Raw genomic sequence first — 112815 nt, forward strand, 5'->3', positions numbered from 1 at the left:
GGCTCGGGGTGAGATTATTGCTCCGAAGCACGCGGGCCCTCACGCTGACGGCAGAGGGCACCGCCTATCTCAGCGCAGCGCGGCGCATTCTGGCCGACCTGGACGATGCCGAGCAGGCGATTGCGGATCGCGGGGCGCCGCGCGGACGGTTGCGGGTCAGTGCGTCACAGGCCCATGGCCGGCTCTGCATCGTCCCCCTGCTCAAGCCCTTCATGGCGCTTCACCCGCATATCCTGGTCGACATCAGCCTCAGCGACCGGCTCGTCGACATCGCTGGCGGCGAAGCCGATGTGGCGATCCGCTTCGGCCCGCTGGCCGACAGCGCACTGACGGCCCGCAAGCTCGGCGAGAATGGCCGGATCATTGTCGCGTCCCCGGCCTATCTGGCCGAGCACGGCACGCCGCTCGTCCCGGAGGATCTCCATCGGCATAACTGCCTCAACTTCAATTTCAGGCGGGCCGAACCGGTCTGGCCGTTTCGCAGGGACGGGCAGGACTATGCGCTGAGCGTCACGGGCAGCGTCGAGGCGAACAACGGAGAAACGCTCGGCCAGCTTGCCGCCGACGGGGTGGGCATCACGCGCGTGGGACGGTTCAGCGTCGCGCCGGAGATCGCATCGGGCCGGCTCATTCCCCTTCTCGAAGACTTCAACCCCGGCGACGTCGAATCCATTCACGCCGTCTTTGTCGGCGGCGCCAACATGCCGGCACGAGTCCGCGTATTCGTGGACTTCCTCGTGGAGCGCCTGGGCCCCGCTCACCCCCAGGGCTGATCGACATTCAGCGCAGATGGATGGCAAGCGGAGGTCAATAATCTGCGAGCCGGCTGCCCTTCCCCAACCGGCCCGACCTCAGTGCTTGATCGTGCACAGGGCCCCGCCGTCCACCGGCCAGGCGGCGCCGGTGACGAAGCTCGCTTCATCCGAGAGCAGGAAGGAGACGACATGGCCGACTTCGGCCGGCTTGCCGCAGCGGTTCATGACGGACACCCAGCCGAGCGTATCGAGCCCCTTCTGCAGGTCGCCATCGAACATCTGCACCAGAACCTCGTTCAGCAGCGGCGTCTCGATCACGCCCGGCTCCACGCAATTCACCCGGATGCCTTTCGGGCCAAGATCCGCCGCTGCCGTCCGGGTGAGGCCGACCACGCCATGCTTCGCCGCATTATAGGCCGCGCCACCTGCGAGACCCCGTTCCGAACCGATGGACGCCGTGTTAACGACGGCGCCGCTGCCCTGCGCCACCATCTGCACGAGAACGAAGCGCAGGCCGAGGAACACGCCGCGGAGATTGACCGCCAGGATGCGGTCATATTCATCGATCGGATATTCGTGGATGGGCGTGATGACCCCTTCCACCCCGGCATTGTTGAAGAAGCCATCGATACGGCCATGTTTCGCGACGGTCTGGTCGACATAGGCGCGCACGTCGGTTTCGCTGGCGCAATCGGCGCGGATGAAATCCACTTCGCCGATCTTCGCGAGCTCGGCGGCCCGCTCCTCCAGCGAAGCGGCGATGTCGACCATCACCACCCGCGCGCCCTGCGCAGCGAGAATGCCCGCGGTGGCATAGCCGATCGCGCCGGCGGCACCGGTGACGATGATGACGCGATCCTTGTGGCTGGGCATGGCCGGTTATCCTTTGCGAAAGGGAAGCGTGAGGAGAAAGAGGATGAGGCGCGGTGACAGCAGCTTCAGGGCAGCGCGCGCTTCCTGCGGCTTGAGCCGGGCGCTCATCGGCATGGTGCCGAACACCTTGCCCTTGATGACGAGATCATTGCCGTCCCGCTCGATCGCCGAAACCTGCATGAGCTCGGACTTGTCGGACGAATAGATCTTCATGCCACCCGTACCTTGTCGAAATCGACTCCAAGGTCGTCGAACATGACCTGCGCGGTGGCCCTGCCCGCGCCGAACACGCCGCCGCCGGGATGCTGGAACGGCCCCACGAGATAGAGCCGGTCCACGCCCGGCACGCGATATTGCCCCAGTTCCGGCGTCGGTCGGTGCGCGCCGGACTGATAGGTCGTCGTCGCGATGCCGTGGAGATCGCTGCGCATGAAGCTGGGCGATGTCCGCTCCATGTCCACCGGGGAATCCACATGCGCGTCCAGCAGGACCTCGCGGATGTTGGGAATGAACCGGGCCATGCGGTCGATCATCACCTCGGCATAAGCGCACTTGCTGTCGTCCCAGCCCTGCCCGTCCGGCCGATGATAAGGCACATAGTCCCAGGCATGGAGCACGGCCTTGCCTTCAGGCGCGCGACTGGCATCGAACTGCGAGAGCGAGCCGAGGCCAATGAGCGGCGTGCGGACGAAGCCGCCATAGCGCAGGTCATCGAAGGCGCGGCGCAGCGTCTCGTAACTGTCCGGCATCAGCTCGACCATCACGGCATCGACATCGGGCGCCGAGAAGCGCAGCGGCGCGTCGAGCGCGGCATGGATGGTGATGCAGGCCGCATCGGTGATCTGGGTGCGCAGCGCGCCGCTCGCGGCCTGTGCGTCCATGCCCGGCACCATGTCGGGCAGCAGATGCGGATGGATGGCGCCGATCACCGCCTCCCGCGCCGCGTGGCGCGTTCCGTCATCCAGCACGACGCCGCTCGCCCGGCCTCCCGCGCTCGTCACTTCCCGCACCGATGCACTGGCGACCACCGCGCCGCCATGATCCTCGATGCAGCGGATCAGCGAAGCGGTCAGGCTCCCGGAGCCGCCCCGCGCCACGCCGAAGCCGAAGCGCTCGAGAAAGCCGAGGAACACATACATGCCGATGCCGGTCGCCTTCTCGTCGGGCGAGACGAGGTTCTCACCGGCCACCCGCGCGAAATGCATGCGCACCTCGTCGCTCTCGAACAGCTCGCACAGATGATCGTGGCTCGACATCTGCATGACGCGCCAGAGCTCACGCCCTTCATGGCTGCTGTCGAGCATCGCATTGCCGGCCCCAACGGGCATGGGCGGCGTGTAAAGCGATGCCTGGATCATCGGCAGCCATTGGGCCGCCTGCGCGGATATCCGCCGGAAGGCCTCCGCATCCTTCTGCGAGAAGCGCGCGATCGACGCGGCCGACCGCTCCGTATCGCGATACAGCTTGAGCGTCCGCCCATCCTCGAAGACGGACATCATGGGCACGTCCGGGAACAGATAAGTGAGGCCATAGCGGGACTTGAGGCCCAGCTCGTCATTCACGAGCATCGGATTGCCCTGAATGAAGATGTGGCTCATCGAGTGCTGGTCGTGCCGGAATCCCGGAAGCGTCAGCTCGCGCGTGACGACGCCGCCGCCGAACCAGGCATTGCGCTCCAGCACCAGCACCTTGCGGCCGGCCACGGCGGCATAAGCGGCCGCGACGAGGCCATTGTGGCCGGAGCCGATCGCGATGACGTCGTAATCAGCCATGGTCCCGCTTCATCCTCTTCGAGCCGCGACAGCGCGGCATGTCAAAGTCCGCCCGGATGCTCACACACATGCCGAGACCACCAGGTCGGACAGTTTCTGGAAACGCGCGATATTCGCCGCCTGCGTCATCACGCCGGCCGTCAGGCACGCGAAGCTCACATCCAGTGCCGGATCCACCCAGAAGAGCGCGCTCCCCGCGCCATAATTGCCGAACGTCTCCGGGCTGGTGAGCGTGCCGAGCTGGTGATGCCCGATGCGCGTCCCACGGACGTTGAAGCCCAACCCCATATAAGCCGGCATTTCCTCCCACCCCATGCGCAGGTGGACGGCGCGATACAGTTCGTTGGGGAAATCGCCCGTGTGCACCTGCCGCGCGAGCCGCACCATCTGCGGGGAGAGAATGCGCACGCCATCCAGCTCGCCGCCGCGCCGGAGCATCTCCGCGAAGCGGGAGAGGTCCGGCACGCTCGACGCGCAGCCGACATGAGGCGCTTCCACGTCCGGGTCCTCGAACAGCGCATGATCGCCGGGAATGGTCCGCGAGAGATGGCGGATGGGGACCGTGCCGCGCATGTCGGGCCGGACATGGCGCGCATTCAGGTCCGCGCGCAGGCCCATGGAACTGTCGGTCATGCCGAGCGGCTCGAACAACTCCTCGCGCAGGATATCCCGGAAGCGCCGCCCCTTCGGATCGGTGCGCCGCAGCGCTTCCCCCATCAGCACATGGTTCGCGAGAGGCGAATAATCGCAGCGCGTGCCCGGCTCCACCGTGCCATGGACATGCGCGATCACGGCTTCGAACAGCTCGTCCAGCCGGTCGAGATACATGTCCGGCCGGGGCATCCAGACCCCCGGCATCCCGGCGGTATGGGTCAGGAGATGGAAGAAGGTCGCGCGGTTGCGCGGCTCGCCGGTGAATTCGGGGAGGATGTCGCTCACCCGCGTCGTGAGAGCGAAGCGGCCTTCCTCGATGGCGCGCAGGATCAGGATGTTGGTGAAGGCCTTGCTGGTCGAGAAGATGGAGAAGACGCTGTCCTTCGACAGTCTTTTCTCCCCCGCGCCGTCGGCAAAGCCGATCGCCTCGTCGAACCCGATCACGCCGCCCCGCATCACGCGAAGCACCGCGCCATAATAGGCGCCGGCAGCCACGTCGGCCTCTATCACTGCCTTGAGGTGGTCCAGCCGCTCCCGCCAGAAACCGCTCATGCTTCCCTCCCCGGCCTAGCCCGCCGCGATGATGCCGCCGTCGATGGCCAGCATCGCGCCGTTGATGAAGTCCGCATCCTCCCCGATCAGGAAAGCGACAGCCCGGGCGACATCCTCCGGACGCCCGTTGCGGCGCAGCGGTATGCCGGCGGCGCGGCGCTCATAATCTTCCGCCGAAACGAAACCCGCCGTCGCGGGCGTCGGCACGGAGCCCGGCGCGATGGCATTCACCCGGATGCCCCGCGGCCCGAGCTCACCTGCCAGAACGTTGGTGAGCGCGGCCACCGCACCCTTGATCGCCGTATAGGCGCCCGTGTTCGGACGTCCCCGATAGGCGACGGGCGAACTGTAGTTGATGATCCAGCCCTTGCCCGCTTCGGGATCGCGATGCGCCAGGAACGCCTGCACGCCCCAGAAAACCGACTTGAGGCCGCTCGATATCATGCGGTCCAGCGTCTCCTCGGTCACGCGCTCGATCGGCTCATAGACCAGATAGGAAGCATTGTTGATGAGCGTATCGACCGGCCCATAAGCCCGCGCGAATGCCGCCATGGTCTCATGAAAGGTCTCGCGCGCGCCAAGGTCGCCACCATAAGCGACAGCTTCGCCACCGGCGGAGATGATGCGCGCGGCGACTTCCGCCGCGGCGTCCTCATTGATGTCACAGACCGCCACCACGGCGCCAAGGCTCGCGAGATGAGCGGCGATCGCCTCGCCCAGTCCCCTGCCGGCGCCCGAGATCAGGACGTTCCGGCCCGCAAGGCTCCCCGCGCTCACAGGCCGAACAACCGCGCCACATAATGGCTGTCCATATATTCATGGAGATAGCCGATCTTGCCGTTGTTCATGCGGAAGACCCAGGAATAGCGGTTGTGATAGGTCCGCCCGTCCTGCAGCTTCCCGTCCGAATAGCTCTCGACCGCGACGAAATCCCCGTCCGAGAAGATGGTCTGGACATGGACCTTGGGGTCGCCCTGCGCAAACATGCCGCGCACCGGCGCCAGAAAATCATCGATGATCTGGTTGCCCCGGTAGGAGCCGGCGCCGGGAATATCCTTCACCATCGGTTCCCACACGCTGTCCTCGTCGAGAAAGGGACGCAGCCGGTCGAGATTCCCGCTCGACAGCGCCTCGAAGAAATCGAGCGCCAGTTGCTCGTTCGCGTTTTTCGCAGTCACGCTCATTGCGGCGGCACTCCCGTCTCTTCGATGCTCGGCACGGGAATCGCGGGCACATGGCCGCCCTGGTAAAGCGCGACATTGCCGATGCGGGATTTGAACTTCCAGCCGTTCCCGGTCTTCACGAACAGATCGTCGAACGAGCCGATGAACACCCCCTCGCCCTCACGCGGCCATGGCGCGTCCGGATCGGCGGCGGACATCATGGTGACATAGCTGTTGCCCTTCGCTTCCGTCGGCGAGAGCACGGTGATGAGGATGTTCGTCATCACATGGCGCGTGAGGCGCGCCTTGCGGTCCCGGAAGATGGCGTGGACCTTATCCTTCCCATAATAAGGATGGGCCGGATCGAGCGGCCGGGCGAAGACGCAATCCTCCACGAACAGGTCGGCCAGCGCCTCATGATCCAGGTCATCATTGAACTTCGCGAATTCGAGGACGAGCCGGGCGCAGGCCCGCTCGATCTCCGCGACCTCGGCAGCGTTCATCCCTTGCCTCCCTTTGCCTTGGGCTTCGCGGGCTTGCTCCCCTTGCTTTTGGTGGCGGACTTGCCCGGTTTCTCCGCATCGATCTCGGCAAAGGCCTCGCCGGCGATGCGGAAGCTGTCGACTGCTGCGGGCACGCCACCATAGATCGCGACCTGAAGCAGCACTTCGCGGATCTCTTCCCGGCTGAGGCCATTGTTGAGCGCGCCGCGCACATGCGCCTTGAGCTCGTGCGACCGGTTGAGGATCGCGATCATGCCTAGGTTCAGGAGGCTGCGGTCCCGTCGGGAGAGCCCCTCACGCCCCCAGACTTCGCCCCAGCAATATTGCGTGACCAGTTCCTGCAATGGCTTGTTGAACGCGTTCATATTGGCCAGCGCGCGGTCGACATAAGCGTCTCCCAGCACCGACCGGCGAATATCGAGCCCCTTGTCGAACATGTCCTTGTTCATCAGTCGGTCCCTTCAAAGCGCGGAATAGAGAGCATCGATCAGGCGCCGGGCGCGCGGCCCATTGTCGCCCACCGAGTGAAGCTTGTTGCAGCAATAGGAGAAGCCGATCCGCGCATCGGGATCGCCAAAGCCGATCGAGCCGCCGATTCCATGATGGCCAAAGCTGCGCGGGTTCGGCCCCATGTAGACGGCTTCGGGCGTGTTCAGCAGCACCCCGAGCGCCTGATGATAAGGCCGCTCCTGCAAAAGCTCGGTCTGGTTGTGCTGTTCCTCGATCATCCGCGCCAGGCCATCCCGGCTCAGGAGCGTGACTCCATCGACCTCTCCCGGGTCCACCACCGCGCCATAGATGCGCGCAACGCCGCGCGCATTGCCGTGGCCGTTGCCGCTGGCGATCTCCACTGCGCGCCAGAGCGGCTTGTTGAGCGTGACACGCCAGGGCTCATCCGGGTTCTGGCGGAACGCGAGGGGACGCAGCACCTCCCCGGTCCATTCGGGATCGGCCGGCAGTTCGACATCCTTGGCGGCGAACAGGCGCGCATTCATGTTGGGCATGATCTCGGCCACGGTCGCCTGCTCGGCCGCGCTCATCCCGCCGATCCAGTATTCCGCGTCCAGCGGATCCGCGATTTCCCGGCGCAGGAAGGGCCCAACCGTAAGCCCGCTCACGCGCCGCATCACCTCGCCCAGCAGATAGCCCTGATTGTGGACATGATAGGCCGCGCGCGTACCCGGCTCCCAGAGCGGCGTCTGCGCTTCCAGCGCCTTCACATAGGCTTCCCGGTCGAACATGCCGCCGGGATACATGGGGTCGTCCGTGAGCACGGGGATCGCCGCGCGATGATCGAGCAGCCAGCGGACGAGGATCTTCTCCTTGCCCTTCTGCCCGAACTCCGGCCAGTAGTCGGCCACCGGACGGTCGATGTCGATGAGGCCGCGATCCACGAGCATGTTGAACGCGATGCCGGTGATGCCCTTGGCGACGCTCATCATGCAGACCGTGCTGTGCGCGTCCCATTGCGTGGTCATCGCGCCATCGCGCCAGCCGCCCCAGAGGTCGACGACGGTCTTGCCGTCGATCACGACGGAACAGCCAGCGCCGATCTCCTCCTCCTGCCGGAAATTGTCGCTAAACGCCCGCAGCACCGGCTCGAAGCCATCCGCGACGAAACCCTCGATCGCGAACTGCGCGCCCCGCGCGTCAATGTTCTCGTTGACCTGCACGCTCTCTCCTTCCGACGCCCCGCATCGTTGCTTCTAGGCCCGTCCACCCCGTCCCGGCTTGGGCCCGAGCGAATGGCGCTTGTCGGTCCGCGAACGGCTCATGCCGGCCGCTCGAGATCGAGCCCGGCATCCGCCTCGACCACCTTGGCCATGGCTGTGAAGTCCGCGTCCGGCCCCACCTCCTCGAGCACCCGGCCCAGCAGGTCCCGCACCTGTGCACCCAGCGCCAGATGAACGCCCAGCGCTTCCGCTTCCTCGACGCACAGGCGCATGTCCTTGTGGCTCAACGCGGCAGCGAACCCGAAATCGAAGGTGCGGGGCAGGACGGCGCGCGGCCATTTGTCCCGCGTGGCACTGTTGACGCCGGTCGACTGGTTCAGCACCTCGATCATCCGGGCGGGGTCCAGCCCGGCCTTGATGCCCATCGTCATGCCTTCCGCGGTCACCGCAATGGCAACGGCGCCCAGCAGATTGTTGATGAGCTTCATCGTCTGCCCCGAACCGGGGGTCTCGCCCATGTAGAATACTTTACCGAAATGACTGAGCACGGGTTCGACCCGGGGCCATGACGCTTCCGGGCCGCTTGCCATGAGCGAAAGCCGGCCATCGCGCGCGCCCGCCACGCCGCCCGAGACCGGCGCGTCGAAGCTCGCGATGCCGTTCGCGGCAAGCCCCGCGTCGAGGCGCTTGGCCATGGCGGGGCCGGATGTCGAGAGATCGACGACGATCTCCACGGCCCGTCCGTCCGCCACGCCATTGGGGCCAAGCAGGACTTCATGCACAATATCGGGCGTCGGCAGGCTGACCAGCACGACCTCCGCGGCATGGGCAACCTCGAGCGCGCTGCCGGCGGCCTCCGCCCCCTGCGCGACCATGGCGCGGACGGCATCTGTCGAGACGTCATGGACGATGACAGGCACGCCCGCCGCGCAGAGCCGCGCGCACATGCCCGCGCCCATGCGCCCGAGGCCGATGAAACCGATGCTGCTCAATCGAAGTCTCCAATGGGTTTGCGCGGCGGCAGGTCCACGCGCGCGACATCCGGCGCGTCCCCGGCCGGAAACGCGGCCAGAACGAGCGGATCATGGCCGGGAATGATATGGTCGAGCCCCGGCACGAGCGCCCGCAGGCGCGCATGCGCGGCCAGATAGGCCGGCACGTCCACGACGATCGGAAAAGGCGTCTCGCGCAGCAGGTTGGCATAGAGATGCGCCACGTCCGAGGCGAGGATCACAGGGCCGCGCGCCGTGCTCACTTCCACCGCCTGAAGCCCCGCCGTGTGCCCCGGCAGCAGCCGCAGCGTGACGCCGGGTGCCAGCGCCGCATCGCCATCGTGAAAGACCAGCCTGTCGCCGAACAGCAGGTGCACCATCTCCGCCACCGGCTCGGCATCGAACGGCGCGCGCACATGGCCATGGGTCATGGCCCGTCCAGTCGCGAACGCCATTTCCCTGTCCTGGACATGGAAACGCGCGTTCGGGAAAAGCCCGAGCGACCCCGCATGGTCATAGTGGAGATGCGTGAGGATCACGTCCTCGACATCGGCCGGATCGATCCCGATGGCGCGCAGCCCGTCCTCCACCGGCCGGATCATCGTCCGTCCACGCCGTGCGGCCGCCTCCGCGCCGAATCCGGTATCGACCAGAAGCGGCGCCATGTCGTCATGCTCGATGACCCACACGAAATAATCGAGCGGCATCATGGCGGCATGATCGTCTGCCCCGCCGCCCAGGAAATTCTCCCGCGCCGGCCGGTCGTGCCGGGCGTAGCGGATCGCGTGAATGCGGTGATGGGGCGCGTGCGTCATCGGAAATGCAGGCGCACCGGCACGCGGGCGGGCCCATGGCCCACCGTGGTCATCCAGGGCTCGACCGGGCCGGTCAGCTCGATGCTGTCCAGTTCCTGCGCCAGCGCGCCGAGCAGGGCATCGGCCTCCATATAAGCAAGGGTGCGACCGACGCAGGCGTGGATGCCGTAGCCGAAGCCGAGACTGTGCCGCAGGTCGCGTCCGATGCGGTAATCCAGCGGATCGTCCCAGAAGCGCGGATCGCGATTGGCGGCCGCGAACATCAGCCCCACCCGCGTCCCCGCCGGCACCACCATGTCGTCCACCGGCACATCCACCGTCGTGATCCGCCCGGCCATGCGCGAGGGGCTGTCCCAGCGCAGGCTCTCGTCGAAGGCGTTGCGCACCAGCTTCGGGTCCGCCTGCACCTTGGCGAATTCCTGAGGAAACTCGGCCCAGGCGCGCAGCGCGTTGGCCATGGTGATGTAGGTGGTATCCGCACCGGCCGAGAGGATCGTCTGCAAAAGCAGCTTGGCTTCGTCCAGCGTGATCTTCTCTTCGTCCGCCGCCCTGAAGAGCAGCATGCCGAACCCGTCGGGGTTCAGCACCTCACGATCGCAGACCTCGTTCAGCCATGTGATGACCGGCCCGAAATCCTCCACCATCGCTTCGCGGAACAGCGCGTTCTCCGGCCCCATGGTCGCCCAGACCATGTTGGAAAAGCCATGCATGTGCGTGCGGTCCCCGGGCGGCAGGCCAAGCGCATCGGGGAAGACGGTGTAGACGAAACGGCGCGTAACATCTTCCACTGCGTCGATTTCCTTCCCGTCGCGCGCCTTCAGCTCCGCGACCAGCGCTTGCGCACCAGCCGTGAAAACCGTCTTCATCGCGTCGAGCGTCCGCGGCGAGAGCGCATCGCCGATCACCCGGCGCACCCGCGTATGCCGGGGCGGATCGTCCGTGAGCAGAATCTCGGGCCGGAGCGACGCCGGATCATGCCATGGCCGCGACGTTGACGAGAAGCTCTTCCAGTCCATGAGACCGGGCGCCACATGCGCGTGCCGGCCAATCATGACCGTGCCGTCCGCAAGGCGCACGGCGGGGGCGAATTCGCGCAGGGCATCGTCCACGTCCCGCGCATTGCGGACCGCGTCGTGCGTGAAGATGTCCAGCGGATAATCGGGAATGTCGCGTGCCATCAGCTTCCCTCCAGCCCGATGCCGAAGAAGCGGGTCCCGTCTCCTTCGGAGCGGATCCAGCCGGCGGTGGGATCCGCGAAATGCGCCCCGATCACGAGGACGCCGCTGTCCCTATATTTTTCGACGAACCCGGTGCGCGTGGCGATGCCCTGCGCGGTATCCATGTCGAAGCGGGCCGGGCGGGACGGCAGTGCCGTCTGAATGGGATGATGCATGAGGTCGCCGGTGATGACGCCGCGCTCGCCGCGCGATTCGATGCACAGATGAATGTGGCCGGGGGAATGACCATGGCTCGGCTCGGTCCACAATTCATCGCTGATGCGGTGGTTCGCGTCGATGAAGTGCGCGAGGCCGCGCCGGACGATGGGATCGACGGAATCGGCAAGGTGCCGCACGTCATGCAGCCCATGGTCTTCATGGCGCCGCATCTCTTCCCACGCGTCATATTCGGTCTGGCCGAACAGATAGCGGGCATTGGGGAAAGTCGGCGCCCACTCTTTCCCGTCCCAGTAGGTGTTCCAGCCGACATGGTCGAAATGGAGATGCGTGCAGAGCACCACGTCGATATCGCCCGGCTTCAGGCCGAGCGAGCCGATATCCTCGATGAAGCTGGTATCGAGGTTCCGGAAGACATCATAGGCGCGGTCGCGGCCATTGCCGATGCAGGTGTCCAGCATGACGTTCATCGTCGGCGTCTGCACGACGAAGCCCTGGAAATTCATGATCTGCTGCCCGTCCGGCGTCGCATAATGGGGGTGCAGCCACTCCATGGCGATCACTTCCTCCGGCTCGGCGTCCGCGATCGTCATGTTGATATGATCGGTGAACTTCCACAGCTCGACGAGGCGGGTCACGGTGACGTCACCGATCTGCCAGTTCCTCATATGCTCGACGGCCATCTCACTCTCCTGCGCTCTTCTTTGCTCTCGTGCGGCGCCCGGCCGGCAAGGCTGGTGGCGACCTCATGCCTTGCGTCCCACGGATTCAGGCGGCAGGTCGGCGGGCGGCAGGTCCGGCTTGCCGAGGATCTTGTCGGCGCCGCGCTCACCCACCATGACGGCCGGGGCATTGGTGTTGCCGCCGATCAGCAGCGGAAAGACCGAGGCGTCGGCGACGCGCAGCCCCTCGATGCCATGCACCCGCAGATCGGGATCGACGACGGCCTCGGCGTCGACGCCCATCCGGCAGGTGCCGCAGGGGTGATGCACGGTATAGCCCGCCGCCCGGATGAAGGCCTTGATGTCCTCGTCGCTCTGCACATCCGGCCCGGGCGCGACTTCCACGCCCCGATATTTCGCGAAAGCCGGCGCGGCAAAGGCCTGGCGCGCGATCTTCACGGCGCGCAGCAGCGGCAGGATGTCATCCTCCTCCGCGAGCAGGCGCGGATCGATGAGCGGCGCATCGCGCACGTCCGGCGTCGCGAGGCGCAACGTGCCGCGGCTCTTGGGATACAGCGCGACGGGGCTGATCGCATATCCATGGCCCATCGGCAGCGGCAGCTTGGTCGTCAGGCGCTTTGCCGGCTGGAAGACGAACTGCACGTCCGGCTTGGCAAGGGAGGGATCGGTGCGCAGGAACGCCACCGACTCAAAGACATTGCCGGCGAGCGGCCCCGTCCGTCCGAAAAGATACTGGAGGACGTTCCAGGCGCCACGCGGCAGCGCCTTCCAGCTTATGCCGTAGGAGGTCGGGTCCTGGGTCTCCATGTGGACCGGGCAAGCGACATGATCGTGATAATTGCCGCCCACGCCGGGGAGATCGTGAACGATGTCGATGCCCAGTTCGTTGAGATGGGCAGCCGGGCCGACACCCGAGGCGAGAAGGATCTGCGGCGACTGGACCGCGCCGGCGCACAGCGCGACCTCGGCCCGCGCCTTCACTGCGCGGCCATCCGTCAGGACGACGCCGCTTGCCCGTCGTCCCTCGAATATGATCCGCGCCACCTGCGCCTGGGTGAGCACGGTCAGGTTGCGGCGGCTTCGACTGGCCGGAAGAAGCATGGAGCGCGCCGTGGATTCGCGCCTTCCGTCGCGGAGCAGCCCCTGCCGGAAGCCATAACCTTCCGGATCGGGCCCGTTGAAATCCGCGCAGGCCGGGAACTGGAGCGTGGCCAGAGCCGCCATATAGTCATGGTTCATCCGGTTGGGATTGCGGACATATTTGACGTTGATCGGCCCGCCTTTCCCGTGGAACACGGACTGAGGAAAATCCTCGTTATTCTCCGTCCGCGTGAAATAGGGCAGGACTTCGCGATAGCTCCAGCCCTTCGCTCCCATGTCCGCCCAGTTGTCGAAGTCGGTGGGATGGCCGCGGAAATAGACCATGCCGTTGATCTGGCCCGATCCGCCCACCACCTTGCCGCGCGGCACGGGGATGCGCCGGCCCGCCATGCCCGACTGGGGCACCGTCTCGAAACGCCAGTTGAGCGAAGGGGTGCCGATGGCGGCGGCGACGGCGGCAGGCACATGGATGAACGGATGGGTCGCGTCTCCCCCCGCCTCCAGCAAGGCGACGGTGCGGTCCTCCCGCTCGGACAGGCGGGCTGCGAGCGCGGCGCCGGCCGATCCGCCACCGATCACCACATAATCGAATTCGAGATCGGACATCGCCTCTCCTTCCGCCCTGGAGCAGGACGTTAGGCGAGCGAGGCGATGCTGGCTTGGCCGAGAGCGAAGGCGAATTGCACCCGCGCGAACGCGCCGGCGCACGCGGCTCAGCTTATGCCGGTCAGCAGTCTTACGAGCAGGAAGGCAATGGCGAAAATCGTGATCCAGAGCAGGATCAGCCGCATCAGATGCCCGCGCGGCAAGCGGCGCAGGGCAAGGTTGCTGCCGACGAGCACCAGCACCAGGATGAGCCAGATCATGCTTGCGGCGATATCAGCCAGCGGCCCGTCCTTTCATTTCCTCGTCAGACATCAGCGACAAGGCCATCATAGCCCGGCTCGACCCCCTCGGGAAGCTCGGCGGCAAGCAAGGCATAATCGAGGCTCTGGTCCATATGCGTGAGGATCGCGCGTTTCGCCCGCACGCGCGCGATAATCTCCAGCGCCAGGTCGAGATGCGCATGCGAGGGATGCGGCTTGCGGCGCAGCGTGTCGATGACCAGGCAATCGACATCGGCATATAGCGCGAGCATCGCGTCGGTCGCTTCATGGAAATCCGTGGCATAGACAATCGACCGGCCACCGGCATCGAAGCGGAACCCGCTGGACCAGATCGCGCCATGGGGCTGGGCGACATGACTGACGAGAATGTCGCCGATGCGCGTCGCGCCCTCGCCCAGTTCATGCGCTGCCACGGTCGGGCGATAGCCATTGGCACCCTGAAACACATAATCGAACCGATCGCGCAGCCGGGCCAGCGTGGCGGGATGGGCATAGCCGGGCACCGGGCTTCCGCGCTGGTGCATCACCTGGCGCAGATCGTCGATGCCATGGACATGATCGGCATGATCGTGAGTCCAGAGCACGGCATCGAGATGAGCGACCTGCGCCGCCAGCAGCTGCGCGCGCATGTCCGGCGAGGTATCGACGAGAATGCGCGTGGTGGCGCTTTCCACGATGATCGATACGCGGCTGCGTCGGTTGCGGGGATTGGACGGGTCGCAGGCCCCCCAGTCCCCGCCGATGCGCGGGACGCCGGAGGACGTGCCGCTGCCGAGCATGAGCAGGCGCAGCGTCATTCCGATCAGGCCACCGGCGCGGCTTTGGAGAACAGGGTGAAGAAATTGCGGGTCGTGGCCGCCGCGAGATCCTCGAGCCTGTCCCCGCGCAGATCGGCCAGGAAGCGGGCCGTGTCCGCGACATAGGCAGGCTCGCACGGCTTGCCCCGGTGAGGCACCGGGGCCAGAAACGGCGAATCCGTTTCCACCAGCAGCCGGTCCGCCGGAATGCGGCGCGCGCTCTCCTGCAGGGCCGTGGCTTTCTTGAAGGTCACGATACCTGAAATGCTGATGTAGAAGCCGAGTTCCAGGGCGATGTCCGCGAACGCATCGCTCGCGGTGAAGCAATGGATCACGCCGGGAAACGGGCCCGCCGCCATTTCCTCGCGCAGGATCGCGGCGGTGTCGTCTTCCGCATCGCGCGTGTGGACGATCAGCGGGAGACCCGTTTGCCGGGCGGCCGCGATATGGGCGCGGAAACTCGCCTGCTGGCGCGCCCGATCGCTATGGTCGTAATAATAATCGAGGCCTGTCTCGCCGATGCCGATGACGCGCGGATGCGCGGCCGCCGCTACGAGGCGGGCTGTGTCCACATGAGGATGCTCGTCCGCCTCATGCGGATGAATGCCGACCGTGGCCCAGATGTCCGGCGCGTTCTCCGCCACGGCGATGACGTCATGCCATTCCCGCTCGCGCGTGGAGATGTTGAGCATCCCCCCGATTCCGGCAGCGCGCGCCCGGGCGATCACCGCGTCCTGATCCTCGACCAGCCCCTTGTAGTTGAGGTGGCAATGGCTATCGACCAGCATCATTCGGCCTCGGCAGGCATTTCGAGCCGGGGAAACAGAGGCTGGGGCGGAGCGACGACGTAATCGCTTTCCCGCAAAGCTGCGTACCAGTCTGAAGACAGAGCCGCATAGCTTCTGTTTTCACGCGATATTCCCATATGGTCGAGCAACTTCCCGGCGCTCGACGGGATCACCGGCGCAATCGCGACCGCGAGCTTGCCGATGGCGACATAAAGCGTCGCCAGCACCGCTTCCATGCGCGCGGGATCGGTCTTGCGCAGGGCCCAGGGCGCCTGTGCATCGATATAGGCATTGCAGGCATAGGCCGCGCGCAGCCAGGCCTGAATGGCCTCATGCGGTGCGAGGGCGCTGAAGCCGTGCGGCATGGCCTCCTGCGTGGCCTCGCTCACGCTGGCCAACAGCGCCTCGTCCTCATCGCTCGGCGCGGGCGTAGGCAAGCGCCCGTCGAGATTCTTCGCGATGAAGCTCAGTGTGCGCTGCGCGAGATTGCCAAACGCATTGCCCAGTTCCGTATTTGCCCTGTGAACAATAGCTTCCGCGCTATAGCTTCCATCATTGCCGAAGCTGACCTCGGCAAGCAGGAAATAGCGCAGCGCATCCACCCCGAAGCGCCGGGCAAGTTCCAGCGGGTCCGCCACATTGCCCAGCGACTTGGACATCTTCTCGCCCCGGTTGAGCACGAAGCCATGGCCGAAGACCGTGCGCGGCAAGGGCAGATTGGCGCTCATCAGGAAGGCCGGCCAGTAGACGGTATGGAACCGCACGATATCCTTGCCGATGATGTGGACGATATCGCCGCCCTCGGCCCAGTAATGCGCCATCCGCGCCGGATCGTCGGGATAGCCGCAGCCTGTGATATAGTTGGTGAGCGCGTCCACCCACACATACATCACATGGTCGGGCGAACCCGGCACAGTGACGCCCCAGTCGAAACTGGTGCGGGAGACCGAGAGGTCGCGAAGCCCGCCTTCGACGAAGCGAAGGATCTCGTTGCGGCGGCTTTCCGGCTGGATGAAGTCCGGCCGGTCCCTGTAAAGCGCGAGCAACCGATCCTGATAGGCCGACAGGCGAAAGAACCAGCTTTCCTCGACGGTCCACTCGACGGGTGTGCCCTGCGGCGACAGTTTTTCGCCGCTTTCGGAAACGCTTAGCTCGCTTTCATCATAATAGGCCTCATCTCGGACTGAATACCAGCCTTCGTAGCGATCGAGATAAAGGTCGCCATTGGCGGCCATGGCCTGCCAGATCGCCTGGCTCGCGACATGATGCGCCGGTTCGCTGGTCCGGATGAAGCGATCATAGCTGATATCAAGAGTGTCATCCATTTCCTTGAAATAGGAAGACATCTCATCAGCAAGCGCGATCGGCTCCATGGCGCGTCCGCGCGCCGTCTGCGCCATTTTCAGCCCATGCTCATCCGTCCCGGTCTGGAAGAACACGTCCCGCCCCATCATCCGCGCCGCCCGCGCAAACACGTCCGTGGCGATCGCTTCATAAGCGTGGCCGATATGCGGGCGTCCGTTGGGATAGCTGATGGCGGTCGTGATGGTGAACGGAGTGGGCATGATATCCTGCTGGGTCTGGCGGCCGCCGCGTGCGCGGCCTTGTGACATGCTCTCTAGCGGGGCACCGCCGCCATGCCTAGCCCGTCGCATAGCTGGTGCCGGGCAGAGCAGCGGCCCGCCTCGCCCGGGAGCATCAGAACGGCAGAGGGGCGAGATCCGGCTCGACCCACGTCCGCCGGGCCGCCACGCTGAACAATGTCTCCTCCCGCCAGAATTCCGCAAGCCAGCCCGGATGCCCCTGTGGAGACGCCATGAGCAGGCGCAGCACATGATGAAGCGGCGCGTCCGGGCCATGACTGGCCAGATGATGGCGCGCCGCCCGCATGGAAGCCAGGGTGATGCTATGATGATAGCCACCCTCATCCGTGTTGGCCGTTCCGGTCGCCTCATTATAGCCGGAGATCAGCCGGCGGATTTCATCGGCCCGTGTAAGATCGGGCCTGTACCTGAGCAGCCAGAGCGCCGCGGCAAAATGCGCCTCGTGCGTCCATTCCGCTTTCGGCAGCGTCCTCGCCAACAGGCCGGTCGCCAGTCGCTCGATATGGAGATCGTCAGACAACGCCATGATGTTCGGTCCTTTCATGAAAGGCCCGACCGGCATGAAAAACCCCGCCGATCGGGCGGGGTGAATGCATCAACGGTCTGGAAAAGCGGACTTCAGCAGCTTCGCCAACCGAACATGCGCACGAACGCCGCCGGGAAGCAGTGCCCTTGTTGGCTGCGCGGATGGAGGCCGTGGTCCATGATGCGGGTCATAGCCCTTACGGGGATTGCCGACAAGCCGGGCTGCTGTGGCGCCCGGATGCTCATCCTCACCGGGCGGCCCCCGCCTCGCCCAGCCCGGCAACGGTATCGCACAAGGTGAAAACGAGCGCGCCGGGCTCGAGCTGGAGCGGCGTCACGGCGCCGGCCCCCAGCCGCTGCGCTTCCTCGAATGCGTCGAGCCCCCGGCCGAGCGCAGGGCCCTGCGCAGCGCGAATCCGGCGCGCGATGAAGCGCGGCACAAGCTCCACGAACGCCTCCAGCCGCGGCCGGGCCGCGACGCCGGACAAGGCGGACATCAGCTTCGCGCGCTCCGCGTCCGCCGCGCGTCCGCCCCCGGCGATCACGCCCAGCGATTCCTCCAGCGCCGGCAGGTCCAGCGCCCGCATCGCGAGGGCCTGCCCCGGCGAGCCTTCCCCGCTCGCGACGAGCCGGGCGCGCTCGGCAGCCGGCAGGTCCGGCATGGCCTGCGCCAGCGCAGCCTGCATGACGTCATCGTCCAGCGCATGAAAGCGCAGCATGCGGCAGCGCGAGCGGATGGTCGGCAGCAGCCGGCCGGGCCGATGCGCCACGAGCAGGAACATGGCGCCGGCCGGCGGTTCCTCGAGATTCTTGAGAAGCGCGTTGGCCGCACCGGCTTCCAGATCATCCGCGCTGTCGATGAGGACGACCCGGCGCGATCCCATGGAGGGCGCGCTGTGCAGCAGTCGCGCAAGGCCGCGCACCTGGTCGACGGTGATGTTGCGCGCGAGCGTGCTCCCGTCCCCCTTGCGATCATCGCGTTCGAGCCGTTCCAGCCGGACGAAATCCGGGTGCGCGCCGCCGTTCAGCAGGCGCACCTGCGTGTCCTCGTCGCCCGGCGCCAGCGTTGCGGCCGGGACGGGCCCACCTGCACCGGCAACCAGCAGTCGTTTCGCGAAATCAAAGGCAATGCCTGCCTTGCCGACGCCTTTCGGCCCGGCCAAGATCCAGCCATGATGCATGCGCACGGCAGCGCTCGCCGCGATGAGCTGCGCGATCTGCGCATCATGGCCGAACCAGCGCGTCACACCAGCCAGTCCGCCAATGCCGCGCACAGCCGCGCCTCGACTGCCTCGGGCGTTCCATCGGCATCGATGCGGCGAAAGCGCGCCGGCTCGGCATCGGCGAAGCGCTCGAAAGCTTCGGCCACCGCCCGGTGGAACATGGTTTCGCGCCCGCCGATCCTGTCCGCCTCGCCCTCGTCCCGCAGGCTGGCGCGCGCGCTGCTCTCGCCCAGCGGCAGGCGCAGCAACAGCGTGCGGTCCGGCAGCAGGCCTTCCGAGCCGACGTCATGCAGTGCCAGTATCTCGGCATCGGCAAGGACGCCGCCCACCCCCTGATAGGCCCGACTGCTGTCCAGGAAACGGTCGCAGATCACCCATTGGCCCGCCTCCAGCGCCGGGCGGATGGTGCGCGCCACATGGTCGGCGCGCGCCGCCGCGAACAGCAGGGCTTCGGAGCGGATCGTCCAGCGGTCCGCCGCGCCGGAAAGCAGCAGGCCGCGAATGGCTTCGGCGCCTTCGCTCCCGCCCGGCTCGCGCGTCAGCACCACGTCCAGCCCGCGCCGCTGCAGGGCTGTCGCGAGGCGCCGCGCCTGAGTCGACTTGCCGACGCCCTCGCCGCCCTCCAGCGAAATGAAGCGGCCGCGCGGCATCCCGCCCGTCAGCCGAACAGCGAGAGGAAGCCGATCCAGAGCCGACCGAAGAAGCCCGCTTCCGAGACCTCCTCCTTGGCGACGAGCGGCAGCGACTGGGTTTCTCCGTCACCGGCGTCCACGAGCAGTGTCGCGATGGCCTGACCCTGCGCGATCGGCGCCTTCACCGGGCCGTTATAGACAATGCGTCCCTTGACCGGGCCGTTGGCCGAGGCGGGAATGGTCGCCACCAGATCGCGTGGCGCGACGAGATCGACCTGGCGTGCCCAGCCGCCCTGCACCTGTGCCTGGCCCAGCACGGCGCCCTTGCGCGCGAGGGGCCGCGAGCGCCAGGACTTGAAGCCCCAGTCCATGAACCGCACGGATTCCTCGATCCGCCCGTTGAAGCTGGTGAGCCCGGCCACGACCATCACGATGCGCCGTCCGTTCTGGATCGCCGATCCGGTGAAGCCATAGCCCGCTTCCTCGGTATGGCCGGTCTTGAGCCCGTCCGCGCCGTCGATCCGCCCGAGAATGGGGTTGCGATTGGCCTGGCTGATGTCCGATCCGCCCATGGTCTTGCCCCAGGTGAACGAGCGGGTCGTGTAGAACTGCCGGTAGAGGTCCGGCGTCTCCTCGACCGAGGCGCGCGCCAGCACGCCCAGATCGCGGGCGGTCACATAGGTCCGCCCTTCGTCGGGCCAGCCATTGCTGTTGCCGAAATGGCTGTTGGTCATGCCAAGACGCTTCGCCTCGGCATTCATGAGATCGGTGAAAGCTTCCTCCGAGCCGGAAATGCCCTCGGCCAGCACCACGCAGGCGTCATTGCCCGAGAGCGTGACGATGCCGTGCAGCAGATTTTCGACAGACACCTGCTCGTTCGCCGAGAGGAACATCGTCGAGCCCTGGCTATGCCATTTGCGCCAGGTTTCCGGTCGCACGGTGAAGCTCTGGTCGAGCTTCAGCTTCCCTTCCCGGATGAGCTTGAAGGCCACATGAGCGGTCATCATCTTCGCCATCGAGGCGGGCGGCATCCGCTTGTTGCTGTCGCGCTCGAACAGCACCCGCCCGGAAGACAGGTCGATCATGTAAGCGACGGGCGCGGTGGAACTATAGCTGGGTGTGGCAGCTTGGGCGGCCGAGAGAAGAAACGGCAGCGCCAGGGCAATCGGCAATGTGAATCGCATCAGGAAGTCCGGTCATGACGGTCATTCGGTCAGCGGCGGCGCCGCTGCTCATCGAGCGTCATTAGCCATCACGCGCGCCTCTGCATAGCCCTTGGCATGGATGCCGCGAAGCGCGGCGCGGGCCGCCGCCTGCGTCTGGAAAGGCCCCGTCCGCACGCGGAACAGGGCGCCGACAGGCATGACATAGCCGTCCACGGCCCTGGCGAGCGCGTCGGCTTTTGCGCGCGATGAGAGGGCCGCGAGCTGAACGACATAGCCGCCCCGGCGCGACATGGCGTCCGGCGCAGAGGCAGGCGGCGAAGCGGCGGACGTGGGCGCTGGCCGGTGCACTGGCTGCGACGAAACGGGCGCCGGCCCGGACGGCCCCTCGGGAAGAGGCGTTCCTGGCGATGCGGGCGGGATGATGGCTTGCGGTGCCGCAGGAGTCGTCTGGGGCGCAGCCTCGGCGTGCGCCGCCGGGGCCGGCAGGTCCACGGCGGCCATCGCCGGCACAGGCGCGGAAGGCTCGGCAGAATTCCCCATGCTGAGCGTGCGCACCGGCACATCCAGCGGCAGCGGCGCAGGCGGCAAGCGCTTCATCAGAGCGGCGCGCAGTCCCGGCGGCGCTTCCATTCGCTCTCCGACCGGCTGGCCCGTCCGCAGCGCCGCCCGCTCCTGCTCGGTGGGGTTCACCTTGCGCACCCGGACCGGGGCAGTACCGTCGATCGCTCTCAGCCCGAGTTGACGAGCCGCCCCCGGCGAGAGGGCAATGATGCGATCGTTGAGCAGGGGCCCCCGGTCATTGACGCGCACGAGGATCGTGCGGCCGCTCTCCAGCGCCGTCACTTCCACATAGGAGGGCAAGGGCAAGGTGCGGTGGGCAGCGGTGACCGCGTCCGGCGCATAAGCTTCGCCTGAGGCCGTCCGGCGCCCGTCCGCCGTTTCCCAGAGCAGCGCGGCATAGCCGGTCTCGTCCAGGGCGAGGACGGCCGCGGGCGTGTGGAGCGTCCCGTCGATCATATAGGGCTCGCCGATCACCGGCTGCCCGTCGGGCGGTGCCCCCGTGGCCGTCGCGGGCCGGGCAGACGCGCCGGCAGCGGCGCATCCCAGCATGATGATCGCGATGACCGACCTAGTGCCTGACCTCATCTGCAAGGAGCCCCACTGACAACGCATAGAAATTGGAACAGTTGTAGTCCAATATCGCGCGATAGTTACCAGTGAGTAAGTATGCGGTGCGGCCGGGCCCGTCGGGCTCCAGCAGCGTCGCCATGATGTTGCCGTCCGGCCAGCTGCCAGAGACCGGCGCGATGCCGAGCGCTTGCCATTCGCGCATGGTCAGCCAGCGGCTGTGCCGCTCGAACACCCGCTTGCAGCGCGGCGGAACGGTGCGCCCGGCCAACGCGGCCCGATCCAAATTGGCCGGGACGCGCACGGCGACACCCCAGGGCTCGCCCTTGCGCCAGCCGGCGCGCACGAAATAATTGGCGATGGAGGCAAGCGCATCGGGCTGGCTGGACCAGATCGCGGCAAGGCCGTCCCCATCCGCATCGCGCGCGTCGCGCAGATAGACGGACGGGAGAAACTGCGGATAACCGAAGGCGCCGGCATAGCTGCCGACCAGCCGCTCGCGCGGGATGCCCCGCTCCATCATGACCATCACGGCGATCAGCTCCGGCTCGAACAGGGCGCGCCTGCGCCCCTCATAAGCCAGCGTGGCCAGCGAGCGGAGCAGATCGAAGTCACCGGTGATCGTGCCGTAATTCGTCTCATGGCCGAAAATCGCGACCATGATTTCCTCGGGGACCCCGGTATCCCGCTCGATGCCGGTCAGGAGCGCGCGATTCGCCTGATAGACCGCTCGCCCCCGGGCAATCTTGCGCCCGTCGATATGGCGCTGCCGATAAGGCTCGAAATCCGGGATGGGCGCATCGGCGGCGGTGGGCATGTTGCCCCGGTCCAGCGCGGCCACGCGCGGATTGAAGGTCAGCCCCGCGATCGCCCGATCGAACGTCGCGTCGCTCACGCCCTGGGCACGCGCCTTGGGTCGCAGGCTCTGGAGATAAGTGGCAAAGCCGCGTTCGGTCTCCACGCCGACCGTGGACCCCGACTGCTGGCCGTGCGCCGCCGGCCCCGCGATGAGGGCGCCAAGCATGCAGAAGGCGAGAAGGCGAAGCGGGCGAAAGGGACGAAGCTGATGAAAGGACATGCCTATATAGTGCCAGACTTTGAGGCCGAGGCAAGGCAGCGACCGAGGATCGGAAAGAGAAGTCTCGCACATTCCGAGTCGCGTCCGCCCCACCGAGACGCGCGATGCCCCTTGCCGGGCGCAAAAACCATGGCCTGGAAGGCATTCACAGCTCAGACCGTCTTTCGCCCCGCGTCTGCATCGCCCGGGCTTTCCTTGGCGCCGATATTCCATTAGGCCGCCGCGCGAGGACAGGTGGCCGAGTGGTTTAAGGCAGCGGTCTTGAAAACCGCCGTGGGTTCACGCTCACCGTGGGTTCGAATCCCACCCTGTCCGCCATGCGCCGCCATTTTGCCGACGCTTTCGTCGTTCAGGCCCGGCCGTTCACCCGGCAGGCGCCTTGCATCCCCGCAGAGACGAGAGGCTCGCACCGCCACTGCGCCGGCACCAACTCAACCGGCCAGCCAGTCGGCAAGCTTGTCTAGCGTCTGCTGACCATATTCGACCGCGCCGAAGTCGATGACGGCCCTGCGCCGTTCGGAGCTGGGGTGAAGCTGGCGCATGGTCAGGACCGTCTTGCCGTCGGCCTGTTCGTCGAAAGTTATCGTCATTCGGAAGCGGTCAGGATCGTCGGGATCGAAAGTGCCATAATCGACGACGATCCTTTCGCCAGGCACGATTTCCAGGAAGCGCATCAGGTTCGGAAAACGCTGCTCCCTGCCATCGAAGAAGCCCACCATGTCGAACCGCCACACCCCGCCTTCGCGGATATCGGCCTCGTGAGTCTCGATCTTCAGACCAGCCGGCCCGTACCAATGGGCAAGCGCATCCGGGTCCATCCAGGCAGCGAACACCTTGTCGCGCGGGTGCCTGAAGACCCTCGTCAGCACGATCTCCCGATCAAGCGCCCAGTGTTCCAGCGGGTTTGCCATGTTCATCGTCATCCTTATGGGTATCGTCCAAATAGGCTTCCAGTCGATCGAAACGATCGGCCCAGCGCTGTCGCTCCGCAGCCATCCACTCCGCCGCCTCGTCGAAACGCGCGCGCTCCAGTCGGCACCACCGGCTTCGACCGCGCTTCTCGCTCGCGATCAGGCCGGAGGCTTCCAGCACTTTGAGATGCTGCGTGAAGGACGGCAGCGCCATTTCGAATGGCTCCGCCAGAACGGTGACAGGGAGTTCGCCGTCAGCGAGCCGGGAAATCACGGCGCGCCGCGTGGGATCGCTCAGGGCATGGAACGCTGCGTCGAGAGGCGTTGAAAGGTAAGGCATACACCTTACTAACAAGCCCGCTGCAATCGGTCAAGATACAACGTCGATTGCCTAAGTATTGTGGAAATCGGCACGAGCGACGACTTCGCCGTGGCCCCCACCCCCGCACCGCCTATGCGAGGACGTCCTCGACCGGTCGTCGAGGCGAATATGGCAGCGTCGGCCCGTAGCCGAAACGCATCACGATATCGGGGCGCAGTCCGGCTTCGCCCACCAGGGACGCGAGCGCCGGTCTCAGCCGCGCCACTTCCACCGGCTGGTTGACGAAGGCCTGCTTGAGGCCGAGCGCCGTCGCGGCCAGGGCGAAGCGCTGGCAGGCGCGTCCCACCGCGACCCAGTGCGCTTTGTCCTCATGCTCGGCGAGGAAAATGGCGATCCCGGCGGAGCTGTCGATCTGCCGGGCATATCGCTCATTCTCGCCTTCCGCCGTGACGAACATGTCGAATGCCACATGTCCTAAAATGTCCGGCAACACCGGATTGCCGCTGGCCGCCGTGAACAGGCCATCGCCGTTTTTCGCGGCGCTGCGGGGGTTAAAGCGAAGCCAGTCCTTCAATTCGGCCCGGAAAGCCGCATCCCGCATCTGTCCATCATTGCCGGCCACGATGAGGTCCCGCACCGGATCGATCCGCCGCCGTTCGGTGAGCAGCACGAGGCGCACACCCGGCACGGCCGCCGCTTTCCTCAGTGCCTCGAGGGCATGGGCCGGAACAGGTCTGCCATCATAGTCGGCACGCGCCGATTGCCGCCTGGGAATGGCGGCGAAGAGCGGATCGGATCGTGCGGCCCCGCGCGAATGAAGGAAGCGGACCCTGCCCTCGGCATCCGCCTGCGCCTCACCCGGACGCCCCGTCGCTGCCGCTGCGATCGCGAGGTTTTCCGCCGCGCAGCCCAGGCTCACGAAGAGATGATGGTCGTCAGGATCGACGACGCGCGTGGTGCGGGCAAAATCCGGCAGGATATCGATCGCGCCGGGCCGAATGACGAATTTCCATGGCTGCGTATTATGGCCGCTGGCCGCAAGCGTCGCGAACCGGATCAACTCCCTGTCATGCCGATGCACATCGAGCGGCGCGCGCAGATGGCGAACATGCTCGGCATAGTCAGCCATCGAGCCAGTGGACGAGCGCCATCCATAAACGCCGATACCACCCAGCAGCACTGTCCCGCCCGCTCCAAAAAGGACGTCGCGTCTCAGCATCACCTTTCCCCTTCACCGCCCATGCTATCGGAAAGGGGAGGACCAGAACTTGATCTCGATTAAGGGGATAAGCGCCCGGACTGGGTCTCCTGTCACCGCTCAGGCACCTGCAGGCCGGAAGCGGACCGATCCGCATCCGGCCCCGGGATCAGGTTCAGCGCTTGCCTTCCTTCTCGGCCGCCTGCTGAACCGCGGCATTGCTCGACGTCTGGGTGGTCGTTCCCGGCGTCGGCTGGCTGGGGGACGGGTTCTTGCCCGGCTGCTGCTTGTTCGGGTCGAAGGCGGGTGGCTGGTCTGGCATCATGCTCTCCTCTGGTTGCCGCCGCTCGGCGGTGGTCGCTGGGAAAACGGCCGAGATCCGCGATCCGTTCCTCAAAATCCGGGCTCATGCGACGGATCGCCCGCTCCTTTCCGCCCGCCTGCCGACAATCTATCCCACGCACGTCCTGCGCCTCGTCGCCATGCATCTCGACGGATCGACCGGTTGCCGTTATCGACCTGAAAATGAGATGCGCGACAGAAGCATCCTCTTCCCCTGAGAGATTCGACAAAACACGAAAGGTTTCCCCGTGACCTCGATTGCCCTCAAGGCCGAACCAAAGACCGGCGCAAAGATCATCGATGGCCGCGCGGTGGCGCGCGAGATGCGCGCCGAGCAGAAGCTGCGCGTCGAGGCGCTCAAGAAAAAGACCGGCGTCACGCCCGGCCTTGCGGTGGTGCTGGTCGGCGAGGATCCCGCTTCGGCGCTTTATGTGGCCAACAAGGTCAAGGCCTGCGATGCCGTCGGCATCACGTCCTTCAGCCATCGCTTCCCCGCGACGATCACCAATGAGGAGCTGCTGGGCCTCATCGAGACGCTGAACGCGGACCCTGCCGTCCACGGCATTCTGGTGCAGCTCCCCCTGCCCCGCCACATCGACATGGCTAAGGTGCTCGAGACGATCACCCCCGAGAAGGACGTCGACGGCTTCCACCTGTACAATGTCGGTGCGCTGGTCGTCGGACGCCAGATTTTCCCGCCCTGCACGCCCTATGGCGTCATGAACCTGCTCAAGCATGAGAACATTCCCATCGAGGGGCGCAATGTCGTCGTAGTCGGCGCCTCCAACATCGTGGGCAAGCCGATGGCGCTCATGCTGATGGCGCAGGACGCGACCGTGGCGATCTGCCATGCCAAGACGCGCGACCTCGCCCAGTTCACCATCCTGGCGGATATTCTGGTGGTGGCGGCCGGCGTGCCGAACCTCATCCTGCCGCAGATGGTGAAGACGGGCGTCGTCGTCATCGACGTGGGCATCAATCGCCTGCCGGACGGCCGCGTCGTCGGCGATGTCGATTTCGAGGGCGTCAGCAAGAAGGCGAGCTACATCACGCCCGTTCCCGGCGGCGTCGGGCCGATGACCATCACCATGCTCATCGACAACACCATCCTGTCCGCCGAGCGCAGCACCGGCCTACGCACGGACGATCCGCGCGAAGAAGCGGTAGCCTGAGTTGATCCGGGACGGCGGCCATCGGCGACAGCCGCCCCGGAGAAAGCGCTTTCCGGATTGAAGACGTTCCTGCTCTTCGCGGCGACCGCGCTCGCGGAAATCATCGGCTGCTATCTGCCATGGCTGTGGCTGAGAGGCGGCAAATCGGCCTGGCTGCTGTTGCCCGCCGCGATCAGCCTCGCTCTGTTCGCGTGGTTGCTCACGCTGCATGGCACGGCGGCCGGCCGGGTCTATGCGGCTTATGGCGGCGTCTACATCGGCATGGCGATCCTCTGGCTGTGGGCGGTCGATGGCGTCCGCCCGACCGGCTGGGACATGGCCGGCGCGCTGGTCGCGCTCACCGGCATGGCCATCATCATGTTCCAGCCGCGCTGATTGGCCGCCCGCCCGAGCAACTGCTTTCCGCCCCGTGGGATGCAGGCCTCGCGGCGGCTGTCCCGATGACCGGGATCAAAGCGCGCGGATTGACTTGCGGGCGCATCCGGCCGCAAGGAAGCGCATGCCCGACCCGACATGCGCACCGGACTCTCCCGTTCTTTTCTTCGATTCGGGCGTTGGCGGCCTGTCGATTCTCGCGCCCGCGCGGCGCCTGCTGCCGCACATGCCCGTGGTCTATGCAGCCGACAGCGCCGGCTTCCCTTACGGCACCAAATCGGAAGGGGAGATCGCGGCGCGCGTCCCCGCTCTGCTGGGCCGGCTGGTAGAGCGCTATCATCCGCGAATGGCCGTGATCGCCTGCAATACGGCGTCCACCATCGCGCTCTCGGCCGTCCGGGCAGCGCTCGATATTCCGGTGGTGGGGACGGTGCCGGCGATCAAGCCCGCCGCGCTGGCGTCGCGTACACGGGTCATCGGCGTGCTCGGCACGAACGCGACGGTCCGCCAACCTTATGTGGATCGACTCGCCGCCGAGCATGGCGCGGATTGCGTGATCCTGCGCCACGGCAGCGCCGAACTGGTCACTTATGCCGAGGCGCGCCTGCGGGGCGAGCCGGCCGATCCTGCCGTGCCACGCCGCGCGCTGGCGGGCCTTCTCGATCAGCCCGGCGGCGAGCGGATGGACATGGTGGTCCTCGCCTGCACGCATTTCCCGCTCGTGGAGGATGAGCTCGCCGCAGCCGCGCCGCGTCCCCTCACATTCCTGGATGGCGGCGCTGGAATCGCCCGCCGCATCGCTTATCTCAATGGGGATGCCCCCTGGCCGACGGGCACGCCCGAGGGCGCTGCGGTATTCACGCGCGTCGATGCCTCGATCGAGGCACTGGCGCCCGCTTTGGCCCGCTACGGTTTGTCATCGATCAAGGCGCTGTAGTCGCCGAGCGATCATTATGATGGAAATTCTGCGAACTGTTATCAGTGGCTTTTCCGGCATTTGCTGGTAGAGGCGCGAAATATCGAAGTCGGGGTGCTGCCAAAGATGAATTATCAGCATGTCTTCAATCAGGCCATCGAGCGCCTGCATGCGGAAGGGCGCTATCGCGTCTTCATCGATATCCTGCGCAACAAGGGCATGTATCCCAATGCGCGTTGCTTCGCGGGCCATAACGGCCCCAAGCCGATCACGGTGTGGTGCTCCAACGACTATCTGGCGATGGGCCAGCACCCCAAGGTGATCGCGGCGATGGAAGAAGCGCTGCATGATGTCGGCGCCGGCTCTGGCGGCACGCGCAACATCGGCGGCAACACGCATTACCATATCGATCTCGAATGGGAGCTGGCGGACCTGCACGGCAAGGAAGGCGCGCTGCTCTTCACGTCCGGCTATGTCTCGAATGAAGCCACGCTGGCGACGCTGGGCAAGGTTCTACCGGGCTGCATCATCTTCTCCGACCAGCTCAATCATGCCTCCATGATCGCCGGCATCCGCAATTCGGGCTGCGAGAAGCGGGTCTTCCGCCACAATGATCTCGATCATCTGCGCGAGCTGCTGGCCGAGGCCGATCCGGAAGCGCCCAAGCTCATCGCATTCGAAAGCGTCTATTCGATGGACGGCGACATCGCGCCTATCCATGAAATCTGTGATCTGGCCGACGAGTTCAACGCGCTGACCTATTGCGACGAGGTCCATGCGGTCGGCATGTATGGCGCGCGTGGCGGCGGCATTACCGAGCGTGACGAAGCCGCAGACCGCGTGACGATCATCGAAGGCACGCTGGGCAAGGCTTTCGGCGTGATGGGCGGCTATATCGCGGCGGACAAGGTGATCGTCGACGTGATCCGCAGCTATGCGCCCGGCTTCATCTTCACGACCTCGCTTTCGCCCGTACTGGTCGCCGGCGTGCTGGCGGCTGTCCGCCATCTCAAGGCGAGCCAGGCCGAGCGCGATGCGCAGCAGGCTGCTGCGGCCTTCCTCAAGGCGGAAATGGCGTCGAACGGCCTGCCGGTCATGAATTCCGTGACGCACATCGTGCCGCTGATGGTCGGCGATCCGGTCAAGGCCAAGCGGATCAGCGACATCCTGCTCGCCGAATATGGCGTCTATGTGCAGCCCATCAACTATCCCACCGTCCCCCGCGGAACCGAGCGGCTGCGCTTCACGCCCGGCCCCCAGCATTCCGAAGAGATGATGCGGGACCTGGTGAGCGCGCTCTGCGAGATCTGGGATCGGCTCGAGCTGGAATTCCGTCAGGCCGCCTGAGCCTCTTCCCGTTTTTGCTTCGGCCCTGCCCGGCCGGCCATGAAAAGGCCGGACAGGCGGGCCGTCAGCGTCCCTTTACGAGATCGGCCAGTGCCGCGCTCGTGATTGGCGGCGAGCGCAGGAAGCCCTGATAGCTGGTGCAGCCGGCCCGGGCCAGAAGCGCGAGCTGCTGCTCCGTCTCCACCCCTTCGGCGATGACGCCGAGGTCCAGCGAGCGGGCCATGTCGATGATGGCACGCACGATGATGCGGTCACGCCCCGTTCCGGTGATGTCTCGCGCGATGCTGCTGTCGATCTTGAGATAGTCGAGCGGCAGGGACTTGAGATAGGCGAGGCTCGAATAGCCGGTGCCGAAGTCATCCACCGCGACCGCCAGCCCCGCTTCGCGAAGCTGCGTCAGCAGCAGGGACGCCGTGCCCAGGTCCTCCACCAGCCCGCTTTCCGTCAGCTCCACCGTGAGTCGGTCTCGCGAGAAGCCGGACTCGTCGACAAGCTGCAGGAAGCTGGTGAGAAAGTCCGGCTCGGATATGTCGGCGGCCGTCACATTGATCGAGAGGCGCAAGGACCGCAGCTGCACCGGCCAGGCGGCCGCTTCATGGAGCGCGCGGGCATGGATATGGTCTGACAGCGGCAATATGAAATCGGACCGCTCGGCAATGGCGAACAAGGCGCCGGCACCGATCTCGCCATAATGGGGATGCTGCCAGCGCGCGAGCGCCTCGGCTCCGATGATGCCGTCCGTGGCCATGTCATATTGGGGCTGGAAGAGGATCTGTATCTGGCCGCTGTCGAGCGCGTGGCGCAAGTCGCTGTGCAGCCGGTCGTCGTCCACGATCCGGCTGCTGTCATCCGCCACCCGGACGCGAATCCCCCCTTGCGGCCCGCCCCGCCGCGCATCCGCCAGCGCATTGCTGGCGCGGCGCAGGATCGTCTCCGCGCTGTCCCCGTCCTGCCCCGGTGCGATGCCGCAGCGGCTGGAGAGGCGGATGAGGAAATCGCCCGCATTGAACGGCCGGCTGATCTCGACGACGATCTGACGCGCAAGCAGGGCTGCGCGGTCGAGCAGGGCATCGGAGGCATTGCGCTCGCCGACGAGACCGACGAGAAATTCGGTGCCGGTGAGCCGTGCCACCAGCGCGCCCCGTCCGCCCATCGCGTCCACGAGGCGGGTGAGGCGCATCGCGACGCGCGCCAGCATGGCATCGCCGACCAGCCGGCCATAGGCACTGTTCACCCGGTCGAACTCGCCCAGCCCCACGAGGATTGCCAAAGGCTGCCGTCCCGCCGCCTGAACCTGATCGAACCATCGCATCGCGCCCTGCCGGCTGGCGAGGCCCGTCATGGGATCGCGATCGCGGGAATTGGAGCGGGGCTGCGCGTCCAGCTCCTCGACCTCGCCGCTGAACCCTCTCGAATCGGGATAGAGATGCTGCACGAGGCGGCGTGCCTTCTGCCCCGGCAGGCTGTGCGCGAACGCCGAGGGCATGAGATCATCCACCGCCTGGCGGATCGCGGCGATGGCACCCGCACGATCCGGCCGATCCAGCGCGCGCACGAGATCGCTGATCGTCCAGCGACTGTAGTCCACGCCCGGCGCCATCAGCTGGAGAAGCTCGGCGAGCGCGGGGCTGATCGAAAGTGTCCGCTCCGCTCCGTTCCACCGCCAGAACAGCGCATCGCTCCGTTGCACGGCATGGCGGTTGCGCGCAGCGGCGAGACTGCCGATCAGCCGCTCGGCCAGCTTGTCGGCCGCCTGCAGGGCCCTGCCGAGGCGCTGTTCCGTGATCTCGCCGTCCAGAAGATGAGTCACGCCCGACGCGATCAGGTCAGGCACATGAGGCGCCGCCATGTCGTCGAGCAGGACGAGCATCGCCCCACCGGATGCTTCCACCGCATCGGCCAGCGCAGTGACCGCAGCCTGCGACTGGGCGGCATCCAGCGACCGCAAATCGAGCAGCGCCGTCCTGGCGAGGCTGCCGAGATAGCGGCTCTCGGCCCGCTCGCGACTGCGCGCCGCGACCGGCTTCCAGCCGAGCCGGTTGGCCATGAGCGACAGCGGATCGCGATGCCTGGGCGAAAGAATGAACAAGGGCAGCCGGTCCGGATCGTCTGGCAATCCGCCCCCGGGAGCTTGTTCTCCCTGCGTCTGCTTGACTTCGGCGTCTGTCAAAGCGCGGTGCGACCTGTTCGAGTTCTTGCGGGATGGTTGCGCCAGCCCTGTGCATCGCCTAGCTAATGCTCATGGCGAACGCAATCGAGACACAGGCGAAAGCGGCTGCGGGCATGCGCGATTCTCATGGTCGGCAGATCGACTATCTGCGCATTTCCGTGACGGACCGGTGCGATCTGCGCTGTCGCTACTGCATGAGCGAGACGATGCAGTTCCTGCCGCGCCGGGAAATCCTCACGCTGGAGGAAATTGCCATCATCGCCGAGCGCTTCATCGCGCGCGGCGTGCGCCGCATCCGCCTGTCAGGTGGCGAGCCGCTCGTGCGCCGGGATTTCGCGGATCTTGCCCGCGCGCTCGGCCGTCATGTGAAGTCCGGGCGGCTGGACGAGCTCACGCTCACGACCAACGGCACGCAGCTCGCAAAGCATGCGGACATGCTGTTCGATGCCGGCATTCGTCGCATCAATGTGAGCCTCGACGCGCTTGATCCCGCGATTTTCGCAGACATCACGCGCGGCGGCGACCTGCCGGCTGTCCTGGCTGGTTTGGAAGCGGCGCGCGCGGCCGGGCTGAAGCTCAAGATCAACATGGTGGCGCTGCGCGGCGTCAACGAGGATCAGGTCCTCCCGCTGCTCGATTTCTGCGAGACGCATGGCCATGACCTGACGCTTATCGAGACCATGCCGCTTGGCGACGTGGCCGATGACCGCGCCGACCATTTTCTGCCGCTGGTCGAAGCGATCGCCCCTATTCGCGCGCGGCATGACCTCGTGCCGCTGTCCGATCGGACCGGCGGACCGGCACGCTATTTCGCCCTGTCCGGCCTCAGGACGCGGCTCGGGCTAATCACGCCGCTCTCGGAGAATTTCTGCGCGGGCTGCAACCGCATGCGGCTGACCTGTCAGGGCCGCATCTACATGTGCCTCGGCCATGAGGACCATGTGGACCTCAAGGCCGCTTTTCGCGCGGACGGCGTCGCCGGCATCGATGCATTGCTCGATCAGGCGCTCGCGGCCAAGCCTGCGGCTCATGATTTCAGCGTCTCCAGAGGCGCATCGCCGTCCACGCGGCGCCACATGAGCGTTACCGGCGGCTAGGCCGGCACGCGCCATGGATCGCAAACTCGCTCTGCTCGCATCGCCGACGGACGCGGCGCAGGAAGCGGCGCGGCGCCTGAGCACGATTTCCCATTTCGTCGAGATCGGACAGGCCGATGCCATCATCGCGCTGGGCGGCGATGGCTTCATGCTCCAGACCTTGCACGGGATGCTGGAAAACCACCGCACGGTGCCGGTCTTCGGCATGAATCTCGGCACCGTCGGCTTCCTGATGAACGAGTGGCGGCTGGCAGGGCTCGACCAGCGGCTTGACCGGGCCAAGGCCTTCAAGGTCAATCCGTTGCGGATGCACGCCACCACGGTGAGTGGTGAGCAGATCACCCTGCCCGCCATCAACGAGGTCTCCCTGCTCCGCGAAACGCGCCAGACCGCCTGGATCGAAGTCTCCGTGAACGGCCGCGTCGTGATCCCCGAGCTGGTCTGCGATGGCGCGCTGGTGGCGACGCCCGCCGGCTCCACTGCCTATAATCTCTCGGCCCAGGGCCCCATCCTGCCGCTGGGCTGCGGATTGGTGGCGCTGACGCCGATCAGCCCCTTCCGTCCGCGCCGCTGGCGTGGCGCGATCCTGCCGGAGCGCACGCGCATCACCTTGCGGGTCGTGGATCCCGTCAAACGGCCCGTTTCCGCCGTGGCCGACCAGCGCGAGGTGCGCGATGTGGCGCAGGTTCAGATCGCGGTGGACTTCGCCATGCCACTGACGCTGCTGTTCGATCCGGAGCACACGCTGGACGATCGCATCGCCGCTGAACAATTTATCTCCTGAGAGCTCTTGCCATCCTTTGAAACCCGCTGCTATAGGCGCGGCCTCGCCGGGCAGATGCCCGGTTGCTCCCCGATAGCTCAGCGGTAGAGCTCTCGACTGTTAATCGAGCGGCCGTTGGTTCGAATCCAACTCGGGGAGCCACTTCTTCTCTCGCAGGCGTCGGCCAGCGACTTTCCAGACCGTAGAGAAATTCTCTCGCAGAACGGGTTATCCCGCTGCGCCTTGAGCACAGCGCTAGAGACACGCCCCTTCCCGACACCGCGTCTTCAGTTCTGGTCCGCCGCGTCCAGAATCAGGCGCGCAATGGCGTCGGGCTGTGAAATGAGCGAGACATGGCTCGCCTTGAGCTCGATCGTCGTCGCGCCCATCCGCTTGGCCATGAAGCGCTGGAGATCGGGATCAATGGTGCGATCGTCCGCCGAGACAGCATAGTAGCTGGGCTTGCTCCGCCAGGCCGCGCTGGCGACCCGTCCGGTGAGGAGTTCCCGTCGGAAGGGCTGCTGGACGGCATGAAGCGCTTTCGCTTTCGCTGGCGGCAGATCCCCGGCGAAATCCCGCACGAAGGCCTCCTCGCTCAGCCGCCCTTCATCGCCATCATAAATGATGCCCGCGCTCGCAGGCGGCGTCGGGAACCTGGCCGCCAGGGCGCCATAATCCTCGCCCGCATCAGGCGCGCGGGCCGCGACATAGACCAGCGCCGAGACGCTCGGGTGCATGCCGGCTTCGGTGACAATCATCCCGGAGAAGCTGTGGCCGGCCAGCACCGTGGGACCATCCTGCCTGTCCAGAATCCGTCGCGCCGATGCAATGGCCTCAGGCAGCGTCGTCAGCGGATTCTGGACCGATGTGACGTTGAGCCCCTTCGCCTGCAGGATGGGAATCACCTCGGACCAGGACGAACCGTCGGCGAACAGGCCATGCACGAGCACGACGTTGCGCGCCCTGCCCCCGGTCGCTGCCCTGACGGTCGCCGCCGGTCCGGCCAATGCCACTGTCGCGCCCAGGGCAAGGGCGGCGTTCGTGAAGCCGCGTCGATCAATACGCATGAGTGCCATTCCCTCCCGGGCAGCGCGACAGCGTCGCGGCCCCAGGGCTGATCGACATTCAGATGATGGCGTGACGAAAATGTTGGTTTTCCGGGACCCGGCGCGCAGCGTACTCAAGGTACGTGAGCACCGGAAGCCCGGGAAAGCGCCATTTGCAGGCCGCCAGCGCTGGAGCCGAAGGCGTCCGTAGGACAATGTCGATCAGCCCTAAGGCCCCCTCTTGTACCGAAGAGAGCCCAGAGGGGCCAGAGGGGCCTGGCTCGCCTTGGGCGTCGCGCGCCCCTTCGTCCCCCATCCGCCGCGTTTTTCCCTGTCCTACAGCCCCTCCGCCATGGCAGCCCGGCCGGACACTTCTTCCGATCGAAGGAGACAGCGCAATGCGCGCCTCTTTTTCATTTCATGACTTTCCTCGCCCGTTCAGGCCGCACGGGCTCGCCGGGACAGGCTCCAGCGTCCGGCTCATCCGACCTGCCGCACAGGCCATGGAAGCGGAAGATGACACCGACGTGTCGTCATCTTTGTAAACTTCCAGACCGCAGCGCCCTGTTGGACGGGCATGGTCAGGCCGTCGTCGCGCCCTCGCGCGGAACCCGCACTCTTCTTCCGGTGTCGACCAGCGCGCCGCCATCTCCGTGTCTCCGGCGCCCCTTGAACTTCCGCCGCATAACGACCTACAAGTCCGCACATTCCAGCCCGTTCACAAATGGTAGGCCCATGACCAGCTCCACGCAGAACACCACGGACATCACCCAGGAGATCGCGCGCGTTTTCGCCCTGCAACAGGCCCATCAATGGGATGTGAAGGCCTCGAGCGCGGAGCAGCGCAAAGCGAAGCTCGCGAAACTGAAAGCCGCCGTGGAAGCGCATGCGGACGCGATCATCGCGGCCGTGCGGGAAGACACGCGCAAGCCCGAGGGCGAGATTCGCGTGACGGAAGTGCTGAACATCGTGAGCAACATCCAGCGGAACATCGACAATCTCGATGCGTGGATGGCGCCGACCGACGTCACTCCCTCGCTCAATCCCAATGACAGGGCGCAGATCATCCATGAAGCGCGGGGCGTATGCCTCATCCTGGGGCCCTGGAACTTCCCGCTCGGCCTGACCTTTGGTCCGCTGGCCGCAGCCGTTGCCGCCGGCAATTGCTGCATGGTCAAGCTGACGGATCTGTGCCCGGCCACGGCCCGCGTGGCAGGCAAGATCGTCGGCGAAGTCTTCGACGAGAACGAGGTCGCGCTGTTCGAAGGCGATGTCGGCGTGGCGACCGCGCTGCTCGATCTTCCTTTCAACCACATCTTCTTCACGGGCAGCACGCGGGTCGGCAAGATCGTGATGGCCGCGGCGGCCAGGCACCTCGCCTCCGTGACCTTGGAACTGGGCGGCAAGTCCCCCGTCATCATCGATGAAGGCGCGGACATCGACAAGATCGCCGCCGATCTCGCCGGCGCCAAGCAGTTCAATGGCGGTCAGGCCTGCATCTGCCCGGACTATGTGTTCGTCAGGGAGGATCAGCAGGCGCAGCTCGTCGAGGGCTTCAAGGCCAATGTCGCGAAGAATCTCTATGCGGAGGACGGCACGATCCGGAAGGAGAGCATCGCGCAGATCGTGAACGAGAGCAATTTTTCACGCGTGAAGGCTCTCTTCGACGATGCCGTCGCTCAGGGTGCGACCGTTGCCGTCGGCGGCGTGCTGGAAGAGGCGGACCGGACAGTCCATCCCACCATGCTCACCAACGTGACGCCGCAGATGAAGATCCTGCAGGAGGAGATCTTCGCGCCGCTCCTCCCCGTGATGACCTATGACAGTCTCGATCAGGCCATCGACTACATCGAAGCGCGGGACAAGCCGCTGGCGCTTTATGTCTACAGCGACAATGAAGCCAATGTGCAGAAGGTCCTCAACCGCACCTCATCGGGCGGCGTTACCGTCAATGGCGTGTTCTCGCATTATCTCGAGAATCAGCTTCCCTTCGGCGGTGTCAATCAGAGCGGCATGGGCAGCTATCACGGCTATTTCGGCTTCAAGGCCTTCTCGCATGAGCGGGCGGTCTACCTGCATCAGCACGCTGCCGCCTGATTCGTTAGACCGGGGACGGCGCATCACGCCGCCCCGGTGTCACGGCCGGTCTCACCCGATGACGCGCGCCGCGCTCAACGGCGCAACTTCCCGATACAGGCGCTCCACGTCTTCCCTGCGACACAGGTCCGTGCCCGGGGTCAACACAGCAGCCGCGCCGGCAGCGATGCCATAGCGGAACGCCTCGGTCACATCCCGGCCGTTGGCCAGGGCGAAGACCATGGCGGCGAGAAAACTGTCCCCCGCCCCGACCGCGCTCATCGCCTGCACGGCAATGGTCGGAAGGCAGACGACCTCATCTCCATGGGCAAGCAAGGCGCCTTCATGGCCCATGGTGACGGCCATGTAGTGCGTCTGGCCGCTCTGCACGAAAGCCCGCGCCGCGTCGGCGATCTCCCGCAGACCCTCCAGCGGCTTGCCGACCAGCGCCTGCAACTCACCGAGGCTGGGCTTCACGAGAAAGACGCCGCCCGCGTCCAGCGTCGCCTTCAATGCGGCGCCCGAGGTATCCAGCACGAACCGGATGCCGCGCTGCCGGCACGCGGCAAGCGCCCGCGCATAGAAATCCTCGGGCACCCCGGGGGCAAGCGAGCCGCTCGCAACGAAATAGTCGCACCCGGCCTGCGCGATCTCGGCCAGGCAGCGCTCGCACTCCTCTTCCGTGAACGACGGCCCCGCCGGCACGACCCGATATTCCTTGCCGCTCTCCCGATCATAGAGAGAGGCGCTGATCCGGGTGCTGCCTGCGATCGGGATCCGGTGGCGAACCATCTGGTGGAGATCGAGCAGGCCGTCGAGCGCCACGCCCGTCGCCCCGCCCGAGGCATAATAAGCCCGCGCCGTTCCGCCGAGGCGAGCGATCACGCGCGATATGTTGATGCCGCCACCGCCGGGATCATAATGCTCGCCCTGCGTGCGCATCTTGTGCGTGTGAAAGACGCGGTCCGTCTCATAGGCCGCGTCGATGGTCGGGTTCATCGTGAAGGTGGCTATCCTGTCCATGGGACGAGCCTAAAGCATTTTGAGGCACGGAGGAAACAGCCCCCGGGTCGGAAAAATACCTAAGTCCGAACGTCCTGCTCGGCACGTGGCGACGAGCCCCTCTCATCAGGGCTGGACCCGGCGCTCGCCATGGGCGACAGGGCCGGCATGATCGTCCGACACGATATCGCCCGATGCACCAAACGCCATCCCCCGGCTCGGGATCTGGCCACCAACGGGACCGACTGATGGATCGCAGCGGCAACGGGCAGGCAACGGCGACCTCCTCGACACCTGCTCACACGCCTTCCTTTTCCGACGGACTGCCGACACCCCGGCGCTACTGGGCACTGGTCGGCCTCTGGGCAGGGATGGCGATCTCGGTCATCGACGGGTCGTTCGTCAACATCGCACTGCCCTCGATTGCGCGCGATCTTTCCATCAGCCCCGCCTCGGCCACCTGGGTCATCACGACTTTCCAGATCGCGATGGTGATGGGCATCCTGCCCTTCTCGGCGCTTGGGGAGCGACTGGGCTATGGGCGCGTCTATCTCGTCGGCATGTCGCTTTTCGTGCTGATGTCGCTGGTCTGCTCGCTCGCGCCGGACCTGGAAACGCTGGCGATATGCCGCTTCCTGCAAGGGATCGGCGCTGCGGCGATGATGGCGATCAACGGCGCGCAGATACGGCATACCTGGCCGCGATCCCTGCTCGGCCGGGGGATCGGCTATAATGCCGTCGTCGTTTCCAGTGTCGCGGCGAGCGGTCCGGCGGTCGCGGGGTTCATCCTGTCCTTCGCGAGCTGGCACTGGCTCTTCCTCGTCAACGTGCCCATCGGCCTTGCCGCGCTCGCACTAGTCATGCGCTTCGGGCCGCGCACGCCGCCCACGGCGACCACGTTCGACTGGCAAGGCGCTCTGCTCAGCGCGCTCATGTTTGCCGCTTTCTTCCTCGCCGCCTCGGATGCGGCGCATGGCCACTGGTCGGTTGGGATGAGCCTCGCCGTCGCTTTCGGCTTCGTCATGGGCTTCTGGCTGTTCCGGCGCGCCCAGTCCGGATCGCGTCCCATCCTCCCTCTCGATCTCCTGCGAATCGGCCGCATGCGCCTGGCTTATGGGGCGTCCATCTGTGCGTTCGGTTCGTTGATGGTCATGATGGTCGTGCTGCCCTTCTTTCTGGAAGGCACGCGCCGGATCGAGCCCGCCATGGTCGGGCTGGTGCTACTCCCGCTGCCGATCGCCCTTGCCGTCTCCGCGCCGCTCGCGGGGCGCTTTGCGGACAGGAGCTGGGCCGGCCTGATGAGCGCAGCGGGCCTCACGCTGCTCGCGCTGGCGCTGGCCCTGATGGCATGGATGCTCCCGCATCACCCCCCGCTGAAACTCCTTGCCCTGCTCACCGGGCTTTGCGGCATCGGCTTCGGCCTGTTCCAGTCGCCCAACAACAATGTCATGCTGCGTACCGCGCCGATCGAGCGGGCGGGCGCCGCTGCCGGCATGCAGGCCATCTGCCGTCTGCTTGGCCAGACCATGGGCGCGCTGGTCGCCGCGCTCTGCCTGGGATCGACCGAGCAGGGCCCACTGCTGGCATTGGGCGTCGCCGCAGTCCTCGCCCTCCTGGCCGCAGCGAGCGCGAGCCGCCGTTGAATCTGCTGGCGTCGCGGATTCGGGATTCGGCTGCCGACACCCCAAATCCAGCGGCTCAACCCGGCTGGCGCGTAATCCCCTTCTGAAGGATCGAGGCCGCGGCCTCGGTGATCTCCTCGATGGAGGCGTCTTCGGACCAGATGCAATAGCGCAGGCCCAGGAACACATTCATGCCCATGATCGCCCAGGCATGAGCTTCTCCCAGCCCCTCGCGGAACTCCCCCGACTCGCCGCCCTTGCGCAGGCGCTCGCCAATGCGCTGCGCGGTCGTCTCGTAATGCCGGCGATAGCTGGCGGGATCGACGAACTCCGCTTCATCGACGATCCGGTAGATTTCCTTGTGGTCCCGGGCAAAGCCCAGAAACGCGGCCAGCGCAGCCCGCTCCGTGGTCAGGGCCGTCATTTCTCCTGCCAACGCCTCGCGCGCCACCATCCGCACCCTGTCGCTCATGTCATTCACGAGCGCGCGGAACACTTCGTCCTTCGAATCGAAGTAGGTGTAGAAGGTCCCCAGCGCGGTGCCCGCCCGGCTGGTAATCCCGGTGATGGACGCGTCATGGAACCCCTTCTCGCCGAACTCCGCAGCGGCGGAATCGAGCAGCTTGCGCAAGGTCCGGCGTCCGCGCTCGGTGCGCGGCTCCTTGCCGGAAGAGGGGGGAACGGGGGTCGGCACTGTTGTCATGAAAGCACAGCTAGAGGGTTCGATAGCCCAAGGCAAACAGGAGAAGTTGAAACTTGGTTCAACTATCAATATGAGTCGGGCCAACAACAATGGTCCATGGGAGAGAGATGCAGTGAGCAAGGCTCATTTTCTCAAGAATTGCGCGAATCCGTTTGCTCTGGCAGCGATGGCCTGTTCCGGTCTTGCCTTTGGCATGCCCCTTCACGCCCAGACCGCGGGCGACAGCGCCTCGGACGATGATGCTGCTGCAATCGTCGTGACGGCCCGCCGCCGCGAAGAACGTCTCGTCGATGTTCCCATCGCCGTCACCACCTTCAGCGGTGCGGATCTCGAGAAGCGCGGCGCGCTCGACATCACGGATCTCGGCAGCACGACGCCCAACATCACCATGGAAGTGTCGCGCGGCACCAATTCCACCCTCTCCGCCTTCATTCGCGGCGTCGGCCAGCAGGACCCGGTGTCCGGCTTCGAACAGGGCGTCGGCATCTATCTCGATGATGTCTATCTCAATCGCCCGCAGGCGGCCGTGCTGGACATCTATGACGTCGAGCGCATCGAGGTGCTGCGCGGGCCGCAGGGCACGCTCTACGGGCGCAACACCATCGGCGGTGCCGTCAAATATGTGACCAAGCTCCTGCCGCAGGATTTCTCTCTGCGCGTGAAGGGCACTTATGGCAGCTACGATCAGGCTGACGGCATCGTTACGGTGTCCGGTCCGCTCGGCGACATCGTGCGCGTCGGCGCTTCGGTTGCGCGCTTGTCGCGCGGCGGCTTCGGCACGAACCTCACCAACGGCCTCGAGAACTACAACAAGGATATCTGGGCGGGACGCGGGACGCTGGAAATCGGCGGCTATGGCGAGCCCGTGCTGATCCGCATCTCCGGCGACTATACCAAGGACGACAGCAATCCGCGCGGCGGTCATCGCCTGATCCCGAGCCGCGTATCCGGCGCGCCGGTTCTCGATGATGTGTTCGACACGCGCGGCGCGCTCAATGATCCCAAGCAGTTTGTCGAGGCTTACGGCCTTGCCGCGAATGTCTCGGCGGATCTTGGTTCGGGCTTCACCTTCCGCTCGATCACCGGCTGGCGCAAGGATGACAGCGCCTCGCCCATCGATTTCGATGCGCTCGCGGCGATCGATGTGGACGTGCCGGCATTCTACCGCAACGAGCAGTTCAGCCAGGAACTGCAGATCCTGTATGATAATGACGGCCCGCTAACCGGCCTCATTGGCGGCTATTATCTGAGCGCGAAGGCGGACACGCAGTTCGACGTGCGCCTGTTCACGACGCTGGCCGGCCTGACCGCTTTCACCGAAGCCAATGTCGACACCGAGACCTTCGCCGTCTTCGCCGACTTCAGCTACGACATCACGGATCAGCTCAGCCTCTCGCTGGGCGGCCGCTATACCTGGGATACGCGCAGGGCAGGCATCCTGCGCCAGAATTATCTCGGCGGCGGCTCGCCGGTCTTCGGCGGCGCGGGCGTGCCGCTCGGTGCTCCCAGCACCAATTTCAACGGCGAGCGGGATTTCAACAAGTTCACCCCGCGCGTCTCGCTCAGCTTCCAGCCCGACCGGGATCACAATATCTACGCAAGCTTCTCGCAGGGCTTCAAGGGCGGCGGGTTCGATCCGCGTGGTGTCGGTGTGAACGCACCGACGACCAACCCCAGCGGCGTGCCGAGCGAAGCCGAAGTCGCCGCCTATCTGAGCTTCCGTCCGGAGACGGTGGACAGCTACGAGATCGGCTACAAGGGCAATCTGCTCGATGGCGCGGTCTATCTCGCGCTCGCCGCCTTCCGCATGGACTACAAGGACGTGCAGATCCCCGGTTCGGCGGGTTGCACCGTTGGCGGCATCCCCACCTTCTGCGGGATCATCACCAATGCCGGCAAGGCGCGCTTCCAGGGCATCGAGGCGGAAACCAATGTCCGCCTTGCCCGCAGCTTCATGACCGCTGGCGACCGGCTGACCTTCGCCGGGTCGCTTGGTTATATCGATGCCAAGTACAAGGAGTATATCACGCAGATCGCAGGCGTCGGCCCCGTCGACGTCGCGGATTTCCGCAAGGTGCAGAACACGCCCCGGTGGACCGCCAGCGGCACGCTCGCTTACGTGACGCCGATCGGCGATGGCGATCTGAACCTCAGCTCCACCGTTTCATGGCGCGGCCGGACCTACCAGTTCGAGATCCCCAACCCCTATATCGACCAGTCGAACTATGCGCTGTGGGATGCGAGCCTTGTCTATACCGCGCCGGACGATCGCTGGAGCATCGGCGTCCATGGCAAGAACCTGACGGACAAGCGCTACAAGACGTCCGGCTACACCTTCGTGGCGGCCGATCCCCGCACCGGTGCGCTGATCAGGAATGCCAACGGAAATCTGACGCCGACGCTTGGCACGGAAGGCACCTTGACCGCTTTCTACGGCAACCCGCGCCAGGTCTTCGTGACAGCGACGCTGGGCTTCTGAGCGACGATGCCCGAGCACCACGCGCGATGAACGACGTCACCGCCTACGAGTCGCACCGTTTTGTCAGCGCAGACGGTCGGCTCGGCCTCTTCGCCCGGATTTATCCGGGTGAAGAGGCACCGCTCCTGCTGTTGCACGGGCTCACCCGCAACAGCGCCGACTTCGAGCCTCTCGCCCGTCATCTGGCCGGACACTACCGGCTGATCGTGCCCGATCAGCGCGGGCGGGGCCTGTCGGCGCGGGACAGCGAACCGGAAAATTATCGACCGGACATCTATGTGGCCGACATGTTTGCCCTGCTGGATGAGCTGGGTATCGAGCGCGTCGGTTTGATCGGCACGTCGATGGGTGGGCTCATGGCCATGATGATGGCGGCGATGCAGCCGCAACGCATCAGCGCCATCGTCCTCAACGATATCGGGCCCAAGCTCGATCCCGAGGGGCTTGCCCGCATCCAGGGCTATGTCGGCGGCGGCGCGGCCTTCCCTGGCTGGAAGGACGCGGCGGATCGTTGCGCGGCGATAAACGCCGGGGCCTTTGTCGACTTCGATGATGCGGACTGGATGGCCTTCGCACGCCGGACCTGCCACGAAATGCCCGACGGAACCGTGCGCTTCGCTTATGATCCCGCCATCGCCGTCAGCATCAGCGGCGATGAACCGGCCACTGTTCCGCCCGATCTCTGGCCCTTGTGGGACGTGCTCGATGCCGTGCCCGCCCTCGTCCTTCGTGGCGCCCTGTCGGACCTGCTTGCACCGGAAACGGTCGCGCAGATGGGCGAGCGCCATGGCGGCCCCTTCACGGGAGTCGAAGTGCCTCTGCGCGGCCATGCGCCCTTGCTCGACGAGCCGGCGGCGCTTAGCGCCATCCTGCCATTCCTGCGAGAGCATGTCGGATAGATGAGCAAAGCGGTCTCAACCCACGCCCGATCGGCGCGACCCGGCGTGGTGCTGGCGATGCTGCTGCTCGTCTACATCTTCAATTTCGTCGACCGGCAGATCCTGGCGATCCTGGCGGCGCCCATCCAGCGGGACCTCGGCCTTAGTGACGGGCAGATGGGCCTGCTGGGCGGACTTGCCTTCGCTCTCCTCTATTCCACGCTTGGCGTGCCGCTCGCATGGCTGGCCGATCGCACGAGCCGGAGCTGGGTCATTGCTGGCTCGCTGGTGTTGTGGAGCGGCTTCACGGCGCTATGCGGCCTCGCGCATGGCTTCTGGCATATCTTCCTTGCCCGGCTGGGCGTCGGCATCGGCGAAGCGGGCGGCGTAGCGCCCTCTTATGCACTGATCGCCGATTATTTCCCCAGTCACAGGCGCGCTTTCGCCCTCTCGATCTATTCGCTCGGCATCCCGCTGGGCTCGGCGGCCGGCGTGCTGGCGGGCGGTTATATCGCCGCCACTGTCGACTGGCGCGCCGCTTTCATCGCGGTCGGCTGCGCGGGCATAATCATCGCGCCCTTGTTCAAGCTGCTGGTTCATGATCGGCGGATGCCCGCGCCTGCCGGTAGCGCGACGCCCGCTGTGCCCCGCTTCGGAGAGGTTGCGGCCATCCTTGCGCGCAAACCGAGCTTCTGGCTCCTGTCCTTCGGCGCGGCGTCGAGCTCGATGGTGGGTTATGGGCTGGCCTTCTGGCTGCCGAGCCTGCTTCAGCGCAGCTTCGGCCTCGACCTCGTTCACACGAGCTGGTTCATCGGCGCTGTGATGCTGCTTGGCGGCGTCGTCGGCATGCTGATGGGTGGCTGGGTCGCGGACAGGCTCGGTCGGCGTGATCGGGCATGGATGTCCTGGGTGCCGGCCATTTCCTTTCTTGTCGGCGTCCCCCTGTTCGCTGCGGGCATCTACAGCAGCGATGTCATCGTGGCCTTCGTGCTGTTCCTGCTCCCGCAAGCGCTGGTCTATGTCTGGCTGGGCCCCGTATTGTCAGCCGTGCAGCATCTCGTCGCCCCGCCCGCCCGCGCGACTGCCTCCGCGAGCTTCCTCCTCATCAACAATCTCATTGGCCTTGGTGGTGGCATCTATGCGCTCGGCGCGCTCTCCGACGCGCTCCGGCCCGTCTATGGCAATGAGGCGCTGCGCTACTCTATGCTGTTCGGCCTGTCCCTCTATCTTCTGGCGGCGCTGCTCATGGCGCTGGCAGGACCGCGCCTGCGCCGGGACTGGGTGACGGACAGCGCGGACTGATCCCGGGGGGGGGCGTCGCATCGCGCGGCATCCCGGGAAAAGAGCGTTAGCCGCGTTGACAGGCCCGCCCCCGCCGCCCCATGACCGGGCCTGTCCATGAAGCTTGCATATCTCCTCAACACCTATCCGCTCATCAGCACGACGTTCATCCGGCGTGAAATTGCGGCCATCGAGGCGCTCGGCCAGCCCGTCGAGCGCTTCGCGATGCGGCATTGGGATGGCGAACTGGTCGATCCGCAGGACATCGCGGAGCGCGAGCGGACCCATTATATCCTGACCGGAAGCAAGGCCGCCCTCGCACGGGACGTGGCGCTCACCTTGCTCGCCCACCCCTTGCGCACCTTCAGGGCCTTGCCGCTCTGGTGGCGGATATGGCGCAATGCCGGGCGCGAGTTCGTGGCGCATTGCGCTTATCTGGTCGAGGCCATGGCCTTCGCCCGCCGTGCCCGCGCGCTCGGCATCGACCATGTGCATGCCCATTTCTCGACCAATGCAGCGACGGTGGCGCTCCTCGCGCACCGCCTGGGCGGGCCGGGCTACAGCTTCACGGTTCACGGACCGGATGAGCTCGTGCCCGGCGAGCCGGCGCGCCTCTCCATCCGCGAGAAAGCGCGCGAAGCAGCCTTCATCGTGGCGATCACTCGCTATTGCCGGGACCGGATCGCGCAGGAAGCGCCGGATGCCGTCGAGAATATCCGCATCGTCCATTGCGGCATCGATCTGGGGGACTTCCCTTATGATCCCGCGCCGCCAGCAAGCAGCCGCGTGATCTGCATCGGTCGGCTTTGCGCCAACAAGGGGCAGGTCCACATCCCGCCCGCCGTCGCACAGGTGATCGGAGAGTTCCCCGATCTCGTCGTGGAATTGATCGGCGGCGGGAGCGATGAAGAAGAGGCGGCAGTACGCACCGCGATCGCCGAACATGGCGTGCAGGATCATGTCATTCTCCATGGCTGGGGCACGGGGGCCTATGTCCGCGAACAGCTTCTCGCCGGGAGGGCGATGCTGCTGCCGAGCTATGCGGAGGGTTTGCCGATCGGCATCATGGAAGCGCTCGCCATCGGGCGCCCGGTACTGACGACCACCATCGCGGGGATTCCCGAGCTGGTGGACAGTGGCTGCGGCTGGATCTTCGCGCCCGGGGACGAAGATGCCATCGCACAGGCCCTGCGCGGTGTCATGCGTGCAACGTCCCAGGAGCGTGCTGCGCTCGGCGCCGAGGGGCGCCGCCGCGTGGAGGATCGTCACGACCTGCACAAGCAGGCCCGGACGTTGCTGGACATGTTCCGTGCCGCCGTGGGCGGCGTAAGGTCAGAGCCCGAAACCCCGACCGAAAAAGGCTGAAATGTCGAACCAGATCGATCGCGTCTCACCGGTCGCCGGATCGACAGCCTCGATCACGTCATAGGCCTTGCCGCGCTTTGGCGTCATCAAGGACTGACTTCGCGCCTCGAGGTGAAGCGCTTTCAGAACCGCATATTCCCCGCTCACGGAGCGGACCTTGTAAGCGGTCTCCTGGGAGGCACCGTCGGTCGAGGCGATCAGCTTCGCAATGCGCTCCTCGCTCCGCGCGCCTGCGTTGGTCGCAGGCAGCGCGATGAGCGAGAAGACGAGCGCGGCTGACACCAGCCCCGCCGATGGTCGGCGCATCAGGCCGCGTCGCCGGCCTTGCGCTTGGCCTCGGCGAACACACGCACGGGGTCCTTGCGGCCCTCCACCACGTCCTTGTCCACCACCACTTCCGTCACGCCTTCCATGGTCGGCAAGTCGAACATCGTGTCGAGCAGAATAGCCTCGATGATCGACCGCAGGCCACGCGCACCGGTCTTGCGCTCGATGGCGCGCTGGGCAATCGCGGTCAGCGCGTCATCGGTGAAGGTGAGGTCCACATCCTCCAGTTCGAAGAGCTTGCCATACTGCTTCACCAGCGCATTCTTCGGCTCGGTCAGGATCTGCACGAGCGCGGCAATATCCAGATCCTCCAGCGTCGCAATGACCGGCAGACGGCCAACGAACTCGGGGATCAAGCCGAACTTGAGCAGATCTTCCGGTTCGCTCTGCTTGAGCAACTCGCCCGTGCGGCGCTCCTCGGGTGCAGCGACATGGGCGCCGAAACCGATGGACTTGCCTTCCAGACGATCGCCGATGATCTTCTCCAGCCCCGCAAAGGCGCCGCCGCAGATGAACAGGATGTTCGTCGTGTCCACCTGCAGGAATTCCTGCTGCGGATGCTTGCGTCCGCCCTGCGGCGGCACGGAAGCGGTCGTGCCTTCCATCAGCTTGAGCAGTGCCTGCTGCACGCCTTCGCCCGACACGTCGCGCGTGATCGAGGGATTCTCGGCCTTGCGGCTGATCTTGTCGATCTCGTCGATATAGACGATGCCGCGCTGGGCCTTCTCGACATTATAGTCGCTGGCCTGCAGCAGCTTGAGGATGATGTTCTCGACATCCTCGCCGACATAGCCCGCCTCGGTCAGCGTGGTCGCGTCGGCCATGGTGAACGGGACATCGAATGTCTTGGCGAGCGTCTGTGCCAGCAGCGTCTTGCCGCAGCCGGTGGGGCCGATCAGCAGGATGTTGGACTTGGCCAACTCGACGTCGCCCGCCTTGCCGCCATGCTCAAGCCGCTTGTAGTGATTGTGGACCGCGACGGAGAGCACGCGCTTGGCGCGCTTCTGCCCGATCACATAATCATTGAGCACGTCGCAGATCGCCTGCGGCGTGGGCACGCCACCTTCCTTCCGGCCGACGAGACCGCCCTTGGTCTCCTCGCGGATGATGTCGTTGCACAGCTCGACGCATTCGTCACAGATGAAAACGGTCGGTCCCGCGATCAGCTTGCGCACCTCGTGCTGCGATTTGCCGCAGAAGGAGCAGTACAGCGTGCTCTTCGAATCCGATCCTGTCAGCTTGGTCATTCAATGCCTTCCTTGGCCCGGCGGGCAAGCCCACATTGCCCGGGCCGGACTATCTGGCCCCAGGGCCATCCTAAACCGGGATCCTGCCACATCACAAGTGTCGATAATATCGCCGATTAGCGTAAATTTGCCGTTGCTCGCCGCGAACTGTGGCTTGCCATGCCAGATGGGCGCGACTCAGTCATATTACAATATAATGATGCAACCCGGCAGCGCTGATCCCTTCCATTCGCCGCAATCCATGTCCGCAGCTTGCCCGGATGAAGCGCGCCGATACGGCAGCGCGGCGCGTGAGCGCGCACCCTGCATGATGCGCGCCCACGCCAGCCACTTGCTCAGGTCGCGGGTTCGTCAGAACCGACAGGCCGCTTGTCGTAGACCTGGTCCACCAGCCCGAACGCCTTGGCTTCGTCCGCTTCGAGGAAGGTATCGCGATCCATCGCGGCTTCGATCTTGTCCAGCGGTTGCCCGGTATATTTTACGTAGAGATCATTCAGGCGACGACGAATGCGCAGGATTTCCTTGGCCTGGATCTCGATGTCGGATGCCATGCCCTGCGCGCCGCCCGAAGGCTGGTGAATCATGATTCGCGCGTTGGAAAGGGCAAAACGCATGCCCGGCTCGCCGGCCGCAAGCAGGAAGCTGCCCATCGATGCGGCCTGCCCGATGCACACCGTACCGACCTTGGGACGGATATACTGCATGGTATCGTGGATCGCCATGCCGCTGGTCACCACGCCGCCCGGCGAGTTGATGTACATCCAGATGTCCTTCTTCGGATTCTCCGACTCGAGGAACAGGAGCTGGGCGACGATGAGCGACGCCATATGGTCTTCCACCTGGCCGGTCACGAAGATGATCCGCTCCCGCAGCAAGCGCGAATAGATGTCAAAGCTGCGCTCGCCGCGATTCGATTGTTCGATGACGATTGGCACCAGCGCGCCGAGCGGATCAAAGGGAGTGTCGGTCATGATGTTCTTTCTTGATTGGCCGTTGCGGTGCCTACATCGGACGTCTTACCGAAGCCTTCAAGGGGTTTAACCGATCGGCGCAGAGCGAGCGGTTGCTACCGGTCCTCAGAGGCGCGGCGCGGGGTGAGCGAGATAGGCGAGCCGCTTCATTTCCTGCCGGCCGCGCGTCACCGTGTCCAGAATGAGGCCGGTCATCAGATTGAGGCCCGCCACGATGCCAAGGCCGACGATGGCGATCACGGTCGGAAAACGCGGCACAAGGCCGGTCTCGATATAGGTCAGCACCACCGGAATGCCGAGCACGACTCCCAGCACGGCGAAGATCAGCCCTATCAGTCCGAAGAACCACAGCGGCCGCTCGACGCGGTAAAGCTGGATCATCGTGCGCAGGATCCGCCAGCCATCGCGGAAGGTGCTGAGCTTGGATTGCGAACCTTCCGGCCTGGCCGCATAAGCCGTCACCACCTCGCCCACCGGCATGCGCAACTCAAGCGCGTGGACGGACATTTCCGTCTCGATCTCGAACCCTGCCGAGAGCACCGGGAAGCTCTTCACAAAGCGCCGTGAAAACACCCGATAGCCTGAAAGAATATCCGTGAAGCTCCGGCCGAAGAGCTGGCGCAGCAGGCCGGTCAGCAGCCGGTTGCCGAGCCGATGGCCGAGCCGATAGGCCTCCTCCACTTCGGAGCGGCGAGCACCCACCATCATGTCGAGATTGTCCTCGATCATCGCCGCGATCAGCACGGGCGCGGCAGCGGCTTCATATGTGGCGTCGCCGTCGGCCATGACATAGATGTCGGCATCGACGTCCGCGAACATGCGGCGCACCACATGGCCCTTGCCCTGCTGGCGCACGCGCCGGACGATCGCCCCCGCCGTCTGCGCGACGGCGATGCTCTCGTCCGAGCTGTTGTTGTCGAAAACGTAGATCGCCGCTCCCGGGAGCGCCCGGGCGAACTGCTCCACGGTGTGGCCAATCGCCGTGGCCTCATTGTAGCAGGGCAGCAGCACGGCGACGCGCAACGTTTCCGGCAAGGCAGGCTCTCCGGAAAGATGCGCGTCGACCATGAGTGTATGCGTCAGCCTTCGGCCTTGGCGGCCTTCTTCTTCGGCGCGGCCTTCTTGGGTGCGGGCTTTTCATCCGCATCTGCGGCCTTCTCCGCTGCAGCAGCCTTCTTGGGCGCGGCCTTCTTTGCCGGAGCCTTGGTTGCTTCAGTCGGCGCCTCGGCAGCGGCGTCCTCAGCTTCGGCCTTCTTGGCGGCCGGCTTCTTCGCCGCAGCCTTCTTGGCGGGCTTGTGGTCATGATCGTGATCATGTCCGCAATCGGGGCCATGGACGTGGAAATCCGTGTCCTCGCTCTCGATCGCTGCTTCCAGATCCTCACGGGCGACGGCGCGCTCGGTGATCTCCGCCTTGCTGAACAGGAAATCCACGACCTTGTCCTCATAGAGCGGCGCGCGAAGCTGCGCGGCGGCCATGGGCTCGTTCTGGATATACTGCACGAACCGCTCGCGGTCCTGCGGCGAATATTGCTGCGCAGCCTGCCCGATGAGACGGTTCATTTCGGCCTGAGTGATCTCGACACCATTCGCCTGGCCGATTTCGGACAGCAACAGGCCAAGGCGCACGCGCCGCTCGGCGATCGCGCGATAGTCGTCCTTGTCCTTCTCCATTTCGGCGAGCGCGGCAGCCGGGTCTTCCTCATGGCTCGCTTCATGCTCGAGCTGAGCCCAGATCTGATTGAACTCGGCCTCGACCATGCCCGGAGGCACTTCGAAATCATGGCCCGCAGCCAGCTGATCCAGCAGGCGGCGCTTCATATAGGTGCGCGTGAGGCCGTTATGCTCCTGCTCGATCTGCCCCTTGAGCAGTTCCTTGAGTTTCTCGATGCTGTCGAGACCAAGCTGCTTGGCGAACTCGTCGTCCGGTGCTTTCTCGCTCGGCAGCTTCACGGCCGTGATGACCAGATCGAACGTCGCGGCCTTGTCGGCGAGATTCTTGGCCTGATAGTCCGCCGGGAAAGTGACCTCGATCGACTTTTCCTCGCCGGTCTTCACGCCGACCAGCTGATCTTCGAAGCCCGGGATCAGATTGCCCGAACCGATGACGACCGACATGCCGGAGCCCGTCCCACCTTCGAACGCAACACCGTCGACCTTGCCCACGAAATCCATGACGACCTGATCGCCATCCTTCGCTTCATGGCCCTCCGGCGCATCTTCGAAGCGCTGGCTCTGCGAGGCGAAGCGGTTCAGCGCCTCGTCCACCTGCTCGTCGCTCACCTCGACAATAAGGCGTTCGAGCTTCAGCCCTTCGATCTGCGGCGTGGGCACGGCCGGCAGCACTTCCAGCGCGACCTTGATCTCGGCATCCTTGCCGACCTCATAATCGTCGCTCAGCTCGACCGAAGGCTGCATCGCGGGACGCAGCTTGTTGTCGGCAATCACCTTGTCGACACCGTCGCGGATCGACTTTTCCAGCGCTTCGCGAGCAAGCGCGGCCCCATGCATCTTGCGGACCAGGTTCGCCGGAACCTTACCGGGGCGGAAGCCGGGCATGCGCACCTGCGGCGCAATCGACTTCACCTCTTCCTCGACGCGGGCATCGATATCCCCCGCCGTCACGGTCAGCGTGTAGGCGCGCTTGAGGCCCTCATTCAATGTCTCGACAATCTGCATATCTCTACTCAACGCTTTCCAAGCTCAGCTAAGAATCTCGTGGGACCAGAACGGGGCGAGAGGCCACACAACTGGTGCGGGCGAAGGGACTCGAACCCCCACATCTTGCGATACCAGAACCTAAATCTGGCGCGTCTACCAGTTTCGCCACGCCCGCATTGGTCGCCGGTCGGCGGGCCATAGTCCAAAGCCTCGAAAAGGGCAATCCCGCTTGCCACCTCTCAAGCCCCAGGAACGTTCGGAAAAGCGATCCGTTCTGAACCATCAGGAAAGGACATCAAAAATGGCCAGCCAGCCGGAAATCCCGCCGCCCGACACGATCAATCCCCAGTCCCCGCCGGAGGCCCCGCCGATGGAGCCGATTCCCGAGCAGCCTTTCAGGGAGCCGCCCGAGATCGTGCCTGATACCCCCAATGTGGACGAGCCCGGACAAGGCCCCGACGAACTGCCCGGCATTCCCGCCCCGCCAGACTGACGAGAGCCAGACTGACGAACGTTAACCCAGCGCTTTCCTCAGCAGCTCGTTCACCACCTGGGGATTGGCCTTGCCTTGCATGGCCTTCATCGTCTGCCCGACGAAGAAGCCGAAGAGCGCTTCCTTGCCGCCCTTGTACTGCTCGACCTTGTCGGCATTCTCGGCAAGGATCTTCGCCACCGCCGCTTCGATCGCGCCGGTATCGCTCGTCTGCTTGAGGCCTTTGTCCTCCACGATTCTTGCGGGCGCATCACCGGTTTCAAGCATGATCTCGAAGACCTGCTTGGCTATGCTGCCCGAAATCGTGCCATCCGCGACGAGCGCCAGCAGCTCGGCGCCCCGCTCCGGACTCACCGGACTCTCCTCAAGCGTCTTGCCGAGCCGGTTGAGGGCGCCATAGAGTTCAGAGAGCAGCCAGTTTGCGCTCGCGCGCGCCACCTCGCCCTCGCTCTTCTTCTGGATGCGCGCGCTCTCGGCCAGCAGCGCCTCGAACCAGCGGGCCGTTTCCGCCTCCGCCGTCAGCACCTGCGCGTTATAATCCGATAGCCCCAGGCCTTCGACATAACGCTTGCGCTTGGCGTCCGGCAGCTCCGGCAGCGAGTGACGGCAATCCTCCACGAACGCTTCATCCAGTTCCAGCGGCAGCAGGTCCGGATCCGGGAAATAGCGATAATCGTGGGCATCTTCCTTCGAGCGCATGGACCGCGTCGTGCCGCTGTCCGGATTGAATAGCCGCGTCTCCTGCACGATTCGTCCGCCGCCCTCCAGCACATCGACCTGGCGCTGCGCCTCATATTCGATCGCCTGCATCACGAAGCGCACCGAATTGACGTTCTTGGTCTCCGTACGCGTGCCGAACTCATCGCCCGGCTTGCGCACGGAGACGTTCACGTCGGCCCGCATCGAGCCTTCCTCCATGTTGCCATCGCACGAGCCGACATAGCGCAGGATAGCGCGCAATTTGCGCAGATAAGCGCCGGCCTCGGCGGGCGAGCGCATGTCCGGCCGCGAAACGATTTCCATCAGTGCGACGCCCGAGCGATTGAGATCGACATAGGAGCGCGTCGGGTGCTGGTCGTGCATCAGCTTACCCGCGTCCTGCTCGACATGGATGCGCTCGATGCCGATATCCTTGTCGGCCGCGATGCCGGCTTTCTCATCCGCCTCAATGGTCAGCTTCCCCTCGCCCACCAGCGGGTGATAGAGCTGGCTGATCTGGTAGCCCTGCGGGAGGTCCGCGTAGAAATAGTTCTTCCGGTCGAAGCGGGACCAGCGGTTGATCTGCGCATCAAGCGCCAGGCCCGTGCGCACCGCCTGCCGGATGCACTCGCGGTTCGGCACGGGAAGCATGCCGGGCATCGCGGCGTCCACGAGGCTGACCTGCGTGTTCGGCTCCGCACCGAAAGCCGTCGCCGCGCCCGAAAAGAGCTTCGCCTGACTGACCACCTGGGCATGGACTTCAAGGCCGATGACGACCTCCCATTCCCCGGTAGCGCCCTGAATGCGATAGTCCTTGCTCACGTCCGTTTCATCCCTCGATCTTGCGCGGCCCCGAATGGCCTCTCTCCCACGCAATTGCAATCGTCCTCTCCGGTGTTAGAGGATGTCCGAAGGTGACACAGCCCCCAGGGGGAAATCAGGCCGCATGCATTTCTGGGACCAACTCGACCTGTTCGGCGATCGCACGGCGTTAATCGATTCTAATGGGCGGGAATGGTCTTATCGGGAGATCATTGAAGCCGCCGATTCGATGATGGAGGGGTGGACGGGCCGACATCTCCTGCTGCTGGAGATGGCTAATCGAAGTGATGCCATCATCGCCTATATTGCTGCGCTGCGCGCAGGATGGCCGGTCCTCATCGTCAGTGAAGCCGATGAAGCCGCAGCCACTCGGATGGTGGAGGTCTTCCGGCCCGCCGTGCGCTGGCGCGCGAAGGACGGATTTGTGGCCACCGAAGTGAACGGGCCGACTACCGACCTGCATCCCGATCTCGCCGTGCTTCTTTCCACGTCCGGCACGACCGGCAGCACCAAGCTTGTCCGCCTTTCGGCCTGCGCAGTCGATGCCAATGCCCGTTCGATCGGAGATTATCTGGGACTGAGCCCGGACGAGCGAGCCATAACCACATTGCCTCCCAGCTATTCCTACGGGCTTTCCGTGCTCAATTCGCACTTGGCTGCGGGCGCGACGCTCGTTCTTAACGATGCCTCTGTGATCGAGGCATCCTTCCGCGATCTTGTCGACCGGCATAGTGCCACCAGTTTCGCCGGAGTACCCTATACGTACGAATTACTGGAGCGCTCGGGCTTCCTGAACGCGCTGCCCGCATCCATCCGCACGATGACCCAGGCCGGTGGGCGCATGCCGACAGATCGGGTGGAGCGCGTCGCTGTCCTCGCGCGGGCTCACGGGGCCCGCTTGTTTGTAATGTATGGCCAGACCGAAGCTACCGCGCGCATGGCATGGCTGCCTCCCGAACGCTTGCCGGAACTTGCCGGATGCATCGGGCAAGCAATTCCCGGAGGTCGTTTCGACCTCGTCGATCCCGAAACAGGAGCACCGACCGAAGGCGCCGGAGAGCTGCTCTATTCAGGCCCCAACGTTATGATGGGGTATGGTGAGGAAACCGGTGATCTCGCGCGCGGACAGGAACTGGAAAGTCTGCGCACTGGCGACCTTGCCGAGGAGGTGGAGCCGGGCATCTTTCGCATCACAGGACGCAAGAACCGCTTCATCAAGATGTTCGGCCTGCGGCTCTCGCTCGACGAAATCGAGCGTGAGGCGGCCAGACTCGGCTATCCCATCGCCGCCACTGGCACGGATGAGATTCTTGTCCTCGCCAGCGAACACCCCATGCCTGACAACCGCCTCATCAGCAGGATCGCGGAGCGCTATCACCTGCCCGAAGCCCAGATGGTTCACTTCCCATATGAACGGTTGCCGCGTCTCGCTTCGGGCAAGGTGGATTATCGCACATTAACGCAAGCGGCTAAGCGTTCTGCATCTGCTTCGGAAGCCGGGGCGCAGAGCGACCCGCTAGATGCAGTCCGCGCTGTCTTCCGCCGCTCCTTCCCCACCCGGACGATCGCCGACGACGACAGCTTCCTGAGTCTCGAGGGGGACTCGCTCACCTATATCAATTTCGTGCTGGGCCTCGAAGCGTTGCTCGGGCCGCTTCCCCAAGACTGGCAGATGCTCACCGTCGCGCAACTCGCGACACTCGCGCAGCCCGGCCTGCAGCCGGAGACGATCGTTACCGTCGAGCCGAATGTCTTCGTGCGCGCCGCGGCGCCCATCATGGTGGTGTGCTCGCATGCCGGGATCGATGCGCTGAGTGGCGGCGCTGCGCTGCTGATGATTGCGGCGGGGCAGAGTTTCGGCAAGTTCGGCTATGGTGATCTTGCTGCTGGCCGGCCCGGCAAGGTCCTGCGCAGCTTTCTGCTGAGCGTACTCATCCCCTATTGGCTAATTCTCATCGGCTATCAGGCCACGCGGGGCGGTTTAAACCTGCCGGACATCCTCCTCATCAACAACTTCGTTCCGCAACGCGGTCCGAAACCATTCGAGACATGGTTCGTCCAGGCCCTTTTCCAGGCGATATTGCTCGTGATCGCCCTTTCGCTCATTCCTTCTGTCCGCAACCTGCTCCGGCAGCGCCCCTCATCCGCAACGCTGGCCTTACTGGTCTTTGCCGCCATAATCGGCCTGGTCCATCGCTTCTTCCTGATGGATGTGCTGTCCAACCATGGCGAAGAAATGACCTATGTCTTCTGGCTATTCGCGCTCGGCCTTGCCGCGCAATTCGTAGAAACTCCGCGCGCGCGACTGACCGCTCTTGCGCTGGCCTGCATCATGGCGGTGGCTATCTATGGCGATGATCGCTCGCGCATGGTGAGTGTGGGACTTGGCGCAATCTTCCTGCTTTGGAACCGCCGCATTCCAGTACCGCGTCTGCTGCTGCCGGTACTGACGCTCATCGGTTCGGCAAGCCTGTTCATTTACATGATGCATGGACGAGCGCCGGTACACAGCATGACCGCCGACTGGCCGATCGATATCATCCGAATAGGCAGCGGTGTCCTGCTCGGCGTCGCGGCCTATCTAGCCTACGACTGGGTCGCGTTGCGCGTGCGCCGCATTCTAAGCGAAAGGCGCGGCCCTCGGATGCGTCCTTCCTAAACGTCCTCTTTAGCCGGTTATCACCACCACTTGTCCGGCCGCGCGACGAAGCCGGCGCGCTCTTCGAGCGCCAGCCCCGCATTCAGCACCGCCTGCTCATCGAAAGCCGGGCCGATGATCTGGAGGCCAAGCGGCAACCCATCCTTGCTGAGGCCGCCGGGCACGGACATGGCGGGCAGCCCTGCCAGCGATGCCGGCACCGCGAACACGTCGTTGAGGTACATCGACAGCGGATCGGCCGTCTTGTCGCCCAGCGCGAAGGCAGCGCTCGGTGCGGTCGGCGCGAGGATGACGTCGCAGCATTCGAAGGCCTGCGCGAAGTCGCGTGCGATCAGCGCCCGCACCTTCTGGGCCTGCGTATAATAAGCATCGTAGAAGCCTGCCGAGAGCACATAGGTGCCGATGATGATGCGGCGCTTCACTTCGGGACCGAAGCCGGCGGCGCGGGTCGCGGCGTACATCTCCTGCAGGTTCGCGCCATCGGGCAGTTCGCGCAGGCCGTAGCGCACGCCATCATACCGCGCGAGGTTGGAGGAGGCTTCCGCCGGCGCAATGATGTAGTAGGCCGGCAGCGCATATTTGCTGTGCGGAAGGGAGACCTCGACGATCTCCGCGCCAGCGTCCTTGAGCCAGGCAATGCCATCGTCCCATACCCGCGCAACATCGGCATCAAGACCTTCGACCCGATATTCCTTCGGGATACCGACCCTCTTGCCGTTCAGATCGCCGGACAATCCCGCTTCCCACTGGGGCACAGGCAAATCGAGCGATGTCGCGTCCCGCGCATCGAATCCAGCCATGTTCTCCAGCATGATGGCGCAATCGCGGACCGTGCGGGCCATCGGCCCGGCCTGATCGAGCGAGCTGGCAAAGGCGATGATGCCCCAGCGCGAGCAGCGGCCATAAGTGGGCTTGATGCCGGAAATGCCGGTGAAGGCCGCGGGCTGGCGGATCGATCCGCCGGTGTCCGTGCCGGTCGCCGCCGGGCAGAGCCGCGCGGAAACGGCAGCCGAGCTGCCGCCCGAGGAGCCACCAGGCGCCAGCGGCGCATTGTCGCCGTCGCCGCGCCGCCAGGGTGAGATCACATTGCCGAAATAGCTCGTCTCGTTGGACGAGCCCATGGCGAACTGATCGAGATTGAGCTTGCCGAGCATGCCCGCGCCCGCATCCCAAAGCTTCTGCGAGACCGCCGATTCATAGGTCGGCTGGAAGCCTTCCAGCATATGGCTGGCGGCCGTGGTCTGCACGCCCTGCGTGCAGAAAAGATCCTTCATGCCGATGGGAACGCCCGAGAGCGGCTTCAGCGTGCCTGCCGCGCGATCGCTGTCCGCCTTATCGGCAGCGGCGAGCGCATGATCCGGTGTCTCGACGATGAAGGCGTTCAGGGCCTTGGCAGCAGCGACATTCGCATTGAACGCCTCGGCAACCTCGCGCGCGGAGAAAGTGCCGGCACGGAAACCGTCACGGATTTCCGCGACGGTGAGATCGGTAAGGTCCGCCATTATTCGATCACCTTGGGAACGGCGAAGAAGCCGTGCTCGGCCTGCGGCGCGTTGGCCAGCACCTTGTCGCGCACATTGCCATCGCTCACGACATCGTCGCGCAGGCGCAGCGTGTTGGGGATGACGGCCGTCATCGGCTCGACGCCGGTCACGTCCACTTCACCCAGCTGCTCCACCCAGTGGAGGATGCCATTGAGTTCAGGCACCAGCGCCTCGGCCTCGTCCTCGCTCACGGCGAGCCGCGCCAGGCTGGCGATCTTCTTCACGGTTGTCAGGTCAACGCTCATGCCGGCGCGCTAGCACCGCGCCCGGCGGTCATCAAGGCGCATCAGGCTTGCCGGGCACATTGCCCGCCATCGGCAGCGTTTCGCCCACCGCCTCGCCGCCGATGAAGAGCTGCCGTCGCACGATGGGACGAATGACGACATCGCCGGTGCGGATGCGCGCCGCCATGGCCTGCGCGACATCGCCTTCCGCCAGATACTGGCTCGCGTCCGACCAGACACCGTCCACGGTCCAGATGAGGCGCACCGATGGCGTGCATCCCGCGCACGACCGGGCGGGATAAGCGACCACAACCGCGAAGTCCTCGCCCGGCACATGATGCAGCAGGCAGTCGCCGACGTCGCCACAAGCATCGAACCGCACCAGCCTTGCGCGCAGCCCTTCGTCGAGTGGCACCGGAGCGGGGAGAATGGTCAGCCGTTCGTCAAGGGCATGGCCTGCCCGCGCCGCACGTTCGGCGGGCCCCTCCCGCCATGGGTCGGTCAGCTTGCGCGTTTCGTCGGCGAGGCTGCGGACGGTCTCGTTGGAGGATCCCGTAGCCAGCTTTTCGATAGCGGCGCGTCCCGGCCGCCCGAACCGGAACCAGAGCGCCCGGTAATCGAAATCCTCGGGGGAAACGCGCCCGTCCGCGAGGCGGGCAAGCTGGTGGCTGGTCGCGATCCGGTCGAAACCCAGCAAGGGCGTGGAGAGCAGCAGGCCGAGTCCGGCGAGCAGGAAAACGAGATGCAGGTTGGTGCGCCGCAGCCGCGCGAACCATCCGCGCGCACCCAGGATCGCGACAGCATAGGCAATGGCGGCCACGCTCGCCACGATGATGAAGGTGAGCGCCCAGAGCCGATCGGGAGTGAGGCCGTGCTGGTGGATGCGCAGGCCCGAAGAGAAGGCGGCGATGCCGACCATCGGCAGAAGGAAGAGCCCGAGCGCGGCGGCACTGGCACTGAGCACCACGGACCGCGATTCGTCCTCGGAGGCATCGCCGACCACAGCATTCACCAGGAACAAGGCCAGCATCGCTCCCGTCAGCATGATTGGAGTCGTGCCGCCCGTCTCCCAGAGTGGCGCGAGGCCAGTGAACGGCAGCGCGCCGAGGAACAGGAAGATGCCCACCGCCAATACGGGCGCAAGCACGCGCAGGACCAGCATCGTGACCCGCCGCAGCGCGGCGATGATCGGTCCGCGATCGCGCAGCAGGCCCAGCGCCGCCCCGAACCCTGCGCCGACCAGCGCGGCAATGAAAGCCGATTCGCGTAGCAGGTCACGCAGGAAACCAAGCCTCACCAGCCAGAACATCTCCGCCAGCAGATGCGCGATGCCGAATACCAGCGCCGTGAACAGCGCGCTGGCCGCCAGAAGCAGCGCGTTGGACCACAGATGGCCGTGCACTGCCGGATAGCGGAGTGCGCCCAGCCGCTCGCGCAGCCCCGCGAACGAGCGAGACGGGACAGTCGCTCCATGCCCGTCCTGCATCGCCTGGAACAGAACGAGCATTAAGGCCGATGCCAGCAGTCCGCACGTAAGATACCAGTCGGGGCCGAGGCGCGCCTCGCCGGGCATGCCGCTCCACAGGAACGTTCCGGCGGCGATCACACCCGCAACCAGAGCGGCGGAAACGGCGAAGGCAAGCCGCCCTCGCTCCCAGATCAGCCCGAAGGCCACACCGCCCACGCCCAACAGGAAGCCGAGCCCGGGCGCCAGCCGGTCCCGCCAGGCCGGATCACTGCCCAGGCGCGTGTCGATCTGCTGGATCGCAAGGGCCAGGAGCGCGCCGAGCGCCGCCAGCACCCAGGTTCGCAAGGGCCATCCCTTGTCCGGAGTCGATGCATCCTCAGCCATCTGCGCCCCTCTCCTTCCGCTCATGCCATCTGTACGGCGCGTCCGCGCGGGAGAGGCCTAACAGGTTCGCGCAGCAACACAATCGGCGCTCGCTTGCCTCATAGCGCGGGTGCAGGCATGACCAGCATATTCCCAATGACGGAGTCGTGCCCGCTTGGCCCGCAAGTTCCTGTATGTCGTCGCGTTCCTCACCGCCCTGGCGATCGCCGCGATGATAGCCTTCTCCTTCTTCGGCCCGAAGCTGATGCAGAGCGCCATGGTGCCGCGCGGCGGCTTCGTCGAGCCCGCACCTCTCCCGCCAGGCTTCTATGACCGGGCGGAAGGCTGGATCAGCCGTCCGGGCAACCGGCGCGACGATCCGGCCCGCTGGCAGCCCGCGACGCTCAAGATGCCCCCTGCCGCGCCCGATGTCGTGAAAGCAGCGGTCTTCTTCGTTCACCCGACGAGTTCGTTCGAGACGACGCGCTGGAACACGCCGGTCAACGATCCTGTCTCATCGGCACAGGCGGAGCGCTTCGTGCGCCTGCAGGCCAGCGCCTTCGCGCCCTCGGGCGAGGTCTGGGTGCCACGCTACCGACAGGCCGTATTCGGTGCCTTCCTCACCGAGAAGGCCGATGCGGCCCTCGCCATGGAGCGCGCTTATGTGGACGTCCGGGCGGCCTTCGCGGCGTTCCTGGCTGCCAATCCGGAAGGGCCGGTCATTCTCGCCGGCCACAGCCAGGGCAGCCGCCACCTGCTGCGGTTGCTGAACGATCATCGCGCGGACGCAGCACTGCGCGCGCGGCTCGTGGCGGCCTATGTGGTCGGCTGGCCGGTCTCCGTGGAGCATGACCTGCCCGCGCTGGGGTTGCCGGGCTGCGACGGGCCTGAGCGGACCGGCTGCATGCTGAGCTGGCAGAGCTTCGCCCAGCCGGCGGACCTGTCGGGAGTCGAGGCCGTGTTCGATCGGGAGCGCGGATTCGACGGCGTCTCGCGCAAGGGCTCGGCCATGCTGTGCACCAACCCGCTGAACGGCGGCGCTGCTCCGGATGCACCGGCCGATGCCAATCTCGGATCGCTCATGGGCGATGGCAACGCCGCCAGCACCCAGCTGATGCCACCCGGCGGCGTGGGCGCGCGGTGCGAGGGGCGCGGTTTCCTGATCCTCGACAGCGCGCCGAAGATGGGCAGCTTCGTGCTGCCGGGCAACAATTACCACGTCTATGATTATCAGCTCTTCTGGGCGAATGTCCGCGCGGATGCGATGCGGCGGCTGGCGGCATGGCAAGCGACGCGCTGATCACCACCGACAAGGCGGTCTTCCTTGCCGCGCTGCCGAATGGCGGGCGCCTGCTGGGGCTTGATCTGGGCACTCAGACCATCGGCCTCGCCCTGTGCGATGCCGGCTGGAGCATTGCCAGCCCGGCGCACACCCACAAGCGCGGCAAGTTCACGGCGGACAAGGCCGTGCTTGCCGCATTCGTGGCGCAGCAGTCGGTCAAGGGGCTCGTCATCGGGCTGCCCCTCAACATGGACGGCAGCGAAAGCCCCCGCAGCCAGGCCGCGCGTGCCTTTGCCCGCAACATCGCGGTACTGGGCCTGCCCATCCTCCTGTGGGACGAGCGCTGGTCCACCGTCGCAGCCGAGCGCGCCATGATCGCGCAGGACATGAGCCGCGCACGCCGCGCGGAGAAGATCGACGCGCATGCCGCCGCACTGATCCTGCAGGGCGCCATCGACGGGTTAAGCTACGCCTAGCGGGATTGGCGTTCGGCAACCCTGAATAACCCGGACGCCGGGAATCGCCCTGTCTCGGGCAGGGCGATTCCCGGCGAAACGGCGATATCGGCTCGTCCCGATGCACCTCTTGCAATGTGCGGACTCCCTGGTCGTGAGTCTTCATGCCTTGCCGCACACAGCATCTCTGTTTCCACCCGATCCGAAAATGCTAAGGGCAGCCAGCATGCCCACCACCGCTCTCTGGCTCTACATCGCCGCCATCAATCTCGTGACGCTCGCTACCTTCCGCTTCGACAAGGCGCGGGCGGTTGCCGGGATGCGGCGGGTGCCCGAGCGCGACCTGCTGCTGCTTGTCGCGCTGGGCGGCACGATCGGCGGCTGGGCGGGGATGCGTCTGTTTCGCCACAAGACGCGCAAGACCAGCTTCTCGGCTGCCTTCTTCATGATCGCCGTGGCGCAGGCGATCATCCTCATGCTGATCGACATGCGCCCTTGAGTCCGGCCTTTCCCCTCTCTATCGGGGGGCTTTGATGACAGTGTCACCCTCCCCCTCCACCGGCCTTGTCGGGCGGGCCAGTTTCCCGCACCGGCATCTCCTGGGAATCGCCAGCCTGGCGCCCCATGAAATCCGCTTCCTGCTTGACGAAGCCGAGCATTGGGCAGCGCTCAATCGGGCGGATACGCGCAAGCTTGATGGCCGGCTTGCCGGACTCACGCAGATGAACGCCTTCTTCGAGGCCAGCACGCGCACGCTGCTTTCCTTCGAGGTGGCGGGCAAGCGGCTCGGTGCCGACGTGGTGAACATGCATGCCGCCCAGTCCAGCGTGAAGAAGGGCGAAACGCTGATCGACACCGCCGTGACGCTGAACTCCATGCGCGCCGGCGTCATGGTGATCCGCCACATGAGTTCTGGCGCCGTGCAACTCATTGCGGACAAGGTGGACTGCCCGGTGCTCAATGCCGGAGACGGACGGCACGAGCACCCGACGCAGGCCCTGCTCGACGCGCTGACCATCCGTCGGCACAAGGGCAGCTTCGAGGGACTGATCGTCACCATCTGCGGCGACATCCTGCACAGCCGGGTCGCACGCTCGAACATGCTCTGCCTGACCGCGCTGGGCGCGCAGGTGCGCATCTGCGCGCCGCCCACGCTGATGCCGCCGGGGATCGAGCGCTACCGGGTGACGCCGTTCACCGATTTCGACGCCGCCCTTGAAGGCGCGGACGTGGCCATGGCCCTGCGCGTCCAGAACGAGCGGATGGATGGCGGCTTCATTCCCTCGTCCCGCGAGTTCCATATGCTTTACGGCCTCACGCCCGAGCGACTGAAACGCGCCAAGCCCGATGTGCTCGTCATGCATCCGGGGCCCATGAACCGCGGCGTGGAGATCACCAGCGGGGTCGCGGACGGCGCGCATTCCGCCATCACCGAGCAGGTGGAAATGGGCGTGGCCGTGCGCATGGCCTGTCTCGACGTCCTGACACGCAGCGCGAGGGGAGTAGCGGGATGGGCCTGACCGCGATCGTCAATGGCCGGATCTGCGATCCTGCCGCCTCCGCGCTGTCGTCCGGCGCTGTCATCATCCGGGACGACAGGATCGAGGCGATCGGCGTGTCCGACGTGCCGGCCGACGCCGCGATCATCGATGCGCGCGGCATGATCGTGGCGCCCGGCATCATCGATATCGGCGTGTTCCGCACCGACAAGCCGGCCTTTCATTTCTCCGGCATCACCCGCGCGGCGCTGATGCCGGACCAGTCGCCCGTGCTGGATGACCCCGGGCTCGTCCAGCATGCCGCGCGCGCGGGCAAGCCAGATTTCTGGGTTCATCCGCTCGGTGCCGCGACGCGGGGCCTGGAAGGACGCGAACTCGCCGAAATGGGCCTGATGAAGGCCGCGGGCGCACGGGCCATCGCGACCGGTCGGAGCTGGATCGCGGATTCGGGCGTCATGCTGCGCGTGCTGCGCTACGCCGCTGCGCTGGACCTCACGGTCATCACGCATGCCGAAGACGGAGGCCTGACGGCAAATGCGGTGGCGACCGACGGTGAGACGGCCTCGCGGCTCGGCCTCGCCAGCGCTCCGGCCTGCGCGGAAGCGATCGCCATCGCGCGCGACATCGCGCTCGCCCGGGAGACCGGCGCACGTCTGCACATCCGCATCGTCACCACGGCGGCCGGGTTCGATCTCGTGCGGGCGGCCAAGGCGGAAGGACTGCCGGTCACTTGCGGCATCACGCCGTCCTATCTTTTCCTCAACGATCAGGCGGTGAGCGATTTTCGCACCTTCGCGCGCATGTCCCCGCCCTTGCGGGACGAAAGCGAGCGCCTTGCCGCGATCGCCGCCGTCGCGGACGGGACCATCGACATTCTCTGCTCCGGCCATGATCCGCGCGGGCCGGAGGACAAGCGCCTCCCGTTCGCGGATGCCGCGCCGGGCGTCGCGGGGGCGGAAACGCTGCTTCCCCTCTCCCTCAACCTCGTGCGCGAAGGCAAGATCAGCGAGGCGCGCATGATGACGCTGCTGGCGACCAACCCGGCGCGCCTGCTTGGCCTCGATGCGGGCCGCCTCGCGCCGGGCGCCCCGGCGGACATCATCCTCATCGATCCGGACACGCCGTGGATCGTCGATTCCGGCAAGATGGCGGCCGCCGCCGGCAACACGCCCTTCGACAGGCTCCCCGTGCAGGGCCGGGCCAGGATGATCCTGAAGGGCGGCGAGATCCGCTGACTCGCCGGTCCGGGCTTCCAAAGGTCAGCTGACCGAAACGTGCAGCGCAAGCGGGCTTGAGCGCCTGCTCGGCCATTTGATTCGCGGAGCCGTGGCGAGACGGGTGCCACGACGATCAGACGGAAGCGATGGACGGCGCGAGGGCCTGGCGATGCCGGTGCAACGCGGCGCTGCGCTCTGGAAGTTTACAAAGTTGACGACACGTCTCCGTCAACTTCCGCTTCCGTGAACTTTCGATGAGATGGATGCCGTAGCTTGTCCGGGCGAGCCTGTACGGCCCGACCGGACAATGAAAGCCTTCCCGCAAGAGAAGCATGCATTACCTGTCCCTGTCACTTGTCGCCCGAAAGAGGCGTCCGGCAGGGCTGCCATGGCGGCAGGGGTGTAGGACAGCGGAAAAGCAAGGCTGAGAGGGATGGAAGCGGGAGCACGACCGACACCGGGCCGCCAGAGATAGCGACCCTCTTCCGGCGCTCGTCGGAGGCCAGGTTTCAACTGGAGCCCCACGCATGCCGAGATGACGAGGTGCCAACGCGGGAAATGACGATGTGCCAGATCGCATACCGCTCCCGAGCAGACCGCCGGTGTTCATCTACGCCGCCTGGGCGGCGCTCTCAGCGCGCCGCAGCGAGGCGGGACGACCCGGCTGCCTGTTTCGCGGAAGCGACCCTGCTGTCCTCTCCCTTTGCCCGGGCACGGGCCATTCGGGTGCTGTCCGTATCGTCGAGACGCACGAAGCAGGGCTGGCCCGAGGCACGGAGGGAATTGCACAGCGTCACCGCCGAGGCACGATCGCCAAAGCCGCGAATGGCGAGGCGATGAAAGGCGCGACCGTTCAGCGTGACTTCGCTGTGGACCTCGTTGAAGCCGCCGACAGCGTCGCGCGTGCGGCTCAGCTTCGCCCACTTTTCCCGCGCCACCGCTTCATTGTCGTAAGCGCCAAGCTGGACGACCCAGTCACTTGCGCGCTCGTCGGCGACCGGCGCGACCAGACGGGCAACGCGGCTCATGCCGGTGCGCGCGACAAGTGTCTGCGCATCCGAGCCGCCGGACCGCTGGAACGCATCCCGGACCGCGCGACGCATCGGGTCGGCCGGTGCTTGGATCATCGGCGACGCCGCTTCGTTGCCGGATCCGAAGGCAGCGGCCAGTGCGAGCGTATCGGGCGAAGCGGGCTTGGGTTCCGCGGCAGCCATGGCCACGGGTTCGGCTGCCGGCGCCGCGGCCGGTTCGGCCGACGCCATGGAAAGCTCGGCGCGCGCCTGCGCGACCGGGTCGGCGAGCGCCGCCATCCGCGCGGGGGTCTCGCCGGTCCCGCGCAGCGCGAGGCGTTCGGGCTGGCCGGCATCGTCGGCGCGCGGAACGACGCCGATCATCGCATGAACGCGCGCGCCCTTCTCTTCGCCTTCAGAAATGCGGGACCATTGGGCAATACGCTGCTCGGCCTCGCGCGCGGGCAGGTCCTGGCCGGCAACGAGTCGCGCCTGTCCCCACGCGCCACCGAGCGCAAGGGCATAAGCCAGATTCTGGCGAGTCTGCGCCGTCGCATCCGGCTCACGGCTCGCTGCAAGCAGGGCGCGGGCGCCCTCGCGCACGTCCCCGGCCATGGCCATGGCGAGCCCATAATCGGCAGCAGGCAGAGAGCCGGCATGGTCCGCGAGCAATGCCCGGGCGGCTGCGTCATCGCCGAGTCCGGCCTGCGTCAGCGCAAGGCTGATGATCGTGCGCACATCGCGGTTGCCCAGCGTCATCGCGTCGCTGAACGCAGTCCGCGCGGAAAGATAGCGCCCGTTGGCGAGATAGGCCCGGCCAAGCAGGGCCCGGGCGTCCCCGTCCTGCGGTGCGGCGGCCACCAGCGCCTCGGCCTGCAGCAGCGCGCGGGCATAATCCTTGCCGGCCAGCGCCTGCTCGACGCGCGCGCCAAGCGTCGGCGCCTGGGCCGCGCTGATCGCCGGGCGATGATCCCGCCCTGCCCCGCTGCAGCCAACCATGGATGATCCGAGGATCGCCCCGGAAGCCAGCATGATCGAGAAGGTCCGTTTCGCCATGACCATTGATTCCTTATTTGCCGCGCGAGGCCGTACGGCGGGCCTCGACCTGCCGGGCAAGTGCGTTGAGCTGCTCGTTTTCGGTGATGAGCGTATCGAGTGCCTCGATGAGCAACTGCTGTGCCGAGCGGTTGCTGACCGCGCTCAGCAGGCGCAGGCGCAAATGCCGTTCCTGGTCGATGCGCAGCGTGAAGGCCGCCTTGCGCGCCGCTTCCGTCAACTTGGCCGGGCTCCGGCTCTCGGCCTTGCGCGGCGCGGTCCGGGCATTGATCCGCTTCGCGAGCGCCTGAAGCTGCTCCTCGATCGGCGAGATCGGCATCGGCGGGGCTGGCGCGAGCGCCTCGGCAGCAGGCACGGCGGAAGCGCATTCGGCCGTCATGCTGTCATCGGGCGTGCGCGCGGCCTCCTCTTCAGTCGCCTGCGCGGTCTCCGGGCCGGTTGGCAGCGCGATCTCCGCCTCGGGACAGTCGGGCTCGCCCATGTCGTTCCACCCGAGATCATCGTTCGTCGGGAGCGGCGCGTGCAGGCCGCCCAGGGTCGGGCGGCGCATCGCCGGGCGTGCGGTGCCGCGCCGGGCCAGCAGGCCGGCGGTCAGCGAGGCAGCGGGGCGCGGCTCGGGCATGGAATTCTCGGAGCCGCTCATCAGTTGACGATCCTTCTGCCAAAGCCGCCCTGGTGGCGGATCATGGTCGTGGGGTGCCCCGACGAGAAGACGGTGCGGCGGAAGTTGCGCTCCAGCCGGTCCGCGACATAGGTCCACAGGGCCTCGATTTCCCTGGCGGATTTGCCATTGGCGTCGAAGTCCATGACTGTCCGCCCGTCGATCATCGAGGAGGCGAAATCGGTGCGGTGATGAACGGTGACGGGGGCGACCGTGCCGTGCTGGGAAAGGGCAATGGCCGCTTCGGACGTGATGCGCGCCTTCGGCGTCGCGGCATTCACGACGAAGATCAGGGGTTTGCCCGCACGTTCGCACAGGTCGACCGTGGCGCCCACGGCACGCAGGTCATGCGGGCTGGGGCGCGTCGGCACGACGATCAGTTCGGCCACGCCGATCACGCTCTGGATGGCCATGGTGATGGCGGGCGGCGTATCGATAACGGCGAGCTTGAAGCCCTGCTGGCGCAACAGTTCGAGGTCCGATGCAAGGCGGGCCACCGTCGTCTGGGCAAAGGCGGGGAATTCCTCGGTGCGCTCGTTCCACCAGTCGGCGAGCGAGCCCTGCGGATCGATATCGATGAGTACGACCGGCCCGGCGCCCGCGCGCTGGGCCTGGACAGCGAGATGCCCGGACAAGGTCGTCTTGCCCGAACCGCCCTTCTGGGACGCAAGTGCCAAGATTCTCACAGATTTCCCCTGGTCGTTCATCCGCCGGAAGCGGCAAGCTCTCATGAGGCGCCCTAAAATTCGGTTAAATCCGCCGTTTCGCGAGGGCAGGTCCGTCCGGGAAGGTCGCGTCGGGGCACGAGGGCAGCGATCAGCCCTAGGATTTGATTAACCACAAGCCGCTAGGGTTGACCCCGTTTCGGCCCGCGCCGCCCCGGAGTCATGAGCATGAGATCGATCAGCGCCACCATCATCCTGACCGGCCTCCTGATGTCGGGCGCCGCCCTCCAGGCCAGCGTCAAGACGGGCGTCGATGCCTGGAACCAGGGCGACTACGTCCGCGCCGTCGAACAATGGCGGCCGGAAGCGATCGGCGGCAATGCCGATGCGCAGTTCAATCTGGGGCAGGCCTACAAGCTCGGCCGGGGCGTGCCGGTGGATCTGCCCGTGGCGCTCGAATGGTATCGCAAGGCGGCCGAACGGGGCCATCAGAAAGCTGCCGACAATTATGGCCTGCTGCTCTTCCAGCAGGGGCGCCGGGAAGACGCCATCGCCTATATCAAGGCATCGGCCGAGCGCGGCGAGCCGCGTGCGCAATATGTCTACGGAACGGCCCTGTTCAATGGCGACTTGGCCCCGCGCGACTGGGTGAAAGCCTATGCGCTGATGACGAGCGCGGCGCGCGCCGGCATCGGTCAGGCTACCGCCAGCCTTGCCGAGATGGATCGCTATATTCCTGAGGCGCAGCGAACGGAGGGACTGGCCATGGCAGCGTCCATGGCGTCCGGCGAAGTGTCACAAGAGGCGCCGACTGTCCGGCCCGTGGCGGTCGCGCCGTCATCGCGCATTGCCCAAGCCTCCACGCCTGTCCCGGCGCCTGCGGCCAAAGCGCGCACGGATCGCGCAGCGACGATGCCCGCATCCGTGCAGGCGCCTGTCCGTCCCACTCCCGCACCGGCTCCCCAAGTTACGGCCGCATCAGCGACGCCGACCCCAAAGCCTGCCAAGGCCACGCCCTCCCCGGCACCCGCGAGCGTTCGCCCAATGCCGCGTCCATCAGCCTCGGGACGCTGGCGTGTCCAGCTCGGTGCTTTCAAGGAGCAAGGCCGCGCACAGGCGCTGTGGGCCTCGCTCGGCAAGAAGGTCCCTGCCCTTTCGGGCTTCCAGCCAGCGTTCATCGCAGCAAATGGCTTCACCCGGCTGCTGGTCGGTCCGCTGGACAATGCCGCCGATGCCCGGGCCCTTTGCGAGCGGATACGCCCGACCGGGACGCCCTGCATGGCGACCAGCCAGTAGAAGATCGATCGCTTCCGGCCCGGCGCCTGCATCCGCTGGCGTCAGTCGTCCATCCACTGCGCGCGAGGAATACCGAGCGCATGCAGCAGGGTGCTAAGATCGCCCCGATCGATCGCGACATCGGCGGCGGCCCGTGTGCGCGGCTTGGCATGATAGGCCACACCCAGCCCGGCGGCCTCGATCATTGGGATGTCGTTCGCGCCGTCACCGATGGCGATCGACTGGGCGGGGCTGATGCCGAGTGCATCGATGGCGCCAAGCAGCTCGGCCCGCTTGCGCGCCGCATCCACGATCGGCTGCTCCACCGTGCCCGCCAGCTTGCCGTCCGCGACATGCAGGATATTCGCGACCTGCCGATGAAAGCCGATCGCCGCGCTCACTGGCCCGGCAAAGGGCACGAAGCCACCGGACACCAGGATCGTGCATGCCCCGCGCGCGACGAGAGTGCGCACCAATGCGCGCCCGCCGGGCATCAGCCGCACCCGCTCTTCGCGGCACTGGTCCAGCACAGCTTCGTCCAGTCCCTTGAGCAAGGCGACTCGCCCCGCCAGCGCTTCGGCGAAATCAAGTTCGCCACGCATCGCCCGCTCCGTCACTTCGGCGATCTGCGGCTTGAGCCCTGCATAATCCGCCAGTTCGTCGATGCACTCGATGGTGATCATCGTGGAGTCCATGTCCGCGATGAACAGGCGGCAATCGCGATTGGCCTGGGCGAGCACGAAGAGATCGGCGGGCAGCGCCAGCGCCTCGATCGCCGAGCGGGCCAGCGCGCGGTCACCGCTGAAGGCGATATCGACCGCTTCACCCTCGTCGATCCACACCGGCGGCGCGGTTTCCAGCCCGGCAGCCACCAGCGCCTCGCGCGCGCGGTCCACCACCCCCTGCCCAAGTCCCTCATGCGCGACTAAGGTCGCGATCATGTCCATGCCGTCAGCCATTGAGAATTCCGTCTTGCACGACCCGGAGCGGCCGCCGGTCGCGCTTATTGCCGGGCCGACGGCCAGCGGCAAGAGCGCAGTCGCGCTGCGCCTCGCCGAAGCGACCGGCGGCGTGATCGTGAATGCCGATGCAAGCCAGGTCTATGCCGATCTTGCCGTGCTCACCGCTCGCCCGCCCGCAGCCGACCTTGCCCGGGCGGAGCACCGGCTGTTCGGCCATGTCGACGGGCTGGAAGATTATTCGGCCGCGCGATGGGCGAGCGAAGCGCGCGCGCAGATCGATGCGGCGCATGCGCAGGGCCGGCCCGCGATCCTTGTGGGTGGAACCGGGCTCTATCTCGACACGCTGCTGCGCGGGATCGCGCCGGTGCCGGAAATCGACCCGGTGATCCGTGCCGCTGTGCGCGCCATGCCGGTCTCGCAGAGCTGGCCCCTGCTCGCCCGGGAGGATCCCGAAGCCGCCGCTCGCCTGCGCCCGAGCGACACGACACGCGTCGCGCGCGCGCTCGAAGTCGTGCGTTCCACCGGCCGCCCGCTGGCGGAATGGCAGAAGCACCGCGAGGGCGGCATCATCGGGCGGATGCCGGTCCGCGCCGCTGTCGTCATGCTGCCGCGTGATGTGCTCCATGCGCGCGCGGCGCAGCGACTCGACGAGATGCTGAAAGGTGGCGCGGTGGAGGAAGTGGCCGCGCTGATGGGGCGCGATCTGCCAGCCGATCGCCCCGTGCTGCGGGCACTGGGCGTCCGGGAGATCGCGGACATGCTGGCTGGGCGCACCACGCCCGAGGAAGCGCATGCCGCCATCTTCACGCTCACGCGCGCCTATCAGAAGCGCCAGACGACATGGGCGCGCAACCGCCAGCGCGACTGGACCATGCGCGCGCCCGACGAGATCACAGGCATGGAGGATCTCGCGATCCTTTGAGAGTTCGCCGGAGGGGGCCCGGCCGCGTCACCGATCCGGAAAGCCGCGCGGAATTCTCCATATGGGACATCGGCATGCCCGGGCAGCCGAAAGATCATGGTTAAACACCTTCAACCTTTTGCGCCCCACGCCTATCAGCCCCGCTGGATCTATTCTTGACGATGAGGAGGCTTCATGCGTCGTTCCTTCAAAGCTATCGCTATGGCCATGCTGGCCGCCACGCTGGGTTCCCCGGCGCTCGCCGCCGGCGATGCCGCCGCGGGCCTCGAGGCCTTCTCCCAGTATAATCTGATCACGCTCGGAGACTGGACGACCAACAGCCATGTCGACGGCAAGGTGCTTGTCGGCGGCAATGCCAAGGGCGGCAACGGCGTGGTGGGCGCCGGTGGCGGCGGCGGTTCGAACACGCCGGTCGAAACGCCGACCATCGTCATCCGGGGCGACAATCTCCTGTCCGGCCTCACGATCAACAATGGCTCCAACGGCGGCAGCCCGCTTGCCACCGGCCCGAGCGCGGTCATCGGCGGCAACAGCACGAGCGGCACGCTCACGCTCAATGGCTCGAAGCAGACGCTCGTCGTCGGCGGCAATTTCTCGACCACCAACATGAACGTGACCACCGGGGACACGATCAGCGTCGGGCGCAATGTGAATGCCAGCATCGCCGCGAACAACGCGCCGTCCGTCCGCATCGGCGGCACGTACAATGGCAACGCCAATAGCGGCCATCCGCTCATCCAGGCGAGCCAGGGCATCGATTTCAACGCGAGCGACGTGGGTGCCCATACCGGCATCTTCACCACGCTGGGAGCCGATCTGGCAGCCCTGTCGTCCTCGCTGGCGAGCCTCTCGGTCCCGGCGAACCCGAGCAGCTATTCCATCGCCGGCAACCTGCTGACGCTCACCGGCGTGGCCGGGGACAATGGCTTCTCGGTCATTTCGCTCACCGCTGCGGAGTTGAACAGCATCGGCCAAATCAAATATGATTTCGCCGGCGTGGGCGCCGATCCCATCGTCATCAACGTGGACGGCAGCGCGGCAGTCAATCTCAATGCGAACTTCCTTGGCGGCGCGATGACGTTCGCCCAGCAGGTGGTCTGGAACTTCCTCGGCGAGGAAGTGACGTTCAGCGGCAGCCAGTTCGTCGGCTCCGTCCTTGCGCCGAACGCCCATCTCACGCTCGCCAGCAACAATATCGATGGGAACGTCGCCGTCGGCTCGTTCACCCAATATGGCGAAGTGCATAATTACGGCTTCAACGGCAGCTTCCCGCCGCCGCCGCCCCCGCCGCCGCCGGCGGTTCCGGAGCCCGCGACCTGGGCCATGCTGCTTGCCGGCTTCGGCCTCGTCGGCTCCGCGATGCGCGGCAAGAAGATGCGGACTGCTCTGGCCTGAGCCGGCCCGGCCTTCCCGGCCGAAGCAGAGAAACATGGGGACGGCGCGGCATGGCCCGCGCCGTCCTTTTTGTTTGCCTGCCCGCGCTGCCATTCGCATGCCTGAACGATGCGCCATGATATGATTAAAGTGAGGCTCAAAACGTAATTTTGATACACTGTTTTTACTTGACATGACATTTTATGATCCATAGTGGCACCAGCCTTGCCAGCGCCATGGCTTTGGACCATGGCGCGGCCATCATTTCAAAGGAGCATGTCCCGTGGCCGAGAAGAGCGGCGCCGAAATCCTGGTCCAGTGCCTGATCGACCTCGGGGTCGATACGGTCTTCGGCTATCCGGGCGGCGCTGTACTACCCATTTATGATACCATCTTCGGTCATACGGCGATCAACCATGTGCTCGTCCGTCACGAGCAGGCGGCGGCGCACGCGGCGGAAGGCTATGCGCGTTCCACCGGCAAGCCGGGTGTCGTGCTGGTCACGTCGGGTCCGGGCGCGACGAATGCCATCACCGGGATCACCGATGCCCTGCTGGATTCGATCCCGATCGTGGTCATCACCGGGCAGGTCGCAACGCATCTCATCGGCACGGACGCTTTCCAGGAAGCCGATACGGTCGGCCTGACGCGCCATTGCACCAAGCATAATTATCTCGTGAAGGATCCGGGCAATCTGGCCCGCGTGGTGCACGAGGCTTTCCATATCGCGACTTCGGGCCGTCCCGGCCCGGTCGTCATCGACATTCCCAAGGACGTGCAGGTCGCGACGGCGGCTTATGAAAAGCCGGTGCTGAACGCGCATCCGAGCTATCGCCCGCAAATCGAGCCCGATGCCTCGGTCATCGAGCAGACCGTCGATCTCATCATGAAGGCGGAGCGCCCGATCCTTTACACGGGCGGCGGCATCATCAACAGCGGCCCCGGCGCGAGTCTCTCCCTGCGCGCCCTTGCCGAGCTCACCGGCGCGCCGGTCACCTCCACGCTGATGGGCCTGGGCGCCTTCCCCGCCTCCTCGCGGCAGTGGCTGGGGATGCTGGGCATGCACGGCACCTATGAAGCCAACTGGGCCATGAACAAGGCCGACCTCATCCTCTGCCTCGGCGCGCGTTTCGACGATCGCGTGACCGGCCGGCTCGATGCCTTCGCACCGCACAGCAAGAAGGTCCATGTCGACATCGATCGCAGCTCGATCAACAAGACCGTGCAAGTGGACGTGCCGGTGGTCGGCGATGTCGGCCGCGCGATCGAGGCGATCATGGCGGGGCTGAAGGCGCGCGGCTTCCAGCAGCCCGATCTCGCCGAATGGTGGGCCCGGATCGAAGGCTGGCGCGCGCGCAAGTCCCTCGATTATGTCGAGGGCGGGGACGAGATCATGCCCCAGCGCGCGATCGCCGAGCTTTTCCGTGCGACGCGCGACCGTGACGTCATCATCACTACCGAAGTCGGTCAGCACCAGATGTGGGCGGCCCAGCATTTCCACTTCGACAGCCCCAACAAGTGGCTGACGTCCGGTGGTCTCGGCACCATGGGCTATGGCTTTCCCGCCGCGATCGGCGCGCAACTGGGCAATCCCGACGCGCTCGTGATCGACATCGCCGGCGATGCCTCGATCCAGATGAACATCCAGGAACTCGGCACCGCGATCCAGTATCGCCTGCCGGTGAAGATCTTCATCCTGAACAACGAATATATGGGCATGGTGCGCCAGTGGCAGGAACTCACTTATGAGAGCCGCTACTCGCATAGCTATTCCGACAGCCTGCCCGATTTCGTGAAGCTGGCCGAAGCCTATGGCGCCACGGGCATCCGCATCGAGACGCCGGACCAGCTGGTGCCGGGCATCCGGGCGATGATCGACACGCCCGGGCCGGTGATCGTCGATTGCCGCGTGGCGAAGCTTTCCAACTGCTTCCCGATGATTCCATCGGGTGCGGCGCACATCGACATGCTGCTCGATCCCAGCCAGGTCTCGGGCACCATGGACGACGAGGCCAAGGCCTTGGTCTGATGGGCGAGCCGGTCCGCTTCCGCCTCCATGTCAGCGAGCCGTTCGATTTCGAGCGGTGGAACGAGAGTGCCGACCTGTTCGGCACCACGCCGGACTGCGAGGACGAGGAAGCGGACGAGTGGGTGATCGATCTGGAAAGTAGCTTCTGCTTCAACGAGAAGGACTACAGGGTCGTGCTGGTGGCACCGCGCTATGTGGGGGAGCGCCTGACGCGCGTCTTCGACAGCATCGTGGGACAGCCCGTTCGCATTGCCCACAGAACGATGGACGGCTGGCATTTTTCGATGGCGGGCATGCTCTCGCTGGCGCCTCCCGCGCCGGATGAAGCCCCCGCCTCCACGGATTTTTGACAAGGACTTCAACAGATGCACATCCGGCAGGAAGACAGCGAGCGACACGTGCTCTCCGTCATGGTCGACAATGAGGCCGGTATCCTCTCGCGGATTTCGGGCCTCTTTTCCGCGCGTGGCTACAATATCGAGAGCCTCACCGTCGCCGACGTGAGCGAGGACCACAAGATCAGCCGGGTCACCATCGTGACCAACGGCCCGCCTCGCGTGATCGACCAGATCATCGCGCAGCTCGAGCGACTCGTGCCGGTCCACCAGGTCACCGACCTGACCGAGATCGGCCCCTTCGTCGAGCGCGAGCTGGCGCTGGTCAAGGTCGCCGGCACCGGCGATGCCCGCATCGAGGCACTGCGGCTGGCGGACGTGTTCCGCGCCAAGGTCGTCGACACGACGCTCGACAGCTTCGTGTTCGAGATCACCGGGCCGACCAGCAAGGTCGACACCTTCGTGGGCCTCATGCGCGAGCTGGGGCTGGTCGAGGTCGGGCGGACCGGCGTGGTCGGCATGCTGCGCGGCCTCGCGGCCTGAACGGGGCCAAGTTCCATGGCGCCGCCGCAAGGCCGGCGGTGCTTCCATCACATACGTGCTGAAACAGGTTCAGCATGACGATCTGAGAAGAGAAGGGTTTGGGAATGCGTGTTTTCTATGATCGCGACGCCGATATCGGGCTCATCAAGGGCAAGAAGGTCGCCATCCTCGGTTATGGCAGCCAGGGCCATGCCCATGCGCAGAACCTGCGCGATTCCGGCGTTGCCGAAGTTGCCATCGCCCTGCGTCCCGGCTCGGCCAGCGCGAAGAAGGCGGAAGGCGCCGGCTTCAAGGTGATGGCCAATGCCGACGCGGCGAAGTGGGCGGACGTGCTCATGATCCTCGCGCCGGACGAGCACCAGGCCGCGATCTACGAGAATGACATCAAGGGCAATCTGCGCCCGGGCGCCGCGCTTGCCTTCGCCCATGGCCTCAATGTCCATTTCGGCCTGATCGAGCCGCCGGCGGACATCGACGTCATCATGATCGCGCCGAAGGGCCCCGGCCACACCGTGCGCAGCGAATACAAGCGCGGCGGCGGCGTGCCCTGCCTCATCGCCGTGCATCAGGATGCGACCGGCAATGCCCATGACATCGCCCTCTCCTACGCCAGCGGCGTGGGCGGCGGCCGCTCGGGCATCATCGAGACGAACTTCAAGGAAGAGTGCGAGACCGATCTGTTCGGCGAGCAGGCCGTGCTGTGCGGCGGCATCACCCATCTCATCCAGGCCGGCTTCGAGACGCTGGTCGAGGCCGGCTACGCGCCCGAAATGGCCTATTTCGAGTGCCTGCACGAGACCAAGCTGATCGTCGATCTGCTGTATGAGGGCGGCATCGCCAACATGCGCTACTCGATCTCCAACACCGCCGAATATGGTGACATCACCACTGGCCCGCGCATCATCACGGATGAAACGAAGGCCGAGATGAAGCGCGTGCTCGCGGACATCCAGTCGGGCCGGTTCGTCAAGAACTTCGTGCTCGACAACCGCGCCGGCCAGCCGGAACTCAAGGCTGCCCGCAAGGCCGCAGCCGCTCACCCGATCGAGCAGACCGGTTCGCAGCTGCGCGCCATGATGCCGTGGATCGGCGCCAACAAGCTGGTGGATCAGGAAAAGAACTGATCTCTGCGCTCCCGGCCGCGCTTCTGGTGGAAACCGCCGGTTGACGAGGCCATCGAGGTCCGTGCAGGGGACGCGCCATGCGGCCCCTGCACATCCTCATTCCCTTCCCAGATTTCCACGGCGGCGGGCTCGAAGCCGTCGCGCTGCGGCTCGCCGAACGCTGGCGCGCAAGCGGACATCGCGTCACGATCCTTGTCGGGGCGAGCGACGGACCGATGCGCGGCCGGGTGCCGGCGGGCGTCGATGTGCGCATCCTGGAGCCGGAGCGGCCCCGTGCCGCCTTTTCCGGTCTTTCGCTGGGGCGTTACATGGCGGACCCTGCGCGAGAGCTCGCACCCGATCTGATCTTCATTCCGGGCAATCATCACCTGCTTGCCCGCCCGCTCCGCGCAGCCCTGCCCCGGACGCCGATCGTCGCGAAGATCAGCAATCCCCTGCTGATGCCGCCGCTGTCGGATCCGCGCCTCACCTGGCTCGCGCGCCCGGCGCTGCGCATTGCGACCTCCGGCATCGACTGGTTTGTGGCACTTTCATACGGACTTGCCCAGGAAGCCCGCTTCCAGCTCGGCCATAACCGGGTGAGCACCATCCTCAATCCGAATGTCGATGACGATCCGCTGACGCATTTCATCTTCCGCCCACCCCTCGCCGCATCTGAGACGCTGACGATCGCGCTGGTCGGACGGCTGGAGCCGCAGAAGGACATTCCGCTCGCGCTGCGGACAGTGCAACGGGTCGCCGCCCGGCGCCCCGTGCATCTCCATGTCTACGGCGATGGCGGCGAGCGCGCACGGATCGGGGCGATGATTGCCCGACTGGGCCTGCGGGAAACCGTCACCCTCGCCGGCTATACGGACAATGTGAAAGGCGCACTGGCCTCCGCGCGCCTTCTGCTCGTCGCCTCCCGCTTCGAAGGCGTGCCAGGGGTCGTGCCGGAAGCGACCGCGCTCGGCCTTCCCGTCGTCACCACGCCCTGCTCCCATTTCGTGCGCGAATTCCTGAAGAACGAGAGCCTTGGCCGTGTCGTGGAGGAGGGCACGCCCGATGCGCTTGCCGCGGCGATCCTGCGTCAGGCGGCGATTGCCGGCCCGGATGCCACAGTGGCCGCGCAGGCGCTGGAGCCGCTCCGGCAAAGCACGTCTGCGGGGCACTATCTCGATCTCTTCGAACGGCTTCTCCGGGAGCGGGAAGCATTGTGACAAAGCAATCAAAGGGATGACATCTCGTCGATGCCCTTTATGCTTGATGCATCGCCGTGATGAAAACCGGCAGAAACGAATAGGAGACATGAACCATGCGCCTCATTCACGCCGCCCTCCCTGCCCTGCTGCTCACCGGCATTGCCGGGGCGCTCATCGCGCAGCCCGGCAAGCCGGATCCCGCCGCCATTTCCGGCGGCACCTACACGGCGGATGCCGGGCACACGCTGGTGAAGTGGGAAGTCGATCATCTCGGCTTCACGCCCTATTTCGGCATCTTTGGCGATGTCACCGGCACGCTGCAATTCGACCCCAAGAATCCCGGCGCCGCCAAGGTCGACGTGACCATTCCCGTCTCCAAGGTGACGACTGCCAGCACTGGCCTCACCGCGCATCTGCTCAAGCCAGCGGAAGGTGGCAAGCCCGCCGACTTCTTTGGCGCCAGCCCGGCCGACGCACGGTTCGTTTCCACCAATGTCGCGGTGGATGGCCAGAGCGCCACCATCACCGGCAACCTGACGCTCAACGGTGTCACCAAGCCCGTCACTCTCGCCGCCAAATTCTATGGCGCGGGCATGGGCATGGGGAACAAGGAGAATATCGGCTTCACGGCGACCGGCGCTATCAAGCGCAGCGAGTTCGGCATGAAGTTCCTCGTCCCCATGGTGAGCGATGACGTGAAGCTCGAGATCGTCGCTGCCTTCGTGAAGTGATTGCCCAGGAGCGCCGGTCTTCGATGCGGAGACGGCGCTCCGCGGTTCCGAGGCTCCCTATCCGGGCCGCCTGAGCGGGCAATCGCCTATCGCGTGGCGCCGACCGGCCCGTCGATGACCGGGCGGCCGCAACCGATCCCGTCGAGAAGGGCGCGGCGCTGTTCGATCTGCTCGCTTCCCCGGAAATAAGGGGAGACGGGGTGCACCCCCAGTGCCCCGAACTGCGCCCGATCCATGATCACGATGCTGCGCCCGGCGCAAAGCGTGCGGATCTGCGCGCCGCTCAGCATCTGCAGCGCCATCACTGCCGGCCGGGCCAGCCGCCCCTCGTCGAACCGCACGAGGTCAGTCATGTAGTAGCCGCCGCGCATGTCGACCAGCACCACATCGGCATCGCTGTCGCGGATCGCCGCCATCGTGCGCGCATAGCCCCGCAGATAGCGCTCCGTATCCTGCAGGAGCCAGGCGCCCGAGACCAGAGCGACGGCACAGGAGGCCACGACCAGCGCCATCTGCCGCGCGCCCACTGGCATCACGGCGCGCCAGCCGAGCCCGGCGAGCAGGCAGAGGGCCCCGATCTGCCCGTGCATGTAACGGAAGCCCCAGCCATAGCCCTGATAGAGCGCCAGCCCCATCCCCGCGACCACGCCGAGGGCGAGCGGGACCGTGATCGGCACGGAACGCCTCAGTCCCCGCCAGCGCACGCCGACCAAGGCGAGTCCCGCCAGCGGCAGTAGCAAGAGATTGTTCCACGCGATGAGCCGCGCATTGTTCAGCAGCGGTTGCCAGCTGTCCAGCCGGCCGAACAGGCTCGCGATCTTGTCGGTGATGCCGTTGGTGCGATGGACGTCGCTCCGTGGCGGGGCGCCGACCAGATCGACCAGCACCATCGGCCAGAGCCGCGCCCACAGGATCATCATCGCCAGCATCGCCAGCGCATGGAATGCCCCCGCGCCCCAGCGCCGGTTCGCGGCCATCCACAGGATGAAGGGACCGATGAACAGCAGCGGGAAATGCCACTGGTGAAGCCCTGCCGCCAGCAAGGCGACGAGAGCGGCAAGCCCATGGCCCAGCCTGTCGCCGCGCAGCACGAGCGCAAGCCAGACCATGTTGAAGGCGAAATGGCTGGTCATCGCATAAGGCGTCATCGCCGTCGCGATCAGCTGGGTGGAACTGAGCGCCATCAACAGGGTCACCAGCACCGCGTCCCGGCGCTCGGGCATCAGCTTGCGGGCGATGTGCCAGAGCGCCACGAGGCCCGTGCCGAGGACCGCCGGCGCCGCGAGATCGGCATTGCCAAGCCGGATGAACAGCGCGCGGATGGCGGCATGGACCGGCAGATAGATCGAGGTCCAGTGCGTATCCGCGCCATAAGGGCTGTAGAATTCCGGCATCATCGCGCGGCGGAACGGCAGCCATTCCGGCGGGATCGGCCAGCCCACCCGGCCCTGCGCGATATAGGCGCCGGCGAGCTCGACCATCACTTCGTCACGCGAGGGGCTGTAGCCGTGGAACACCAGCGAGCGACCGAGCCAGCTCAACGCCACCGCGAGAAGGATGCCGAGCCCGATCGTCCAGCCCGGCAGGCGCTCAGGGCGCCCGGCCGGGGTCGCCCGCAAATGCCAGGCCCAGCCAGCGAGGGCGGCGAGCGCCAGTGCCTGCGCGTCGAGCACCCACATGTCCTGCCGGGCGAAGAAATACTCCGCGAGCCCGCGCGCCCGGCGCCCCTCGATATGCCAGGCCCAGCCTGCATAAGAGAGCGCGAGCGCCAGCACCGCGCCGGTCAGCAAAGCAATGGCCAGTGCGCGCGGACGCGCCACCGAGGCTGCCTCAGACGAGGGGAACATTGCCGTCCCGCGCCAGCGCCGCGCGCACGAACAGCCCGTCCAGCTCGACAAGCAGCGGGAAATGCCCCTTGTTGTTGGCGAACATCGCATTGGGCACGAAACCCGCGTCCGCCAGCACGGCAATCATGGCCCGGTAGTCCGTCGCGCCTTCATAGAGCGGACGGACCGCCAGCTCCGTCTGCACGCCGCTCATGCGGTCCAGCACCCCGGCCGCGCCGGCCATGACGACCGCATCATGCCCCTGCGTATCCATCTTGAGGAGAATCGCTTGGGCATCGCGAGCGCCCGGCAGGTCCGGCAGGATGGTCTCCAGTCGCGCGCATGGCACGCGCACGCTACGCGCCACCCGATTGCGCTCGGCAAAAATCGGTTCGAGCCCCGCATCCGGCGCGTTCAGCGAACTGAACTGATCCGCCGCCATGATGTTGAAGCTGGCCTCGCCGTCCCGGTCGGACAGGGCGATATTGTGGACATGCCAGCGCGGGTCGCGCCGCGCGGTGTCTTCAAGCGCCGCGAAAACCGTCGGGTTCGGCTCGAAGGAGAGGATTGTCCCGCTGAAGCGAACGTCACGCCGCAGCATCGTCGCATATTGCCCCGCATTGGCGCCGACATCGATCACGCAGTCGATTCCGAAATGCGTGATGAAGCGCCGCAGCGCGACGATCTCGCCATATTGGTGCTGGCGTCCGGCAAGGCCAAGGCGGACCGCCAGCCAGCGATCGCGCAGTTCCCGGCGATATCGCGCGAGGCGGCTCATGCCTGTACCCCCGTGCGTGCGCGGAACCGTGCCTGCGCGGCCTGATAGACCGCCTCGGTCTGCGCCGCCGCCTGATCCCAGCCCGTCAGCGCAGCGCCATGGGCCCGGGCCGCCTCGCCCGCTTCCCTGCGCCGCCGCGCATCGGTGAGAAGCTGGCGCAGCGCCACGGTCAACGCCTCGGCATTGCCCGCCGGAAAGCGGGAAGCCACGCCATCGGGCAATTCGCCGAACATGCCCGCATCGCTGGTCACCATCGCCGCGCCATAGCGCAGCGCGGAAAGAAAGGCACCGCTCGAATCGATGGCGCGATAGGGAAAGGCGAGGATGTCGGCGGCGCGCAGATGCGCATCGAGCCGCTGCTCGGTGAGAAAGCCGAGATCGGTAATCAGCCGCTCTCCGAAGCCGCTGCCATGGATCGCGCCGAGAAAGGCCTCCACCGGCATGAAAGGCTTGCCCGCCAGCGCCAGCTCGAACTCGAGCCCGTCGCGCCACAAGGTGAGGCAAGCCTGCACCAGCAGGTCGAGCCCCTTGTAGGGCCGGATCGTGCCGAAGAAGAGGATGCGCGGCAGGTCCCGCTTGGGTACGGCCGCGACATCTTCGGGACGCGCCTCGCGCAGCCGCATCGGCGGGTGTGGCACGGTGTGGATGCGTCCGTCGTCATGGCCCTGCGTCAGCAGCGCCTCGCGTGTCGCATCGCCATGCACGATGAGCGCATCGAAGCGCCGGAGCAGCTCGCCATAGCCCCGTGCCTGCACGGTCGCCATGCGATCGCCATGGAAAGGCGTGGCATTGTGCACGGTGTGGACCAGCGCCATCCGGGGCGCGAGGCGGCGGAGCAGCACGCCGTCCGCCGCGGCGAAGGGCAGCCACTGGAAATGGGCGACATCCCCGTCCAACGCCGCCAGCGATCCGAAACGGGCATCAAAGGCATAGTCCGCCGCCTTCACCGCCTGCCCGGGCCGCCCTTCCCCCAACACCGGCCGCAGCCGTTCGCCGAGGCGGAAGAAGCGCGGCACATAAGTGTAGCGCCGGGGCACGATCGCGTCCGTCTCGCGCATCGGCCGGCCGAGCAGCGTGACCTCATGACCCCGCGCGGCAAGGCCTTCGCACAGCCCGTCATCATAGCGGGGCGTGAACAGCGACTGGTCGACCATCGCGATTTTCATGTCGGCTGCTCCCGAGGAAGGCCGGCCAGCATCCGCGCATGGACGAATCCGAGCGCGACGTGAACCGCCGCGTAGAGAATGATGAACGCCATGGCGAAGCTCCAGCCCGTTCGATCCGCCAGAGCGAGCGCAAGCGGCACGCTGAGCAGGCTCGCCAGCAGGAAGAGGAAGGATGGCGGCACCAGCGCGCCGAAGCGGCCAAGGCCATTCTGGAGATAGATCGAAGCGCACATCATCGCGAGACCGCAGAGAAGCACGAGGATCGCGCCCAGTTCAATCCATGCCGGTATCATCCGGCCATCGAACAGCAGGTCCGCGAGGCCGCGCCCCGCCGCCAGCAGCACGATGACCGCAGCTGCGGTCATGCCGAGCGAGCGGATGAGCCAGCGGCGCATCCCGCCGCGCAGGGCCGCCTCGTCGCGGGCGAACCACGCACGGGTGAGCCCCGGCAATGCCGTTTCCGTCAGCGCGCGGATGGTCGCGGAGAGCGCGCGGGAGAGCTTGAACGCGAAATCGAACAGCAGTAGCGGGCGCGGATCCTGCGTGGCGGCCGCGATCGTGAAATAAGGCGCGTTATAGGCCGCGACGTCGAACAGCGTCAGTGCCCCTGTCCGGCTGAAATCCGCAAGATAATGCCGGCGGATATGCGCCGCCCCGCGCCCCACGCCGAGCCAGGCGGCCGCCGGCATCCCAAGCGTGCGGTGCACTGTCGAAACGCCGAGCCAGAGCATCAGCAGCGCGATGGCAAGCTGGATCAGCACCGAATCGAGGAGCGGCAGGCCGCCGAGCGCCGCCAGCAGCAGCGCGATGCCGCTCAGGCGCCGGACGAGGTCCAGCATCTCCCACCACAGATTATGGTCAAGCGCGGCCAGCGCGCGCCGGGCCAGCACGGCGAGCAGATTGACCGCAGTCACCCCATAGAAGGCGAGGAACAGCACCGGCCGACCGGTCTCGACCAGACCGGTCGCCATGGCCACCCCGAGCAGCGCGCCGCCGATCAGGACGATCCCCGTCATCGTCCAGGCCAGCGCGCTGATCTCCTCGTTGCGGAAGTCCCCTTCCCCGGCGACCCGGGCGCGGCGCAGCCGGCTGTAGACGATGGAGGAAAGACCAAGCTCGGCCGAGACGGTGAAGTTGGTGAAGGCGACGAGGACCAGGAAGGCGCGGAACTCCCCGATCGGCAACAGCCGCACGAACACGAAGGTGACGACAAAGCCCCACGCCATCGCCAGCGCGACATTGGCGAGCTTGGCGGCCGCCAGCAATCCCGGGCGCCGCTCGAGCCGGCCGGAATGGGCGACGAGGCTGTCGATCACCGCCCCATGTCCATCATTCCGGGCGAGAGGCCCGGAACAGCGTGTCGCCCAAGGCCATGCGGCGCACTTGCTGGGGGGCAAGCGACCGCGCATCGATCAGTTCGACGCGGAAGCCCGCCGCTGCAATGCGGTCGGCAAAATCCCGCCCATATTGCCGCACATGGTCCCACTGGCCGAAGCGATGCTCGCGCTCGCGAGGTGACAGATCGTCAGGCCCGTCCTCGCTCGGCTTCTCCCACAGGGGCACCAGCAGCCATGCCTCGCCGCCCGGCCGCAACGCGCGGAACAGGTTGCGCAGCACGGTCCCGTCGTCGGGCACATGCTCCATCACATGGCTGGCATAGATGCGGTCGAACCGGCTCTCGTCGGCCATCGCCATGAGATCGAGCTGCTGCATGTCCGGCACGTCATAGCGCGCGGGATCGATGTCGGCGGGCACATAGTCACCCGCGCCGGCGGAGAAGCGCTGGACGAGGCTCCCCTCGTTGGGTGCGCAATGAAGGATGGCGCCGCCGGACGGAATCGTGATGATGCCGGCATCGAGCAAGGCATGCATCAGCCGCTCGCGCGGACTGGCTCCGCATGCCATGCAGCCCCACTCCGCTTCCGCGCCATATCGAAAGAAACCGACGACCTCCCTGCGGCAGGCCGGACAATGCCGGTCGCGCCCCGCACCCAGCGCCGCGCGGGCGCGCAATGCGGCGCGCGAGATGTGCTTTCCGGCAGCCTTGAGGACGCGCTGGGTGGTGATCATCCGGCCAGCCTATACAGCGAAGAATCGCGAATGCGAGCCTAACCGGCGGTAAATTCAATCGCGCGATTTCGCGGGCGTCCAGGTCGTGAAAGTCTGGCCGCGCATCGCCATGCGGATGCCCCGGAACGTGGCGACATAAGCGAGCAGCAGGTCCATCAGCGCGGCGAGCGGCCCGCGCCGCATCATGCTACCCAGCATCAGGCCCATGATCGCCGCCGCACCAAGCGCGATCGCCGCGAGCGGGGCCAGCCGCCAGGCCAGCAGCAGTGCCGCCGCGCCGCCGATCACCATCCACGGCAGGCCGAACCAGCGCACGAGCTTGCGCGAGCCATATTTGAAGCGGTCGAGCCGGCTCATCCGCGCCAGTCCGGAGCGCAGATGGCAATGCGTATGCCAGCTTCGCGCGGCGATGCGAATCTTGCGGCGATACTCGTCCTCCCGCCGCGCCACCATCATTTCGCGTGCGAGCACGTCCCGCGCCTTGACCAGCCGCCGGCCCGCGAAGACGACCGCCATGGACACTGTCAGGTCGTCCAGCACGCTGTCCGGGAAATCCGGGTAGAGATCGCGGCGGATCGAGAAGATAGACCCATCCGCGCCCATCACGTTGCCGGTCCGCGATTCGAGGTCCTTGAGCATTTCCTCCAGCCGCCAGTAGAGCGCGCCGACCGAGGCCGAGGCGCTGCTCCCCGCGCCCTCGTAGCGCAGCGATCCAAGCACGCCGCCGACTGCCGGATCGTCATAATAAGGCAGCAGCTTCTCTATCGCGTCCTCGGCCAGCAGCACATTGGCGTCGGTGAAGATGAGGATGTCGCCGCGCGCCATCGCCGCCAGCCGCTTCATTCCATGGGCCTTGCCACTGCGCCCGGGGCCGCGCACGAGCGTCAGCACATCGCCTGCCTGCGCCAGCAGTTCGCCCGTGCCGTCCGACGAGCCATCGTCGAAGGCAAGAATTTCCAGCCCGGGGCAACGCGCCTTGAGCGTGCGCAGATTGTCGATCTTGGCGGGCAGCGACGCAGCCTCGTCATAAGCGCAGAACAGCAGCGACGCGCTGGGCGCTTCTGCCTGTTCCACCATCCGGACCGGGAGAGCGGGCAACAGCCGCAGGACGAGCGGATAGAAAACGAACGGCCAGAGCAGCAAGATGGCGGCGAGAAGGACGATGGCCAGCAGAGTCATGTCGAGAAGCGTCATGACCGCCCTCCCCTGTCCGCGCGCTCAGAAGGCATTATCATGCGCCAGCACCCCGAGCGTCGCCACGATGATGCGAAGATCGCGCCAGATCGACCAGTTGGTGACATATTCGAGGTCGGACTGGAGCCGGTTGATGAGGTCTTCGTGCCGGTCCGTCGGCCCGCGATGGCCGCGCACCTGCGCCAGCCCGGTCATGCCCGGCTTGATGCAGTGCCGCGCCCAGTAGCGCTCGTCCACTTCCCAGTAGAGGCTGTCGGCGGCCTTGGCGGCGGGCGCATGGGGACGCGGCCCGACAATGCTCATGTCGCCCTTCAGCACGTTGAAGAGCTGCGGCAGCTCATCAATGCTGCTGCGACGCAGGAAGGCGCCGACCCGCGTGACGCGCGGATCGTCCTTCTCGGTCAGCTTCTCGGCGGACTGGTCCGTGAGCGCCGTGTGCATGGTGCGGAACTTGAGGATCATGAAAGGCCGGGCATCCTTGCCGAGGCGCTGCTGCCGGAAGAAGACCGGCCCCGGGCCGGACAGCCGGACCGCGACGGCGGCGCCGATCAGGATCGGCCCCAGCAGAATGATGGCGGGTGCGCAGATGGCGAGATCCAGCAGCCGCTTGAGCAGCCTGTCCCGGAACAGCAGCGGGCCGCCCGCCACCACGATGGTCGGATGGTCATCGAACGCGCTCACTTTCGCCGGCGCGAAGCGGCGCATTTCGGGCACGAGGATCTCGCCCTTGGCGGAGAGCGCCGTCAGCGCCACGCGCCAGTCGGCGATGCGCTCCGGCGGGCAGGCGACGACCACCCGCTCCGCCCCGCCTATGCCTTCGGCGAGTCGCTCGGCCATCCCGGCATCGCGGCGCGCGGGATCAACGCCGATGGCAGTCGCGTCGATGCGGTGCGCCTCGCGCGGCGTCTCGGTCTCGACGCCATCGACCAGCAGCACCGTGATGTGCGGCACCTCGCCCACCAGCCGGAGGGCAATCCGCTCGATCAGATAGCGCGCTGCATAAAGCCCACCGGCGGAAAGCAGCAGACCCACGAGAAAAGTGAGGCGTGACAGCTGCTCGGCGATCTTGCCCAGGAAGATGATGATGAGCGTCAGCATCGCCGCCTGGACCAGGCTCCAGATCGCCTTGACGGCGCTCGCCCGGGGATTGCCGATCATGCGGATGCCGTAGACGCCGCCATTGATGGCAAGAAGCGCATAGACCGGCGCGATCATGGCGAACATGATGAGGCCGTGCGGCTTGCCGGGCTCTCCCCAGAGCGAATGCAGTACCGCAAAATTGGCCAATGCGAACGCCAGCCCCAGCACCACGATGTCGAGGAGAATGCTGAGCATGTAAAGGCGCAGGCGCGCCGACTCCTTGGACGGCGCTGGTTTCGCGGTCATGGCCTCGCGCGCTATGCGCCGGCCGGGGTCAGGTCAATGGGCATGTTCACCGACGGCTGGCTCGCTCCGTCTCAGCTCCCGCAGCATATATCCATGAAAAGCCGCTTAAATCGATCAGCGCACTGGCGCATTTGAAATGACACTTCTATGACAGCGGGCAGAAACATGCTGACACCGCCCAATCTTGCCGCAAAACCGATCGAGAGGATTCAGAAAAACCTCCTGGCGGTGCCCGAGCGCAAGCTCCTCAACTGGCTGTGCAGGGTCATGCCTCCATGGGTGACGCCAGACGTTCTGACGTCCCTGGGCGTGGCCGGAGCCGTGGCCACCTTCGTTGGCTATGCCGCGAGCAATCTCGGAGTCGGCTGGCTGTGGCTCGCCATCGTCGGCTATGTGCTGCAATGGTTCGGGGATTCGATGGACGGGAGCCTCGCCCGTTACCGGCGCATAGAGCGGCCCTCTTATGGCTATTTCATCGATCATAGCTGCGACGGAATCGTCACGCTGCTGATCCTGGGCGGCATGGGCTTCAGCCCGTTCGTCCGGGTGGATGTCGCCCTGCTCGCCGTCGCGGGCTACCTGCTGCTCTCGATCCACGCCTATCTCGCCGCCCGTGTCATGGGCGAGTTCAAGCTTTCCTACGGCATCGCGGGCCCGACGGAACTGCGCTTCCTCCTGATCGGCATGACCATCGCGATGATGGTGTCCGGGCCGGCGCGCAACGCCACCGTCACTGGCTTTGATCTCGTGGTCGGCGCGGTGGGCACGATCTTCGTGCTGCTCTTCATCGGGCAGACGCTGTCGGCAGGGCGGCGCCTCGCGCAGGCGGAGCGGCCTCCCCTTCGCTGAAAGGGCGTTTGCGTCAGCCCGCCCGGCGCAGGGCCATGTGCGGCGTTGCCGATGCCGGCTGGTCTGGCCACATGCCGCGGGTATCGTAGACCGCCTTGTCGGACCGCTCGTCGAGCGGCACGGACTTGAAGACGTCATGATCCACCAGCGCGACGAAGACACCGCACGTCTCGATGGCATCGTCGATGTCGATGAGCGTGGCACCGGTGCCGTCGAAAGCGGCCGGCAGCGCCTGCGCATAAGGCTCCACGAGCCGTATCCGGGCGCCATAACGCTTCGCCAGCCGATGCGCGACCTCGAGCGCGGGGCTTTCCCGGAAATCGTCGATATTGGGTTTGAACGCGAGGCCGAGGCAGGCCACCTGCGCGCCGGGATGATCGTCAATGAGTCGGCTGGCCTGCTCCACCACATAGTCCGTCTTAGCGAGGTTAACCTCGCGCGCGGTGCGGATGATCCGGCTGTTCGTCGGGTCGCCATGGACGAGGAACCAGGGGTCCACCGCGATGCAATGGCCTCCCACGCCCGGCCCGGGCTGGAGGATATTCACGCGCGGATGACGATTAGCGAGCCGGATGACTTCCCACACGTCGATACCCATCGTGTCCGCGATCACGCTCAGCTCGTTGGCGAAGGCGATGTTCACGTCCCGATAGCTGTTCTCGACCAGCTTCACCATTTCGGCCGCCCGGGCATTGGTGGTGATGCATTCGCCGCGCACGAAGCGCCGGTAGAACGTCAGTGCCTTGCGCGCGCAGCGCGGCGTGATGCCGCCGATGCAGCGATCATTGTTGACGAGCTCGATGAGGATGCGGCCCGGCAACACGCGCTCGGGGCAATAAGCGATGGAGATGTCGGGGCCATTGCCCGCTCCGTTTGCTGCCGTTCCCGGCATGCGCAGGTCCGGCCGCAACGCCTGCAACGCGTCCCGCACCGCCTCGGTCGTGCCGACAGGCGAGGTGCTTTCGAGGATCACGACATTGCCCGCGGCCAGCACCGGCGCGATCGTGCGCGCCGCCGCCAGCACGAAGGAGATGTCCGGCGCGTGGTTCTCGCTCACCGGCGTCGGCACCGCGATGACGAACACGTCGGCAGGCTCGATCTCGAGCGAGGCACGCAGCGTGCCGCGCGCAACGACGCCCTGCACCAGTCCGTCGAGATCGACTTCCTCTATGTGGACGCGGCCGCTGTTCACCGTCTCGACCACATGCGGCGTCACATCGACGCCCAGCACCTTCATGCCCGAGCGGGCGATCAGCGCCGCCGTCGGAAGGCCGATATAGCCAAGGCCGATAACCGCTACTCTGGTGTCATGCTCAATGGGCATCGGCTATGATCCTCGCGATCCGGCTGGCGGCGTGGCCATCGCCGAAGGGGTTGTGCGCGCGCGCCATGGCGCCATAAGCGGCCTTATCATCGAGAAGCGTGAAGATTTCAGCAACGATCCGGTCGCGATCCGTGCCCACCAGCTTCGCCGTCCCGGCGCGCACGCCTTCGGGCCGCTCGGTCGTCTCGCGCATCACCAGCACCGGCTTGCCAAGCGACGGTGCTTCCTCCTGCACGCCGCCGCTGTCCGTCAGCACGATCTCGCAAACGTCCAGCAGCCCCACAAAGCCCGGATAATCGAGCGGTTCGATCATCGCGACATTGGTCAGGCCGGCGAGCGCCGCATCCATCACGCCGCGCACATTGGGATTGGGATGGACGGGAAAGACGACCGCGACGTCCTCGCGCGCCGCGACATCGCGGATTGCGCCGGCGATACTGGCCATCCCGTCGCCGAAATTCTCGCGGCGATGGCTGGTCACGGCAATGATGCGCCGGCCCTCGAAGCGCGCGGTGAGGCCCCCGATCCCGGCGGCGAGCGCGGGCGTCTCGCGAATGCGCGCCAGCGTGGCGAGCAGCGCGTCGATCACCGTATTGCCGGTCACGTGGATGCTCGCTTCCGCGCGGTTCTCCGCCCGCAACGCATCCGCTGCCGCCTGTGTCGGCGCGAAGTTCATGTCCGCGATGCAGGCGACCACCCGCCGGTTCACTTCCTCCGGCCAGGGGTGATGGATGTCGCCCGAGCGAAGCCCGGCCTCCACATGGCCCACCGGGATCTTGCGATAATATGCGGCAAGGCTCGCGACCATCGTGGTCAGTGTATCGCCATGGACGAGCACCCGGTCCGGCTTCTCCGCGTCGAAGGTCGCGCCCAGCGCGAGGATCAGCCGGGCGGTGAGATCATCCAGCGTCTGGTTGGCCTGCATGATGTCGAGGTCGATGTCCGGCACGATCCCGGCGAGGTCCAGCACCTGGTCGAGCAGTGCGCGGTGCTGCGCCGTGACGCAGACTCGCGTCTCGATTCCCGGCAGTGCCTGCAAGGCATGCACGACGGGGAACATCTTGATCGCCTCGGGCCGCGTCCCGAACACGATGATGACTTTCTGCCTGGACACGGGCCCTCATTTCCCCGGGAGACGCTCGTGCTCCCCTTAGTGACGGAATGTGAAGGGGGCGTAAAGCATCACGGCCTGAGAACTGGCTCCGAGGACAAGGAGGGGCCACGCAGCGACGACGCCGTGCCTGCCATTTCCGAGATGCGCCTACTCAGCTCGGCCGCATGACGTCGCCCGACAGGCAATGTCGTTCCATCGGCGAGCTGGACGACGCGCCCGCTCGGCCCCGGCCGCGTGCCTGACAGATGCGCCATGTTGATGGCGTGGCTGCGGTGAATGCGCTGGAAGCCCGCCGGCAGAAGGCTCAGTATGGCCTTGAGCGTCATGGTCACCATGAGCTGCCGGCCATCGGCCATATGCACGGTGCAATAATCGCCAGCGGCCTTGAGAAAGACGATCTGCGAAGGCGTGAGGATGTGACGACCCGCACCATCGCGAAGCGTGACGGCGGGCTCGGTCATGGCGGCGGAAACCGGCCTCTCGATGACCTGAACCGGCCGCAGCACCGTCGCCAGGCCGAGCGCGACCGCCGCGCCGGCGGCCGTGAGATAATAGCCGACATCGAGGAAATTCGGCCCGACCTGCCACGCCCATGCCGCCAGTGCGACCGCCATTGCCGCCAGCGCGATCGCTTTCCGCTCGCCCCGCATCGCGGCCGGCATAGCCAAGGCCATTGCGGCGATGAGTGCGATTCCGAACATGGCCAATGCCTGGCGGTCCGGCCCGGAAACGAACAGGCAGGCCGTCAGCATCGCCGCGGCCGTGAGGACCGTTGCGGCACGGGCGCGCGAAGGCAGGACAAGCCGGCACGCGAGGAGGACCAGAAGCAGCCCCGCAATTGCCGTGAGGCCCGCCAGCACGACGAGGCGCGCAAGCTGCCAGGGATAGGTATAAGGAAACACCACCTTGCTCACCTCGAGCAGCCCCTGCACGACCACCACCGCGAGGATGGCCATGGGCAGCAGCGCCGGCTTGCCGATCCGGCCGGCGATCAGCAGCGCGCAGAGCAGCAGCAGGACGCCCAGAGGCAGCGCGAGGGTGGCCAGCGTCGGGAGATAATGCCGCAGCGTATAGGCGTCGGCATCGAGCGGCGGACCAATGGCAAGCCGGTGGATGGGCTGACCGACCGGCAGCCAGAGATGATGCGCGGATAATGTGATCGTCACGCGGTTCTCGCCGGCGCGGACGAGGGACGGCGGAACAGGCGCGCTGAAACTGAAATGCCCCGGCACTTCCGATGCCCGGTCGGGACCGGGCACGCCGTTGCGGCCGATCAGTACGCCATTCCAGCGAATCTCCGCGCTTGCCATCGCATCGACATCCACCGCCAGCGGCTCATGGATGGCATCGGGCGGAACCGTGATGATCGCGGAGAGCGTCGTGCCCGGCTTATCCAGAGCAAGCTGCTCCGGAATCACCGGCCGACAGAGCGACGGCCGCGCAGCATCGCACTGCGCCCAGCGCACGGCAGCGGCCGCCCCCGCCGGGTCCGCGAGGCACAGCATCAGCAGCAAGAGGATGCGAAACGCCGTCATCCCGCCGCGCTATCATGAATGCGCAGGTCGTTCACCGACTCGTTCCGGCGTTCACCGATTGGCGCTTATGCGGTCCCGGAGCGAACGATACGCCATGCTGTCAACCAATCCCCGGGAGCCTGCCTGCCAATGTCGTCATTCCGCTCTGCCACCCTGCTTCTGTCCGCCTCCGCGCTGATGCTGGCCGCTCCCGTTATGGCGGCTGAAACCTGGATCCTCCGGACCGACCTCTGGGGCAATCCCGCCTTTTCCACGCTCACCCTGGAGAGGCATGAGAACCGGGTGACCGGCGACCTGGACGGCGACCGGATCGAGGGGCGCGCGGCGGGCGATGAGCTGACGCTGACCGGCACGGACAGCCGGGGCCGCGTTTCGAGCTATCGGATGCGGCTACGCGGGACCGACCTCAGAGGCATGGCCGACATGCCCGACACCAACGACCCCGCCGCCCGCGCCGCGCACGCGATCACCGGCTGGCGTGTCCCGGAGCGCAGCGGCGGCCCGCGAACCATCGACTTCACGCCGACCGACTATTCCAACAGCTGGAATGCCGACCGCAAGCCGGTGCTGGTCGTCTGGCCCGGCGACACGATCCATACGACGACGATCGATTCCGGCGGCGTCGACGAGCATGGCAAGACCCGCGCGCTGTTCGGCAATCCCCAGACCGGGCCGTTCTTCGTCGCCGGCGCGCGGCCGGGCGACACGCTGGTCGTCCATATCCGCAAGCTGACGCTCAACCGCGACTGGGCCGACAGTCTCGATGCGGTGGTCGGGCGCGCGCTCGGCACATCGCTGGTCCCGGATGCGGCCGGGCTCGGCAGGCCGGTCAGGTGGCTGCTCGATCGTGAGGCCGGCCGCGCGCGCCCTGAAAAGGCGCAGGGGGCGCTTGCCGGCTACTCGGTGCCGGTGAGGCCGATGCTGGGCGGGCTGGGAGTCGCGCCGGGGTTCGGAATGCCCGCCATCTCGACCGGCGACACGGGCCGCTTTGGCGGCAACATGGATTTCAACGAGGTCGTGCAAGGCAACACGGTCTACTTGCCCGTCCAGCAACCCGGCGCGCTGCTTTACTTCGGTGACGCCCACGCGCTCCAGGGCGATGGCGAGACGACGCAATATGCGCTCGAGACCTCCATGGAGGTGACCGTGACGGTCGGCCTCATCCCCGGACGCAGCGTGTCGACGCCGCGAGTCGAGTCTCCGGACGAGATCATGGTGCTGGGCCAGGCCGGCACGCTGGACGAAGCGCTCAAGGTCTCCAGCACCGGCATGATCCAGTGGCTGCGGGACGACTATGGCCTGACGCTGTCGCAAGCGGCGCAGGTGCTCGGCACGGCGATGCGCTACAATGTCGCCAATCTGGCGGGGCGAAACGTCGGCGTTGCCGCCAGGCTGGACAAGGCGCTGCTGCCACCGAAGCAGTGATTTTCCCGCCCCGCCGCGCGCATTGTCTTTTCCTCGCGAAGGAGGCTTGACGATAACTCTATATAGGTAGAGTTATCGTGTATGACTCGCACCCGCACACTCTCGTCCCATGCCCGTACGGTGCTGGCCGTCCTTCTCGAGACCCGGGACAAATGGTCCCATGGCTACGAGCTGGCGCGGCTTGCCGGCGTCAAGTCCGGCACGCTCTACCCCCTCCTGATCCGGCTCGAAGCGCAGGGCCATCTGGAAGCGGAATGGCAGCAACCGGCCGAGGGAGGACGGCCGCCGCGACATGCCTATCGGCTGACCGCCAGCGGTGTGCAGCTTGCACGCGCCAATCCGCCCGCCGGGACTGTGCCTCCTGCAGCCGGACGGCGCGAGGCGACGACATGAGCGGTCGCGTGCGGCGCGGCCTTGCCGATCTCTCCTGTCGGGCCTTGCAAGCCATGCTCCCGCCTTCGCTCCGGTCATGGGGCTGCGCCGTACGCTGCGAGACCGCCGAGATCCCTGACGACACCGAAGCGCTTCTGTTCGCGCTGGGCAGCCTGTTCGGGCTCATGCCCCGCGCGCTTGCCACGCATCTTCTTCATCGCCGCGCCTCGCCGACCCGCGATGGCGGTCTTCTCTCTGGAGGCTCGATCACCATGACGCCCACCCTCGTCGCCTCGGGATCACATGCGCGATCGGCGCCGTCATCCTTGGCCTTGTCTACATGGCGATTGCCGGGGCGCCGGCGCGCTATCTCGCGATCAACGTCGGCGCTCTCGTGATCGGCCTGGCGGTTCTGGCGACGCTCGGCCGCAATCGGATCGCGGGGCAAAGATGGGCCGGCGGGACGATCGCCGCGATGGCCGGCGTGCTGCTGGCGACCGCTCTGCTCGGCAATACGGCGGATGGAGCGGCACGCTGGGTCAAGCTGGGCGGATTGTCCATCCAGCCAAGCCTGGTCCTGCTCCCCCTGATGCTTGTCCTGTTCGCGCGAACCCGCGACGCGCTCGCGACGGCAGGCCTCATCGCCGCCGCCGTTGCCATGGCGCTTCAGCCGGACCGGGCCATGGCCGGCATGCTGGCGGCGAGCCTTGCCGTGCTCGCCATGATGCGCTCCGACCGGCATGTCGTCGCGGCACTGGGTGCGAGCGTGACCGGCTTTGCCATGACGCTGGCTCGTGCCGACACGCTGCCGGCAGTCCCCTATGTCGACCAGATCCTCTACACGTCTTTCGACGTCCATGCCGCGGCCGGAGCGGCGGTGCTCGGCGGCTGCGCTCTGCTCCTTGTCCCGGCGATCACAGGCTGGACCCGCGATCCGGCGAGGCGCGAGATCTACGCCGTCTTCGGCGCCGTCTGGTTCACCGCGATCCTCGCGGCCGCGCTGGGCAATTACCCGACGCCGATGGTCGGCTATGGCGGCAGTGCCATCATCGGCTATGCGCTCAGCCTCCTGGCGCTGCCGAAGCGGGCCGATGCCGAGCTTGGCGCAGGGTCCTGCCCCCGTAATGAAGCGGATGCCATGGCGGCCGACCGGCAACTTCTCCTCGCGCCGGCCTGATCGGCAATCAGTTCATCCCGCCACCAGCGCCGCATCGCGCAGGCCACGCCAGACGCGAGCTGCCTGCACGCTCTCCTGTACATCATGCACGCGCACGATCTGAGCGCCCGCGCGGATCGCGGTCAGGGCAAGCGCCACCGATCCGCCGAGCCGCTGGTCGACCGGCGCGCCATCCGTCAGCGCGCCGACGATCCGCTTGCGGCTCGCGCCGAACAGGATCGGCACCCCAAGCCCATGATACATTGAAAGATTATTGATGATCCGGGTATCGTCCTGCAGTGCCTTGCCGAAGCCGATGCCCGGATCGACGATGATCCGCTCCCGCTGCACACCGGCGGCAAGGCAGACGGCGATCCGCGCTTCCAGCCAGTCGAAAACAGCCAGATCGGCCGCCCCCTCAACCACCGCGCCGGCCTTGTAGCGGACAGCGCCGCCATGCGGGTCCTCCCCGGCGGAAGGGGTGTGCATGAGGATCACCGGGCAACCCGCTGCGGCGACCACCTCCAGCGCGCGGGGGTCATGCGTCAGGCCCGTCACGTCATTGACGATTCCCGCCCCGGCGGCCAGCGCAGCCTCCATCACGCTGGCCTTGCGCGTGTCGATCGAAACCATGATGCCGCTTCTTGCCAGCCTTTGTATGACCGGAACTGTCCGCTCGATCTCGTCGCCTTCCCAGACCGGCGCAGCGCCGGGCCGCGTCGATTCCCCGCCCACGTCTATGATCGAGGCGCCGGCAAGCTGCATCGCGAAGCCGGCATCGGCCGCCCGCTCCGGCGCGTCGACATGCTTTCCCCCGTCCGAGAAACTGTCCGGCGTCATGTTGAGGATGCCCATGACCTGCGGCGTGTCGAAGCGCACGATCCGCTCGCCCAGAGTCAGAGGCGCCCGCTGGGCCGTGAGGCTTGCCATCAGGCCATCGATGCGCTCGGCCTGCCGGTCGGAAAGCCCTGCCTGCCAGCGGTCGAGCAGACCCAACGGCACTTGCGCCTTGCTGCTGGCGCCCGTGCCGTCGATCCAGCGGACCTCGACTGCCTGGAACCAGATGAGCCCGCCGGCCAGACGCCGAACATCACTTTCCGCCAGCCCCACAGGGGTGTCGGCGAACCAGATCGGGCGGAGATAGAGTGTCGCATCGGGCGGCGGCAAATCTGCTGGCAAGGTCATGCCGTTCTCGTAACGGAAGCGATCCCCTGAGGGAACATCGCTTCGCTGCCCCGACATCGCGCCTTCCAGTTCATCCAGCAGCGCCATCGCGCACGGACATTGCCTTCTCCCGGAGGAACGGCAGGATCGCGCCCGCAAGCGGCCATAAGCGCCGCGCGGGCACGGAGGGACTATGCATTTCGGCAAGGCAGCGGTCATGGGGATGCTGGCGCTCATGCTGTCCCCGAGCGCCAGCGCCGGAGACCAGCCCGCGCATGTGACCTCCGCCCGGATGAGCGCCCCCGATGCGCCGGGCAATGCCGCGAGCTGGATGTCGCACGGCCGCAGCTATGACGAGCAGCGTTATTCCCCGCTGACCCAGATCAACGATCGCACCGTCGGACGCCTCGGCCTTGCCTGGTACGACGATCTGGCGACCTATCGCGGCGTGCAGGCGACGCCGCTGGTGATCGATGGCATCATCTACAATGCCTCGGCCTTCAACATCGTCACGGCCTATGACGGGCGCACGGGCAGGAAGCTGTGGACCCATGACCCGCAGGTCGAGCGCCAATGGGCGCGGCTCGCCTGCTGCGGTCCCAGCACGCGCGGCATCGCGGCGTGGAACGGCAGGATCTACATCGCGGCGCTCGACGGGCGGCTGATCGCGCTGGACGCGAAGACGGGCAAACCGGTCTGGACTGTCCAGACCTTCGATCGCGCTTATCCCTATTCCATCACCGGCGCGCCCCGCGTCTTCGACGGCAAGGTGGTGATCGGCCATGGCGGCGCCGATTATGGCGTGCGCGGCTTCGTCTCGGCCTTCGATGCGGAGACTGGGCGCCGACTATGGAAATTCTACACGGTTCCGGGCAATCCGGCCAACGGGCCCGATGGCGAGGCGTCGGACAGCGCCATGAAGATCGCGCTTCCGACATGGCACGGCCAATGGTGGAAATATGGCGGCGGCGGCACGGCGTGGGACAGCTTCGCTTATGACCCGCGCCTCAATCTCGTCTATATCGGCACGGGCAACGGCTCGCCCCTTTCCTGGCATTTCCGCAGCGAGGGGAAAGGCGACAACCTGTTCCTCTGCTCCATCGTCGCAGTCGATGCCGACAGCGGCGCATATAAGTGGCACTATCAGATGGTGCCGGAGGAGGACTGGGACTTCACCTGCACCCAGCCGATGATGCTCGCGGACCTGCGGATTGGCGGCAAGTCTCGCCAGGTCATCATGCAGGCGCCCAAGAACGGCTTCTTCTATGTGCTGGACCGCAGGACGGGAGCCCTCATCTCGGCCGAGAAGTTCGTGCCGGGGAACTGGGCGAGCCACGTCGATCCAAAGACCGGCCGGCCGGTGCTTTACCCCGGCGTCCACCTCACCACCACGCCGCAGCGCATCACGCCCAGCCTCCTTGCCGCGCATAGCTGGCATCCCTGGTCGTTCAGCCCGAAGACCGGCCTCGTCTACTTCCCGGCGATGGAGCAATCGATCATCTATGCACGCCAGCGGGACGAGGATTTCCGTTTCGTGCCTTTCCGCAACAATGCCGGTTATGACTATGTGGGCGCCACGCCGGAGAACGCCGCGCTCCGCCGGAAACTGCAGGCCGAGGCGGATGCCATGGAGAAGGGTTATCTCCTCGCCTGGGACCCGGTGAAGCAGCGCGAGGCCTGGCGCGTGCCTTATTCCCTGCCCGGCTCAGGCGGCACGCTCGCGACCGCGGGCAACCTCGTCTTTCAGGGCACGATCGAAAAGACATTCGCCGCCTATCGGGCCGACGATGGCCGCAAGCTCTGGGAGATGCCGGTCGACAATGTCGCCATCGGGGGACCGGTCACTTATGAGATCGACGGCGTGCAATATGTCGCGGTGAATGTCGGCTGGGGCGGCTCGATCGTCGCGGGCCTTCCGAAGATTCCCGGCGGCTTCCGCGTCTCGCCCGCGCGACTGCTCGTCTTCCGGCTGGATGCCGCTGGCGTCGCCTTGCCGCCCCTGCCGCCGCCCACGGCCCTCCCCCGCCCGCCCTTCCTGCGCGCCAGCGAGGAAGAGGTGCGGCTCGGCGCGCAGCTCTATGGCGAGACCTGCGCGCGCTGCCATGGCGAGAATGCGCGCGGCGGCCTCAAGGACCTGCGCTACATGACCAGCGAGACCCATGCGCAGTTCCTCGACATCGTGCTCAAGGGGACGCGCGCCGCGCAAGGCATGGCCGGCTTCAGCGATGTGTTGAGCAAGACGCAGGCAGAAGCCATCCACGCTTTCCTGATCGCCCGGGGCAACGAAGACTGGCAGGACGACGCCGCGCGGCAATGATGCGCCCGACGGGCCATCCGGCTCAGGGATCGGGGATATGGTTGCCCGAGGGAGATCCCAGGCGTGTCCAGGCGTCATGATCCGCAAAGCGCGGCGGCGCATTGGCTGCGACCGCCCGCAAGCCCGCCAGATCGGCAATGACAATGCGCCCGCGCGACCGCTGGACATAACCGGCCTGGTCCAGCCGCTTGAGTGTGCGATTCACATGCACCGGCGTTATCCCCAGCAGATCGGCGAGATGCTGCTGGGTCAGCGGCAGATCGAAGCCATCCGCGCGAGTCAGCCCGGCAGCGTTCAGACGACTGTGCAAATCGAGCAGGAAGGCCGCGAGGCGTTCCAGCGCCGAAGCCGCGCCAATCCATGAGAGTGACTGCATCAAGGCCACCCTCTCCTTCTGTGTGCTCAGAAACAGTCCCACGGCGAGCCTGGGATTCTCGGTAAACATGCGCCCAAGAGCGGGGCAGGGAATCACGCTCACGACGACCTCAGTGAGGGCCTCCAGCGTCTCACCCGCACGTGAAAGCGAGAGGCTGGGCATACCCAGCATGTCGCCCGGCAAATGGACTTTCACGATCTGACGCCGACCGTCGCGAAGCATCATGGAGGACGCGACCCAGCCTTCCATCAGGAAAAAGATTCCCCCCACATGATCGCCCTCCCGCCGGATCGCGTGGCCCCGATGGATCTTTCGATTGGACGCCGCGAACCGCCGGACAAGATCCTCGTCCGAACCCGTCAACGGTACGAATTCTTCCAGACGATGATAGGGCGGTTGCATGCGGTTCTCCGGTAATCCGCCGCTCCCATCGGGAAGAGTTCAAGGCCCTGCATTTACACAGGTTAGTTTGCGGAAATGCCTTTCCGGCCCCCTCACCGGCGCCTGGTGGCGAACCAGATGACATGGCGCGGTCCCTTGCCGTTATCGCGCGCCTTCACCGCCACTTCCTCCACCACGAAGCCCGCAGCGCGCAGGCGGCGAGTGAAGGCTTCGTCCGGGCCGGCCGACCAGACGGCAAGGATGCCGCCGGGCCGCAGCGCCCGCATGGCGCGGGACAGCCCGCTTGCGGAATATAGCCGATCGTTCGCGGCCACCGTGAGCCCGTCCGGCCCATTGTCGACGTCCAGCAGGATCGCATCATAAGTTCCCTGCCCCGCATCGATCAGCGCGGCAACGTCATCCTGGACGAGATTCACCCGGGGATCGTCCAGGCAGCCGGCAGTCAGGTCGGCCATCGGCCCACGCGCCCAGACGATGATGTCCGGCACCAGTTCGGCAAGCGTGATCTTCTCGCCAGCATCCATCTTCGCGAGCGCGGCCCGCAGGGTGAAGCCCATGCCATAGCCGCCAATGAGCAGATGCCGCTTTCCGCGGCCAGGCAATCGATCCAGCGTCATGACGGCCAGCGCAGTTTCCGATCCGCTCATGCGACTGTTCATCAGTTCATTGCGATCCAGCACGATCATGAAATCATTGCCGCGGCGGAACAGACGCAAGGGCTCTCCCCCGGGAACGTCGGCGATTCCAAGAAGTTCGCGGGGCTGCATGGATCATCCTTTCCGGTCGCGCCGATGGCCGGCGCGCACGCTCCCCACTGGCAGCTTGGCTTCCCGGACGCAAATATCGCGGTGCAAATGATCGCGCAAACGGCCCCGGGGCGCTATGGCGCTCGCGACTCCCTCTCATCACCCCTGGATGCACATGCGATATTTTCTCGATACCGAATATAATGGCTTTGGGGGGACACTCATCAGCCTTGCTCTCGTCCCCGAGCATGGAGATCAGGAGTTCTACGTTTCGCTGCCGCTGCCCGAGGCCATTCACCCGTGGGTCGAGCGCAATGTCATTCCTTATCTGCGTCACGTCCCCCCGGGCGTCGATCATGTGCTTGACCGCGTGCAGGCCGCAGAACAGCTCGAGGCCTATCTTCAGGGAGATCCCGACCCGTGGATACTGGCCGACTGGCCCGAAGATCTCGCCCACTTCTGCGCGCTGATGGTGACCGGGCCGGGCGAGCGCATCAATCTGCGCAGTCTGCGCTTCGAACTGATCAATGCGACAGGGTTCAGCAGCGCGCGAAACAGCAGCGTCCCCCACAATGCGCTGCATGACGCGCGGGCGCTGCGCGGATTCTGCTTGTCGGAGTAGGAATCTCCGATTGGGCCTGTCGGAAAGCGGTCTCGGGCGACGGCAGGCCGTCGCGGCGTACCGGGCGCGGGCCGGCTGTCCGGCTTACTGCCCCGTCCAGCTCGGCAGGTCGAGCGTGAAGCGCGCGCCCTGGCCCAGTGCGCTTTCCACCGTCACGTCGCCGCCCATGGCACGGGCGAGCCGGCGCGAGATGTAGAGGCCAAGGCCGCTTCCTTCCTCGCCGCTCAGGCCCAGACGCTCGAATCGTTCGAAGATGCGTTCGTGATCGGCGGGATCGATGCCCCCGCCCTGATCCGCCACCACGACCCGCGCGCGGCCATTCTCGACATCGACACGGACCCAGACAGTGCTGTCCCCCGGCGAATGACGCACCGCGTTGCCGACCAGATTGACGAGGATCTGAAGGACACGCCGATATTCGGCACAGGCCGGTGCCCGCTCTCCCAGAGGCGGTGTCTGGATGCGGACATGACGGGCGGCGGACTTGAGATTGAGCAGGCCGGCGGCGCGACGGGCCATATCGGCCAGGTCGACTTCCTCCTTCGCCGTCGTGAAGCCCGGACGCTCGATCGCCTGCAGGTCGGCAAGGTCGTCGATCAGTTCCAGCAGATGCCGTCCTGCCGCCGCGATATCCGCCGCATAATTGGCATAGTCCTGCCGCAGGGGGCCTTGGAGCTGCCCACTGATCGTGCTGGCATTGGCGATGATCCGCCCGATCGGCTGGCGCAGGGCCTGATCGAGCCGCCGGCCAAGATCGGCGCTGAAGATCCGGCCTGCCTCCGCCGATGACGGACTGGCTGACGCGGCGGACAGGTCGGTCTCGAAAACGGTCGGGACCGCCTGTCCACGATAGCCCGTCAGGCCGCCGACATTGTCGAACAGCGGCTCGCCGAACAGGCGATAATGAATGGACGGATCGGCGCGCAGCCGAGCCGGCTGATCCCGGAACGACACTCGCAATGCCAGCGCTTCCAGAAGCGGCATGGCAGGGCTCTCATCGTCGGCGACGATATCCAGCAGAAAATAGCCCGTCAGCGGCTCGCCAGCGCGCGGCGGCTCGTGCCCGATCGCTTCCGCTTCCTGGTAGGAGCGTCGAAAGCGCAGCCGTGCATCGACTTGCCAGGACCAGCCGTTCGCGCCCTCCTCCCCCGGCTCCGGAAAGGGGCCGATACCGCCGGCGGGTTCCTCGGGCGCGCGGGTCTGCCAGTCGACGATGGTCAGCGCATAGCCTTCCCCGTCGGGACGGATCTGGACCCACATGCTGGCATCGGATGCCCCGTCGACGACTTCGACCGCGCGGGAGACGGGAATCGACAAGCGGCGGACGAGACGGACCAGTTGCGCGAGCGCCGGCACGGCCAGCGGCCCGTTCGGATCGCCGCCCGCCTCGACCTGCAGGCGCAGAAGCGCGGCATCTGCCGAGAGGATGGAACCTTCATGATCCAGCCGAGCCTGCGCGGCGGGCTTGAGCGCGATCATCGCACGCGGTCCAGCAGCGCGAGTTTATCGGCGAGGGCGCGAGGTCCGGACATCCGGTCAAGCCATGACGCGGCGCGATCGGGGGTATAGCGGCGATAATCCTCGATGAAGGCGACCAGCGCAGCATCGCCGCCCGCCGCCATGCCGTTCAGCGGCGCGAGCAGTTCGGCGGCGCGGAAAGCGACGGCATCGCCGACCCGCATGAGGCGCAGCAATGCGAGGCGCGGCTCATCACGAAGGTCGATCATGGCGTCGAGCACGTCGTCGAGCGGCAGTCCCGTCTCGCTTTCTGCAAGTGCGGCGAAAAGCAGAAGCCTGGCGTCCACGAGAGCGGCCGATGCCAGCGCATGGCGCGTTTCCGAGGGAAGACTCCGCGCGCAACGGCGGGCCAGCGCGAAGGCGCCCTGGCCTTCGTCATGGCGGCCGATCAGCTGTTCGGTCGCCCGCGCGATCGCCTTGACCGCCGCAGGCGCCTCGTGGCCGGGAAAGCGCTCGCAGCCCCGGATCAGCAATGCGGCAACCGTCCATGCGAGATCATGATAATGCTCGGCGGGAAGGTCGGGCCGCATCGGCGCATCCAGCAGCATCGGCGCAGACCAGCGCTTCTCCGCTATGCCAAGAGCCGTCAAGGCCTCGATATAGATGTCATTGCCAGCACCGGAAGCCAATGCAGCAAAGCTCGCTGGGCCGCCCGGCGCGTCATCGTTGCGCAGCAGCAGCGCCACCGCGGCGCGTCGACGCAAATGACCCAGCAATTCCGGAGAGAGCAGGTCGAGATCGCTCTCGATCGCGCGGCGGGCATAGCCGGTCCCGAGATCGGAAAGCAGCGCCTCGATATGCGGATCGCCCACGTGCAGGCCGATGGCGAGCTCGATCGTGTTCATCATCCCGGCGAGATGAAACCGGGTTTCGGCGAGCAATGCGTCCGTCCACCGACGAGGGGTGGCCGCAGCGAGCCATGCGAGATCGGTGCCGTGGCGGACGTCCTCGATCAGGCGACGCGAGAGGCGCGCGGCTGGCCGTTCGCCCACGCCATAGGGGCGCTGCTCGACGGGATCGTTGGCCATGCTCATGGCACGTGCTTAACGCCACAGCCTTAATAGGCCCTAAATTCCCGGCGCGGATTCAGCAGGAAGCTGGATGCACCGCTGGTCTCAGGCCACCTTCTGCACGCCCGGGAACAAGCGTATGGTAACGATCAGCGCGCAGAGCGCTGCGAGCAAGGCAAAAGCGCCGTCCGGCCGGCCGAGAAGATAGCCCAGGAAAATGATCAGTGTCGCGGTCGGCACGGTGAGGCGGGCCCAGCGGGTCCACAGACCTGCCGGGGGCGCGCGCTCATCGGCAAGCGCCAGCACGCCGATCAGGAAGACCGGCAACCAGGCGCCCGCCAGCATCAGTGGCTGGCCTCCTGAAAGATGCAGGCCCGACACGGCAAGAAGAGCGAGGCCAGCCCCGTGCACCAGCCGCTCGCGCCACGGCGGGCCGGCGACACGCAGTGTCACCAGCGCAGCCTGTCGGGCCAGATCGCATGTGCCCAGCGCCAGCAACATCACGCCCAGCGCGGAGATCATCCAGCCGCTCAGGCCCAGGGCAAGTCCTGCCGAGGCAAGCAACAAGGAGAGGGCGACCGGCAGGGAAGGATCGATCTGCCTTCGCACCAGTTCGCGCACCATCGCCCGGGAGACAGGCGCGAGAAGGCTGCCGAGCCCGCTTGCGCGTCCGGAGAGATCGGCCTGACTGCGGTCGCTGAGCGCCTGCAGCGCGAGGTCTGCGCTCTCCTGGTCATGGACCAGCGCGAGCCGCCCCTCCATAACCATTTCCGGCGAGAGTGCGACGCGCGCAATCCCGTCCTGGACGGCCCGGCGCAGCAGAGTGAGCGCCAGATCCCATTCGCCGAGCATGTCGATCGTCGCCAGCACGCGAGTCGCGGGAAGGCACAGCGCGCCGCCCCAGACGGCGCCGCCATCGATGCGCTCCAGGTCGCTGGTAGCCGGAACGGCCGGCAGCGCCAGCACTGCCGCCGGCCCGGCCACGAGCAATGATGCCAGCGTGTCGGGAGGCAGGACGATATTCTCGGCAATGAGAAGCACGCGGTCCTCGGGAGCAAGGCTGCGAGCGAGGATAGTCATGTCCTGGAAAAGAGCCACCTCGGGTGCGCGCGGGCCGCCAATCTGATCGACAAGCCGGGAAAGCTCCGGCGTGACCTCATCCACATGAATGAGCACGCGTTCGGCTCCGGCCGCGACAGCCAGGCGCGCCTGATACCCCACGAGCGGCTGCCCTCCGAACTCGATGAGCGAGCCGGCCCGATCCCCATCAGCATGGTCGCGCGCGCCGTCACGCGCACTGAGCAAGGCAACAAGCGCCATCCGACGTGTTAATCCAGGGCTTTCGACATGCCTCCTGTCTGACGGCGAGACAGCCTGAATGCAAGCGGAGGGCGTGAACCTCTTGCGCAGACAGGCCGCGCGGGCTTGCCGGAACGGCGAAGTGTCGATCGCCGGCGAACGCTCCTAACAAAAAGCCCCGCCAAGGCGGGGCAGTGTTGACCGCTGCTCGGGTCTGCAGTGGACAGCGGGCGTCGATGAAACGTGCTACCGGCGCGTTGGTTGCATGCCGCGGGTGCGAAATGAGAAAATTTTCTGCCGGGCGTTCAGTCCCGCGTTTCGCCTTCGACCAGAGCGATCGCATCGCGGATCCGCCGCAGGATGACCGGATCGCCCGGCGCACTTTCCAGGGCTTCGTCAGCAAGGTCCATCACGCTGTTCACGCCGAAGCTCGCGCACAATCCCTTGAGCTTGAGAGCTGCCATGGTCCAGTTCGCGTCGCAGCGGGCGCGGGACAGAAGATCGAGCTGCCTTTCGGCGCTTTCCATGAACGCGCGGCGCAACTCAGCGATCAGCGCGAGGTCCGATCCGACAGCCGCGGAAAGGGCTGCCTCAAGAGTGCCGGGGTCATAAGCCATGCGCTGAAAATAGGGCGGCAAACGTAAACAGGGCGTAAAATTCGGTTCCACGGCGAGGCTAAAATGTTAAGGACAAGCCCATGACAGGGCGCAAAAAAGAGAATAATCCGTCCCACTCAGGGACAGGGGGCCCGGACTCCGAACCGGCAAGGGATGCAGACGGCATGAGTCATGACTGGCTGGCGCGATTGCGCGAATCCGACTCCGGATGGAATGAACCGGCCTTTCCGGACCGCTTCGCACGCAGCGATGGCCAGACGGCTGCGTCTCTTTCGGAACAGGCTGCCGTGGAGGAAACCTCTTATTCTGAAGACTCTGGACGCGGCTTCGTGCGTCTCGCCGGCCTGGGACTGGTTGCGCTCGCAGCGATCGGCTGGATTGCGCTCGTGGCGGCAAGCGGCGTCGATCCTGACATCGCGCTTCGCCTCGCGCCTCTCGTCAATCTGGTGGCGGTTCTTGCCGCACCGCTGGTGCTGCTCGGCGGGCTTGCCGCATGGCTTGCGAGGCCGCGTCGCGATCAGGGCATGAACCCCGCCATGCTTGCCGGCGCGCGGGATACGGTCGGCCAGGCTGAACGCGCCGCCATCCGGCTCGGCGAAGCCCAGGCCCTTTTCATGAACCAGACACGCGATTTCGCGGCGATGGCAGACCAATCTGCCGGCGCGATCCTCGGCACCGTCCAGGCCATGAGCGCCCAGACCGCCCAGATCGAGCAGAGCACGGGCGCTTCCATCGCGACTCTCACGGACCTGAGCGAACGGATCGCGACGATGAGCGAGGCGCTGCCCCGCCTTGAGGACCGACTGGCAACGCTGGGCGAGACGCTGGCCCGGACCAGCGGCGAGATCGGCCATCGCCACGATTCGCTTGATCAGCAGCTCCAGTCCACGGCCCTCGTCGCGGAGGAAGTGCGGCTGCAATTGCTCGATGCAGGCAAGGCTCTGGGGGACCAGCTTGCTGATCTGCGCGAGGGCACGCGAACGGCCGGCGAGGAACTGGCCGGCCTCTCCGAGCTCTCCTCCGCGCGGATCGATCTGACGCTCGATCGGGTCAAGGGCGTGCTCGCTTCGACCCAGGAGCGCATCGAGGCGCAGAATGTCGCTCTCGCCGCGCTGGTCGAGGAGAGCCGGGCGAGCATCGATCGCGCCGCCGGCAACGCGCATGAACGCTTCGCCGAGCATTGCCGCAAGATCGAGACCATTCTCGATGCGCTGGACGCCCGGATCATGGGCCAGGCGGAGAAGAGCAATGCCTGGCTTGAGAGCACGGCGCGCGGGGTCACTGAACTGGCCGGCGAGTTCAATGCGCTGGAACAATCCGCCATGGCGCGCACCGAACGGCTGTCCTCGACGATGATGCAGCTTTCCGGCGATACCCGGCGGCTGGTGGATGCCATCGAGGACGGCCACGGCAGTTCGGAGCAGCTCGTCCGTCGGGCCGAGGCCTTGCTGGTCGCGCTCGATTCCGGGGTCCGCGAGCTGGATGAGAGCCTGCCGACGGCGATGGGGCGCGTGGAAACGCGGCTCGGCGCCCTGCATGACCGCATCCGGGACGCCAATCCGGCCATCGAAGCCGTGGAAGCTGTCGCCACCGGCGTCGTCAGCCAGCTTCGCGAGTCCGACGATCTCGCCAAGGGCCATGCTGCCGCGCTCGGCGAGGCGCTCCAGCGCTCCCAGCAGGCTCTTGCGGCCCAGAAGGCGGAAGTCGCGGCGCTCGCGCAAGCCGTGGGCGAAGCGAGCGACAGCATGGCGCGGCTGGGCGAATCGGTCGGGCCGCAGATGATCGAGGCGCTGCTGCGCGTGCGCGAAACGGCCGATGCCGCTGCCAACCGGGCGCGCGCGGCGATTGCAGAGGCGATCCCGGCAGCCGCCGCCGAGTTGGGCGCAGCAAGTGGCGAAGCCATGGACAAGGCCGTCGGACAGGTCGTCACGGATCATCTCGCCCGGCTGACGTCGGTGGCGGACGAAGCCGTGAAAGCCGCGCACCGCGCGACTGACAAGCTCACCCGGCAGATGCTCACCCTCACCGATGCCAGCCAGACGCTCGAGCGGACCATTGCCGGCAATGCCGAGCGGATCGAAGGGCAGGACCGCGAACTGATGGCCGAGCGCTCGGCCCGCCTGATTGCCTCGCTCAACGAACGCGCGATCGACGTCAACAAATGGCTCGACAAGGATGTCTCCGAGGCTGACTGGACTGCCTATCTCAAGGGCGATCAGGGACTGTTCGCCCGGCGGGCAACGAGGCTGGTGAGCAGCGCGGACGCCAAATATGTCCATGCGCTCTACAATGAGGATGCGGATTTCCGCGAGCATGTGAACCGCTACATCCATGACTTCGAGGCCTTGCTGCGCACCGTCATGGCGACCAGAGATGGCAGCACGCTCGCGCTCACCATGGTGTCGTCGGACATCGGCAAGCTGTACGTCGCGCTGGCGCAAGCCATCGAGCGCCTGCGCGCTCACTGAGCCTGCGGTGCGGGATGTCCCGCCCGGTCTCTAAACCCGGCGTCTGCGCGTCGGCGCATGAAAATCGCACGGCTTGTCAGCGATCCAGCGCAGAAATGAAGCCATGGCTGGCGCTGCCTGCAGGGCGGCGGCGTCGTCGCCGGTGCGTTGGAGCTCTCCATTGCTGAAATTGGCATGGATCGCGCGGTGGCAGATCGGATGCACGGGCCGGGTCAGGCGCCCGCCCTTCACTTTCGGAACCGGGTGATGCCATTCGATGCGTCGGCCGAGCAATCTCCCGCAAAGCCAGCACCGCGCTTCCGCTTCCGCCGGCCCGGCATCGGCCCTGTCATCAGGCGGATGGCGCTTCTTCGTTCCTCTCGCCATGGCCGCTTAGCGGGCCAGCGCTTCCGCCCGCCCCCGCCAGGCTTCCGCCAGCACCGGCATGCGCGCCAGCGCAGCCACGCCGGCAGGATCTCGTTTGTGCCCTCCCCCGATGAGCAGGGCGAATATCCGTGCAACGGGCCAGTCCGGATGCGGCCGTGCAACGAGAGTCACAGGCTCGCCGGCCTGTACTTCGCCCTCGCGCAGCACGCGCAGATAGAGGCCGCAGCGGCCGCTCGCCACGGCCTTTGCCAGCACGTCGTTGCGGCCGAAGCGATGATTGAGCTTGGAGCATGGCTGGCGCCCGTGGCTGATCTCCAGCAAGGACGTCCCCAGTTCGAAGCGGTCGCCAAGGCAGAGGTCGACTTCCGTCGCGCCGCGCGTCGCCAGATTCTCACCGAAGGCGCCCGGGCGCGTCAGCAGGTCATGCGGCCCTATCGCCTCACGCCACCAGCCATAATGTTCCTGGGGTACCAGATGCACGGCCTTGTCATGCCCGCCATGATGGACGGGATCGGCCACGGTATCGCCCTCCAGCCCCAGCCAGCCGATCCGCACCGGACCTGCCACGGGCAATTTTCCCATCGCACTGGTCACGCCGGGCGCGAGCAGCGCCGGCCGACCGGTGAGAACGGCATCCAGACCGAGAGACAGGGATGGCAAGGCCATGGGAATTCCTACTCCCGGAACATCAGCATGCGGATCTGCTTGAAGGGCAGGTCCCCATAAGTGAGCAATGTGTCGTGGAAGTGCTTCATCGAATAATGCTCGCCCATGCGGCGCTTATACTCCTCGCGCAGCTTCACGATTTCCAGCTCCCCGATGATCTCGCGCCCGGGGGACGCGGGGGTCTGGGAATCCCGCTGCACCTCGATGAAGGCATTGGTCGGCTCCATGCCGATCTTCTCGACATAAGCAGCCACGGCCTGATCAAACGTCATTTCACCCCGGGCCATGCGCAACTTGGTGAGAATGCGCTGGACACGCCACATGCGCATCTGCCGCCGCGCCATCCGCGTCTTGAGCTCCTCCATATAGGGCAGCGTCTTGTAGTACCCTTCTTCCTCCATCAGTCGCTCGAGATAGAAGGACCAGGACTGGCTGAAATAGGCGCTCCGATAAGCGCGCCGCATCGGCCGGGTGACATGCTGGTTGCGCGAGGCGATCTGCACATTGTGGCCCAGCCATTCGTGATAGGAGATCACGTGCGTCCAGTAGGGATTATAGCTCTTGATGCGGCTCGCCCGTTCCTCTGGCGTGAGGATGTCTTCGAGCGGGGTCAGCACATAATATCCTGATTGCCGGCCCGCCACCGTCGGCCCGCCGGTGGCGCCGCCGAAGGATAGGATCCGCCTGCCCATCGGCGGGGTCAGCCGCGCGCCATAGTCGATATAGTCGGGGATCGTGACGATGTGTGCGCCGGGGCCGCGCAGCCAGTCGCTCATCATGTCCACATAGCGCTGCGCCATCGGCACCACATGATCCCATGGCGGCGCCTCGTTCTTCATCGCTTCCCACGTCGTGCGCAGGTCGCCGCTCGGATGGATCTGGCGCGCCAGGTCGCGCATTTCCGTGAGGAGGACCCGCTCCTCCCCTTCGGCGATCCTCAGCATCTCCTCGACGCTGTAGTCGTCCAGCTGTTCCTGCACGAACTGGTAGAACTCGATCTCCTCGGGCTTCCACGCCGGCGCGCGCGTCGAGCGGGGCAGCAGGTCCGTCTTCAGCCAGCGGGTAAAATCGTCGACCGCGGCAAGCGCCGGGCCGGCGGCCGCGATGAGGTCACGCTTCACTGCCGGGTCGTCGGTCGACACCGTGGGAACATAGTCCTTCAACAGGAGCCGTGCATAATAGGCCTGATAGATCCCGTTTTCCGTCCATGTCCGGGCGGGATTCTTCAGATTCTGCTTTGCGCGGGCCAGCACCGCCGGCAGCGCCCGCAATTCGCTTGCCGCTTCCTTGACCGCGCCGTCGGACAGCGCCCCGGGGCGAATGAACAACCGGTTCGTCTTCTCCAGCGCGAAGACGAAGGCGGGAGTCACTTCATGAAGGCGCAGCGTCTCCATCTCGAAGAGGCGCGTGCGTACATGCGCAATGAGCAGGTCATGATCGACCTGATCGTCCAGCCCCAGCCGGTCCCGATCGATCTGCCGGGCCTTGGCCAGCACGCCGCGATAGGCCTCGGCGGCAGCGGCAAAGGCCGGCGTCCCCGGTTCCCCTTCCCTGACCGCCAGTGCCTCGGTGATCACGGCCTCCAGCGGCTGCGCGGACGAGGATGGCTGGGCAGCGAGGCGCGACGAGGGGAAGATCGCCATGCAGACGATGGCGAGGCAAGGAAGCAATCGGAACATCTGAACCCTCCCGGCGCGCCGCAACGTGCGAAAATCGCCGGACGCGAGGCTATCGCCGCGCCGCAAGCCGGTCAACGCCATGTCCCGGCATTGCATCATGCCGCTCACGCCTGACACCCATTCGCCGGCGCCACCGGGCCCTCAGACCGTTTGCGAAACATGGTGATGACCATCTCCCGCGCAACCTGAAGCCCGCAGCGCCGGTAGGTCGCGATGGCCGCTACGTTGTCTGCATAGCAATGGAGGAACGGTCGCAGGCCCTGCGCGGCGAGGCTGGCCATCGCCTTGCGCGACATGAGCATGCCGAGCCCCCGCCCCTGCGCCTCGGGATGGACGCACACAGCGCTGACCTCGCCATATCCGGGCAGGCGCATCCGCTCGCCGGCCATGGCGATGAGCCGTCCGCCCTCCTCCCGCACGCCCCAGAATCGTCCAAGCACATGGGTCCGCGCGGCGAATGGCCCGGGTTGGGTCAGTTCGGCAAGCGCGCGCATCTCGGCCGCATCCGCCTCGCCAAGCGCGATGATCCTGGGATCATCGACCGGCGCGGGCGGATCGAGGGCCACCATCTGCACGGCAGCGGACATGCGCTCCAGCACCGTACCCGGCGGATGGGGCACGCTATCGCGTTCGATCATGGCAAGCAGTTCGCCGGGCGCGGCCAGCGCTGCGACGGCGGCAAGACCGGCTTCATCGAATGCGCGCATGGCCGCGAGTGGCCCGATATCGGGCAGGAAACGGACGGCATGATCGTTGCGCCGGGCATGATGTGCCTGAAGACCCGTGAGCGCATTCCAGACCGGCCGGTCGAGGGGCGAGTCAGCCATGCCTCGTCTCCCCGCCAGCGCCTGCCGCGGCGATCCGTGTGTCGAGTGACCGCACTGCCAAGGCCTCCTCCATTCGCGCAATCTGGTTGAGGAAATCGGGGCCTGCTGCGTCGCACAGCGCCGAAACCGCATCCCGGACGGCAGGAAACAGGCTGGCGGACAGATCCGCCATCAGCGCATCCCCGGCCGGGCTGATCGCGACGCGCCGCTGCCGCTTGTCGCGCCGGACGCCGGTAACGATGACGAGCCCATCCTTCTGCAGGGCGGCCACGATCCGGCTGACTCCTGGCTGGCTGATCCCCAGCCGCGCGCTCAGCGCCCCGACGGGAAGCGGCCCTTCCTCCCGCAACGCCCAGAGCAAAGGCAATTGCCCCGGTTGCACGGCGAGCCCCCGGGACACCAGTTGCGATGCCACACCGCTCTGCAGGCGCTCGCCCAGCCGCTTGAGGCGGCTGCCAAGGCACAGATGCCCAAGCTGGGCGATCAGGTCGCCCGAATTATCCCCAATCTCGATACTTTCCATATGCCGCTATATATCGCGCTATTCTTTCAAGGGAAGCCCGCCATTGGGAAGTGCTGGTGAAGGCACCATGGGCGGCTTCCGGCTGCTGGAGCGGCCCGACACTCGTGCGTGAAGCCGGGGGCAATCAGCGCTCACAATGGACCTTTCCTTTCTCGCACCGGGGCGCTATAGGCGCGCGCTTCCTGTCCTTGGTGACAGGGAGCATGCGGGAGGAATGGCCTTGGGCCATCCGCTTGACCGCTAAGCTTGAACCGGATGTCTGCCTCGCTCGCGCGGCGCATCCTCTACAGAGTGAGACACATGGCCAAGAAAATCACGGGCTATATCAAGCTCCAGGTGCCCGCTGGAGCCGCCAACCCCTCGCCGCCGATCGGCCCTGCACTGGGTCAGCGCGGCGTCAACATCATGGAATTCTGCAAGGCGTTCAACGCCGCGACGGAGAAGGAGCAGAAGGGCACGCCCCTGCCGACCATCATCACCGTCTATGCGGATCGCAGCTTCTCCTTCGTCACCAAGAAGCCGCCGGCAACCTATCTCATCAAGCAGGCCGTGAACCTGAAGTCCGGCTCCAAGGAGCCCGGCAAGGTCTCCGCCGGCAAGATCACGCGCACTCAGCTCGCCGAGATCGCCGAGGCCAAGATGGCCGACCTCAATGCGAATGACATCGAGGCAGCGACAAAGATCATCGAAGGCAGCGCCCGCGCGATGGGCCTGACCGTGGTGGAGGGCTAAGCACATGGCGAAGATCAGCAAGAAGGCAAAGGCTCTGGCAGCGGCCGTGAACAGCGAGAAGCTGCACGGCGTCGATGAAGCGATCGCGCTCATCAAGACCCACGCCACCGCCAAGTTCGACGAGACGGTCGAGGTCGCGATGAACCTCGGCGTCGATCCGCGTCACGCCGACCAGATGGTCCGCGGCGTCGTCACGCTCCCGGCCGGCACCGGCAAGGAAGTCCGCGTCGCGGTGTTCGCTCGCGCCGACAAGGCGGAGCAGGCCAAGGCTGCCGGCGCAGAGATCGTTGGCGCCGAGGATCTGCTCGAGCACATCCAGGGTGGCAATTTCGACTTCGACCGCGTGATCGCGACGCCCGACATGATGGGTCTCGTCGGCCGCCTCGGCAAGGTGCTGGGTCCCAAGGGCCTGATGCCGAACCCGAAGCTCGGCACCGTCACGCCGAACGTCGCCGAAGCCGTCAAGGCGGCCAAGGGCGGCCAGATCGAGTTCCGCGTCGAGAAGGCCGGCATCATCCATGCCGGTCTCGGCAAGGCCAGCTTCTCGAACGAGGACCTGCGCAAGAACTTCGACGCATTCGTCGATGCGATCGTGAAGGCGAAGCCCTCGGGCTCGAAGGGCAAATATGTCCGCAAGATCGCGCTCTCGTCCTCGATGGGCCCGGGCGTGAAGGTGGACGTGGCGGAAGTCGCCAGCGCCTGATCTGCCGGAACCGGCGCTTCCGGGTGCCGGACCAAATCACGAAGTCCCCGTCGCGACCCGATCGCGGCGGGGATTTCTTTTGCCAAGGCCAATCAGCGCCTTCTAGGCCTGTTCGCACCCAGCATCCCTTTTCTTCACGCGCACTGACGGCTTGCAATCTCTCCTCTCTGATATGCATCCCGTCTTCCTTGCTTTTCCCCTGTCCTACACCCCCTCCGCCATGGCAGCCCTGCCGGACACCTCTTCCCGTCGAAGGAGACAAGGCCATGCGCGCATCTTTCCTGTTGAATGACTTTCGCCAGCCGGTCAGGCCGCACGGCCTTGCTGGGACCGCCCTTGGCATGCGGCGCATCGCCCCTTCCGCAACGGTCAGGGAAGCGGAAGATGACACTGACGGGTCGTCATCTTTGTAAACTTCCAGAGCGCAGCACCGGGCTGCCCCCCCCCCGCCCCGAGGTCCTGGAAACGCGAGGGGCGTTTCGGCCGAAAATCAGTAAACGGCGCATTAACCGGATCGCAAAACCACATGTTGGGCAAGGACGCCGCATCCTCCCGCCATGGCAAGAATTCACCTCGAACTCGGCAGCATCCTCGCTTTGGCAGGCTTCACTATGCTGGCCCTGACTGCCCCGTCCGCCGGGAACGGGGTGCGGGCGGCGGGTCCGGTCGCGAATATCGCGGTGACGCCGGCTGCCGAAGAGGCCGGGCGCGCGGAAATCGCGCCTGCCCTGCCCAGCCAGACCATCCGCCGTCACAAGGATGGCCTCTTCTATGTCGAGGGAAAAGCCAACGGCCATTCGATCCGTTTCGTGGTCGATACGGGCGCCACGGTGGTGGTGCTCAACCGCTCGGACGCAGCGAAGCTGGGCATCCCTTATGAAAGCCTCACGAGCCGGAGCAGCATGCGCACCGTCGGCGGCGCCTCGGACATGCGCTGGGCGCGCATCGATCAGATCGACATGGC

General features: G+C 66.1%; 108 protein-coding genes and 3 tRNA genes (2 of these 111 running past the window's edge). 42 read left to right on the plus strand and 69 right to left on the minus strand.

The window, feature by feature from the left end; translation table 11 throughout:
* A protein-coding gene (locus SLG_RS09895; protein WP_014076324.1) for a LysR family transcriptional regulator crosses the window boundary here: on the plus strand, positions 1 to 773 show its 3' portion. 139 nt of this gene lie to the left of the window's left edge; only the last 773 of its 912 coding nucleotides appear in the window; its start codon lies off the left edge, out of view; the stop codon is at positions 771 to 773.
* Positions 774 to 851: 78 nt separating this feature from the next.
* Here SLG_RS09895 and SLG_RS09900 read toward each other — a convergent pair whose 3' ends face one another.
* From SLG_RS09900 to SLG_RS10010, 24 genes are all read right to left on the minus strand, one after another.
* Complete coding sequence (locus SLG_RS09900) at positions 852 to 1628, minus strand: SDR family NAD(P)-dependent oxidoreductase (protein ID WP_014076325.1); 777 nt, start codon at positions 1626 to 1628, stop codon at positions 852 to 854.
* 6 nt (positions 1629 to 1634) lie between these two features.
* Positions 1635 to 1841 carry a hypothetical protein gene (locus SLG_RS09905; protein ID WP_014076326.1) on the minus strand — a complete coding sequence of 69 codons (207 nt, stop codon included), beginning with the start codon at positions 1839 to 1841 and terminating at the stop codon, positions 1635 to 1637.
* The gene (locus tag SLG_RS09910; RefSeq protein ID WP_014076327.1) at positions 1838 to 3400 is read right to left on the minus strand and encodes a phytoene desaturase family protein; all 1563 of its coding nucleotides are present in this window, start codon (positions 3398 to 3400) and stop codon (positions 1838 to 1840) included. Before SLG_RS09910 ends, SLG_RS09905 begins: the two co-directional genes overlap by 4 nt.
* Before the next feature lie 60 nt (positions 3401 to 3460).
* Positions 3461 to 4606 (minus strand): serine hydrolase domain-containing protein, encoded by a 1146-nt coding sequence (locus SLG_RS09915; RefSeq protein ID WP_014076328.1) that lies wholly within the window; start codon positions 4604 to 4606, stop codon positions 3461 to 3463.
* 15 nt (positions 4607 to 4621) lie between these two features.
* Positions 4622 to 5383 (minus strand): SDR family NAD(P)-dependent oxidoreductase, encoded by a 762-nt coding sequence (locus SLG_RS09920; RefSeq protein ID WP_014076329.1) that lies wholly within the window; start codon positions 5381 to 5383, stop codon positions 4622 to 4624.
* The gene (locus SLG_RS09925; RefSeq protein ID WP_014076330.1) at positions 5380 to 5790 is read right to left on the minus strand and encodes a nuclear transport factor 2 family protein; all 411 of its coding nucleotides are present in this window, start codon (positions 5788 to 5790) and stop codon (positions 5380 to 5382) included. Before SLG_RS09925 ends, SLG_RS09920 begins: the two co-directional genes overlap by 4 nt.
* A complete protein-coding gene (locus tag SLG_RS09930) occupies positions 5787 to 6272 on the minus strand; it encodes a nuclear transport factor 2 family protein (RefSeq protein ID WP_014076331.1) in 486 nt (161 codons plus the stop codon). Before SLG_RS09930 ends, SLG_RS09925 begins: the two co-directional genes overlap by 4 nt.
* Positions 6269 to 6721: a 4-carboxymuconolactone decarboxylase gene (pcaC, locus tag SLG_RS09935; protein WP_014076332.1), complete on the minus strand. Its 453-nt coding sequence runs from the start codon at positions 6719 to 6721 to the stop codon at positions 6269 to 6271. Before pcaC ends, SLG_RS09930 begins: the two co-directional genes overlap by 4 nt.
* 12 nt (positions 6722 to 6733) lie before the next feature.
* Positions 6734 to 7945, minus strand: a complete 1212-nt coding sequence (locus tag SLG_RS09940) for a serine hydrolase domain-containing protein (protein ID WP_014076333.1) — start codon at positions 7943 to 7945, stop codon at positions 6734 to 6736.
* A gap of 98 nt (positions 7946 to 8043) precedes the next feature.
* Complete coding sequence (locus SLG_RS09945; RefSeq protein WP_014076334.1) at positions 8044 to 8937, minus strand: NAD(P)-dependent oxidoreductase; 894 nt, start codon at positions 8935 to 8937, stop codon at positions 8044 to 8046.
* Positions 8934 to 9752 carry an N-acyl homoserine lactonase family protein gene (locus SLG_RS09950; protein ID WP_014076335.1) on the minus strand — a complete coding sequence of 273 codons (819 nt, stop codon included), beginning with the start codon at positions 9750 to 9752 and terminating at the stop codon, positions 8934 to 8936. Before SLG_RS09950 ends, SLG_RS09945 begins: the two co-directional genes overlap by 4 nt.
* Positions 9749 to 10930, minus strand: coding sequence for a cytochrome P450 (locus SLG_RS09955; RefSeq protein WP_014076336.1), 1182 nt, complete (start codon positions 10928 to 10930; stop codon positions 9749 to 9751). The genes SLG_RS09950 and SLG_RS09955 overlap by 4 nt, the downstream gene beginning before the upstream one ends.
* The gene (locus SLG_RS09960; RefSeq protein ID WP_014076337.1) at positions 10930 to 11829 is read right to left on the minus strand and encodes an MBL fold metallo-hydrolase; all 900 of its coding nucleotides are present in this window, start codon (positions 11827 to 11829) and stop codon (positions 10930 to 10932) included. Before SLG_RS09960 ends, SLG_RS09955 begins: the two co-directional genes overlap by 1 nt.
* A gap of 63 nt (positions 11830 to 11892) precedes the next feature.
* Positions 11893 to 13536 (minus strand): GMC family oxidoreductase, encoded by a 1644-nt coding sequence (locus SLG_RS09965; RefSeq protein ID WP_014076338.1) that lies wholly within the window; start codon positions 13534 to 13536, stop codon positions 11893 to 11895.
* 107 nt (positions 13537 to 13643) lie between these two features.
* On the minus strand, positions 13644 to 13796 hold the full coding sequence (locus tag SLG_RS21710; RefSeq protein ID WP_014076339.1) for a hypothetical protein: 153 nt from the start codon (positions 13794 to 13796) through the stop codon (positions 13644 to 13646).
* 44 nt (positions 13797 to 13840) lie between these two features.
* On the minus strand, positions 13841 to 14614 hold the full coding sequence (locus SLG_RS09970) for an MBL fold metallo-hydrolase (RefSeq protein ID WP_014076340.1): 774 nt from the start codon (positions 14612 to 14614) through the stop codon (positions 13841 to 13843).
* Between the two features lie 5 nt (positions 14615 to 14619).
* Entirely contained in the window at positions 14620 to 15402 is a 783-nt protein-coding gene (locus SLG_RS09975; protein ID WP_041391888.1) for a TatD family hydrolase, read from the minus strand.
* Entirely contained in the window at positions 15402 to 16967 is a 1566-nt protein-coding gene (gene metG, locus SLG_RS09980) for a methionine--tRNA ligase (protein ID WP_014076342.1), read from the minus strand. Before metG ends, SLG_RS09975 begins: the two co-directional genes overlap by 1 nt.
* A 133-nt stretch (positions 16968 to 17100) precedes the next feature.
* Entirely contained in the window at positions 17101 to 17532 is a 432-nt protein-coding gene (locus SLG_RS09985) for a hypothetical protein (RefSeq protein ID WP_041391889.1), read from the minus strand.
* Positions 17533 to 17779: 247 nt separating this feature from the next.
* Positions 17780 to 18778 carry a DNA polymerase III subunit delta' gene (locus SLG_RS09990; RefSeq protein WP_014076344.1) on the minus strand — a complete coding sequence of 333 codons (999 nt, stop codon included), beginning with the start codon at positions 18776 to 18778 and terminating at the stop codon, positions 17780 to 17782.
* Complete coding sequence (gene tmk, locus SLG_RS09995) at positions 18775 to 19404, minus strand: dTMP kinase (protein ID WP_014076345.1); 630 nt, start codon at positions 19402 to 19404, stop codon at positions 18775 to 18777. The genes SLG_RS09990 and tmk overlap by 4 nt, the downstream gene beginning before the upstream one ends.
* Positions 19405 to 19412: 8 nt before the next feature.
* The gene (locus tag SLG_RS10000) at positions 19413 to 20570 is read right to left on the minus strand and encodes a D-alanyl-D-alanine carboxypeptidase family protein (RefSeq protein ID WP_014076346.1); all 1158 of its coding nucleotides are present in this window, start codon (positions 20568 to 20570) and stop codon (positions 19413 to 19415) included.
* A 48-nt stretch (positions 20571 to 20618) separates the two neighbouring features.
* Entirely contained in the window at positions 20619 to 21698 is a 1080-nt protein-coding gene (locus SLG_RS10005) for a septal ring lytic transglycosylase RlpA family protein (RefSeq protein WP_041391891.1), read from the minus strand.
* Positions 21682 to 22704 (minus strand): lytic murein transglycosylase, encoded by a 1023-nt coding sequence (locus SLG_RS10010; protein WP_051003861.1) that lies wholly within the window; start codon positions 22702 to 22704, stop codon positions 21682 to 21684. The genes SLG_RS10005 and SLG_RS10010 overlap by 17 nt, the downstream gene beginning before the upstream one ends.
* Before the next feature lie 282 nt (positions 22705 to 22986).
* Between SLG_RS10010 and SLG_RS10015 the strand changes: the two genes are divergently transcribed.
* A tRNA-Ser gene (locus SLG_RS10015) sits at positions 22987 to 23076 on the plus strand.
* A gap of 113 nt (positions 23077 to 23189) precedes the next feature.
* Here the strand turns inward: SLG_RS10015 and SLG_RS10020 are convergent.
* The 4 genes from SLG_RS10020 to SLG_RS21715 form a co-directional block, all read right to left on the minus strand.
* The gene (locus SLG_RS10020; RefSeq protein WP_041391893.1) at positions 23190 to 23669 is read right to left on the minus strand and encodes an SRPBCC family protein; all 480 of its coding nucleotides are present in this window, start codon (positions 23667 to 23669) and stop codon (positions 23190 to 23192) included.
* Positions 23638 to 24009, minus strand: a complete 372-nt coding sequence (locus tag SLG_RS10025; RefSeq protein WP_014076350.1) for an ArsR/SmtB family transcription factor — start codon at positions 24007 to 24009, stop codon at positions 23638 to 23640. The genes SLG_RS10020 and SLG_RS10025 overlap by 32 nt, the downstream gene beginning before the upstream one ends.
* Positions 24010 to 24121: 112 nt before the next feature.
* Positions 24122 to 25210 carry an Acg family FMN-binding oxidoreductase gene (locus SLG_RS10030; RefSeq protein ID WP_014076351.1) on the minus strand — a complete coding sequence of 363 codons (1089 nt, stop codon included), beginning with the start codon at positions 25208 to 25210 and terminating at the stop codon, positions 24122 to 24124.
* A 154-nt stretch (positions 25211 to 25364) separates the two neighbouring features.
* Positions 25365 to 25511: a hypothetical protein gene (locus SLG_RS21715; RefSeq protein ID WP_158512709.1), complete on the minus strand. Its 147-nt coding sequence runs from the start codon at positions 25509 to 25511 to the stop codon at positions 25365 to 25367.
* A 31-nt stretch (positions 25512 to 25542) separates the two neighbouring features.
* Between SLG_RS21715 and SLG_RS22185 the strand changes: the two genes are divergently transcribed.
* From SLG_RS22185 to hemA, 5 genes are all read left to right on the plus strand, one after another.
* Complete coding sequence (locus SLG_RS22185) at positions 25543 to 25749, plus strand: hypothetical protein (protein ID WP_231848653.1); 207 nt, start codon at positions 25543 to 25545, stop codon at positions 25747 to 25749.
* 30 nt (positions 25750 to 25779) lie between these two features.
* Positions 25780 to 26703: a bifunctional methylenetetrahydrofolate dehydrogenase/methenyltetrahydrofolate cyclohydrolase FolD gene (gene folD, locus SLG_RS10040; RefSeq protein WP_014076353.1), complete on the plus strand. Its 924-nt coding sequence runs from the start codon at positions 25780 to 25782 to the stop codon at positions 26701 to 26703.
* Between the two features lie 57 nt (positions 26704 to 26760).
* Positions 26761 to 27078 (plus strand): YnfA family protein, encoded by a 318-nt coding sequence (locus SLG_RS10045; protein WP_014076354.1) that lies wholly within the window; start codon positions 26761 to 26763, stop codon positions 27076 to 27078.
* Positions 27079 to 27202: 124 nt separating this feature from the next.
* Positions 27203 to 28015, plus strand: a complete 813-nt coding sequence (gene murI, locus SLG_RS10050; protein WP_014076355.1) for a glutamate racemase — start codon at positions 27203 to 27205, stop codon at positions 28013 to 28015.
* 105 nt (positions 28016 to 28120) lie between these two features.
* Positions 28121 to 29341, plus strand: coding sequence for a 5-aminolevulinate synthase (gene hemA, locus SLG_RS10055; RefSeq protein ID WP_014076356.1), 1221 nt, complete (start codon positions 28121 to 28123; stop codon positions 29339 to 29341).
* A 64-nt stretch (positions 29342 to 29405) separates the two neighbouring features.
* Here the strand turns inward: hemA and SLG_RS10060 are convergent, their stop codons facing one another.
* Positions 29406 to 31457, minus strand: a complete 2052-nt coding sequence (locus SLG_RS10060; protein WP_041391895.1) for a putative bifunctional diguanylate cyclase/phosphodiesterase — start codon at positions 31455 to 31457, stop codon at positions 29406 to 29408.
* Positions 31458 to 31576: 119 nt separating this feature from the next.
* On the opposite strand from SLG_RS10060, the gene moaA reads away from it, so the two are divergent.
* From moaA to SLG_RS10075, 3 genes are all read left to right on the plus strand, one after another.
* Complete coding sequence (moaA, locus tag SLG_RS10065; RefSeq protein WP_014076358.1) at positions 31577 to 32608, plus strand: GTP 3',8-cyclase MoaA; 1032 nt, start codon at positions 31577 to 31579, stop codon at positions 32606 to 32608.
* 13 nt (positions 32609 to 32621) lie between these two features.
* On the plus strand, positions 32622 to 33392 hold the full coding sequence (locus SLG_RS10070) for an NAD kinase (protein ID WP_014076359.1): 771 nt from the start codon (positions 32622 to 32624) through the stop codon (positions 33390 to 33392).
* Positions 33393 to 33458: 66 nt separating this feature from the next.
* Positions 33459 to 33533, plus strand: a tRNA-Asn gene (locus SLG_RS10075).
* Positions 33534 to 33658: 125 nt separating this feature from the next.
* Here SLG_RS10075 and SLG_RS10080 read toward each other — a convergent pair.
* Positions 33659 to 34438, minus strand: a complete 780-nt coding sequence (locus tag SLG_RS10080; RefSeq protein ID WP_014076360.1) for an alpha/beta fold hydrolase — start codon at positions 34436 to 34438, stop codon at positions 33659 to 33661.
* A 714-nt stretch (positions 34439 to 35152) separates the two neighbouring features.
* Between SLG_RS10080 and SLG_RS10085 the strand changes: the two genes are divergently transcribed.
* Positions 35153 to 36514, plus strand: coding sequence for an aldehyde dehydrogenase family protein (locus SLG_RS10085; protein ID WP_014076361.1), 1362 nt, complete (start codon positions 35153 to 35155; stop codon positions 36512 to 36514).
* A gap of 51 nt (positions 36515 to 36565) precedes the next feature.
* Here the strand turns inward: SLG_RS10085 and SLG_RS10090 are convergent, their stop codons facing one another.
* Positions 36566 to 37516, minus strand: coding sequence for a 1-phosphofructokinase family hexose kinase (locus tag SLG_RS10090; protein ID WP_014076362.1), 951 nt, complete (start codon positions 37514 to 37516; stop codon positions 36566 to 36568).
* A gap of 227 nt (positions 37517 to 37743) precedes the next feature.
* Between SLG_RS10090 and SLG_RS10095 the strand changes: the two genes are divergently transcribed.
* On the plus strand, positions 37744 to 39138 hold the full coding sequence (locus SLG_RS10095; protein ID WP_014076363.1) for an MFS transporter: 1395 nt from the start codon (positions 37744 to 37746) through the stop codon (positions 39136 to 39138).
* Between the two features lie 55 nt (positions 39139 to 39193).
* On the opposite strand, the gene SLG_RS10100 is transcribed toward SLG_RS10095, so the two are convergent.
* Positions 39194 to 39820 (minus strand): TetR/AcrR family transcriptional regulator, encoded by a 627-nt coding sequence (locus tag SLG_RS10100; protein WP_014076364.1) that lies wholly within the window; start codon positions 39818 to 39820, stop codon positions 39194 to 39196.
* 166 nt (positions 39821 to 39986) lie between these two features.
* Between SLG_RS10100 and SLG_RS10105 the strand changes: the two genes are divergently transcribed.
* The 4 genes from SLG_RS10105 to SLG_RS10120 all read left to right on the plus strand — a co-directional run bounded on the left by SLG_RS10105 (position 39987) and on the right by SLG_RS10120 (position 45823).
* The gene (locus SLG_RS10105) at positions 39987 to 42299 is read left to right on the plus strand and encodes a TonB-dependent receptor (RefSeq protein ID WP_051003863.1); all 2313 of its coding nucleotides are present in this window, start codon (positions 39987 to 39989) and stop codon (positions 42297 to 42299) included.
* A 26-nt stretch (positions 42300 to 42325) separates the two neighbouring features.
* On the plus strand, positions 42326 to 43198 hold the full coding sequence (locus SLG_RS10110) for an alpha/beta fold hydrolase (protein WP_014076366.1): 873 nt from the start codon (positions 42326 to 42328) through the stop codon (positions 43196 to 43198).
* Positions 43199 to 44479 (plus strand): spinster family MFS transporter, encoded by a 1281-nt coding sequence (locus SLG_RS10115; protein ID WP_014076367.1) that lies wholly within the window; start codon positions 43199 to 43201, stop codon positions 44477 to 44479.
* Positions 44480 to 44575: 96 nt separating this feature from the next.
* Entirely contained in the window at positions 44576 to 45823 is a 1248-nt protein-coding gene (locus SLG_RS10120) for a glycosyltransferase family 4 protein (protein ID WP_014076368.1), read from the plus strand.
* Here the strand turns inward: SLG_RS10120 and SLG_RS10125 are convergent.
* The 6 genes from SLG_RS10125 to SLG_RS10150 form a co-directional block, all read right to left on the minus strand.
* The gene (locus tag SLG_RS10125) at positions 45791 to 46129 is read right to left on the minus strand and encodes a DUF4919 domain-containing protein (protein ID WP_014076369.1); all 339 of its coding nucleotides are present in this window, start codon (positions 46127 to 46129) and stop codon (positions 45791 to 45793) included. The genes SLG_RS10120 and SLG_RS10125 overlap by 33 nt on opposite strands.
* Positions 46129 to 47397, minus strand: coding sequence for an ATP-dependent Clp protease ATP-binding subunit ClpX (gene clpX, locus SLG_RS10130; protein WP_014076370.1), 1269 nt, complete (start codon positions 47395 to 47397; stop codon positions 46129 to 46131). The genes SLG_RS10125 and clpX overlap by 1 nt, the downstream gene beginning before the upstream one ends.
* A gap of 335 nt (positions 47398 to 47732) precedes the next feature.
* Positions 47733 to 48368, minus strand: a complete 636-nt coding sequence (gene clpP / locus SLG_RS10135; RefSeq protein WP_014076371.1) for an ATP-dependent Clp endopeptidase proteolytic subunit ClpP — start codon at positions 48366 to 48368, stop codon at positions 47733 to 47735.
* Positions 48369 to 48473: 105 nt separating this feature from the next.
* Positions 48474 to 49436, minus strand: coding sequence for a glycosyltransferase family 2 protein (locus tag SLG_RS10140; RefSeq protein ID WP_014076372.1), 963 nt, complete (start codon positions 49434 to 49436; stop codon positions 48474 to 48476).
* An 11-nt stretch (positions 49437 to 49447) separates the two neighbouring features.
* Positions 49448 to 51046, minus strand: a complete 1599-nt coding sequence (gene tig / locus SLG_RS10145) for a trigger factor (protein WP_014076373.1) — start codon at positions 51044 to 51046, stop codon at positions 49448 to 49450.
* 72 nt (positions 51047 to 51118) lie between these two features.
* Positions 51119 to 51203: transfer RNA gene (locus tag SLG_RS10150), tRNA-Leu, on the minus strand.
* 126 nt (positions 51204 to 51329) lie between these two features.
* On the opposite strand from SLG_RS10150, the gene SLG_RS10155 reads away from it, so the two are divergent.
* Positions 51330 to 51521, plus strand: a complete 192-nt coding sequence (locus tag SLG_RS10155) for a hypothetical protein (protein ID WP_014076374.1) — start codon at positions 51330 to 51332, stop codon at positions 51519 to 51521.
* Positions 51522 to 51542: 21 nt separating this feature from the next.
* On the opposite strand, the gene gatB is transcribed toward SLG_RS10155, so the two are convergent.
* The gene (gene gatB / locus SLG_RS10160; protein ID WP_014076375.1) at positions 51543 to 53042 is read right to left on the minus strand and encodes an Asp-tRNA(Asn)/Glu-tRNA(Gln) amidotransferase subunit GatB; all 1500 of its coding nucleotides are present in this window, start codon (positions 53040 to 53042) and stop codon (positions 51543 to 51545) included.
* A 124-nt stretch (positions 53043 to 53166) separates the two neighbouring features.
* Here gatB and SLG_RS10165 point away from each other — a divergent pair, with 124 nt between their 5' ends.
* On the plus strand, positions 53167 to 55701 hold the full coding sequence (locus SLG_RS10165) for an AMP-binding protein (RefSeq protein ID WP_051003736.1): 2535 nt from the start codon (positions 53167 to 53169) through the stop codon (positions 55699 to 55701).
* Positions 55702 to 55721: 20 nt separating this feature from the next.
* Here SLG_RS10165 and gatA read toward each other — a convergent pair whose 3' ends face one another.
* The 3 genes from gatA to SLG_RS10180 are packed head-to-tail and all read right to left on the minus strand — an operon-like array spanning position 55722 to position 59321.
* On the minus strand, positions 55722 to 57203 hold the full coding sequence (gatA, locus tag SLG_RS10170; RefSeq protein WP_014076377.1) for an Asp-tRNA(Asn)/Glu-tRNA(Gln) amidotransferase subunit GatA: 1482 nt from the start codon (positions 57201 to 57203) through the stop codon (positions 55722 to 55724).
* Positions 57203 to 57490, minus strand: coding sequence for an Asp-tRNA(Asn)/Glu-tRNA(Gln) amidotransferase subunit GatC (gene gatC, locus SLG_RS10175; RefSeq protein WP_014076378.1), 288 nt, complete (start codon positions 57488 to 57490; stop codon positions 57203 to 57205). Before gatC ends, gatA begins: the two co-directional genes overlap by 1 nt.
* Positions 57491 to 57521: 31 nt before the next feature.
* On the minus strand, positions 57522 to 59321 hold the full coding sequence (locus SLG_RS10180) for a DUF4153 domain-containing protein (RefSeq protein WP_051003737.1): 1800 nt from the start codon (positions 59319 to 59321) through the stop codon (positions 57522 to 57524).
* Positions 59322 to 59475: 154 nt separating this feature from the next.
* Here SLG_RS10180 and SLG_RS10185 point away from each other — a divergent pair, with 154 nt between their 5' ends.
* The 5 genes from SLG_RS10185 (at position 59476) to SLG_RS10205 (ending at position 63771) form a co-directional block, all read left to right on the plus strand.
* Complete coding sequence (locus SLG_RS10185; RefSeq protein ID WP_014076380.1) at positions 59476 to 60600, plus strand: DUF3089 domain-containing protein; 1125 nt, start codon at positions 59476 to 59478, stop codon at positions 60598 to 60600.
* On the plus strand, positions 60582 to 61058 hold the full coding sequence (gene ruvX / locus SLG_RS10190) for a Holliday junction resolvase RuvX (RefSeq protein WP_014076381.1): 477 nt from the start codon (positions 60582 to 60584) through the stop codon (positions 61056 to 61058). Before SLG_RS10185 ends, ruvX begins: the two co-directional genes overlap by 19 nt.
* A 205-nt stretch (positions 61059 to 61263) precedes the next feature.
* Positions 61264 to 61536 (plus strand): DUF1294 domain-containing protein, encoded by a 273-nt coding sequence (locus SLG_RS10195; RefSeq protein ID WP_041391898.1) that lies wholly within the window; start codon positions 61264 to 61266, stop codon positions 61534 to 61536.
* 34 nt (positions 61537 to 61570) lie between these two features.
* Complete coding sequence (locus SLG_RS10200) at positions 61571 to 62557, plus strand: aspartate carbamoyltransferase catalytic subunit (protein ID WP_014076383.1); 987 nt, start codon at positions 61571 to 61573, stop codon at positions 62555 to 62557.
* Positions 62548 to 63771 carry a dihydroorotase gene (locus SLG_RS10205; RefSeq protein ID WP_014076384.1) on the plus strand — a complete coding sequence of 408 codons (1224 nt, stop codon included), beginning with the start codon at positions 62548 to 62550 and terminating at the stop codon, positions 63769 to 63771. Before SLG_RS10200 ends, SLG_RS10205 begins: the two co-directional genes overlap by 10 nt.
* Positions 63772 to 64385: 614 nt before the next feature.
* Here SLG_RS10205 and SLG_RS10210 read toward each other — a convergent pair.
* From SLG_RS10210 to SLG_RS10220, 3 genes are read right to left on the minus strand one after another with little or no spacing between them, the layout of a single operon-like run.
* Positions 64386 to 65819 (minus strand): SPOR domain-containing protein, encoded by a 1434-nt coding sequence (locus SLG_RS10210; protein ID WP_148276555.1) that lies wholly within the window; start codon positions 65817 to 65819, stop codon positions 64386 to 64388.
* Between the two features lie 13 nt (positions 65820 to 65832).
* Positions 65833 to 66462, minus strand: a complete 630-nt coding sequence (locus SLG_RS10215) for a hypothetical protein (RefSeq protein ID WP_014076386.1) — start codon at positions 66460 to 66462, stop codon at positions 65833 to 65835.
* A complete protein-coding gene (locus SLG_RS10220) occupies positions 66462 to 67166 on the minus strand; it encodes a ParA family protein (protein ID WP_014076387.1) in 705 nt (234 codons plus the stop codon). Before SLG_RS10220 ends, SLG_RS10215 begins: the two co-directional genes overlap by 1 nt.
* Before the next feature lie 201 nt (positions 67167 to 67367).
* On the opposite strand from SLG_RS10220, the gene SLG_RS10225 reads away from it, so the two are divergent.
* Positions 67368 to 68441, plus strand: coding sequence for an SPOR domain-containing protein (locus SLG_RS10225; protein ID WP_014076388.1), 1074 nt, complete (start codon positions 67368 to 67370; stop codon positions 68439 to 68441).
* A gap of 41 nt (positions 68442 to 68482) precedes the next feature.
* On the opposite strand, the gene serB is transcribed toward SLG_RS10225, so the two are convergent.
* The gene (serB, locus tag SLG_RS10230) at positions 68483 to 69379 is read right to left on the minus strand and encodes a phosphoserine phosphatase SerB (protein ID WP_014076389.1); all 897 of its coding nucleotides are present in this window, start codon (positions 69377 to 69379) and stop codon (positions 68483 to 68485) included.
* Between serB and miaA the strand changes: the two genes are divergently transcribed.
* The 8 genes from miaA (at position 69366) to SLG_RS10270 (ending at position 77621) form a co-directional block, all read left to right on the plus strand.
* On the plus strand, positions 69366 to 70304 hold the full coding sequence (gene miaA / locus SLG_RS10235; protein WP_051003738.1) for a tRNA (adenosine(37)-N6)-dimethylallyltransferase MiaA: 939 nt from the start codon (positions 69366 to 69368) through the stop codon (positions 70302 to 70304). The two genes, serB and miaA, sit on opposite strands and share 14 nt — an antisense overlap.
* A gap of 174 nt (positions 70305 to 70478) precedes the next feature.
* Positions 70479 to 71699: a collagen-binding domain-containing protein gene (locus SLG_RS10240; RefSeq protein ID WP_014076391.1), complete on the plus strand. Its 1221-nt coding sequence runs from the start codon at positions 70479 to 70481 to the stop codon at positions 71697 to 71699.
* Between the two features lie 262 nt (positions 71700 to 71961).
* Positions 71962 to 73707, plus strand: a complete 1746-nt coding sequence (locus SLG_RS10245; RefSeq protein WP_014076392.1) for an acetolactate synthase 3 large subunit — start codon at positions 71962 to 71964, stop codon at positions 73705 to 73707.
* Complete coding sequence (locus SLG_RS10250) at positions 73707 to 74057, plus strand: hypothetical protein (protein ID WP_014076393.1); 351 nt, start codon at positions 73707 to 73709, stop codon at positions 74055 to 74057. Before SLG_RS10245 ends, SLG_RS10250 begins: the two co-directional genes overlap by 1 nt.
* A gap of 15 nt (positions 74058 to 74072) precedes the next feature.
* Complete coding sequence (gene ilvN / locus SLG_RS10255) at positions 74073 to 74585, plus strand: acetolactate synthase small subunit (RefSeq protein ID WP_014076394.1); 513 nt, start codon at positions 74073 to 74075, stop codon at positions 74583 to 74585.
* Between the two features lie 104 nt (positions 74586 to 74689).
* Positions 74690 to 75709, plus strand: a complete 1020-nt coding sequence (gene ilvC, locus SLG_RS10260; RefSeq protein WP_014076395.1) for a ketol-acid reductoisomerase — start codon at positions 74690 to 74692, stop codon at positions 75707 to 75709.
* Between the two features lie 77 nt (positions 75710 to 75786).
* On the plus strand, positions 75787 to 76908 hold the full coding sequence (locus tag SLG_RS10265; RefSeq protein WP_014076396.1) for a glycosyltransferase: 1122 nt from the start codon (positions 75787 to 75789) through the stop codon (positions 76906 to 76908).
* 95 nt (positions 76909 to 77003) lie between these two features.
* Positions 77004 to 77621, plus strand: a complete 618-nt coding sequence (locus SLG_RS10270; protein WP_014076397.1) for a YceI family protein — start codon at positions 77004 to 77006, stop codon at positions 77619 to 77621.
* A gap of 86 nt (positions 77622 to 77707) precedes the next feature.
* Here SLG_RS10270 and SLG_RS10275 read toward each other — a convergent pair whose 3' ends face one another.
* Genes SLG_RS10275 through SLG_RS10305 form a run of 7 tightly spaced genes read right to left on the minus strand, consistent with a single transcriptional unit; the run spans position 77708 to position 86041 of the window.
* Complete coding sequence (locus SLG_RS10275; protein ID WP_014076398.1) at positions 77708 to 79441, minus strand: hypothetical protein; 1734 nt, start codon at positions 79439 to 79441, stop codon at positions 77708 to 77710.
* A gap of 10 nt (positions 79442 to 79451) precedes the next feature.
* Positions 79452 to 80225: an FkbM family methyltransferase gene (locus tag SLG_RS10280; protein ID WP_014076399.1), complete on the minus strand. Its 774-nt coding sequence runs from the start codon at positions 80223 to 80225 to the stop codon at positions 79452 to 79454.
* Entirely contained in the window at positions 80222 to 81391 is a 1170-nt protein-coding gene (locus SLG_RS10285) for a glycosyltransferase family 4 protein (protein ID WP_014076400.1), read from the minus strand. Before SLG_RS10285 ends, SLG_RS10280 begins: the two co-directional genes overlap by 4 nt.
* Positions 81388 to 82707, minus strand: a complete 1320-nt coding sequence (locus SLG_RS10290; RefSeq protein WP_014076401.1) for a hypothetical protein — start codon at positions 82705 to 82707, stop codon at positions 81388 to 81390. The genes SLG_RS10285 and SLG_RS10290 overlap by 4 nt, the downstream gene beginning before the upstream one ends.
* 13 nt (positions 82708 to 82720) lie before the next feature.
* The gene (locus SLG_RS10295; protein WP_014076402.1) at positions 82721 to 83461 is read right to left on the minus strand and encodes a class I SAM-dependent methyltransferase; all 741 of its coding nucleotides are present in this window, start codon (positions 83459 to 83461) and stop codon (positions 82721 to 82723) included.
* A 54-nt stretch (positions 83462 to 83515) separates the two neighbouring features.
* Positions 83516 to 84655, minus strand: coding sequence for a glycosyltransferase (locus SLG_RS10300; RefSeq protein ID WP_014076403.1), 1140 nt, complete (start codon positions 84653 to 84655; stop codon positions 83516 to 83518).
* A gap of 24 nt (positions 84656 to 84679) precedes the next feature.
* Positions 84680 to 86041, minus strand: coding sequence for an exopolysaccharide biosynthesis polyprenyl glycosylphosphotransferase (locus SLG_RS10305; protein ID WP_014076404.1), 1362 nt, complete (start codon positions 86039 to 86041; stop codon positions 84680 to 84682).
* A 165-nt stretch (positions 86042 to 86206) separates the two neighbouring features.
* On the opposite strand from SLG_RS10305, the gene SLG_RS10310 reads away from it, so the two are divergent.
* The gene (locus SLG_RS10310; RefSeq protein WP_014076405.1) at positions 86207 to 86890 is read left to right on the plus strand and encodes a CDP-alcohol phosphatidyltransferase family protein; all 684 of its coding nucleotides are present in this window, start codon (positions 86207 to 86209) and stop codon (positions 86888 to 86890) included.
* Between the two features lie 13 nt (positions 86891 to 86903).
* On the opposite strand, the gene wecC is transcribed toward SLG_RS10310, so the two are convergent.
* From wecC to SLG_RS10325, 3 genes are all read right to left on the minus strand, one after another.
* Entirely contained in the window at positions 86904 to 88214 is a 1311-nt protein-coding gene (gene wecC, locus SLG_RS10315; protein ID WP_014076406.1) for a UDP-N-acetyl-D-mannosamine dehydrogenase, read from the minus strand.
* Complete coding sequence (gene wecB, locus SLG_RS10320; protein ID WP_014076407.1) at positions 88204 to 89328, minus strand: non-hydrolyzing UDP-N-acetylglucosamine 2-epimerase; 1125 nt, start codon at positions 89326 to 89328, stop codon at positions 88204 to 88206. The genes wecC and wecB overlap by 11 nt, the downstream gene beginning before the upstream one ends.
* A gap of 68 nt (positions 89329 to 89396) precedes the next feature.
* Positions 89397 to 90863 carry a LytTR family DNA-binding domain-containing protein gene (locus tag SLG_RS10325; protein ID WP_014076408.1) on the minus strand — a complete coding sequence of 489 codons (1467 nt, stop codon included), beginning with the start codon at positions 90861 to 90863 and terminating at the stop codon, positions 89397 to 89399.
* 195 nt (positions 90864 to 91058) lie between these two features.
* On the opposite strand from SLG_RS10325, the gene SLG_RS10330 reads away from it, so the two are divergent.
* Both SLG_RS10330 and SLG_RS10335 read left to right on the plus strand, forming a co-directional pair.
* Positions 91059 to 92288 (plus strand): acetamidase/formamidase family protein, encoded by a 1230-nt coding sequence (locus tag SLG_RS10330; protein ID WP_197535665.1) that lies wholly within the window; start codon positions 91059 to 91061, stop codon positions 92286 to 92288.
* 81 nt (positions 92289 to 92369) lie between these two features.
* On the plus strand, positions 92370 to 92681 hold the full coding sequence (locus tag SLG_RS10335) for a PadR family transcriptional regulator (protein ID WP_014076410.1): 312 nt from the start codon (positions 92370 to 92372) through the stop codon (positions 92679 to 92681).
* Between the two features lie 74 nt (positions 92682 to 92755).
* On the opposite strand, the gene SLG_RS22360 is transcribed toward SLG_RS10335, so the two are convergent.
* Positions 92756 to 92878 carry a hypothetical protein gene (locus tag SLG_RS22360; protein ID WP_269453876.1) on the minus strand — a complete coding sequence of 41 codons (123 nt, stop codon included), beginning with the start codon at positions 92876 to 92878 and terminating at the stop codon, positions 92756 to 92758.
* 122 nt (positions 92879 to 93000) lie between these two features.
* Here SLG_RS22360 and SLG_RS10345 point away from each other — a divergent pair, with 122 nt between their 5' ends.
* Positions 93001 to 93837 (plus strand): hypothetical protein, encoded by an 837-nt coding sequence (locus SLG_RS10345; RefSeq protein WP_014076411.1) that lies wholly within the window; start codon positions 93001 to 93003, stop codon positions 93835 to 93837.
* A gap of 12 nt (positions 93838 to 93849) precedes the next feature.
* Here SLG_RS10345 and folP read toward each other — a convergent pair whose 3' ends face one another.
* A complete protein-coding gene (gene folP, locus SLG_RS10350; protein ID WP_041393112.1) occupies positions 93850 to 95001 on the minus strand; it encodes a dihydropteroate synthase in 1152 nt (383 codons plus the stop codon).
* A 172-nt stretch (positions 95002 to 95173) separates the two neighbouring features.
* Between folP and SLG_RS10355 the strand changes: the two genes are divergently transcribed.
* Positions 95174 to 97297 carry a PQQ-dependent dehydrogenase, methanol/ethanol family gene (locus tag SLG_RS10355; RefSeq protein WP_014076413.1) on the plus strand — a complete coding sequence of 708 codons (2124 nt, stop codon included), beginning with the start codon at positions 95174 to 95176 and terminating at the stop codon, positions 97295 to 97297.
* 22 nt (positions 97298 to 97319) lie between these two features.
* On the opposite strand, the gene SLG_RS10360 is transcribed toward SLG_RS10355, so the two are convergent.
* Together SLG_RS10360 and SLG_RS10365 are read right to left on the minus strand one after the other, a co-directional pair.
* Entirely contained in the window at positions 97320 to 98075 is a 756-nt protein-coding gene (locus SLG_RS10360; protein WP_014076414.1) for a Crp/Fnr family transcriptional regulator, read from the minus strand.
* A 92-nt stretch (positions 98076 to 98167) separates the two neighbouring features.
* Positions 98168 to 98842 (minus strand): spermidine synthase, encoded by a 675-nt coding sequence (locus SLG_RS10365; protein ID WP_014076415.1) that lies wholly within the window; start codon positions 98840 to 98842, stop codon positions 98168 to 98170.
* A 154-nt stretch (positions 98843 to 98996) separates the two neighbouring features.
* Between SLG_RS10365 and SLG_RS10370 the strand changes: the two genes are divergently transcribed.
* Complete coding sequence (locus SLG_RS10370; RefSeq protein ID WP_041391904.1) at positions 98997 to 99443, plus strand: hypothetical protein; 447 nt, start codon at positions 98997 to 98999, stop codon at positions 99441 to 99443.
* An 84-nt stretch (positions 99444 to 99527) separates the two neighbouring features.
* Here SLG_RS10370 and SLG_RS10375 read toward each other — a convergent pair whose 3' ends face one another.
* From SLG_RS10375 to SLG_RS10390, 4 genes are all read right to left on the minus strand, one after another.
* On the minus strand, positions 99528 to 100922 hold the full coding sequence (locus tag SLG_RS10375; RefSeq protein ID WP_014076417.1) for a sensor histidine kinase: 1395 nt from the start codon (positions 100920 to 100922) through the stop codon (positions 99528 to 99530).
* Positions 100919 to 101995 carry a hypothetical protein gene (locus tag SLG_RS20365; RefSeq protein WP_014076418.1) on the minus strand — a complete coding sequence of 359 codons (1077 nt, stop codon included), beginning with the start codon at positions 101993 to 101995 and terminating at the stop codon, positions 100919 to 100921. The genes SLG_RS10375 and SLG_RS20365 overlap by 4 nt, the downstream gene beginning before the upstream one ends.
* Positions 101996 to 102076: 81 nt before the next feature.
* Positions 102077 to 103291, minus strand: coding sequence for a hypothetical protein (locus SLG_RS20370; protein ID WP_014076419.1), 1215 nt, complete (start codon positions 103289 to 103291; stop codon positions 102077 to 102079).
* A gap of 284 nt (positions 103292 to 103575) precedes the next feature.
* Positions 103576 to 103887: a hypothetical protein gene (locus SLG_RS10390; RefSeq protein ID WP_014076420.1), complete on the minus strand. Its 312-nt coding sequence runs from the start codon at positions 103885 to 103887 to the stop codon at positions 103576 to 103578.
* 164 nt (positions 103888 to 104051) lie between these two features.
* Here SLG_RS10390 and SLG_RS20375 point away from each other — a divergent pair, with 164 nt between their 5' ends.
* Positions 104052 to 106355 carry a hypothetical protein gene (locus tag SLG_RS20375; RefSeq protein WP_051003740.1) on the plus strand — a complete coding sequence of 768 codons (2304 nt, stop codon included), beginning with the start codon at positions 104052 to 104054 and terminating at the stop codon, positions 106353 to 106355.
* A 30-nt stretch (positions 106356 to 106385) separates the two neighbouring features.
* Here the strand turns inward: SLG_RS20375 and SLG_RS10400 are convergent, their stop codons facing one another.
* The 5 genes from SLG_RS10400 to SLG_RS10420 form a co-directional block, all read right to left on the minus strand.
* Positions 106386 to 106721 (minus strand): HNH endonuclease, encoded by a 336-nt coding sequence (locus SLG_RS10400; protein WP_014076422.1) that lies wholly within the window; start codon positions 106719 to 106721, stop codon positions 106386 to 106388.
* Between the two features lie 6 nt (positions 106722 to 106727).
* On the minus strand, positions 106728 to 107387 hold the full coding sequence (locus SLG_RS10405) for an MOSC domain-containing protein (protein ID WP_014076423.1): 660 nt from the start codon (positions 107385 to 107387) through the stop codon (positions 106728 to 106730).
* An 8-nt stretch (positions 107388 to 107395) separates the two neighbouring features.
* Positions 107396 to 109066, minus strand: a complete 1671-nt coding sequence (locus tag SLG_RS10410; protein WP_158512710.1) for a DUF885 family protein — start codon at positions 109064 to 109066, stop codon at positions 107396 to 107398.
* Between the two features lie 104 nt (positions 109067 to 109170).
* Positions 109171 to 109893, minus strand: coding sequence for a GNAT family N-acetyltransferase (locus tag SLG_RS10415; protein WP_014076425.1), 723 nt, complete (start codon positions 109891 to 109893; stop codon positions 109171 to 109173).
* A complete protein-coding gene (locus SLG_RS10420) occupies positions 109886 to 110416 on the minus strand; it encodes a MarR family winged helix-turn-helix transcriptional regulator (RefSeq protein ID WP_014076426.1) in 531 nt (176 codons plus the stop codon). The genes SLG_RS10415 and SLG_RS10420 overlap by 8 nt, the downstream gene beginning before the upstream one ends.
* A 300-nt stretch (positions 110417 to 110716) precedes the next feature.
* Here SLG_RS10420 and rplK point away from each other — a divergent pair, with 300 nt between their 5' ends.
* The 3 genes from rplK to SLG_RS10435 all read left to right on the plus strand — a co-directional run.
* A complete protein-coding gene (rplK, locus tag SLG_RS10425; protein ID WP_014076427.1) occupies positions 110717 to 111148 on the plus strand; it encodes a 50S ribosomal protein L11 in 432 nt (143 codons plus the stop codon).
* A gap of 4 nt (positions 111149 to 111152) precedes the next feature.
* Positions 111153 to 111851 (plus strand): 50S ribosomal protein L1, encoded by a 699-nt coding sequence (gene rplA, locus SLG_RS10430; RefSeq protein WP_014076428.1) that lies wholly within the window; start codon positions 111153 to 111155, stop codon positions 111849 to 111851.
* Positions 111852 to 112408: 557 nt separating this feature from the next.
* Positions 112409 to 112815: the 5' portion of a retropepsin-like aspartic protease family protein gene (locus SLG_RS10435; RefSeq protein WP_014076429.1), read on the plus strand. 130 nt of this gene lie beyond the right edge of the window; the window shows 407 of its 537 coding nt (coding positions 1–407); the start codon lies at positions 112409 to 112411; the stop codon falls past the right edge of the window.

Origin of the sequence: Sphingobium sp. SYK-6 (assembly GCF_000283515.1) — a bacterium.
GTDB lineage: Bacteria > Pseudomonadota > Alphaproteobacteria > Sphingomonadales > Sphingomonadaceae > Sphingobium > Sphingobium lignivorans.

What these genes read in the sequence shown, in the direction of transcription:
- SLG_RS09900 (WP_014076325.1), bottom strand. Translation starts at nt 1,628, where the DNA reads ATGCCCAGCCACAAGGATCGCGTCATCATCGTCACCGGTGCCGCCGGC.
- SLG_RS09905 (WP_014076326.1), bottom strand. Translation starts at nt 1,841, where the DNA reads ATGAAGATCTATTCGTCCGACAAGTCCGAGCTCATGCAGGTTTCGGCG.
- SLG_RS09910 (WP_014076327.1), bottom strand. Translation starts at nt 3,400, where the DNA reads ATGGCTGATTACGACGTCATCGCGATCGGCTCCGGCCACAATGGCCTC.
- SLG_RS09915 (WP_014076328.1), bottom strand. Translation starts at nt 4,606, where the DNA reads ATGAGCGGTTTCTGGCGGGAGCGGCTGGACCACCTCAAGGCAGTGATA.
- SLG_RS09925 (WP_014076330.1), bottom strand. Translation starts at nt 5,790, where the DNA reads ATGAGCGTGACTGCGAAAAACGCGAACGAGCAACTGGCGCTCGATTTC.
- SLG_RS09930 (WP_014076331.1), bottom strand. Translation starts at nt 6,272, where the DNA reads ATGAACGCTGCCGAGGTCGCGGAGATCGAGCGGGCCTGCGCCCGGCTC.
- pcaC (WP_014076332.1), bottom strand. Translation starts at nt 6,721, where the DNA reads ATGAACAAGGACATGTTCGACAAGGGGCTCGATATTCGCCGGTCGGTG.
- SLG_RS09950 (WP_014076335.1), bottom strand. Translation starts at nt 9,752, where the DNA reads ATGACGCACGCGCCCCATCACCGCATTCACGCGATCCGCTACGCCCGG.
- SLG_RS09955 (WP_014076336.1), bottom strand. Translation starts at nt 10,930, where the DNA reads ATGGCACGCGACATTCCCGATTATCCGCTGGACATCTTCACGCACGAC.
- SLG_RS09960 (WP_014076337.1), bottom strand. Translation starts at nt 11,829, where the DNA reads ATGGCCGTCGAGCATATGAGGAACTGGCAGATCGGTGACGTCACCGTG.
- SLG_RS09965 (WP_014076338.1), bottom strand. Translation starts at nt 13,536, where the DNA reads ATGTCCGATCTCGAATTCGATTATGTGGTGATCGGTGGCGGATCGGCC.
- SLG_RS21710 (WP_014076339.1), bottom strand. Translation starts at nt 13,796, where the DNA reads ATGATCTGGCTCATCCTGGTGCTGGTGCTCGTCGGCAGCAACCTTGCC.
- SLG_RS09970 (WP_014076340.1), bottom strand. Translation starts at nt 14,614, where the DNA reads ATGACGCTGCGCCTGCTCATGCTCGGCAGCGGCACGTCCTCCGGCGTC.
- SLG_RS09975 (WP_041391888.1), bottom strand. Translation starts at nt 15,402, where the DNA reads ATGCTGGTCGATAGCCATTGCCACCTCAACTACAAGGGGCTGGTCGAG.
- metG (WP_014076342.1), bottom strand. Translation starts at nt 16,967, where the DNA reads ATGCCCACTCCGTTCACCATCACGACCGCCATCAGCTATCCCAACGGA.
- SLG_RS09985 (WP_041391889.1), bottom strand. Translation starts at nt 17,532, where the DNA reads ATGGCGTTGTCTGACGATCTCCATATCGAGCGACTGGCGACCGGCCTG.
- tmk (WP_014076345.1), bottom strand. Translation starts at nt 19,404, where the DNA reads ATGCCGCGCGGCCGCTTCATTTCGCTGGAGGGCGGCGAGGGCGTCGGC.
- SLG_RS10000 (WP_014076346.1), bottom strand. Translation starts at nt 20,570, where the DNA reads ATGCGATTCACATTGCCGATTGCCCTGGCGCTGCCGTTTCTTCTCTCG.
- SLG_RS10005 (WP_041391891.1), bottom strand. Translation starts at nt 21,698, where the DNA reads ATGAGGTCAGGCACTAGGTCGGTCATCGCGATCATCATGCTGGGATGC.
- SLG_RS10010 (WP_051003861.1), bottom strand. Translation starts at nt 22,704, where the DNA reads ATGCTTGGCGCCCTCATCGCGGGGCCGGCGGCGCACGGCCAGCAGTCG.
- SLG_RS10020 (WP_041391893.1), bottom strand. Translation starts at nt 23,669, where the DNA reads ATGGCAAACCCGCTGGAACACTGGGCGCTTGATCGGGAGATCGTGCTG.
- SLG_RS10025 (WP_014076350.1), bottom strand. Translation starts at nt 24,009, where the DNA reads ATGCCTTACCTTTCAACGCCTCTCGACGCAGCGTTCCATGCCCTGAGC.
- SLG_RS10030 (WP_014076351.1), bottom strand. Translation starts at nt 25,210, where the DNA reads ATGCTGAGACGCGACGTCCTTTTTGGAGCGGGCGGGACAGTGCTGCTG.
- SLG_RS21715 (WP_158512709.1), bottom strand. Translation starts at nt 25,511, where the DNA reads ATGCCAGACCAGCCACCCGCCTTCGACCCGAACAAGCAGCAGCCGGGC.
- murI (WP_014076355.1), top strand. Translation starts at nt 27,203, where the DNA reads ATGCCCGACCCGACATGCGCACCGGACTCTCCCGTTCTTTTCTTCGAT.
- hemA (WP_014076356.1), top strand. Translation starts at nt 28,121, where the DNA reads ATGAATTATCAGCATGTCTTCAATCAGGCCATCGAGCGCCTGCATGCG.
- moaA (WP_014076358.1), top strand. Translation starts at nt 31,577, where the DNA reads ATGCTCATGGCGAACGCAATCGAGACACAGGCGAAAGCGGCTGCGGGC.
- SLG_RS10070 (WP_014076359.1), top strand. Translation starts at nt 32,622, where the DNA reads ATGGATCGCAAACTCGCTCTGCTCGCATCGCCGACGGACGCGGCGCAG.
- SLG_RS10080 (WP_014076360.1), bottom strand. Translation starts at nt 34,438, where the DNA reads ATGCGTATTGATCGACGCGGCTTCACGAACGCCGCCCTTGCCCTGGGC.
- SLG_RS10085 (WP_014076361.1), top strand. Translation starts at nt 35,153, where the DNA reads ATGACCAGCTCCACGCAGAACACCACGGACATCACCCAGGAGATCGCG.
- SLG_RS10090 (WP_014076362.1), bottom strand. Translation starts at nt 37,516, where the DNA reads ATGGACAGGATAGCCACCTTCACGATGAACCCGACCATCGACGCGGCC.
- SLG_RS10095 (WP_014076363.1), top strand. Translation starts at nt 37,744, where the DNA reads ATGGATCGCAGCGGCAACGGGCAGGCAACGGCGACCTCCTCGACACCT.
- SLG_RS10100 (WP_014076364.1), bottom strand. Translation starts at nt 39,820, where the DNA reads ATGACAACAGTGCCGACCCCCGTTCCCCCCTCTTCCGGCAAGGAGCCG.
- SLG_RS10105 (WP_051003863.1), top strand. Translation starts at nt 39,987, where the DNA reads ATGGCCTGTTCCGGTCTTGCCTTTGGCATGCCCCTTCACGCCCAGACC.
- SLG_RS10110 (WP_014076366.1), top strand. Translation starts at nt 42,326, where the DNA reads ATGAACGACGTCACCGCCTACGAGTCGCACCGTTTTGTCAGCGCAGAC.
- SLG_RS10115 (WP_014076367.1), top strand. Translation starts at nt 43,199, where the DNA reads ATGAGCAAAGCGGTCTCAACCCACGCCCGATCGGCGCGACCCGGCGTG.
- SLG_RS10120 (WP_014076368.1), top strand. Translation starts at nt 44,576, where the DNA reads ATGAAGCTTGCATATCTCCTCAACACCTATCCGCTCATCAGCACGACG.
- SLG_RS10125 (WP_014076369.1), bottom strand. Translation starts at nt 46,129, where the DNA reads ATGCGCCGACCATCGGCGGGGCTGGTGTCAGCCGCGCTCGTCTTCTCG.
- clpX (WP_014076370.1), bottom strand. Translation starts at nt 47,397, where the DNA reads ATGACCAAGCTGACAGGATCGGATTCGAAGAGCACGCTGTACTGCTCC.
- clpP (WP_014076371.1), bottom strand. Translation starts at nt 48,368, where the DNA reads ATGACCGACACTCCCTTTGATCCGCTCGGCGCGCTGGTGCCAATCGTC.
- SLG_RS10140 (WP_014076372.1), bottom strand. Translation starts at nt 49,436, where the DNA reads ATGGTCGACGCGCATCTTTCCGGAGAGCCTGCCTTGCCGGAAACGTTG.
- tig (WP_014076373.1), bottom strand. Translation starts at nt 51,046, where the DNA reads ATGCAGATTGTCGAGACATTGAATGAGGGCCTCAAGCGCGCCTACACG.
- SLG_RS10155 (WP_014076374.1), top strand. Translation starts at nt 51,330, where the DNA reads ATGGCCAGCCAGCCGGAAATCCCGCCGCCCGACACGATCAATCCCCAG.
- SLG_RS10165 (WP_051003736.1), top strand. Translation starts at nt 53,167, where the DNA reads ATGCATTTCTGGGACCAACTCGACCTGTTCGGCGATCGCACGGCGTTA.
- gatA (WP_014076377.1), bottom strand. Translation starts at nt 57,203, where the DNA reads ATGGCGGACCTTACCGATCTCACCGTCGCGGAAATCCGTGACGGTTTC.
- gatC (WP_014076378.1), bottom strand. Translation starts at nt 57,490, where the DNA reads ATGAGCGTTGACCTGACAACCGTGAAGAAGATCGCCAGCCTGGCGCGG.
- SLG_RS10180 (WP_051003737.1), bottom strand. Translation starts at nt 59,321, where the DNA reads ATGGCTGAGGATGCATCGACTCCGGACAAGGGATGGCCCTTGCGAACC.
- ruvX (WP_014076381.1), top strand. Translation starts at nt 60,582, where the DNA reads ATGGCAAGCGACGCGCTGATCACCACCGACAAGGCGGTCTTCCTTGCC.
- SLG_RS10195 (WP_041391898.1), top strand. Translation starts at nt 61,264, where the DNA reads ATGCCCACCACCGCTCTCTGGCTCTACATCGCCGCCATCAATCTCGTG.
- SLG_RS10200 (WP_014076383.1), top strand. Translation starts at nt 61,571, where the DNA reads ATGACAGTGTCACCCTCCCCCTCCACCGGCCTTGTCGGGCGGGCCAGT.
- SLG_RS10205 (WP_014076384.1), top strand. Translation starts at nt 62,548, where the DNA reads ATGGGCCTGACCGCGATCGTCAATGGCCGGATCTGCGATCCTGCCGCC.
- SLG_RS10210 (WP_148276555.1), bottom strand. Translation starts at nt 65,819, where the DNA reads ATGGCGAAACGGACCTTCTCGATCATGCTGGCTTCCGGGGCGATCCTC.
- SLG_RS10215 (WP_014076386.1), bottom strand. Translation starts at nt 66,462, where the DNA reads ATGAGCGGCTCCGAGAATTCCATGCCCGAGCCGCGCCCCGCTGCCTCG.
- SLG_RS10225 (WP_014076388.1), top strand. Translation starts at nt 67,368, where the DNA reads ATGAGCATGAGATCGATCAGCGCCACCATCATCCTGACCGGCCTCCTG.
- miaA (WP_051003738.1), top strand. Translation starts at nt 69,366, where the DNA reads ATGCCGTCAGCCATTGAGAATTCCGTCTTGCACGACCCGGAGCGGCCG.
- serB (WP_014076389.1), bottom strand. Translation starts at nt 69,379, where the DNA reads ATGGCTGACGGCATGGACATGATCGCGACCTTAGTCGCGCATGAGGGA.
- SLG_RS10240 (WP_014076391.1), top strand. Translation starts at nt 70,479, where the DNA reads ATGCGTCGTTCCTTCAAAGCTATCGCTATGGCCATGCTGGCCGCCACG.
- SLG_RS10250 (WP_014076393.1), top strand. Translation starts at nt 73,707, where the DNA reads ATGGGCGAGCCGGTCCGCTTCCGCCTCCATGTCAGCGAGCCGTTCGAT.
- ilvN (WP_014076394.1), top strand. Translation starts at nt 74,073, where the DNA reads ATGCACATCCGGCAGGAAGACAGCGAGCGACACGTGCTCTCCGTCATG.
- ilvC (WP_014076395.1), top strand. Translation starts at nt 74,690, where the DNA reads ATGCGTGTTTTCTATGATCGCGACGCCGATATCGGGCTCATCAAGGGC.
- SLG_RS10265 (WP_014076396.1), top strand. Translation starts at nt 75,787, where the DNA reads ATGCGGCCCCTGCACATCCTCATTCCCTTCCCAGATTTCCACGGCGGC.
- SLG_RS10270 (WP_014076397.1), top strand. Translation starts at nt 77,004, where the DNA reads ATGCGCCTCATTCACGCCGCCCTCCCTGCCCTGCTGCTCACCGGCATT.
- SLG_RS10280 (WP_014076399.1), bottom strand. Translation starts at nt 80,225, where the DNA reads ATGAGCCGCCTCGCGCGATATCGCCGGGAACTGCGCGATCGCTGGCTG.
- SLG_RS10285 (WP_014076400.1), bottom strand. Translation starts at nt 81,391, where the DNA reads ATGAAAATCGCGATGGTCGACCAGTCGCTGTTCACGCCCCGCTATGAT.
- SLG_RS10295 (WP_014076402.1), bottom strand. Translation starts at nt 83,461, where the DNA reads ATGATCACCACCCAGCGCGTCCTCAAGGCTGCCGGAAAGCACATCTCG.
- SLG_RS10300 (WP_014076403.1), bottom strand. Translation starts at nt 84,655, where the DNA reads ATGACGCTTCTCGACATGACTCTGCTGGCCATCGTCCTTCTCGCCGCC.
- SLG_RS10305 (WP_014076404.1), bottom strand. Translation starts at nt 86,041, where the DNA reads ATGACCGCGAAACCAGCGCCGTCCAAGGAGTCGGCGCGCCTGCGCCTT.
- SLG_RS10310 (WP_014076405.1), top strand. Translation starts at nt 86,207, where the DNA reads ATGCTGACACCGCCCAATCTTGCCGCAAAACCGATCGAGAGGATTCAG.
- wecC (WP_014076406.1), bottom strand. Translation starts at nt 88,214, where the DNA reads ATGCCCATTGAGCATGACACCAGAGTAGCGGTTATCGGCCTTGGCTAT.
- SLG_RS10325 (WP_014076408.1), bottom strand. Translation starts at nt 90,863, where the DNA reads ATGACGGCGTTTCGCATCCTCTTGCTGCTGATGCTGTGCCTCGCGGAC.
- SLG_RS10330 (WP_197535665.1), top strand. Translation starts at nt 91,059, where the DNA reads ATGGCGGCTGAAACCTGGATCCTCCGGACCGACCTCTGGGGCAATCCC.
- SLG_RS10335 (WP_014076410.1), top strand. Translation starts at nt 92,370, where the DNA reads ATGACTCGCACCCGCACACTCTCGTCCCATGCCCGTACGGTGCTGGCC.
- SLG_RS22360 (WP_269453876.1), bottom strand. Translation starts at nt 92,878, where the DNA reads ATGAAGAAGATGCGTGGCAAGCGCGCGGGGCATGAGCCCGAACAGGCT.
- SLG_RS10345 (WP_014076411.1), top strand. Translation starts at nt 93,001, where the DNA reads ATGGCGATTGCCGGGGCGCCGGCGCGCTATCTCGCGATCAACGTCGGC.
- folP (WP_041393112.1), bottom strand. Translation starts at nt 95,001, where the DNA reads ATGACCTTGCCAGCAGATTTGCCGCCGCCCGATGCGACACTCTATCTC.
- SLG_RS10355 (WP_014076413.1), top strand. Translation starts at nt 95,174, where the DNA reads ATGCATTTCGGCAAGGCAGCGGTCATGGGGATGCTGGCGCTCATGCTG.
- SLG_RS10360 (WP_014076414.1), bottom strand. Translation starts at nt 98,075, where the DNA reads ATGCAACCGCCCTATCATCGTCTGGAAGAATTCGTACCGTTGACGGGT.
- SLG_RS10365 (WP_014076415.1), bottom strand. Translation starts at nt 98,842, where the DNA reads ATGCAGCCCCGCGAACTTCTTGGAATCGCCGACGTTCCCGGGGGAGAG.
- SLG_RS10370 (WP_041391904.1), top strand. Translation starts at nt 98,997, where the DNA reads ATGCGATATTTTCTCGATACCGAATATAATGGCTTTGGGGGGACACTC.
- SLG_RS10375 (WP_014076417.1), bottom strand. Translation starts at nt 100,922, where the DNA reads ATGATCGCGCTCAAGCCCGCCGCGCAGGCTCGGCTGGATCATGAAGGT.
- SLG_RS20365 (WP_014076418.1), bottom strand. Translation starts at nt 101,995, where the DNA reads ATGAGCATGGCCAACGATCCCGTCGAGCAGCGCCCCTATGGCGTGGGC.
- SLG_RS20370 (WP_014076419.1), bottom strand. Translation starts at nt 103,291, where the DNA reads ATGGCGCTTGTTGCCTTGCTCAGTGCGCGTGACGGCGCGCGCGACCAT.
- SLG_RS10390 (WP_014076420.1), bottom strand. Translation starts at nt 103,887, where the DNA reads ATGGCTTATGACCCCGGCACTCTTGAGGCAGCCCTTTCCGCGGCTGTC.
- SLG_RS20375 (WP_051003740.1), top strand. Translation starts at nt 104,052, where the DNA reads ATGAGTCATGACTGGCTGGCGCGATTGCGCGAATCCGACTCCGGATGG.
- SLG_RS10400 (WP_014076422.1), bottom strand. Translation starts at nt 106,721, where the DNA reads ATGGCGAGAGGAACGAAGAAGCGCCATCCGCCTGATGACAGGGCCGAT.
- SLG_RS10405 (WP_014076423.1), bottom strand. Translation starts at nt 107,387, where the DNA reads ATGGCCTTGCCATCCCTGTCTCTCGGTCTGGATGCCGTTCTCACCGGT.
- SLG_RS10410 (WP_158512710.1), bottom strand. Translation starts at nt 109,066, where the DNA reads ATGTTCCGATTGCTTCCTTGCCTCGCCATCGTCTGCATGGCGATCTTC.
- SLG_RS10415 (WP_014076425.1), bottom strand. Translation starts at nt 109,893, where the DNA reads ATGGCTGACTCGCCCCTCGACCGGCCGGTCTGGAATGCGCTCACGGGT.
- SLG_RS10420 (WP_014076426.1), bottom strand. Translation starts at nt 110,416, where the DNA reads ATGGAAAGTATCGAGATTGGGGATAATTCGGGCGACCTGATCGCCCAG.
- rplK (WP_014076427.1), top strand. Translation starts at nt 110,717, where the DNA reads ATGGCCAAGAAAATCACGGGCTATATCAAGCTCCAGGTGCCCGCTGGA.
- rplA (WP_014076428.1), top strand. Translation starts at nt 111,153, where the DNA reads ATGGCGAAGATCAGCAAGAAGGCAAAGGCTCTGGCAGCGGCCGTGAAC.